The sequence below is a fragment of the Chryseobacterium scophthalmum genome (assembly GCF_900143185.1).
Lineage (GTDB): Bacteria > Bacteroidota > Bacteroidia > Flavobacteriales > Weeksellaceae > Chryseobacterium > Chryseobacterium scophthalmum.
Genome location: NZ_FSRQ01000001.1, coordinates 1,383,318 through 1,498,660, shown reverse-complemented (window position 1 = coordinate 1,498,660; position 115,343 = coordinate 1,383,318). Strand labels below are relative to the sequence as shown.

The 115,343-nt window shown below is 33.5% G+C and carries 97 protein-coding genes, 1 pseudogene and 2 riboswitches (2 of these 100 cut by a window edge); of the genes and pseudogenes, 56 read left to right on the top strand and 42 right to left on the bottom strand.

All coding sequences use genetic code 11. The features are described from left to right. Positions 1-1,863 carry the 5' portion of a GH92 family glycosyl hydrolase gene (locus BUR17_RS06710; protein ID WP_074229554.1) on the bottom strand. It extends 939 nt beyond the left edge of the window, so the window shows 1,863 of its 2,802 coding nt (coding positions 1-1,863); it begins with the start codon at positions 1,861-1,863; its stop codon lies beyond the left edge, outside the window. Between the two features lie 126 nt (positions 1,864-1,989). Between BUR17_RS06710 and BUR17_RS06705 the strand changes: the two genes are divergently transcribed. Together BUR17_RS06705 and BUR17_RS06700 are read left to right on the top strand one after the other, a co-directional pair. Then, a complete protein-coding gene (locus BUR17_RS06705) occupies positions 1,990-3,093 on the top strand; it encodes an Mrp/NBP35 family ATP-binding protein (RefSeq protein ID WP_074229553.1) in 1,104 nt (367 codons plus the stop codon). 41 nt (positions 3,094-3,134) lie between these two features. Further along, the gene (locus tag BUR17_RS06700; RefSeq protein WP_074229552.1) at positions 3,135-3,383 is read left to right on the top strand and encodes a NifU family protein; all 249 of its coding nucleotides are present in this window, start codon (positions 3,135-3,137) and stop codon (positions 3,381-3,383) included. Between the two features lie 193 nt (positions 3,384-3,576). On the opposite strand, the gene BUR17_RS06695 is transcribed toward BUR17_RS06700, so the two are convergent. From BUR17_RS06695 to ppk1, 6 genes are all read right to left on the bottom strand, one after another. Beyond that, on the bottom strand, positions 3,577-4,290 hold the full coding sequence (locus BUR17_RS06695; RefSeq protein ID WP_074229551.1) for a barstar family protein: 714 nt from the start codon (positions 4,288-4,290) through the stop codon (positions 3,577-3,579). Positions 4,291-4,316: 26 nt separating this feature from the next. After that, the gene (locus tag BUR17_RS06690; RefSeq protein WP_074229550.1) at positions 4,317-5,132 is read right to left on the bottom strand and encodes a hypothetical protein; all 816 of its coding nucleotides are present in this window, start codon (positions 5,130-5,132) and stop codon (positions 4,317-4,319) included. 101 nt (positions 5,133-5,233) lie between these two features. Then, positions 5,234-8,290, bottom strand: coding sequence for a choice-of-anchor I family protein (locus tag BUR17_RS06685; protein WP_074229549.1), 3,057 nt, complete (start codon positions 8,288-8,290; stop codon positions 5,234-5,236). A 200-nt stretch (positions 8,291-8,490) separates the two neighbouring features. Continuing rightward, the gene (locus BUR17_RS06680) at positions 8,491-8,937 is read right to left on the bottom strand and encodes a hypothetical protein (protein WP_074229548.1); all 447 of its coding nucleotides are present in this window, start codon (positions 8,935-8,937) and stop codon (positions 8,491-8,493) included. A 3-nt stretch (positions 8,938-8,940) separates the two neighbouring features. After that, positions 8,941-9,828, bottom strand: coding sequence for a Ppx/GppA phosphatase family protein (locus BUR17_RS06675; RefSeq protein WP_074229547.1), 888 nt, complete (start codon positions 9,826-9,828; stop codon positions 8,941-8,943). Between the two features lie 111 nt (positions 9,829-9,939). Then, positions 9,940-12,012 (bottom strand): polyphosphate kinase 1, encoded by a 2,073-nt coding sequence (gene ppk1, locus BUR17_RS06670; protein ID WP_074229546.1) that lies wholly within the window; start codon positions 12,010-12,012, stop codon positions 9,940-9,942. A gap of 349 nt (positions 12,013-12,361) precedes the next feature. On the opposite strand from ppk1, the gene BUR17_RS06665 reads away from it, so the two are divergent. The 3 genes from BUR17_RS06665 (at position 12,362) to BUR17_RS06655 (ending at position 16,449) form a co-directional block, all read left to right on the top strand. Continuing rightward, the gene (locus BUR17_RS06665) at positions 12,362-13,579 is read left to right on the top strand and encodes a zinc-dependent metalloprotease (RefSeq protein ID WP_074229545.1); all 1,218 of its coding nucleotides are present in this window, start codon (positions 12,362-12,364) and stop codon (positions 13,577-13,579) included. A 152-nt stretch (positions 13,580-13,731) separates the two neighbouring features. After that, on the top strand, positions 13,732-15,621 hold the full coding sequence (gene dnaK / locus BUR17_RS06660) for a molecular chaperone DnaK (RefSeq protein WP_074229544.1): 1,890 nt from the start codon (positions 13,732-13,734) through the stop codon (positions 15,619-15,621). Between the two features lie 636 nt (positions 15,622-16,257). Then, positions 16,258-16,449 carry a cold-shock protein gene (locus BUR17_RS06655; RefSeq protein WP_074229543.1) on the top strand — a complete coding sequence of 64 codons (192 nt, stop codon included), beginning with the start codon at positions 16,258-16,260 and terminating at the stop codon, positions 16,447-16,449. A gap of 511 nt (positions 16,450-16,960) precedes the next feature. Here the strand turns inward: BUR17_RS06655 and BUR17_RS06650 are convergent. Beyond that, positions 16,961-20,785 carry a fibronectin type III domain-containing protein gene (locus BUR17_RS06650; protein ID WP_074229542.1) on the bottom strand — a complete coding sequence of 1,275 codons (3,825 nt, stop codon included), beginning with the start codon at positions 20,783-20,785 and terminating at the stop codon, positions 16,961-16,963. Between the two features lie 453 nt (positions 20,786-21,238). Here BUR17_RS06650 and BUR17_RS06645 point away from each other — a divergent pair, with 453 nt between their 5' ends. Then, positions 21,239-22,816 carry an FAD-dependent oxidoreductase gene (locus tag BUR17_RS06645; RefSeq protein ID WP_074229541.1) on the top strand — a complete coding sequence of 526 codons (1,578 nt, stop codon included), beginning with the start codon at positions 21,239-21,241 and terminating at the stop codon, positions 22,814-22,816. A 96-nt stretch (positions 22,817-22,912) separates the two neighbouring features. On the opposite strand, the gene BUR17_RS06640 is transcribed toward BUR17_RS06645, so the two are convergent. The 8 genes from BUR17_RS06640 to BUR17_RS06605 form a co-directional block, all read right to left on the bottom strand. After that, complete coding sequence (locus BUR17_RS06640; protein ID WP_074229540.1) at positions 22,913-24,370, bottom strand: serine hydrolase domain-containing protein; 1,458 nt, start codon at positions 24,368-24,370, stop codon at positions 22,913-22,915. Positions 24,371-24,400: 30 nt separating this feature from the next. Continuing rightward, positions 24,401-25,459: a serine hydrolase domain-containing protein gene (locus BUR17_RS06635; protein ID WP_074229539.1), complete on the bottom strand. Its 1,059-nt coding sequence runs from the start codon at positions 25,457-25,459 to the stop codon at positions 24,401-24,403. 153 nt (positions 25,460-25,612) lie between these two features. After that, positions 25,613-26,731 carry a helix-turn-helix domain-containing protein gene (locus BUR17_RS06630; protein WP_074229538.1) on the bottom strand — a complete coding sequence of 373 codons (1,119 nt, stop codon included), beginning with the start codon at positions 26,729-26,731 and terminating at the stop codon, positions 25,613-25,615. A 328-nt stretch (positions 26,732-27,059) separates the two neighbouring features. After that, entirely contained in the window at positions 27,060-27,710 is a 651-nt protein-coding gene (tenA, locus tag BUR17_RS06625) for a thiaminase II (protein WP_074229537.1), read from the bottom strand. Then, positions 27,697-28,530 (bottom strand): bifunctional hydroxymethylpyrimidine kinase/phosphomethylpyrimidine kinase, encoded by an 834-nt coding sequence (thiD, locus tag BUR17_RS06620; RefSeq protein ID WP_074229536.1) that lies wholly within the window; start codon positions 28,528-28,530, stop codon positions 27,697-27,699. Before thiD ends, tenA begins: the two co-directional genes overlap by 14 nt. Then, positions 28,527-29,165, bottom strand: a complete 639-nt coding sequence (thiE, locus tag BUR17_RS06615) for a thiamine phosphate synthase (RefSeq protein ID WP_074229535.1) — start codon at positions 29,163-29,165, stop codon at positions 28,527-28,529. Before thiE ends, thiD begins: the two co-directional genes overlap by 4 nt. Next, a complete protein-coding gene (thiM, locus tag BUR17_RS06610; protein ID WP_185116686.1) occupies positions 29,162-29,959 on the bottom strand; it encodes a hydroxyethylthiazole kinase in 798 nt (265 codons plus the stop codon). Before thiM ends, thiE begins: the two co-directional genes overlap by 4 nt. Before the next feature lie 61 nt (positions 29,960-30,020). Then, a riboswitch (TPP riboswitch) is annotated at positions 30,021-30,113 on the bottom strand. A gap of 203 nt (positions 30,114-30,316) precedes the next feature. Continuing rightward, entirely contained in the window at positions 30,317-30,673 is a 357-nt protein-coding gene (locus BUR17_RS06605) for a response regulator (RefSeq protein ID WP_074229534.1), read from the bottom strand. A 330-nt stretch (positions 30,674-31,003) separates the two neighbouring features. Between BUR17_RS06605 and BUR17_RS06600 the strand changes: the two genes are divergently transcribed. Both BUR17_RS06600 and BUR17_RS06595 read left to right on the top strand, forming a co-directional pair. Further along, positions 31,004-33,910: a SusC/RagA family TonB-linked outer membrane protein gene (locus tag BUR17_RS06600; protein WP_074229533.1), complete on the top strand. Its 2,907-nt coding sequence runs from the start codon at positions 31,004-31,006 to the stop codon at positions 33,908-33,910. A gap of 50 nt (positions 33,911-33,960) precedes the next feature. Next, the gene (locus tag BUR17_RS06595; protein WP_159437592.1) at positions 33,961-35,454 is read left to right on the top strand and encodes a RagB/SusD family nutrient uptake outer membrane protein; all 1,494 of its coding nucleotides are present in this window, start codon (positions 33,961-33,963) and stop codon (positions 35,452-35,454) included. Positions 35,455-35,571: 117 nt separating this feature from the next. On the opposite strand, the gene BUR17_RS06590 is transcribed toward BUR17_RS06595, so the two are convergent. Then, positions 35,572-35,970: a DUF7674 family protein gene (locus BUR17_RS06590; RefSeq protein WP_074229531.1), complete on the bottom strand. Its 399-nt coding sequence runs from the start codon at positions 35,968-35,970 to the stop codon at positions 35,572-35,574. Between the two features lie 796 nt (positions 35,971-36,766). Here BUR17_RS06590 and BUR17_RS06580 point away from each other — a divergent pair. From BUR17_RS06580 to BUR17_RS06560, 5 genes are all read left to right on the top strand, one after another. Beyond that, on the top strand, positions 36,767-37,801 hold the full coding sequence (locus BUR17_RS06580; RefSeq protein WP_074229529.1) for a nucleoid-associated protein: 1,035 nt from the start codon (positions 36,767-36,769) through the stop codon (positions 37,799-37,801). 31 nt (positions 37,802-37,832) lie between these two features. Next, positions 37,833-39,560 carry an RDD family protein gene (locus BUR17_RS06575; protein WP_074229528.1) on the top strand — a complete coding sequence of 576 codons (1,728 nt, stop codon included), beginning with the start codon at positions 37,833-37,835 and terminating at the stop codon, positions 39,558-39,560. Between the two features lie 242 nt (positions 39,561-39,802). Beyond that, on the top strand, positions 39,803-42,010 hold the full coding sequence (locus tag BUR17_RS06570; RefSeq protein WP_074229527.1) for an ATP-binding protein: 2,208 nt from the start codon (positions 39,803-39,805) through the stop codon (positions 42,008-42,010). A 9-nt stretch (positions 42,011-42,019) separates the two neighbouring features. Beyond that, positions 42,020-42,571 (top strand): biliverdin-producing heme oxygenase, encoded by a 552-nt coding sequence (locus BUR17_RS06565; protein ID WP_074229526.1) that lies wholly within the window; start codon positions 42,020-42,022, stop codon positions 42,569-42,571. A 110-nt stretch (positions 42,572-42,681) separates the two neighbouring features. Beyond that, positions 42,682-43,608 (top strand): malate dehydrogenase, encoded by a 927-nt coding sequence (locus BUR17_RS06560; protein WP_074229525.1) that lies wholly within the window; start codon positions 42,682-42,684, stop codon positions 43,606-43,608. 107 nt (positions 43,609-43,715) lie between these two features. Here the strand turns inward: BUR17_RS06560 and BUR17_RS06555 are convergent, their stop codons facing one another. The 5 genes from BUR17_RS06555 to BUR17_RS06535 form a co-directional block, all read right to left on the bottom strand. Further along, positions 43,716-44,387, bottom strand: coding sequence for an HNH endonuclease (locus BUR17_RS06555; protein ID WP_074229524.1), 672 nt, complete (start codon positions 44,385-44,387; stop codon positions 43,716-43,718). Between the two features lie 20 nt (positions 44,388-44,407). Continuing rightward, a complete protein-coding gene (locus tag BUR17_RS06550; RefSeq protein WP_074229523.1) occupies positions 44,408-44,722 on the bottom strand; it encodes a hypothetical protein in 315 nt (104 codons plus the stop codon). Continuing rightward, a complete protein-coding gene (locus tag BUR17_RS06545) occupies positions 44,688-44,969 on the bottom strand; it encodes a hypothetical protein (RefSeq protein ID WP_143747537.1) in 282 nt (93 codons plus the stop codon). Before BUR17_RS06545 ends, BUR17_RS06550 begins: the two co-directional genes overlap by 35 nt. 50 nt (positions 44,970-45,019) lie before the next feature. Further along, a complete protein-coding gene (locus tag BUR17_RS06540; protein ID WP_074229521.1) occupies positions 45,020-45,523 on the bottom strand; it encodes a hypothetical protein in 504 nt (167 codons plus the stop codon). Positions 45,524-45,778: 255 nt separating this feature from the next. Beyond that, positions 45,779-46,684 (bottom strand): NAD(P)/FAD-dependent oxidoreductase, encoded by a 906-nt coding sequence (locus BUR17_RS06535; RefSeq protein ID WP_074229520.1) that lies wholly within the window; start codon positions 46,682-46,684, stop codon positions 45,779-45,781. A gap of 99 nt (positions 46,685-46,783) precedes the next feature. Here BUR17_RS06535 and BUR17_RS06530 point away from each other — a divergent pair, with 99 nt between their 5' ends. Next, positions 46,784-47,158 (top strand): Fur family transcriptional regulator, encoded by a 375-nt coding sequence (locus BUR17_RS06530; RefSeq protein WP_074229519.1) that lies wholly within the window; start codon positions 46,784-46,786, stop codon positions 47,156-47,158. 4 nt (positions 47,159-47,162) lie between these two features. On the opposite strand, the gene BUR17_RS06525 is transcribed toward BUR17_RS06530, so the two are convergent. From BUR17_RS06525 to BUR17_RS06510, 4 genes are all read right to left on the bottom strand, one after another. Further along, positions 47,163-47,954, bottom strand: a complete 792-nt coding sequence (locus BUR17_RS06525) for an SDR family NAD(P)-dependent oxidoreductase (RefSeq protein ID WP_074229518.1) — start codon at positions 47,952-47,954, stop codon at positions 47,163-47,165. A gap of 51 nt (positions 47,955-48,005) precedes the next feature. After that, a complete protein-coding gene (locus BUR17_RS06520; protein WP_074229517.1) occupies positions 48,006-48,587 on the bottom strand; it encodes a TetR/AcrR family transcriptional regulator in 582 nt (193 codons plus the stop codon). A gap of 104 nt (positions 48,588-48,691) precedes the next feature. Further along, entirely contained in the window at positions 48,692-49,402 is a 711-nt protein-coding gene (locus BUR17_RS06515; protein WP_074229516.1) for a hypothetical protein, read from the bottom strand. 116 nt (positions 49,403-49,518) lie between these two features. Continuing rightward, entirely contained in the window at positions 49,519-51,234 is a 1,716-nt protein-coding gene (locus BUR17_RS06510; protein WP_074229515.1) for a S41 family peptidase, read from the bottom strand. 234 nt (positions 51,235-51,468) lie between these two features. Between BUR17_RS06510 and pafA the strand changes: the two genes are divergently transcribed. From pafA to BUR17_RS06495, 3 genes are all read left to right on the top strand, one after another. After that, a complete protein-coding gene (pafA, locus tag BUR17_RS06505) occupies positions 51,469-53,115 on the top strand; it encodes an alkaline phosphatase PafA (protein ID WP_074229514.1) in 1,647 nt (548 codons plus the stop codon). Between the two features lie 110 nt (positions 53,116-53,225). Further along, the gene (locus tag BUR17_RS06500; protein ID WP_074229513.1) at positions 53,226-54,131 is read left to right on the top strand and encodes an ABC transporter ATP-binding protein; all 906 of its coding nucleotides are present in this window, start codon (positions 53,226-53,228) and stop codon (positions 54,129-54,131) included. A 3-nt stretch (positions 54,132-54,134) separates the two neighbouring features. Continuing rightward, the gene (locus tag BUR17_RS06495; RefSeq protein ID WP_074229512.1) at positions 54,135-56,363 is read left to right on the top strand and encodes a redoxin family protein; all 2,229 of its coding nucleotides are present in this window, start codon (positions 54,135-54,137) and stop codon (positions 56,361-56,363) included. A gap of 78 nt (positions 56,364-56,441) precedes the next feature. Here BUR17_RS06495 and BUR17_RS06490 read toward each other — a convergent pair whose 3' ends face one another. From BUR17_RS06490 to BUR17_RS06475, 4 genes are all read right to left on the bottom strand, one after another. Then, positions 56,442-56,747 carry a barstar family protein gene (locus BUR17_RS06490; RefSeq protein ID WP_074229511.1) on the bottom strand — a complete coding sequence of 102 codons (306 nt, stop codon included), beginning with the start codon at positions 56,745-56,747 and terminating at the stop codon, positions 56,442-56,444. Positions 56,748-56,921: 174 nt separating this feature from the next. After that, positions 56,922-57,404, bottom strand: a complete 483-nt coding sequence (locus BUR17_RS06485) for a ribonuclease domain-containing protein (protein WP_074229510.1) — start codon at positions 57,402-57,404, stop codon at positions 56,922-56,924. An 82-nt stretch (positions 57,405-57,486) separates the two neighbouring features. Then, complete coding sequence (gene nadE / locus BUR17_RS06480; RefSeq protein WP_074229509.1) at positions 57,487-58,278, bottom strand: NAD(+) synthase; 792 nt, start codon at positions 58,276-58,278, stop codon at positions 57,487-57,489. Positions 58,279-58,287: 9 nt separating this feature from the next. After that, complete coding sequence (locus BUR17_RS06475; RefSeq protein WP_074229508.1) at positions 58,288-58,821, bottom strand: GNAT family N-acetyltransferase; 534 nt, start codon at positions 58,819-58,821, stop codon at positions 58,288-58,290. A 123-nt stretch (positions 58,822-58,944) separates the two neighbouring features. On the opposite strand from BUR17_RS06475, the gene gldB reads away from it, so the two are divergent. The 8 genes from gldB (at position 58,945) to BUR17_RS06435 (ending at position 65,248) form a co-directional block, all read left to right on the top strand. Next, complete coding sequence (gldB, locus tag BUR17_RS06470) at positions 58,945-59,931, top strand: gliding motility lipoprotein GldB (protein WP_074229507.1); 987 nt, start codon at positions 58,945-58,947, stop codon at positions 59,929-59,931. A gap of 117 nt (positions 59,932-60,048) precedes the next feature. After that, positions 60,049-60,375 carry a gliding motility protein GldC gene (gene gldC, locus BUR17_RS06465; protein WP_074229506.1) on the top strand — a complete coding sequence of 109 codons (327 nt, stop codon included), beginning with the start codon at positions 60,049-60,051 and terminating at the stop codon, positions 60,373-60,375. 85 nt (positions 60,376-60,460) lie between these two features. Next, the gene (locus tag BUR17_RS06460; protein ID WP_074229505.1) at positions 60,461-61,600 is read left to right on the top strand and encodes a cystathionine gamma-synthase; all 1,140 of its coding nucleotides are present in this window, start codon (positions 60,461-60,463) and stop codon (positions 61,598-61,600) included. Between the two features lie 58 nt (positions 61,601-61,658). Beyond that, the gene (locus BUR17_RS06455) at positions 61,659-62,108 is read left to right on the top strand and encodes a GNAT family N-acetyltransferase (protein ID WP_074229504.1); all 450 of its coding nucleotides are present in this window, start codon (positions 61,659-61,661) and stop codon (positions 62,106-62,108) included. 78 nt (positions 62,109-62,186) lie between these two features. Beyond that, positions 62,187-62,690, top strand: a complete 504-nt coding sequence (locus tag BUR17_RS06450; protein ID WP_074229503.1) for a DinB family protein — start codon at positions 62,187-62,189, stop codon at positions 62,688-62,690. A 69-nt stretch (positions 62,691-62,759) separates the two neighbouring features. Next, positions 62,760-63,068, top strand: a complete 309-nt coding sequence (locus BUR17_RS06445; protein WP_074229502.1) for a GIY-YIG nuclease family protein — start codon at positions 62,760-62,762, stop codon at positions 63,066-63,068. A 39-nt stretch (positions 63,069-63,107) separates the two neighbouring features. Continuing rightward, a complete protein-coding gene (locus BUR17_RS06440; RefSeq protein WP_074229501.1) occupies positions 63,108-63,656 on the top strand; it encodes an L-threonylcarbamoyladenylate synthase in 549 nt (182 codons plus the stop codon). Positions 63,657-63,826: 170 nt separating this feature from the next. Continuing rightward, positions 63,827-65,248, top strand: coding sequence for a CCA tRNA nucleotidyltransferase (locus tag BUR17_RS06435; RefSeq protein ID WP_074229500.1), 1,422 nt, complete (start codon positions 63,827-63,829; stop codon positions 65,246-65,248). A 71-nt stretch (positions 65,249-65,319) separates the two neighbouring features. Here the strand turns inward: BUR17_RS06435 and BUR17_RS06430 are convergent, their stop codons facing one another. The 3 genes from BUR17_RS06430 to cdd all read right to left on the bottom strand — a co-directional run bounded on the left by BUR17_RS06430 (position 65,320) and on the right by cdd (position 69,157). Beyond that, a complete protein-coding gene (locus BUR17_RS06430) occupies positions 65,320-66,369 on the bottom strand; it encodes a DUF5074 domain-containing protein (protein WP_074229499.1) in 1,050 nt (349 codons plus the stop codon). A gap of 12 nt (positions 66,370-66,381) precedes the next feature. Beyond that, the gene (locus BUR17_RS06425; protein ID WP_074229498.1) at positions 66,382-68,220 is read right to left on the bottom strand and encodes a TonB-dependent receptor plug domain-containing protein; all 1,839 of its coding nucleotides are present in this window, start codon (positions 68,218-68,220) and stop codon (positions 66,382-66,384) included. A 35-nt stretch (positions 68,221-68,255) separates the two neighbouring features. After that, positions 68,256-68,432: riboswitch (cobalamin riboswitch) on the bottom strand. A gap of 242 nt (positions 68,433-68,674) precedes the next feature. Further along, positions 68,675-69,157, bottom strand: a complete 483-nt coding sequence (gene cdd, locus BUR17_RS06420) for a cytidine deaminase (RefSeq protein ID WP_074229497.1) — start codon at positions 69,155-69,157, stop codon at positions 68,675-68,677. Positions 69,158-69,265: 108 nt separating this feature from the next. Between cdd and namA the strand changes: the two genes are divergently transcribed. The 4 genes from namA (at position 69,266) to BUR17_RS06400 (ending at position 71,666) form a co-directional block, all read left to right on the top strand. Then, positions 69,266-70,318: an NADPH dehydrogenase NamA gene (gene namA / locus BUR17_RS06415; protein ID WP_074229496.1), complete on the top strand. Its 1,053-nt coding sequence runs from the start codon at positions 69,266-69,268 to the stop codon at positions 70,316-70,318. A 27-nt stretch (positions 70,319-70,345) separates the two neighbouring features. Next, positions 70,346-70,639 (top strand): DUF2752 domain-containing protein, encoded by a 294-nt coding sequence (locus BUR17_RS06410; RefSeq protein WP_074229495.1) that lies wholly within the window; start codon positions 70,346-70,348, stop codon positions 70,637-70,639. 18 nt (positions 70,640-70,657) lie between these two features. Beyond that, complete coding sequence (locus BUR17_RS06405) at positions 70,658-70,990, top strand: CCC motif membrane protein (protein ID WP_074229494.1); 333 nt, start codon at positions 70,658-70,660, stop codon at positions 70,988-70,990. Positions 70,991-71,081: 91 nt separating this feature from the next. Then, on the top strand, positions 71,082-71,666 hold the full coding sequence (locus BUR17_RS06400) for a DUF3267 domain-containing protein (protein WP_074229493.1): 585 nt from the start codon (positions 71,082-71,084) through the stop codon (positions 71,664-71,666). A 28-nt stretch (positions 71,667-71,694) separates the two neighbouring features. Here BUR17_RS06400 and BUR17_RS06395 read toward each other — a convergent pair whose 3' ends face one another. Beyond that, a complete protein-coding gene (locus tag BUR17_RS06395) occupies positions 71,695-72,894 on the bottom strand; it encodes an MFS transporter (protein WP_074229492.1) in 1,200 nt (399 codons plus the stop codon). A 174-nt stretch (positions 72,895-73,068) separates the two neighbouring features. Between BUR17_RS06395 and BUR17_RS06390 the strand changes: the two genes are divergently transcribed. The 9 genes from BUR17_RS06390 to BUR17_RS06350 all read left to right on the top strand — a co-directional run bounded on the left by BUR17_RS06390 (position 73,069) and on the right by BUR17_RS06350 (position 87,464). After that, positions 73,069-73,899: a CPBP family intramembrane glutamic endopeptidase gene (locus tag BUR17_RS06390; RefSeq protein WP_074229491.1), complete on the top strand. Its 831-nt coding sequence runs from the start codon at positions 73,069-73,071 to the stop codon at positions 73,897-73,899. Positions 73,900-74,018: 119 nt separating this feature from the next. Then, positions 74,019-74,588 carry an RdgB/HAM1 family non-canonical purine NTP pyrophosphatase gene (rdgB, locus tag BUR17_RS06385; RefSeq protein ID WP_074229490.1) on the top strand — a complete coding sequence of 190 codons (570 nt, stop codon included), beginning with the start codon at positions 74,019-74,021 and terminating at the stop codon, positions 74,586-74,588. Between the two features lie 171 nt (positions 74,589-74,759). Next, positions 74,760-75,674, top strand: coding sequence for a ribonuclease Z (locus tag BUR17_RS06380; protein ID WP_074229489.1), 915 nt, complete (start codon positions 74,760-74,762; stop codon positions 75,672-75,674). A gap of 7 nt (positions 75,675-75,681) precedes the next feature. Beyond that, positions 75,682-76,449, top strand: a complete 768-nt coding sequence (locus BUR17_RS06375) for a TIGR02757 family protein (RefSeq protein ID WP_074229488.1) — start codon at positions 75,682-75,684, stop codon at positions 76,447-76,449. A 10-nt stretch (positions 76,450-76,459) separates the two neighbouring features. Further along, positions 76,460-77,011 (top strand): DUF1003 domain-containing protein, encoded by a 552-nt coding sequence (locus BUR17_RS06370; RefSeq protein ID WP_074229487.1) that lies wholly within the window; start codon positions 76,460-76,462, stop codon positions 77,009-77,011. Positions 77,012-77,193: 182 nt separating this feature from the next. Continuing rightward, positions 77,194-79,578 carry a choice-of-anchor L domain-containing protein gene (locus BUR17_RS06365; RefSeq protein WP_074229486.1) on the top strand — a complete coding sequence of 795 codons (2,385 nt, stop codon included), beginning with the start codon at positions 77,194-77,196 and terminating at the stop codon, positions 79,576-79,578. 168 nt (positions 79,579-79,746) lie between these two features. Next, positions 79,747-83,343, top strand: coding sequence for a choice-of-anchor L domain-containing protein (locus tag BUR17_RS06360; RefSeq protein WP_074229485.1), 3,597 nt, complete (start codon positions 79,747-79,749; stop codon positions 83,341-83,343). A 423-nt stretch (positions 83,344-83,766) separates the two neighbouring features. Next, positions 83,767-86,262 carry an ATP-dependent Clp protease ATP-binding subunit gene (locus BUR17_RS06355; protein ID WP_074229484.1) on the top strand — a complete coding sequence of 832 codons (2,496 nt, stop codon included), beginning with the start codon at positions 83,767-83,769 and terminating at the stop codon, positions 86,260-86,262. Positions 86,263-86,615: 353 nt separating this feature from the next. Beyond that, positions 86,616-87,464: a lytic transglycosylase domain-containing protein gene (locus tag BUR17_RS06350; RefSeq protein WP_074229483.1), complete on the top strand. Its 849-nt coding sequence runs from the start codon at positions 86,616-86,618 to the stop codon at positions 87,462-87,464. Positions 87,465-87,514: 50 nt separating this feature from the next. On the opposite strand, the gene BUR17_RS06345 is transcribed toward BUR17_RS06350, so the two are convergent. The 3 genes from BUR17_RS06345 to BUR17_RS06335 form a co-directional block, all read right to left on the bottom strand. Then, the gene (locus tag BUR17_RS06345; protein WP_074229482.1) at positions 87,515-88,648 is read right to left on the bottom strand and encodes an aspartyl protease family protein; all 1,134 of its coding nucleotides are present in this window, start codon (positions 88,646-88,648) and stop codon (positions 87,515-87,517) included. Positions 88,649-88,875: 227 nt separating this feature from the next. Then, positions 88,876-91,158: a cation:proton antiporter gene (locus tag BUR17_RS06340; RefSeq protein ID WP_074229481.1), complete on the bottom strand. Its 2,283-nt coding sequence runs from the start codon at positions 91,156-91,158 to the stop codon at positions 88,876-88,878. 225 nt (positions 91,159-91,383) lie between these two features. Next, entirely contained in the window at positions 91,384-92,346 is a 963-nt protein-coding gene (locus tag BUR17_RS06335) for a Gfo/Idh/MocA family protein (RefSeq protein ID WP_074229480.1), read from the bottom strand. Between the two features lie 122 nt (positions 92,347-92,468). On the opposite strand from BUR17_RS06335, the gene BUR17_RS06330 reads away from it, so the two are divergent. From BUR17_RS06330 to BUR17_RS06310, 4 genes are all read left to right on the top strand, one after another. Beyond that, on the top strand, positions 92,469-93,119 hold the full coding sequence (locus tag BUR17_RS06330; protein WP_074229479.1) for a protein-L-isoaspartate(D-aspartate) O-methyltransferase: 651 nt from the start codon (positions 92,469-92,471) through the stop codon (positions 93,117-93,119). 345 nt (positions 93,120-93,464) lie between these two features. After that, positions 93,465-93,860 (top strand): DUF1801 domain-containing protein, encoded by a 396-nt coding sequence (locus BUR17_RS06320; protein ID WP_074229477.1) that lies wholly within the window; start codon positions 93,465-93,467, stop codon positions 93,858-93,860. A 144-nt stretch (positions 93,861-94,004) separates the two neighbouring features. After that, positions 94,005-94,973 (top strand): 2-hydroxyacid dehydrogenase, encoded by a 969-nt coding sequence (locus BUR17_RS06315; RefSeq protein WP_074229476.1) that lies wholly within the window; start codon positions 94,005-94,007, stop codon positions 94,971-94,973. Positions 94,974-95,132: 159 nt separating this feature from the next. Continuing rightward, the gene (locus BUR17_RS06310; RefSeq protein WP_074229475.1) at positions 95,133-95,432 is read left to right on the top strand and encodes a hypothetical protein; all 300 of its coding nucleotides are present in this window, start codon (positions 95,133-95,135) and stop codon (positions 95,430-95,432) included. A gap of 82 nt (positions 95,433-95,514) precedes the next feature. Here BUR17_RS06310 and BUR17_RS06305 read toward each other — a convergent pair. Beyond that, positions 95,515-96,046 (bottom strand): annotated as a pseudogene (locus BUR17_RS06305) (dihydrofolate reductase family protein); the annotation flags it as partial. A gap of 314 nt (positions 96,047-96,360) precedes the next feature. On the opposite strand from BUR17_RS06305, the gene BUR17_RS06300 reads away from it, so the two are divergent. The 4 genes from BUR17_RS06300 to BUR17_RS06285 all read left to right on the top strand — a co-directional run bounded on the left by BUR17_RS06300 (position 96,361) and on the right by BUR17_RS06285 (position 100,447). Beyond that, positions 96,361-98,355: a S9 family peptidase gene (locus tag BUR17_RS06300; RefSeq protein WP_074229474.1), complete on the top strand. Its 1,995-nt coding sequence runs from the start codon at positions 96,361-96,363 to the stop codon at positions 98,353-98,355. Positions 98,356-98,544: 189 nt separating this feature from the next. Next, a complete protein-coding gene (locus BUR17_RS06295; RefSeq protein ID WP_074229473.1) occupies positions 98,545-99,033 on the top strand; it encodes a DNA-deoxyinosine glycosylase in 489 nt (162 codons plus the stop codon). Positions 99,034-99,087: 54 nt separating this feature from the next. Next, positions 99,088-99,714, top strand: coding sequence for a hypothetical protein (locus BUR17_RS06290; protein ID WP_074229472.1), 627 nt, complete (start codon positions 99,088-99,090; stop codon positions 99,712-99,714). Beyond that, the gene (locus BUR17_RS06285) at positions 99,686-100,447 is read left to right on the top strand and encodes a hypothetical protein (RefSeq protein WP_074229471.1); all 762 of its coding nucleotides are present in this window, start codon (positions 99,686-99,688) and stop codon (positions 100,445-100,447) included. The genes BUR17_RS06290 and BUR17_RS06285 overlap by 29 nt, the downstream gene beginning before the upstream one ends. Before the next feature lie 51 nt (positions 100,448-100,498). Here BUR17_RS06285 and BUR17_RS06280 read toward each other — a convergent pair whose 3' ends face one another. After that, positions 100,499-101,191, bottom strand: a complete 693-nt coding sequence (locus BUR17_RS06280; protein WP_074229470.1) for an AIM24 family protein — start codon at positions 101,189-101,191, stop codon at positions 100,499-100,501. Positions 101,192-101,391: 200 nt separating this feature from the next. Between BUR17_RS06280 and queA the strand changes: the two genes are divergently transcribed. From queA to BUR17_RS06260, 4 genes are all read left to right on the top strand, one after another. Further along, positions 101,392-102,441 (top strand): tRNA preQ1(34) S-adenosylmethionine ribosyltransferase-isomerase QueA, encoded by a 1,050-nt coding sequence (gene queA, locus BUR17_RS06275; protein ID WP_074229469.1) that lies wholly within the window; start codon positions 101,392-101,394, stop codon positions 102,439-102,441. A 71-nt stretch (positions 102,442-102,512) separates the two neighbouring features. Continuing rightward, positions 102,513-103,547, top strand: coding sequence for a 23S rRNA (adenine(2503)-C(2))-methyltransferase RlmN (gene rlmN / locus BUR17_RS06270; RefSeq protein ID WP_074229468.1), 1,035 nt, complete (start codon positions 102,513-102,515; stop codon positions 103,545-103,547). Between the two features lie 82 nt (positions 103,548-103,629). Beyond that, positions 103,630-104,508 carry a hypothetical protein gene (locus BUR17_RS06265; protein ID WP_074229467.1) on the top strand — a complete coding sequence of 293 codons (879 nt, stop codon included), beginning with the start codon at positions 103,630-103,632 and terminating at the stop codon, positions 104,506-104,508. Positions 104,509-104,580: 72 nt separating this feature from the next. Next, positions 104,581-105,558 carry a polyprenyl synthetase family protein gene (locus tag BUR17_RS06260; RefSeq protein WP_074229466.1) on the top strand — a complete coding sequence of 326 codons (978 nt, stop codon included), beginning with the start codon at positions 104,581-104,583 and terminating at the stop codon, positions 105,556-105,558. Between the two features lie 130 nt (positions 105,559-105,688). Here the strand turns inward: BUR17_RS06260 and BUR17_RS06255 are convergent, their stop codons facing one another. After that, positions 105,689-105,985, bottom strand: a complete 297-nt coding sequence (locus tag BUR17_RS06255) for a hypothetical protein (RefSeq protein ID WP_066676336.1) — start codon at positions 105,983-105,985, stop codon at positions 105,689-105,691. 138 nt (positions 105,986-106,123) lie between these two features. Here BUR17_RS06255 and BUR17_RS06250 point away from each other — a divergent pair, with 138 nt between their 5' ends. The 3 genes from BUR17_RS06250 to BUR17_RS06240 all read left to right on the top strand — a co-directional run bounded on the left by BUR17_RS06250 (position 106,124) and on the right by BUR17_RS06240 (position 109,782). Next, a complete protein-coding gene (locus BUR17_RS06250) occupies positions 106,124-108,556 on the top strand; it encodes an alpha-ketoacid dehydrogenase subunit alpha/beta (RefSeq protein WP_074229465.1) in 2,433 nt (810 codons plus the stop codon). A 103-nt stretch (positions 108,557-108,659) separates the two neighbouring features. Then, the gene (locus tag BUR17_RS06245) at positions 108,660-109,412 is read left to right on the top strand and encodes a class I SAM-dependent methyltransferase (RefSeq protein ID WP_074229464.1); all 753 of its coding nucleotides are present in this window, start codon (positions 108,660-108,662) and stop codon (positions 109,410-109,412) included. A 28-nt stretch (positions 109,413-109,440) separates the two neighbouring features. After that, entirely contained in the window at positions 109,441-109,782 is a 342-nt protein-coding gene (locus BUR17_RS06240) for a hypothetical protein (protein WP_143747536.1), read from the top strand. Here BUR17_RS06240 and BUR17_RS06235 read toward each other — a convergent pair. Then, complete coding sequence (locus tag BUR17_RS06235; protein WP_074229462.1) at positions 109,772-110,161, bottom strand: winged helix-turn-helix transcriptional regulator; 390 nt, start codon at positions 110,159-110,161, stop codon at positions 109,772-109,774. The two genes, BUR17_RS06240 and BUR17_RS06235, sit on opposite strands and share 11 nt — an antisense overlap. A gap of 269 nt (positions 110,162-110,430) precedes the next feature. Between BUR17_RS06235 and BUR17_RS06230 the strand changes: the two genes are divergently transcribed. Next, positions 110,431-111,492, top strand: a complete 1,062-nt coding sequence (locus BUR17_RS06230) for an NADH:flavin oxidoreductase (protein WP_074229461.1) — start codon at positions 110,431-110,433, stop codon at positions 111,490-111,492. Positions 111,493-111,934: 442 nt separating this feature from the next. Here the strand turns inward: BUR17_RS06230 and BUR17_RS06225 are convergent, their stop codons facing one another. Beyond that, positions 111,935-113,137 carry a C1 family peptidase gene (locus BUR17_RS06225; RefSeq protein WP_074229460.1) on the bottom strand — a complete coding sequence of 401 codons (1,203 nt, stop codon included), beginning with the start codon at positions 113,135-113,137 and terminating at the stop codon, positions 111,935-111,937. Positions 113,138-113,517: 380 nt separating this feature from the next. On the opposite strand from BUR17_RS06225, the gene BUR17_RS06220 reads away from it, so the two are divergent. Continuing rightward, positions 113,518-114,036 carry an RNA polymerase sigma factor gene (locus tag BUR17_RS06220; protein WP_074229459.1) on the top strand — a complete coding sequence of 173 codons (519 nt, stop codon included), beginning with the start codon at positions 113,518-113,520 and terminating at the stop codon, positions 114,034-114,036. Between the two features lie 11 nt (positions 114,037-114,047). Then, positions 114,048-115,343 carry the 5' portion of a vWA domain-containing protein gene (locus BUR17_RS06215; protein WP_074229458.1) on the top strand. It continues 1,236 nt past the right edge of the window, so 1,296 of the gene's 2,532 nt are visible here — the first part of the coding sequence; the start codon lies at positions 114,048-114,050; the stop codon falls past the right edge of the window.

Genomic DNA, 115,343 nt, shown 5'->3' with positions numbered 1-115,343 from the left:
ATCTTCATTTCCAATCAATCCATCTGGAGTGTTTTTGTAGAAATTATCAAGAATAAATTTGATTTTTTCTTCTGTTTTCTGAGGCTTATCAACGAAATTATAAAGATAAGCGATGTGATGACTCGGCTCGTTTCCTTGTGCATATTGTCCAATCAATCCGGTGATATCTACCTGCTCTCTTCCTGTTGTTTTATCTGAAGCTGAGAAAATAGCGTCGATAAATTGTTCAAATTTTTCTTTTCCGCCATGAGCCTGAATTAATCCCGGAATATCCTGCGGAACAAAATATGAATAATGCCAAGAATTTCCTTCAGTGTAATTATTATTGACTTCACTAGGGTCAAAAGGTTCGTACCAGTTCCCGTTTTTTCTTGCCTGCATAAAACCATTCGCTGGATTGTAAAGATTTTTCCAGTTTTGAGAACGTTTCATGAAGTATTCGTAATCTTCTTTCTTGTTTAAAATTTTCGCCATTTGAGCGATACACCAATCGTCATAAGCGTATTCTAAAGTTTTAGAAACACTTTCATGCTCATCATCAATGCTGATGTAATTTTTCTGTTTGTAAGCATTTAAACCAAAAATATCCTGCATCGCCGAATTTTTTGAAGCTTCAAAAGCTTTTTCATAATCAAAACCGGTAATTCCTTTTGCCATTGCATCTGCAATTACAGAAACTCCGTGATAACCGATCATACATTCGGTTTCATTGGAAGCCAGTTCCCAAACCGGAAGTCTTCCGCCTTGTTCACGCTGTTTGATGAAAGTATTTACAAAATCTGCGGTTCTTTTTTTGTCGATCAATGTCATCAAAGGATGCGCTCCTCTGAAAGTATCCCAAAGTGAGAAAACAGAATAATATCCAAAATCATTCGCTGTGTAAAACTTGTTGTCTCTTCCACGGTATTTTCCGTCAACATCCATATTGATATTAGGTTGCGTGAAAACGTGATACATTGCGGTGTAGAAAATTGCCAGTTTGTTTTTATCGTCAGATTTTACTTCAATTTTAGAAAGTTCTTTATTCCAGTTTGCAACGGCTTGATTTTGAATTTCGTTAAAATCATTTGATTTTCCTTCAGCCAACATATTTTTTGCTGCTCCTTCGTAACCAGTCGGAGAAATCGCCACTTTTACACTTATTTTTTCACCTTTTTTTACTGCTGAGGTAAATGCTAAAGCTAATTTAGTTCCCGAAAAAGTATTGTTTTCGTTTTTACCGTTAAAGCTTTTACTTGAAATTTTCATTGGTTTTGAAAACTCAATTCTCGCATAAATATATTGGTTGGTTGCCCAGGCTTCACTTCTTCTGAAAACCTCAATCGTTTTGCTGTCGATAATTCTTACTTCACCTTCCAGCAGTTTGTCTCTGTGATTTAAATCTAAAATAATGTTAGCATTTCCGGCTTTATTGAATTTATATTCGTGATAACCAACTCTAGCGGTGGTAGTCAAACGAACATCGATGTTATTTTTATCTAATTTAACAGAATAAAATCCAGCCGTTGCTTTTTCGTTCTTATGAGAAAATTTTGATGAATATTCTTTTGGCGTTAATCCCGGTTTCCCCATCGTAGGCATCAACATAATGTCTCCGTAATCTGAAACTCCGGTTCCGTTTAAGTGGGTATGAGAAAACCCGTAGATGATAGAATCTGAATAATGATAACCGCTGCAACCGTCCCAGCTTCCGTCTATTCTTGTGTCCGGAGAAAGTTGTACCATTCCGAAAGGCACAATTGCGCCCGGAAAAGTATGTCCGTGACCGCCCGTTCCGATAAAAGGATTTACATATTGCGAATAATTTTGTGAAAACGAATTATGAGCAATTAATCCTAAAAGAACGAATAATATTTTTTTCATGGATATAAATTAAAATCGCCCCTAAAATACATAAAAATTAGGTTTGCAAAAGAATTTATCTATCATACTCTTTGTTGATTCTAAATAGCTAAAATTTCCGTAAATTTGTGCTCAATTTATATTTTTATGTTGACTAAAGAAAAGATTCAGGATTTCCTTAAAGAAATTGAAGTTGATGACTTGGTGTCTAATTTTCAAGTAATGGGGAATGACGTTTATATAGATATGACAGCGCATTCGCCGGCAATGCACGAAAAGAAAAAGCTTGAGGCAGCAATGAAACAGGCGTTTGCAAGTGAATTTGGTGAAGAGATTAATTTAAAACTTAAAATTGTTTCTCCGGAACCAAGTGAAGTTCAGCTAAGCCAGATTAAAGGAAAACAAATCCCTGGAATTCAAAATATTATTGCCATCGCATCAGGAAAAGGTGGTGTTGGTAAGTCTACCGTTTCTGCAAACCTTGCAGTAACTTTAGCGAAAATGGGTTTCAAAGTAGGAATTTTAGATGCTGATATTTACGGACCATCTGTTCCTACGATGTTTGATACAGAAGGTCAAAAACCAATTTCTGTTGACGTAAACGGAAAAAGCTTAATGAAACCTATCGAAAATTACGGTGTGAAAATGCTTTCTATTGGATATTTTTCAGGAGCAAACCAAGCGGTAGTCTGGAGAGGACCAATGGCTTCAAAAGCTCTGAACCAAATGATCAGAGATGCAGCTTGGGGAGAATTAGATTTCTTATTAATCGACCTTCCTCCGGGAACTGGTGATATTCATTTGTCTATTATTCAGGAAGTTCCGGTAACTGGAGCAGTGATCGTAAGTACGCCTCAACACGTTGCTTTGGCAGACGTTAGAAAAGGAATTGCGATGTTCAATATGGAAAGTATCAACATCCCTGTTCTTGGATTGATAGAAAATATGGCGTATTTTACACCGGAAGAGTTACCTGATAATAAATATTATATCTTTGGAAACCAAGGAGCGCAATATTTAGCTGAAGATTTAAATATTCCTGTTTTAGGAGAAATTCCTTTAATTCAGAGCATCAGAGAAGCGGGTGATGTAGGAAGACCGGCAGCTTTGCAGGAAGGTTCTAAAATTGCTGAGATTTATACAGAAACTGCGAAGAAAATGGTAGAAAGTTTATTGGAAAGAAACAAGTTCCTTCCGCCAACTGAAGCCGTGAAAATTTCAACAATGGCAGGTTGCTCACCAAAAAAATAATTAAATAATTTCAAATACATTTTTGAAAACCAAACCCAAATATGGAGACAAATACAACACACGAAGACACTGTAACCCGAGTAATGGAAGCTCTGGAAAGCATTCGTCCGTTTTTGAATAAAGACGGCGGTGATATTGAGCTTTTGGATGTAAAAGACAATACTGTTTTTGTAAAGCTTTTAGGAAACTGTTCAGCCTGTTCTCTTAATTTCTCAACATTGAAATTAGGTGTAGAAAACAGCATCAAACAACATGCTCCTGAAATTGAAAAGGTAGTAAATGTAGAGTAAAAAATAAGACAATATATTTTTTGAAGACAGATCTTGAAGGTCTGTCTTTTTTTTTAGTAAAAAAATGTTGAGTGCAATTTTGCAAGGTTAATTAATAAACGGATAATAACCTTGACAAGGTTGTATCTAAATCAATAGGAGCGGGCTTTAGCCCGTTCAAAAATTTAAAAATTCGTTTGACTTTAGCCAAAAATTACTGCAAGTTTATTTCAACATTAAAATCTTCGAAAGTTTGCAGTATTTCATTGAATTTAGATTTGAAAAGTTTCTTGCTTTTCTGATGGTTTTTCCAAGTGAGTTTTTTAATTGATTCAACTCCAAAATCTCCTCTCAAACAATCGTAAAGAGCCGGAATGTTACTTCCAAAATATCCTGCAACTCCATTGATTTCTTCACCTAACGTACAAAAAAACTCATCAAGATTATTAAAATGATCTCCGTTGATTTCTATTATTAAGTTTTCTTTTGATGATTCCGTATTCATATTGTTTAAAGCAAAGACTAACCAACCCTGTAATTCATTCTTTTCAAAACTTTTCCAAATGTTTTTAGCATTAATTTGGTTATTCATCTTCATTTTCCATGCTTTATAATAACCTTTTGGTTGATGCCAAACATATCCACTCAAGCTGAGATTATTCTTTTCTGATTTTGAAATTTTAATATTACTAATGAATGTTCCTGTAATAATCGAATTATTCTGATCTAAAAGATAAATAGAACCTTGGTTGTCAAAATTGGCAATCGATTTTTCTATTTCTAATTTTAATTGTGCTGGATTTTCAACATTAATTAGCCTGAGTTTGCGAAAACCAAAATTGGTTTTATTGCTTTCGAGATTTTTCACATCTTCAATTAGAGAAATGATTTGTGGCTCTTCGAGTGTATCAAATGCAAATGCAAACATATAACTATTTTTAGAGTTAATTTTTTTTAATTGTACTCCTGTAAGACTTTAATACAGTTTTTCAAATCGGATAACCATTCAGTATTAATGTCTTGATCATGTTTATATTTTTCATAAATATTTATAATGAGTGGAAGATATTGCTCACCGTTTTTGATATTGAGTAAAGTGTCAAAAAATAAAGTGCAGAAATTTTCATTGTGAAGCTCGGAAAGTATTATTTTTTCAACTCTTTCGTCATCACGATTTGCAAGACCTTTTATTGCTTCCTGTCTAATCTGATTATTATTTGATAAAGAATTTTTGTATAAAACATTTCTGATTTCTTCATTATCTGTTTCTATCTGTGTCCCTAAGCCAAAAGTTGCCCAATCTCTAATTTTAGAACTTTTATCCTGAGCCAATTCTATGAGCATATCAATTGCTATCTTTTTTTCTACCCCAAGCAAAGAGAAAGTTAAAGCATATCTCACATCTGTTGATTTTGAGTTTTTAAACTTTTCTAAAATTTTAAGATGTTTTATTTTTAAATATTTATTATTGTGTCCTATAGCGAATAAACTTGTGAAAATTAAATTTTCGTTATTAAATGTTTCGAAAAAATAAAAGATTTTATCAAACATTTTGTGAATAAAACTTTTTCTATTATTCCCAAGCTGAGATAAAATATCAATTCCAATTTGCTTAGATTTTAAATCGTCAGAATCAATGAGAAGAAAACATTCGGAAATCATCTCTTGGGTAGTAAATTTTCTGAGTTGAAAAATTTGATTCCAATAATTATTATCAGTTTTTGCTTTATATGCTTTTTCGAATAATTTGATTGTTTCCAGAGTGTTCATGTATTTACTAGCAACTTTATGTAAAAATAATGAAATTTGAGCCAACAAAAAGCCCCGGAAAAATTCCGAGGCTACAAAAGTAAATTATTAAGTAAAAAAAATTATTTCACGATGAATCTCTTCACTTCACCTTCCGAAGTTTTAATTAAATAAACTCCGGTGTTTAGTTTTGAAGTATCGATAGTTAAAGCGTTTTTCTCTTTTCCAAGAAGTTTTCCGCTCATATCGTACAACTCATAACCTTGAGCTCTGTTGAAGTAAAGAGTATTTCCTTTGTTTACAGGATTTGGGAAGATATTGAAGCTAGCTTTCTCTGTTTTCACTTCACCTGTCGATAATGTTGAAGATGGTATTACTTCATACATTGATAAAGTTCCACTGATTTCGTTGGCAACGACTACGTAACCTTTTCCATTATTCATATTTGCTGGTGGAATGTACGTAATCCCTTCCGGACCGTTGTCTCCACCAAATGCAGAAGTCGATCTCGAATGTTTGTAATCTACAAAAGTGACATTGTTGGGATCTGTTACGTTGTAAACCATCACACCTCCGGTTCTTTCCAAAGTGATGAAGGCAAAAGTTTGTCCGGCAATGGCTCCTAAAGTTACACCTTCAGGTTCAGGGCCTTTTGCACGGCTTCGGTTTTTCGCTCCGTTTGCTTCATTATCAGCATTGAAAATTAAAGGATGATTGGCTGCAATATATCTTTCAAACCTGTCTCCACTGTCGTAAACGATTTGTTTGGTATCTGCATTGAAAATTGAGAATGATCTTGCTCCTAAAGCATGAATTTCTTCAAAATCTGCGTCTCCGTCTGTATTTCCGTTTACATTGGTCACTCTGAATCTTCCTAAATTGTGCGAAGCTTTTAAAACAGAAGCATTCGGGAAAATGGTTGAGTCTAAAGTATATCCATTCGCTCCAACAGTAGTTCTTTCGCTGAATCCACCTAAATCTTTTTCGTCACCTTCGTTTGCGGTAACCAGATAATTGGTGTTTCCAACTTTAAAAGAAGCCATTGCATCTGGATTGTAATACGCTTTTACAGGCCAGTTTGCGATAAGAATTTCGCCGTTGTTGTCTGAAGCGTCAAAGCCGTTTCCTGGAAGATTCATATCTTTTTTACCCAATCCCCAAATATTTCCTAACGTATTGTTGCTAAGATTTACTTCGATAATTCCGTTGTTTTCCTGACAAGAAACCCATGCTTTCTGGCTATCTGGACTAATGGCAATATATTCAGGTTCAAGATCCTGTGCCAAAGTGCTTGTCGATTTTACTTTTCTTCCACCTGAACTGATAAATGCAGCTTCCTGGCTGTTGTAACCCGTAAAACCAAGTGTGGTAACATTTGACTGGGTTAAATTATTAATTCCACCTGATATATCAATAATACTGATTGAACCTTCCGGATCTACCGTATAAGCATCGTTTGGTTCGCCTTCATTTGCGGTCATTACTTTTGTTCCGTCCGGAGTAAATGTAATCATATCCGGTAAAACTCCCACGGTGACTTGTTTTAAGAAATTTCCGTTGATGTCGAAGAAAACTACCGATCCGTTTTGTTGTGCGTTTGTTCCGTTTGGAGAAGCTACAGCAACAAGTCCGTTTTTCACGGCGATGCTTGTAATTCCGCCATAAGGAGCCATGTTTACAGTGTTGATTACAGACGGAGCTAATGGATTTGTAAAATTAATAATATCAAAAACATCCGTTAAAGAACTGATGGTAAATAATTTTTGAGTTGCAGGATCATGAACTACAATTTCTGTAGAACTGTTATTATTTCCAGAAGGATCAAAACTTCCGATGTAGTTTAATGTAATCTGATTAGAAGGAACGGGAGCCGCCTTATCATTATCGATAATATAAACGGTAGAAGTAGTGTCTCCGGTAATTGTTGTTCCTAAAGGATTTTCTAAACCTAAAACAAAATATTCTGCCTGTTGCTCTGCTAAAGTATCATCGATGATTGGGATATTTACAGTAACACTTGTTGTAGATGGTGTGATGTTGATGGCCTGGCTGGTAAAGGTAAAATCACTGCTGTTTGCGGTATTGAAAGAAGCCGGTTTTGCAACCAAATTTACGGTTGCATTGGAAGGATTGGTCACATTTATTTTAAATGCTAAAGTTCCAGCATTTTCGTTGATCTTAATTAAAGTTTTATCTAAAGAAATGCTTGTTCCTGCTGTTGTGAAAATACTTGATGTTGCCGTTGTCACCGCATTATCACTTGTATCTTCTACCATATTTGGTTTTAAAGCTAAATAATAAGCCTGATTCGGAACCAAACCTCCCGTAGGAACTACTGTAATTACATTATTTGCGAACGTTGTTGTAAATGGAACAACATTTCCTGTAGAGTTTCCTAAACGTAATTCAACTAAGCTTTGTGCATTTGTAGAAGTAATTGCAGAGTTATCAATTAATCTTACATTTTCATTAAACGTAATCGTAGGATTTACTGTTGTAGAAGCATTGTTGATGTTATTTGCAGGCAAATAAGCAACGGTTGGTGGAGTAGTATCGGTCCCGCCAACAGAAGTTGCGTCCAATGTAAAATTATCGAATCTGTTATTTCCGACAGCTCCGCCGCCACCTTGAGCAAACTCAACTTTTAATTTGAAATTTGGGTTATTTGAAACTCCTGTAACATTTGAAAAATCAAATGTTATGAGTTGCGGATTGGCATCTTGTGAAGTAACCGTTTGATACGGTAAAAAAGTAGTTCCGTCTAAAGAGTAAGACCAGTTTTGATTTCCTGCACCAGAACCTGATCTTCTTGTAGAAAATTTCACCACAACATTGTTATATCCTGTGGTTGGTAAATTAAATTGTACATTTCCGTTGATCGGATAATTGTATCTCAAATGCGTTCCGGAAGCATCTCCGTTTCTTGCATTTAAATTATCTACATTAAAATTTTGTGATGTTCCGCCAGCAAAATCAATAAAAGTATCTGTACTTCCTGTTCCTGTAGAAACAGCAGTGATAGAACCATTCAAAAGCGTTGAAGTAGCGGTTGTGATTGCCGCAACGGACGCATTATTATTAAAGTTCCAATAGTGAACTAATGTGCTTTGTCCTGAAACTGCGCCATGAAATAAAGCGGCAATAGGTAATAAGCCTCTCAAAAGGTATTTGTTTTTCATTTTTACTAATTTAGATTGTTGCAAAAATGAAGATTGTACGTTGTGAGGGTTTTAAGCGAATTTTAAGATTTGATTAATAATTTGTTTTAAAAAGGGTGATTCTTTAAGTTATTGTTAAATATCTTTACTTTGTTAAAATAAGAGTTTTTAGATAACTAAAGGAGTTGCTTAAGTTGAATATAATTTACACAGTTTGTTTATCATCTATAATGATAATATTTTGATTTCAAAAATTCTACTTTTTTAATATCGCAGCCAAATACAAAAGTTCTGAAAATAGGTTTATCAGAAAATGGAATTTCATCTTGAAAAAAATCCATGTTTAAGTCGTTTAAAATTTTTGCTAGCTCGTTACTTTCACTCTTATTGCCTCCAAAACCAATACAATTTGCTTTAGCCCATTTATCAGACTTTATTTGATTGAAAGCATATTCAACAATTTCGCTCTCAGTTTTGAAGTATTTTAAATTTTCTTTTTTATTATAATCAGTATAATACCAAATATAAATTTCATTTGATTTTTCAATTCCAAAACCTTCAGAAATTGCATTTTGAGCTATAGAATATCCACGAAAATCGTAACAATTTTCTTCCATCCATAATCGAAGGTCTTTTTGTGTTTTTGGAATTTTATTTTCTTCAGTCATAACCTAAGAGTTCTCCCCCGAAACTCTCTCATAAATATTATGAATCAAACCATCCGCAACAGAAATTTTCGGAACAAAAATCTTATTGATATCTGCCCAATGCATTACTAAATTATAAATTTTTAAAGCATGAACCAAAACATCGGCTCTGTCTTCACGGAAGCCATATTTTGTCATTCTTTCGTCAACGGTAAGTGTGTTAAATTCTTTGTAAGCTTTCTTCAGATAAGCAATAGACATGGGTTTTCCGTCTTTGGTTTTGCTCATTGAGAAAACTTTGTTGATGTTTCCGCCGGAACCGATGGCTACAATTTGTTTTTTACTGATGATATTTGCCTTAATTTCTTCTTTCATATCTTTCCAGTTGTCTTCTGTCACGAGATTGTTGAGAAGACGAATTGTTCCGATGTTGAAAGATTTTTCGTAGACCATTTTATCATTTTCATAGAACGTAAGCTCAGTAGAACCTCCACCAACATCTACATAAAGATAGGCAAAATCTTTGTCAAGACCTTCTGCAACGTGATTTTCATAGACCAAAGTTGCTTCTTCGTCTCCGGAAATAATTTCTATGGTAATATCGGAGTGGTTTTTTACTTTTTCAATAATTTCTTTACCATTTTCGGCATCACGCATGGCGCTCGTTGCGCAGGCTCTGTAATGTTCTACTTTGTAAACTTTCATCAAATCACTGAAAATCTTCATAGAATCTAAGACCATTTTTTCTCTTTCGGCACCGATTTTTCCAAGGGTGAAAACATCCATTCCTAATCGCAAAGGTATTCGGAGAAGATTTAATTTAATAAACTCAGGTTTTCCGTTTTGAATTTTTACCTCATTGATTAAAAGTCGGGCTGCATTACTTCCTATGTCTATCGCTGCAATGATCATTTTGATTGTATTTTATTGATTTACAGTTATTTGATTTGCGGTTTGGTGATTTTTAAAAGCCAAATTTACGGAAATATTATTTTGTTATTATTAAATCCTCTTTTATTGATGCTACTTTGCAGAAGTTTTTGCTTTCAGATATTTATAGGTTTCAATCTGTGAGCGACATTCTTTTTCACCATTGCTAATGTACTCGTTGCTGAGTTTTTTGTCTAAAATTCTAGCCTTTACATTATCTTTTAACTGAATATCAAGAATGTCTTTCAATTCCTTTTTAAGATTTTTATCGGAAATTTTCGCAGCTGCCTCTATTCTGTAATCTAAGTTTCTATTCATCCAATCGGCAGAAGAAATGTAGATATCTTCAGAACCTTTATTGTAAAAATACATTACTCGTGCATGTTCCAGATATTCGTCAACAATACTTATTGCTTTAATTTTCTGCTTAAATTCTTTCTGATTGATCGCACAATAAATTCCTCTTACAATCACTCTGATGACCACACCTGCTTCTGCAGCCTCATACATTTTGGTAATTAAAGCACGGTCGCTTACAGAATTTGCCTTAATAATCATTTCAGCTTTTCTTCCGGCTTTGGCTTCTTCAATTTCTTTATCGATGTGGTGTACGATTTTTTCACGCATGAACTGCGGACAAACCATCAGCTTTTTACAAGTCTTTAGAACTGAAAGATAATCCTCCTTCGGTTTTTTCAGTACGGTAAAAACTTTATTGATATCTGCCATAATGCCTCTGTCAGAAGTCATTATTAAATGGTCACCATAAATTTTGGCAGTTTTTTCGTTGAAATTTCCTGTACTTACAAAACCATATTGAAGCGTTTTGTTGTGCACTCTTTTTTTAATAATACACAGTTTAGCATGAACTTTTTTGTCCGGAATTCCTATTAAAACAGTAATTCCTTCAGGTTCAAACATTTCTTTCCACATCAGATTCGATTCTTCATCAAATCTTGCCTGTAATTCTAGCATTACGGTTACTTCTTTACCATTTCTGGCAGCATAAATTAACGCGTTGCTTATCTTTGAATTACTCGCCAAACGATAAGCGGTAATTTGAATAGACTTCACATCCGGATCCATTGCAGCTTCACGCAACAAGTCGATTACCGGTGTGTAAGTATGATAAGGAAAACTCAGTAAAACGTCTTGTTTCAAAATAACGTCGGTCACTCTTTCACCATGTTCAAAAGCTTGATGCGTAAAAGATGTTCTTTCTACCGGTTTTTTGCCATATTCAATAACATCAGGAAAATCCATGAAATGTTTAAAATTATGAATCTTTCCTCCGGGAATAATACTGTCTTTTTTGCTTAAATTTAATTTTCTAATGAGCAATTCGAGCATTGCCTTATCCATATCTTTATCAAAAACAAAACGGGTCGGTTTCCCTTTTCTACGGTTTTTGAGGCCTTTTTCTATCTTTTCTGCAAAGTTGGTTTTGATGTCGTTATCAATATCCATCTCGGCATCTTTTGTTACTTTAAAAGCATGGGCAGAAAATTCATCATATCCGAAATAAGAAAATATGTGAGGTAGGTTGAATGTAATGACATCTTCTAGCAACATGACATTTTTTTCTTCAGGATCTTCTGTAGGTAACAAAACAAATCTTCCCACAAAACGTGACGGAATTTCTATAATTGCATAATTGCTGTGGTAATTCCAGTCTTTTTTTCTCATGGCAACACCGAGGTACAAACTTTTGTCTCTCATGTAAGGCATGGGTGTGTTTTCGTGAAGAAGAATCGGGATGACATTGGCTTCCACTACTTCATCGAAATATTGTCTTACAAATTCTTTCTGTTTGGCAGTGAGATTTTTTGAAGTTTTAATAAAGACTTTCTGCTCTGCCATTTCAACCTGAATTTTTTTCCAGGTTTTGTCGAAGTTTGCTTGCTGGGTAATTACAATTTCATTAATTCTCTGGAGAATTTTCGAAGGTGGCTGATAAAATGATTCGGCAATTACTTTTTCTTTAAAGTCCATCGCACGCTTCAGACCGGCAACACGCACTCTGAAAAACTCATCCAGATTATTTGAGAAAATCCCAAGAAAACGAATTCTGAGATGAAGCGGCACGTTTTCGTCCATTGCTTCCTGTAAAACTCTTTCGTTAAATGCTAACCAGGTAACATCTCTGGGATTAAAATGTAAAGACATATTTGTGTGTAAAATTTATCAAAAATACTAATAAAACTGATTGATTATCGAGATCTAAAGTTAATTCTTAATTAAATTTTTAGTTGAAGCAAAAGAAGTTTTCATCTGAAATATTTCATATTATAATTTTATAGTATGTTAAAGTTTAAATTTTTGTTTTTTTATTTATTTATTTATTTATTGTTATTAAGTGGTGATATTATTGTTAAATTATTTTAAAAATGTTTTTTTTGATGTTTATTATATAACTGTAGTTATTTATTGTTTTAAATTATATTATTTGTTTGTTTTTAAGTTTTTTGGGAGCTATTGTATAAAATATTTACTTTAGTAGATTAAATTAATTAAAATGAAAAAATATCTACTATTTCTTGCAATTTTGATGATTGCACATGTTGATGGACAACGATTCTGTGGGACAGATGAGAAAATGAAGGAGTTTTTTGCAAATAACCCGGATGCGTTAGCAAAAAAACAGGATTTAAGGAATTATTTAACAACTAAAAATACAACTGCTAAAAATACCCAAACAGTTGTAACTATTCCTATTGTGGTACATGTTTTGTATAAAAATGCAAATCAAAACATTTCTGATGCTCAGATTGCTTCGCAAATTGCGGTACTTAATGCTGACTTTAGAAAATTAAATACAGATTATAATTCTGTTGTTCCTGATGCGTTTAAGCCTTTTGGCGCTGATATGGAACTGGTTTTCTGCTTAGCAACAGTGAAAAGTGACGGAACTACTACTACAGGTATAGAAAGAAAATCTGTAGCTTCTAGTTTTAACTTTCCAAATAATTATTATCAAGCTTCAGGACTTGGAGCTTGGGATCCAACAAAATATTTGAATATTTGGGTAGGAGATATGCCAAATCCTTATTTAGGTTGGGCGTATTTGCCAGATGCAGCGGGAATGGCTTTTGATGGATTAGCGATAGGGTATAATTATTTTGGAACAAATGGCGCTGCTCAATATCCTTATAATGGTGGTAGAACTGCTACTCATGAAATTGGACATTATTTTGGGCTTCTACATCCTTGGGGTGAAGATGACAGTCTTTGTGGAACACCTGATAATGATGACGGATGTGCAGATACACCTGCTATTGATAATCCTCACGGTGGAGGAAATGTTTTTCCGGATAATTCAAATATGTGTACTCCAACTACAAATGGAGCAATGTTTATGAATTATGTAACAGATACAGAAATGGCATTGTTTACAACAGATCAGAAAACAATCAAATCAAATACAATGTCTGGTCCTAGAGCCAGTCTTTTAAATTCTAATGCATGTACCTTTTTGTCAGTTAATGAAGTTGAAAAGGCAAATTCAATAAATTTATTTCCAAACCCTACAACACAATATATTTCAATAGCATCACCATTAGTTAAAATTAATGAAGTAGAAATATTTAATGCTGAAGGAAGATTGATTAGAAAAGCGTTCATTAAAAATGAAACTGATAAAATTGATGTGAAAGATTTTGCTGACGGAGTTTACTATGTAAGAACTTACAATGATAAAAACTTCATCAAGTCTATGAAATTTATCAAAAAATAAGTGAAAATATTTCCAGCTTTTACTAAAACAAAACTTCGATATAATCGGAGTTTTTGTTTTTTATGTCAATTTGTCACAAAAATTCTAATGGTACAGAAATTGAGAAATTGAGAATGTAATTAAATTTAAAAATTAGAAAAAATATAAATATTATGAGTAAAATTATCGGAATTGACTTAGGTACAACCAACTCTTGCGTTGCAGTAATGGAAGGTAAAGATGCTGTAGTTATCCCTAATGCAGAAGGTAAAAGAACAACTCCTTCTATTGTAGCGTTTACAGAAGATGGTGAAAGAAAAGTAGGAGATCCTGCAAAAAGACAGGCTGTAACAAATCCAAAGAAAACGGTATATTCTATCAAAAGATTTATCGGTACACACTTCAAAGAAGATGCTAAAGAAATCTCTAGAGTACCTTATGAAGTAGTAGCTGGACCAAACGATACTGTAAAAGTAAAAATCGACGACAGAGAATATACGCCACAGGAAATTTCTGCAATGACTCTTCAAAAAATGAAGAAAACTGCTGAAGATTATCTTGGACAGGAAGTAACAAGAGCAGTAATCACTGTTCCGGCTTACTTTAACGATGCTCAAAGACAGGCTACAAAAGAAGCAGGAGAAATCGCTGGTCTTAAAGTTGAAAGAATTATCAACGAGCCTACAGCTGCTGCTTTGGCTTACGGTATGGATAAGTCTCACAAAGACCAGAAAATCGCAGTTTACGATTTAGGTGGTGGTACTTTTGACGTTTCTATCCTGGATTTAGGAGACGGAGTTTTCGAAGTATTGTCTACAAATGGTGATACACACTTAGGAGGTGATGACTTTGATGATGTAATTATCAACTGGATGGCAGACGAATTCAAAGCTGAAGAAGGTGTTGACTTGAAATCTGATGCAATTGCATTACAAAGATTGAAAGAAGCAGCTGAAAAAGCAAAAATTGAATTGTCTTCTTCTCCTCAAACTGAAATCAACCTTCCTTATATCACAGCTACAGCTACAGGTCCTAAACACTTAGTGAAGACTTTAACTAAAGCTAAATTTGAGCAATTATCTGCAGATTTGGTAAGAAGATCTATGGAGCCTTGTAAAAAAGCGCTTTCTGATGCAGGTCTTTCTATCTCAGATATCGACGAAGTAATCTTGGTAGGTGGTTCTACAAGAATCCCGATCATTCAGGAAGAAGTTGAGAAATTCTTCGGTAAAAAACCTTCAAAAGGTGTTAACCCGGATGAGGTTGTAGCAATTGGTGCAGCAATCCAAGGTGGAGTTTTAACTGGAGATGTAACTGACGTTCTTTTGTTAGATGTTACACCACTTTCTTTAGGTATTGAAACAATGGGTTCTGTTTTCACTAAATTAATTGATGCAAACACTACGATCCCAACTAAAAAATCTGAAGTATTCTCTACAGCATCTGACAACCAGCCGGCTGTAAGCATCAGAGTAGGACAGGGTGAAAGACCAATGTTCAACGATAACAAAGAAATCGGTAGATTCGACCTTACAGATATTCCACCAGCACAAAGAGGAGTTCCTCAAATTGAAGTAACTTTCGACATCGATGCAAACGGAATCTTGAGCGTTTCTGCTAAAGATAAAGGAACTGGTAAAGAGCAGTCTATTAAAATTCAGGCTTCTTCAGGTCTTTCTGACGAAGAAATCGAAAGAATGAAAAAAGAAGCTCAGGAAAATTCTGCAGCAGATAACAAGAGAAAAGAAGAAGTTGAAATCTTCAATAAAGCTGACGGATTGATCTTCCAAACTGAAAAGCAATTGAAAGAGTTTGGTGATAAATTATCTGCAGACAAAAAAGCCGCAATTGAAACTGCTCACACAGAATTGAAAGCAGCTTTCGAAGCTAAAAACGGAGATGATGTAAAAGCTAAAACTGAAGCTTTAGATGCAGCTTGGATGGCCGCTTCAGAAGAAATGTATGCACAAGGTCAAGGTGCAGATGCAGGAGCTCAACAAACTCAAGGTCAGGCAAACGGAGCAGAAGATGTTCAGGATGCAGACTTCGAAGAAGTTAAGTAAGACTAAACGAGTCAAAATAAATAGAAATCCCCGAGTGTAAGCTTGGGGATTTTTTTGTTTTATGTAGGGAATCTTAAACCTTTAATATTGATTAAAACTTATCTTCCAATAGTCATTTTCTGTGTTTTTCTCAAACCTTGTGAGACCTTTAGTAGCAAAACCTTTGTATCTTATATTTTCCGCATCAGCACTTCTGTCCAAACTAATCTTCCAGGTTTTAAACAAACTGTCGTAGCTTTCATGAAAGTTGAGGATATTCCAGCCCTAAAACTGCGTTCAAAATACAACAGCCAGAAAATCTTTTTCATTACTGGAGTTTATAGAGCTGACGTTAATGATGATGGATTATTGATAGTTTAAGCGAAGTAATTGCATATATCATATGATTAGCTTACCTTTGCAACTAATAATACGGATAGTGATTTGATTTCTAGAAATATTTCAAGTATTAAATCAGACGTTTATTTTTGTCATTAATTTTTAGGTGCTCTACCTTTTAAGAAGTTCGATTTTCACTCTTAAATTCTATACATCCATATTTTTTTCAAAAATTTATTATCATTTTGACGTAAATCAAAATATCGGTATTTTCGAGTCTTATTAACAGAATAAAATAATTTTTTAATATATAATACAATGCAACAAGGAACAGTAAAATTCTTTAACGAAACTAAAGGATTTGGTTTTATTACTCCATCAACAGGAGGTCAAGACATCTTCGTACACACTTCAGGTTTAGTAGACCAAATTCGTGAAAATGATGTTGTAACATACGATTTACAAAATGGTAACAAAGGGGTTAATGCAGTTAACGTTAAAAAAGCGTAACTTCAAATAACAACCATTATATGGTATATAGAGCAGGTAATTTCTTTATCTGCTCTTTTTTAATTTAATCCGTGAAGCTAAAATCAATCTGAGGGTCATTTGCTAATTAGTATATCTAAAATTTAAGTATAAAGCCTTAATTTTTAACAACTCACTTATTAAAGGAGCAATATTAATAATAGACTTTCTAGCATAATTATTATTGCGGAAAGTTAGATGATAACTAAACTATAAATGATACTGTAAGAGCTAAAGAACTTAGCAAACCCAATTCTATTTCTAACATTTTTGATTTTTTTTGGACGAATTAAAGCCATTAAAAGTCCGGTTGCTGCGCAACATACAAATATCCATAATATTAAATCGAAATTAGCACAGGCTCTAAAAACTTTCATTTACTCCTTATTTTGCCAGTTTTTGAAATGCTTATTGCATCATGAAATTTTTTGTTGCTTTTGGAGTAAAAAAATAAGCTCCCATTTCTGAGAGCTTATTCTATTTAATTAATTGATTATTCTTTAATGAATTTTCTCTGAGCTGTGCCCTGAACATCATCAATGTCAATCACGTATAAACCGTTGATCAATCTGCTTACGTCAATCTTATTATTTAAGATAATTCCGCTTGAGATGATCTGACCAGCTGCCGTGTAAATCTTGTACTTAGCTTTTTTACTAATGTTCCTAACATTCAGAATTGATTTAACTGGGTTTGGATAAATCAGGATATCTGTTTGATTAAGTGTATTAACAGCCGGTAGTTTAGAAATTCTTACCGTGTAATCTTCTACTTCACCATCCGTAAAGCTGATACAGTTTACAGGAATCGCATCTTTAGCCATCGCAACTCTCATAACAACATATTTATCAGTAGATCCAACGAAAGCATCAGCTGGTACAGAGAATGTAGCACTTGCTGTAAGATTCGTATTCGGACCATCCGCTAAAATTCTTTCATCAAGATCGAAAGTTCCGTTTCTGTTGAAGTCAATCCAAACTGCTACTCCAGCTTTTGCTCCCGAACTAAGTGTTTTATCCACTATAATCTGGTTGCCTGCAGAGCCTTGAATTATATCAATATACTTTAAAGGAACTGCTGTAAAGTCTGAATAAGCTGAACCTGCTGTAATATTAATCATCTCTGGTTTACCTGCTGGTTTTGCAGTTACTTTTGAAATAAATTCTGAAGCAAAGTTCGTTGAATGCATCGGGCAATAAACTACTGTTGGTGTTGTAAAATAGTACAGAGGAGTAAAGTTACCGGGTGTACCTGTACAGACATTTGCTACCTGCATTTCATATTTTGTTAGTTCTAATAATCCTGTTATTGTATAGGTATTAGTACTTACGTTAATATTTGTCCAGCCAGGTAATCCTACCTTTCTGTATCTTAATATGTAATTATTAGTAGCTCCGGTACCAGTATAAGCATCCCAAACTACTTCTGCTGATGTAGGATTCAACTGAGTAATTGTTAATCCCGGAGGCGGAATTTCACAAACTCTAACCGTAGTAAACACTTGAGATGTAGACCATGGGTTTGGTGTTGTGCTGCCAATACATGTACTTCTTACCTGTACTTCATACGTTTTATAAGAACTTAAACCTGTAATAGTATAAGAATTTAATGGTGGCTGTGGTGTCCCTGGAGGAGGAGGTGATTGCCAAGAAGTAGCTGGATCGGTTACCAATTTCCATCTTATTTCGTAGGTGGCACTTGCTACAAGAGGGCTCCATGTTACAACCGCAGATGTTGATGAGATATTAGATATCACTACATTCGGTGGAGTTGGGTCGCATCTGGTGGTAAATTCGTTATGTGAATAAACACCAATATTAGTAACATTACAAACTGCAGCAACTTCTACTTCATATAACGTTACAGGAGTTAATAGACCTGTTAAAGGATAAGTTTGTGTAGGTCCTGCTATTGGTGCAACATCTATTGGTCCTGTTGCAGGTAGCCATTGAGTAGAACCAACCGGTCTGTATCTGATTTTATACGCAGCCCCTCCATTATGTTGTGGCCATGTTATAGTAGCCGAATTATGAGTTATGGATGCTGGAACTACGGTCACTACTGGAGTGATATTGTTACAGATTCTGATAACGACATTGTCTACAGAAGCGGGCTCTTGAGTTCCACCTGTAGCACTGTTTCTCCATTCGAATACTAGCCTCATAGTTGCTCCTGCAAAAGTACTTAGATTCACATTGGTATTGCTGTATGATTGCCATAATGCCTGTTGGTTATAGTTTGCTCCCAGCTGAATTCTTCCTGCTCCTGCTGTAATCTGAGTTCCTGCTGTAGGCATAAAACTACTCGGAACGAGCCAAACACGTAAATAATCAAGTGTTGTCTCCCCTTGAGCTTTCCAATCAAAAGCTATACTTGCAATTGTAGTTCCTGCAGGTATTGCAATATCTCTGTAGGCATGTACTGTACTTAGTGCAGTAATTGTGTATGCATTGGTTACACCATTGTCATTTGAAACATAAATAGAATTAGGTGTATTTCCTGCTGCATTTCCGTAAACCCATTTATTTACCTGGGTTCCGTTTACAAAACCAAAATCATTCGCAGCAAAAGGCTGAACATAAGGAATGGTCGCAGGAATCTGTGTCGTTGTGAAGCTAGGTCCACCAATCCATATACTTGCATCTGTTGTGCTACATCTTGCTCTTACCCACCAATAGTACGTTGTATTAGGAATCAATCCTGTTAAAGGAACTGATGTTGCAGTTGTTGTTCCTGTTGGAGGTGTCGTGGCGATTGGAGGTGTTGGGTTTGTTGATAAATAATATTGGTATCCTAACGCAGGTGGCGGTACAGTGGCTGTCCAGCTTATGGTGGCTGTAGCCGAAGTTACAGCAGCTACGGCCGGTGCTGTAGGCAATTTACAGGTAGGAATAAGAAAATTTATATTATCAATAGCACCTGCAGGCGGAGTACCTATACTTCCGTCGTTTCTCCACTCAAAGACAAGACGTACAGTAGTTCCTGAGAAAGTTGCTAAGTTTACGTTTGTATTCAAATATGTTTGCCATGCGGTTTGTGCATTTAAATTTCCTCCTATTTGAATTCTTCCTGCACCTGCCGTAATTTGAGCACCCGCAGTTGGAGTAAAAGAAGAAGGCACAAGCCAGATTCTTAAGTAATCACAACATGCTTCTCCCATTGCAAGCCAATCAAATGATAAAAGCGCAGGTGATGCCGCAGTGGTTCCTGTCGGTACTGCAATATCTCTGTAAGCCTGAACAACACTTAACGAAGTGATGGTATAGTTATTCGTTACTCCATTGTCATTAGAGATATAAATAGAATTGGGTGTATTTCCTACAGCATTCCCATAAACCCATTTGTTCGTCTGAGATCCGTTTATAAAACCGAAATCATTTAAGGTTGAGAAATTTTGGTTGTAAGGAAGTGTAGCAGGAATTTGCGTAGTTGAAAATCCTCCGCCTGCAGTCCAGATACTAGAATCTGTAGCGCTGCAAACTGCACGAACCCAAAAATAATAAGTGGTACTTGGTGATAGTGTATTTAAAATAACTGAAGTTCCAGTAGTTGTACCAGTAGGTATAGTCGTACTGGTAGGAGGTGTAGAACTTGTCGAAACATAATACTGATATCCATTAGCAGGAGCAGGAGTAATACCTGTCCATGAAATAGTTGCATTAGTTGTCGTGATAGTATTTACAGCTAAAGCAGTGGGTGCACTACAAGTAGGAATCAGCATATTAATGTTATCAATAGCACCTGCAGGTGAAGTACCTATGCTTCCATCATTTCTCCATTCAAAGACAAGACGTACGTTAGCTCCTGCAAACGTTGCCAAGTTGATGTTTGTGTTGGTGTAAGTCTGCCAAGTGGTTTGTGCATTTAGGTTAGCTCCTAATTGAATTCTACCTGCACCTGCTGTAATTTGCGTTCCGGGTGTAGGTGTAAAAGTAGTAGGGACTAACCAAATTCTAAGATAATCACAGCATGCTTCCCCCATCGCTCTCCAGTCAAATGATAATGTTGCTGGTGAAAAAGCTGTGGTACCTGCTGGAACTACAATGTCTCTATACGCCTGAACAACGCTCAAAGACGTAATAGTATAATTATTTGTAGTACCGTTATCATTGGAAATATAAATAGAATTTCCCGCATTACCTGCCGCTGAACCATATGCCCATTTATTGACTTGGGTTCCATTCAGTAAGGTAAAGTCATTGCTCGTGTTAAAATCTTGAGTGTAAGGTAAGGTTGCAGCCTGCGCATGAAGCAGCGGTATGAAACCAAAATTAATAAAACACAAAAGAAGTAATAAAGAAGTAAAGGTTTTAATCATATATTATATTGCTTATTATTAACAAAAATAGTTATTTTTTTTATAAAGTAGTAATTTATTAACATAAATATAATGGATGATTTATTTTTTTTTAATGTAACATTACGAAAACGGTAATATTATAGACGATATTCTGTTTTCCAATGTTAAAAAGTGAATTATATATTTTTTTTGTACAGATTATACTGTTTTTTATTATCGAAAAAGTAAAAGGACTGTTGACTAAAAATATTTGAAAATAATTCAATTTTAGACTGTTATACTTTGTGCGGATTTAATTTAAATATTTTTTGAATTTAATATCTTAAGAACTGTATCAGTATTCCTTATCTAAAATTAAGGTGAGTATAAATAGAAAATTTCTCAGAGTGGTCTTGATTTTGCAAAAAGAAGTAGTTACTAAAGATGCCATAGTTTTTTAAAAAAAATTATAGCAAATCAAAAGACCATTTTATGAACCGTAAAGAATTTCTCAGACATTCACTTTTAGGAATGGGAGCATTGTATTTCACAAGCTTTTCATCAGTTTTGTTTGCAAAAAATAATGAAGTTAAAGTAGAGACGGAAAACTTAGAAATTGATAATATTATTATTGGTTCCGGTTACGGTGGAGCTGTTGCTGCGTTGCGTTTGGCACAATCCGGACATGAAGTAACGATTTTAGAAATGGGTCTTAATTGGGAAAAATCTGGTGAAAAGTTTTCGCCAATGATTAGTCCCGGAAAATCTGCGGCTTGGTTGAGAACTAAAACGATTGCTCCATTTTTTAATATTTTCAACACCAAAAAATATACAGGAACGCTTGACCGATGGGATTTTAGCAATATCAAAATCTGGATGGGGAGAGGAGTTGGCGGAGGTTCTCTTGTCAACGGAGGAATGGCTGTTTTACCAAAAAAAGATTACTTCAGAGAAATATTTCCAGAACTGAGTACTGAAGATTTTTATGAAAAATATTTTCCATTGGCAGAGAAAGAGCTTGAAGTGAATTCTGCTGACGAAAACTTTCTCGAAAACTGCAGTTTCTATAAATTCAATAAAGTGGGTGAGCAAGAAGCTCATAAAGCTGGGTTTAAAACCGTACGTGTTCCCAATGTTTATGATTTTAAATACATGGAAGCTGAGTACGAAAACAAAGTTCCCCGTTCGGCTTTGGCGGGTGAAGTTATTTACGGAAACAATTACGGTAAAAAATCTTTAGACAAAACATACCTTAAAAAAGCCCAAGAAACGGGTAAAGTTCATATTCATGATTTGCATAGAGTGGAAAGTATTACAAAAGCTTCAGATAATACTTATATTTTAGAAGTTATCCAGACAAATACTCTTGGTGAAACTACTGCAAAAAAGAAAATTGTTTGTAAAAAACTGTTTTTATGCGCCGGTACAATGGGAACTTTAGAATTGCTTTTAAAATCATCAAATGATAATAAAATAACACTAAATCCTGAAGTAGGGCAAAACTGGGGCAATAATGGAAATTTCATGACCGGCAGAAATTTTGTCAAAACATTTTCCGGTGGAACTGGTGTAAATCATTCTACTATCCCTGTTGGAGGAATTGATAATTGGAATGATAAAGAACATCCGTTTTTTACAGAAATTGCTCCCCTTCCGATGGGGATGGATGTGGCTACCTCACTTTATTTAATGATTAGTCCGGTGCCAGAAAAAGGTGCTGTGTTTTTTAATCCTGTTTCTAGAAAAATAGATTTAAAATGGTCTGCAGATAACGTAGCTCTTGCCAGAAAAAATGCAGAATATTTTATTAAAACAATGAATAAAGCAAACGGAGGAACAAGAGCGCACTTGCTTTTTAATAACGGATTCGGAGCCGATATTTGTTACCATCCATTGGGCGGTGCTGCATTGGGAAAAGCAACAGATATGAAAGGCAGACTTAGAGGATCTGAAAATCTTTATATCATTGATGGATCTTTAATTCCCGGAACGATTGGTGTTAATCCGTTTTTAACGATCACTGCGTTGGCTGAATATTGTATTGAGCATATTATTTCTGAAGATTATTGATAAGGTTTAATTATCGTTTCGATATTTAGAAAATATTTATAACTAAAAACGGATGTTTATCATTGTAAACATCCGTTTTTTTATTTCTATTAAAGGTTATTTTGCTTTAACAGCCATTGAAACTGTGGCTGTCAAATCATCTCTTTTTAGAGTAACAAAACTTGCTTTTCCATCTTTAAAATCGAATTTTAAAAGGTTAGGATAATCTGTAATTTTGAATAATCCATTTTTTAGATAAACCAGTTCATTATCATTTTTTCCTTTGAAATGGTCTAAAATAGCTGATTCTACGTAAAGGCGGTTGTTTTTTTCTACTATTTTGGTTTCCATTCCTTGTGCGAAAAGAAAATCATCATACGTCCCAATAAGTTGCTTTTTTAGACTTGCAGGGATTTCCTGAGTTTTTTCATTCATTGTTTTTCCTTCCCAATTCATTACAGATAAAATTGTTTTTTGTGTTGCTCCCATCACCGGAAAACGATTTGGTTTTTCACCATTGGCAAGAAATGCAAAACCATTTCCGTCTTTCATTGTTCCCATCACGGTTCCTCCAACTCCGGTGTTTGAACCATTACAGGTAAACCAGTCATAATTATTGTATCCAAAAGATTTTTGCCATCCGTAGCTCCATCCGCCAACTGCGTTTTTTAAAGCCGTTACTGCCGTTACTTTTTTGGCTACATTGTGAGAAATTACTTTGTTGTTTTTATTACGCAAAGCATTTTGCATTTCGATAGCAATTTTAGCTAAATCAGTTGGGGTAGACCATAATCCTGATGCTCCAACTTGTGGTGTAATTGGCAGACCTGTTTTTATTACTTTTCCGTCTTTGTCATGAACTGATGCAACATTCGTCAGAAATCCTTTTTCATTAGGTTGGATCATTGTTGTGTTTTTTAATCCAAGTGGAGAAAAGATGTATTCTTTTGCAAGCTCTGCAATCGGTTTATTGAAAGTATCTTCCAATGCCATCTGAATGATTGTGTAACCACCACCGCTGTATTGCCAATCGGTTCCCGGCTCAAAAGTGAATTCAATTTCTTTATCGTATCTCGGTATTTTTCCCAAAAGACTTTCTTCCAATGTAGGAATTTTTTCCCCTTCGTAATGGTCTTCGAAACCGCTTTGAGAAGTTCCTGCAGTATGATTTAGAAACTGTTTCCAAGTCGGATTGTTGTTTTCCGTGAACTTGCTTTTTGGCAAATGCCATCTTTTTAAAGATTTGTCAATGGGTTCGTTCAGATTAATTAAACCTTTTTCTTCTAAAATAAAGCAAAGTAACGCTGTGATTGGTTTTGCGATAGATGCTGTAGAAAATGCCGTATTTTCATCTATCTTTTCAGGAGAATTTGCCGACTTCTGACCAAATTGTTTAGAGTAAACAATCTTATAATTTTCAAAAACAACTACGCTAAACCCCGGAAGTTTATATTTGTCTAACTGTTCTTCAATTTTCAAACTATCGGTAAGAAAACTGTATTCTTTTTTCTGAGCAAAAACCTGAAAGCTTGCAAAGAATAATAGGAAAAAGCTGATGTTAAATATTGTTTTCATTGTATTGTTATTTAAGGTTTAGATAAAAATTTATTTTAAGATATTTTCATAGATCACGTTCAACAGATTCTGTCTCATTTTTGAGTCTCTTTTATTTAAAAGGATGATAATTCCCCAGTTTTTAGCTCTATTGTAACAGATGATTGATGATTGTCCCATAGAGTCTCCAGATTTTAGATAAATTGTATCTCCGTCTTTTGTATTGATGTTGAATCCCAATCCCATTTCTCGTTTAGCATCTTTATAATAAACTTTTTCTGCAATTAATGCCGCATTTGATATTTGATTTCCGCTGTTTAAAAGAACTCTCATATATTTAACCATATCAGAAGTATTAGACTTTACCAATCCTGCCGGTGCAGTAACATTCCATAAGAAAAACTCTTGAGCTCCGCCATCAGGATTATAGCCTGTTGTGATGTTTTTTACCTTGAAATCTTTTGTTAAAGTTTGGTTCATTTTTGCAGGCTTCAATATTTTTTCGCGGATAAGCTCGTCATAACTTTTGCCATATACTTTCTCTAAAATCTGTCCAAGTAGTGTAAAGTTGATGGTAGAATATCGAAAACTTCCATAGTCAATAAGATCTGTGCAGTTATTGATCATCGTTGCTAATGATTGCTCTGTAACGCTGCTTACGGGTTGTTGCGAATTGACTTCTATTAATTTTTGAAAATCGATGTCAGGTAATCCCGATTGATGTGATGCCAAATCTGAAATTTTAATTTTATTCTGAAGGTTTTTCTGTAGAACATATTGTTTTGGCAGATAGCTATCGATGTAATCATCCAGTTTCAGTTTCTTTTCAACAACGGCTTGCGCAATCATATTTCCAGTTAATAATTTAGTAATAGAAGCAATCTCGAAAATCGAATTTTTATCAATATTCGTTGTACTTTCTTTACTCAGTTTGCCGTACGATGTGTAGAATTCTTTGTTGTTATTAATGAAGCCAACGCTAATACCAACGTCAGGATTTTTTTGATAATTATCTTTAATAATTGAATCGATTTTTTTAGAAAAATCCTGTCCGAAAGTAAAGTTGCAGATTAATAATGCTACAGCTAAGAATGTGAATGATGTTTTCATTGTATCGTTATTTAAGGTTTGATAAATATTTCGATACAAAGATGTGGAAGAGCAGAATCTTATACGACCGAATAAAAGTATTCGGCCTTATTTCGATAAAAAAATTGGTATGAGTAATAAATTAGAAAGTACGAGTAATTACAAACGGTTGTTTTACACTGCTTTACGATAAGCGGTAGGAGTGTTTCCGGTTTGTTTTTTAAAAGCTGTATTGAAAGAAGATTTTGAATTAAAACCAACTTCATACAAAATTTCGAGAATGGTAATCTTCGATTTTGATGAATCTTTCAGGATTTCCATGGCATTTTCAATTCGGTACGTATTAACGAAATCATAAAAATGCTGCCCCAATTGATGATTAATTAAAACTGATAATTCGCGAACAGGAACATTGATTTCTTTTGAAATATCCTGAATCTTTAAATCCGGATTAAGAAACGGCTTTTCATCAGTCATGTATTTTTTAAGCTTCAATAAATCTTCATTCAGTGTTTCCGGTTCTATTGTTTTTTCTTCCAAAGAAAAATCGGAAACGAGCTTCATTTTTGAATCAATATTTCTAAAAAGTCCCGGATAATTAAGTGCTTTGTACAGATACCAACAAGTGATAAAAGGTTGCAGCAAGAGAATTCCTATCTTGATCCAATCAGAAATGTAAAGATAATCAGAAAATTTGAAAATATTTTTGAAAATAACAATTAGGTAAAGAGCCGTTAAAACGCTGGTAAGTTGAAACAGCCATTGATAAGAATTAAGATTTCCACCTGAATTATTTTCCAGATAAAGTTTTTTTGCTCTTCTCAATAATAGAAAAATTGCCGTAAAATATACCAGAACCTGAAGATGAAACAGCCAATGAGTCAACTGCAACTCTATCATATTTTGGCGGTTGATGATGAAGTCGAGCTTTGAAGCAACATCTACACTATAAAAACGGGGCAATAACGCAAGATTGACAATAAGGAACGGAAGCAGGTGAAGAAGATATTTCGGCTTCCATCTAAAATCTGAATGACAAACCGACAAAACATAAAGATAAAAAGCAGGAATTTGCATGTAAGACAGTGTCGTTCTAAATATTCCCAGATTTGAAGGACCATTTGTAAAGTGACTGATCAATGGTTCGCTGGTATCAATAGCAGTTATGATAAGAAAAAATGCGAAAATACGGTTGCTTGTTTTGTGTTTAGTAGTGACCGTTAGCATAAAAAACGCCAAAAAAAATGAAATGAACAGCGAGATGCCCGTTACAATATTTAAGAAATTATCCATTCACCAGATCTCTTTTAGATTATAGTTTTTTGTGCTGTAAATATAAATGAATTGCTAATAGATACCATACTCATATTTCCAAAATTTTATGAATAATAAAACCTGAGTCCAAATGGTATGAATTATTTGTTTTTTTAATACTTAATAATTTAAACCGCAAAAGAAACAAAAGATGATAGATTGTTTTTATACAATCAAAAGTTTACAAAATAGATGTTAATCATGCTTAGTTTTGTAAGCTTTTGAATTTCTATTTTTCAATCATTTCTTTTGATGCTTTTGCGGTAAATAAAAATATTTTAAAATGAATAAGCTTCTTTTTTCAAAGTTAAATCCAGGTTTTACTGTCATAAGCTGCTTCCCAGAAATAATATTCCATTCGGGAGGAGGTTAAAAATGCTTCTGTCATTTTTTCTCTAATCGCAGGAGTTGTAGAAGCGGCTACCTCATCGCAGATATTAATCGCCTGTTGTACGGCTTCTGCAAATTCTTCACCGCCATACGTTTCAATCCATTTTTGGTAAGGATTATTTTCAGATTGTATGGTATTGTAAATGTGGTCTCCTACTTTTTTATAGATCCAAAAACAAGGCAATACTGCCGCCATCGCTATTTCTACGGAATCTAGTGCAGCGGTACTTTTAAGAAAGTGCACATAATGATGACAGACAGGCTGCATTGTACCTTTATCTATTAAGCCAAAATCTTTAAAATAAGATTCATGAAGTGCATTTTCGACGATAATTGCTGTTTCTGCATATTTCAGATATTGCAAGGTATTACTGATATCATACGCTCTTGCTGCAATCAACGCCAATGCTCTTCCAAAATGCTCGAGATATAAAGAATCCTGAGCCATGTAAAACTGAAATTTTTCTTTGGGAAGACTTCCATCTGCCAATTGAGAAACAAAAGGCATGGTAAGAATGGCTTGGTATCGTTCTTCAGTTTGTTTCCAGGTTAATTCAGACCAACTCATTTTTAATTATTTTATGAGGATTAAAAAAGTGATTAAGAGGACCATTTCCTTTTCCGACGACAACATCTTTTCCGTTTTTAATAGCTTCAAAAACATATTGTTGTGCCAATTCAACCGCATTAAATAAATTTTCTCCTCGTGCTATAAAAGCAGCAATTGCCGAAGAAAGCGTACAGCCGGAACCGTGGGTATTATTCGTAGCAAATTTTATAGTTTCAAAACTAGATTGTTTACCGTTTTCTTCAAACAATAATGAAGTAACAGTTGGTAATTCCTGATGTCCACCTTTAAGAAGAATATTTTTACAGCCTGATCTTAAGATCTTTTCACCCGCAATTTTCATATCTTCTAACGTTTTAACCTCCATTTTTGCCAATATAGAAGCTTCATCCATATTCGGGGTGATAATTTCTGCGATGGGAAATAATTGTTCAATAATGGTTTGAATGGTTTCTTCTTCAATCAAACGATGTCCGCTTGTGGCAACCATGACAGGATCAAATACAATGGGAATCTTTGGATATTTACTTAAAGTTTTCACAATAGCTTCAACCAATTGAGGCGTATGAACCATACCAATTTTAATGGCATCAGGAAAAATATCGTCTAGTACAGCTTCTATTTGATCTGCAACAGCCTCCACCGAAACAGGATATATTTTTCTTACGCCCATTGTATTTTGAACAGGAAGTGCAGTAAGTACCGATGTTGAATAACATCCCAAAGCTGAAAATGTTTTGATATCTGCCTGTATTCCTGCGCCACCACTGCCGTCAAAACCTGCAATTGTAAGAACGGTAGGATAAGTATATTTTTTCATTTTACTATTTCATTTTTAATTTTATACGCTGCTTTTTCAGGATTTTTGGCACTGCAAATGGCAGATACAACAGCTAATGTATCTGCTCCTGCTTTTATAATGGAGGCTACGTTTGAAGAATTGATATTTCCGATGGCAACGAGTGGTTTGTCTGTAAGCGATCTTATTTTTGATAAACCTTCCAGTCCCCATTCAGTCACTGTATCTTTTTTGGTGTCGGTGCTAAATATGGGACTGATTCCCAGGTAATCTGACAATTCTGTGTTTACATTTTCAAGTTGGCTTAAATATTCAATAGAATATCCGATCATTTTATCTTTAAAAAACAATTCATTTCTGAGACTTGACGGAGATTTATCATTATTCCCGACATGAATTCCTGCTGAACCAATTTTTTCAGCAACCTCAAAATGATCATTAATAATAAGCGGAATATTGTATTTATCAGTGATTTCTTTTAATGTAAATGCTTTTCGAAGAAAATCTTCTGTTGAGGTATTTTTTTCACGCAGCTGAATAATATCAACACCACCTAGAATCGATTTTTCTGCAACTTCAAGAAAGTCTTTTCCTAAACAATCTTTCTCTGAAATCACCAAATATAACTGATAGGGAAATGATGGTTTTAAAATCATTGTTTTAGCATTTTTAAATGATCATAAAACTCATCTTCTGTAATATTGTACAGTTTATCAATGATATTGAGTTGTAAACTTCCCGGACCTGCACTTTGTTTAGCTGCTATTTCTCCTGCGATACCCAATAAACTCATTGCAGCAATAATAGCTTCTGTTTTGTCATCAATAACTCCGATAAAAGAACCAATCAGTGCAGTTGCTGTACAACCCAATCCGGTAACTTTTGTCATCATCGGATGACCATTTTTTAAATGAATTTCTTGATTTTCACTAATGATGATATCGGTTTCTCCTGAAATACAAACTAATGATTTGTGGTTTTGAACTAATATTTTGGCAGCTTCTACAGCTTCATTACTTTTTGCTGTACTGTCGACTCCTTTTGTAATGGTTTTACTGGCTTTTGAAAGAGCGATAATTTCAGAGGCATTTCCTCTGATAACGGTCGGGTTTAAAGAAAGAATCTTACTTAAAACCGAATCACGATAAGAGGTTGCTCCGGATCCAACAGGATCTAAAATCCAGGGTTTGTTTAATTCATTCGCTTTTTTTACAGCCAGAAGAATTGATTCTTCCCAATATTCATCAACTGTACCGATATTGACAACCAGTGAGTGCGAAATATTTACCATTTCTTCCACTTCAGATTTTGCATGAGCCATTATAGGTGATGCGCCAATTGCTAAAACCGCATTGGCAGTGCTGTTCATTACCACATAATTGGTGATACTGTGAACAAGGGGAGAAGTGTTGCGTACTTGAAGGATATTGTTCCAAAGATTATTTTCCATTCTAATATTTTTATCAATAAAAGCTTTAGGATAAATCCGGAACAACAGTCATCATTTTAGAATATGACATATTGCTTTTCCCTACGTCGGTGTAAGCCGTATCAGGTTCAAAGGGACTCTCTCAATTCTTTTCAGAATACCCCTAAAGCGTACACAAAAGTATTGAAAAATACTTCTTTAACTGCAAAAGCGACAAAAGATTTTATGATGGTATTAAATTATTCAAAAGTTAGCAAAACAAGTATTAAATGAAAATTTTAGATTTTATAAACCTTGAATTTCTTTTTTTCAATAAAAACAAAACACCCTAAAACAAGATGCTTCAGAGTGTTTTTATTTATAATAATTGATAGAGTATTAAGCCGTTAGTTTTTCAATTTTAACAAGAACATCATCAATGTCAAATGGTTTAGAAATAAATTCATCGGCATCACAAGAATTGATTACATTTTCGGCTTTTGCATGAGCACTGATGATCATTACAGGAATTTTTGAGGTAGCTTCATCTTCTTTTATTTGATTGCATAAATCGGTTCCTGAACCATCGGGTAATCTTACATCTAAAATAAAAACATCCGGAATAACCGATTGATCTCTATTGTTGAAGGCTTCAACGGTTGCAAATGAACGTACGTCATAATTTTCGAATGACAGGAGCAATTGTAATGCATCTCTGATGCCTGTCTCATCTTCTACGATAAAAATTGTTTTCATACCTCTTGCTTGGCAAAAACAAAGCCAACATTGAGATTGTATGAAAATATTTCGAAACAGATTTCTATCAAATCTGAGTGTATAAGCTTGAAAATCTTTTCTTTTTTTGAAAAAATATAGCTTAAAAGTTGGCTTTAAATAAATTATTTGCCAGTATTTCTTTTTAAAGAGATTTGAGCAGGTAACAGCAGGATAGCAGAAATTTTCGATAAGTATACTTTTATAAAAATAAAAATATGAGAAATATCATGTCTTTCCAGATTTAACTTTTCTTACGTTTTAATTTACGAGAAAGTATAAAAGTAATAATTATTAATCACCAGTCACGAAATGAAGAAATCTATAATAACTCTTGGTATTTTACTAAGTACCACAAGTTTTATCTTCGCACAGGAAAAACAATCTACCAATAAGACCACGGATAGTACAAAATCTAAAACAAAGGAGATAGAGGAAGTAGTCGTTATTGCTTATGGTACACAAAAAAAAGGAGAAGTTACCGGTTCTGTCGGAAAAGTGAATGTCTCAAGTTTTAAAGATCGTCCTATTTCACGGGTTGATCAGGCATTAACAGGACAGATTGCAGGTGTTAAAACCCGTGCTACTTCAGGAAAACCGGGAGAGCCACTGGAAATCAGAGTTCGTGGTTCGGCTTCGATATCGGCAAGTAATTCTCCTCTTTATGTAGTAGATGGAATGGTAGCGGATGATATGGCCAACATTTCTCCGGATGATGTGCAATCGATTGAAGTACTTAAAGATGCCGCATCTACAGCAATGTACGGATCACGAGGTTCTAACGGAATTGTGATTGTAACAACCAAAAAAGGAGTTTCTGGAAAGCCGTCATTCTCATTTTCCCAGTATTATGGGGTTCAGACTATTGAAAAAAAGCTGGACATCATGAACAGTGCAGAATGGATTGATTATGCAACCGAATCTATTAATAAAAGATGGGTGGCTTTATCTCCTGGTAATTCAGCTTCAGACAGCTATGCGGTAAGAGCAAATTATTTTAATCTGGCAAATACTACCGATTATAATTTAGCAAATATTACTTATATGGTAGATCCGAGATGGGGAACCGATCAGGTTGCAAATATTGATTGGCAGGATGCTTTTTATCGTCCAGCCGCAATTCAGAATTATCAGTTATCGGTAAGAGGAGGAAGTCAGAATGTAAAATATGCGATTTCGGCTGCGTATTTTGATCAGGAAGGTATGGCGCTAAATACTGGTTTTAATAGATTCAATTTAAGTGCAGTTATTGATGTCAACATTTCTGATAAATGGAAAGCGGGAATTACTTTACGACCAAGTTATTCTCAAAGTTACGGAGCTGCAGTAGACGGAAAAGATAATGAAGCGCATAAAATGCTTTCTATGGTTCCTGTTGCAGAATTATCTGCAGGTCTTTATACCAATTTCTGGAAAAATATAAGATACAGATGGGCTGGTTCTACAGTAAGCCCGATTGGAACTTTAGAAAACACAACGAATGATACCAATGAGTTCAGATTGTTGTCTACGATGTACATGTCTTATGATATTTTACCGGGTTTAAATTTTAAAATTTCGGGAGGTGCTACAAATAATTTTAATATCAATACGGGTTACATTCCAACTTTTAATTTAGTTACCAATATTCCGGGGCAGGTAAGTATTGCGAGCAGAAGAACGGTAAATTATAACCGATATTTAGGAGAGGCTTTATTAAATTATAAAAAGACTTTCGGAAGCCATACTATTGCCGCTCTTGCCGGATATAGTGCAGAAAACTACAGAACGACTTCGCAATATAATCGTAACAAAGGTTTTGCGAATGATGATTTAAAAACGTTTAACTTCACTCAGTCTGCATCAGTATTAAACTCAGAATATACTGCTTCAGAATGGATGTTGACTTCATTGTTTGGTCGTGTAAACTATGACTACCAAAAAAAATATATGCTATTTGCAAGTATTCGTAGAGATGGCTCATCCAGATTTGGATGGAACAATCTTTATGGAACTTTCGCAGCATTTGGGGGAGCATGGAAAATGGATGAAGAAGAATTTTTTAAAGATAAAACATGGTTAAGCAATTTAAAACTAAGATACAGTTGGGGAGAAAATGGGAATAATAACATTGGAGATTACCGTGCTTTTGGTACACTTGCCGGAGGTAATTATTCATTTGGCGGAGGCTTATCAAACGGTTTAATACCCAATACAATTCCCAATCCGAATTTAACCTGGGAAAAAACACAGTCTTCAGATTTTGGTTTTGAATTAGGCTTATTCAACAGAATTGATTTTACAGCAGATTATTACATCAAAAAAACCAATGATCTTCTTTTGCAGCAGCCAATTCCTTATACAACAGGCTACAATATTATGTGGAAGAATGTAGGTTCGGTTCAAAACAAAGGTTTAGAATTCGAACTAAGCACAAAAAACTTAACGGGAGCATTTAAATGGAATACTTCGGCGAATATTGCCTTCAATAATAATAAAGTTTTACAATTGGGAAGTGATAATGCGCCTATTTATACAGGTTTTAGCAGCAGTACCAATATTATTAAGGTAGGGGAAGAGCTTAATTCATTTTATTTATATGAAGCGATTGGGGTGCTTTCTACTGCAGATATTAATAATTCAGCAGTTGCCAAAACAACTGGAGCGATTGCAGGAGACGTTAAATACAGAGATTTTAACGGTGATGGGAAAATTGACGAAAATGACCGTCATATTGTAGGAAGTCCTACTCCTGATTATTATTGGGGGTTTACCAATACATTTTCTTATAAAGGTTTTGATCTTTCTGTGTTTTTCCAAGGTCAGAAAGGTGGATATAGTTATGCATTGCTTGGACGTGCAATTGACCGTACCGGAATGGGAACTACAACTAACGTAATGGGGAACTGGGCAAATCGTTGGCGTTCTGATGCAGATCCGGGAGACGGAAAAACACCAAGATTAGACGGTACTACAGGAAGTCTTTTAGATACAAGATGGTTGTATGATGCGACTTACATTCAGCTGAAAAATGTGACTTTAGGATATAATTTTGAGCAGGAATTAGTGAAAAAATTAAAAATTTCTAATCTAAGAGTGTATGTCAGCTTAGAAAATGTCTGGAGAAAAGATCATTATTATGGTGGCTACAACCCAGAATCTGTACAATCAGACGGTACCGATTACGGAGCATATCCTAATGCAAAAGTATATATGATGGGCTTAAACTTTAACTTCTAAATTTTTAAAAAATGAAAATCAATTATAAAAAAAATATGTCTTTCTTAAATATGAAATCTCTCACAAAAGCATTGGTATGTGGAACAATGATGTTGGGAATGCTGAGTTGTGAAGACGATTTAAGACTCGAACCGGAAAATAATATTACCCAAAATTCTTTTTATACGACAGAATTACAGATTCAGCAGGCGTTGTCTGGAGTATATTCTGCGATGATAAATTCCTCATCAAGAGGTGGCTATGATGTTAATTTTTATTTATTGGCGTCAGAAGTTCGTTCTAATAATTTTAATGCCATCTCGCAAAACGGAAATAGAGATTATTACGCCATCAATCGCTTTCAGGATACTTCTTCTACAGAAGAAATGGAAATTCTTTGGGAAGATGCTTATCAGCAGATTTCTTACGCCAATATGCTTTTATCAAGAATTGATGCTGTACCTTTTGCAGTGGCGGCAACAAAGGAACAGTATCGATCTGAAGCCCGTTTTTTAAGAGCCTATGCTTATTTTGAGCTGATGCGAAGTTTCGGAAAAGTTCCTTTAATCGATCATCCTGTAAGTCCGGAAGAAGCTGCCACAATTCAAAGAACAGATTTGGCAACGCTTTATAATTTCATTACTTCAGAGATTGAATCATCTATTGGAGGTTTAAAAAACACCTACGATAATGCAAACAAAGGAAGAATAACAAAATCAGCGGCTCATGCCATGTTAGGAAGAATTTATCTTACCGGGTCTGGTTATCCGCTCAATAATGGAGCGTATGTTGCCAAAGCAAAAGACCATTTATTTACCGTTATTCAGGGAGAAGGTCAGTTTGTCACCTTTGCGCCTAATTACGCAGATTTATTTAAAAGTGCGAATGATAATAAATACCATATTTTCGAAATTCAGCATATCAGTGGCGGTTTGTCTCAAGGTTCTTATTTGCCAAGTTATGTCTCACCAAATTTTGGAGTGACTGATCCTTTCTACAATCCGCAAGGAAGTTTGTTTAGTTCTGCGGAATTAGGTGTTTCACAATCATTGATTGATGCCTATGAACCAGGAGATTTGAGACTTCCGTTAACAATTAAAACCAGCTTCATTGCGCAAAATGGTCAACCGGATCAGGCTAAATTTTTTGTAAAATTCCGTGAAAAAGGAATCGTTCTAACTAATCGTTACGACTGGCCGATTAATTTCCCGATTATACGTTATGCAGACGTTCTTTTGATGTATGCAGAAGTTTTAAATAGTCAAGGAAATACAGCTGCTGCGGTTCCATATTTAAACAAAATTCGTCAGAGAGCAGGTCTTACAGCGGTTTCTACCTCTATTTCTGCGAATGATTTTACCACGGCGCTTCGAAAAGAAAGAAGAGTTGAATTTGCAGGTGAAGGTGTTTATTGGCATGATTTGGTACGTTGGAATACGGCTGTAAATGTCATCAACCAAGCTGCAGCAAGTCTTAATTACAACTTTACGATTACAACCAATGATTATCTGTATCAGATTCCTTTATCTCAAATTCAGGTTGCGGGATATGAACAGAATCCTTAAATTTTTTTTAAGTTGATTGATGTTTCTGAAAATGAATGTCAATCAACTTTACCTTCATAAAAATAGAAAATCCCGAAGCAAATTTGCTCCGGGATTTTTCGTTATATATAATTTGATTTAGTGTCTTTTAAATAAGATTTCGTCCATTTTTGACTGCTTTACATAAATCTTCTGAAAACTTACCGGCATATATTGATATAACATATTCCATTGGTGAGTGTCGGTTTGTTTTTTAAAACTTCTGAAAGATCTTACAAAAAGATTCTCAATAATCTGTTTTACGTTTTGCGTTCCGTTTCTGTACAACCAGTCCATCATTTTGATGTTGTGATTTACAATATTAATCTTTGATTCCTGCAATAGATTTTTTAAGTGATCTACGGTTGTCTGAATGATTCCTGCAAAATTATCTTGTGCTGAAAGTTGCACGATCTCCTTTTGTAACGAAGGATAGAATACTTTTAAATGTTCAATTGCCCCATTTTCATTAATTACTTTCTTCTCAATATTTTTCATTTTAAATATTTTTCAAAACATTCTTGTATTAGCTAAAAGCGTACCAATTTCTTCATCATAATGTTAAAAAATTGCTCTTCATGTTAATTTTGTTTTAATTGCAAAGCTTTTGGTAAGTCTTTTATTAATAGTTGTTTTGATGAAATATTATCTCTTTGTTTAGTGATTAAATATATAATGAATTGATTTTTAATGCAATTAATTGAGATTGGTTTTTATTGTTTTAAAATGAAACATTTAAATTTTGTAATGAAAATTTTAAATTCAGATTTTGATGAAATTTTTAAATTTTCAGAATTAAAGAAAATTGGGCTCTCATTTTTTGTAATAACAAAAATTCGAGCAACAAAAATTGATTTCAAATACCTATTTTTCAAGCTTAATCAGCAACTTGTTGCCATCTTTGCTGCTTAAAGACTTTATTTATTAAATCAATCTTTGCGTTGTTCTGAAAATATTATTAATTAACCCGCTGTGCATTTTGCAAATACCTTTAATGATTGATATTTAAATAATTGTATTTCATTTTCTAAATGAAATGCCTTTGTTTATCTTAAAAAAGAGCATTTATTGTAAAAACTTTGTTTGCCTTGGAAGTAAAAAAACGCAAGGATATACAAAGAATTAATAAAAATACTGCAGTTAGGGTAAACAAAGCCGTTTCACTTATTTTTGAAAGACAAAGATTCAAAATGCTAAAAGGGTTATCAATTAAAGATATTCAGTTAAAGAAAAGATACAATTAGTCGATTTTAATTTTCAGAATAAATATATTTGCAATCCATAAAAATCAGAGATGTTTACAAAAATTGTAGTCCACAGAGTCGGAAATAAAATCAACGGAGAATCACTTATACTTTCACAGGAAGAGCTTCAATTGGATGAAGGCACGGTAGAAATGCTTGAAAATTACTTTTTAGGTTCTTTTAAAACAGAAGAAACCTACCAATTTTACAGCGATTCTTATTTGGTAAATAATCCGGTTTTCAGTTCGGTATCTGAAATTTTTGACGATAAAGCGAAGTTCCTTTGGGAAGCAGAAAATATTGCAAAACATCTTTTCGAAGCTGCAGAAAACCCAAGAGTTCAGGGTGGAGAATTATTCATCGTATTCTTTGAAGACGAAAGAGAAAGTGACGAAAGAGTTGATAAAATAGGGATTTTTAAAACCGAAAAAAGAGATTCTTTCTTAAAGATTTTCCCTAAAAATGGCAGCACCCTGAGCGAAGTCGAAGGGTTTGAAATTGAAAAAGATCAGGGAATCAGCCTTTCAAAAATCGATAAAGCTGCTTTAATCTATAATAACAATAAAGAAAGTGGATATGTACTTTCCGTGGTTGACAACAACAAAAACGGAGATATGTATTACTGGTTTGAAGATTTCTTAAAGGTAAAACAGCGTGACGATGAATATTTTCACACGCAGGAAGCTTTGATGGTTTACAAAGATTATATCACCAAACAGCTTCCTCAGGAATTTGAAGTTTCAAGAGCAGATCAGGCTGATTTTCTGAACCAGTCTATTAATTTCTTTAAAGAAAAAGAAGAGTTTAAACTGGATGAATTTGCTGCTGAAGTTTTGAAAGACGAGCATGTAATTGAAAGTTTTAACAATTATAAAACCGATTACGAACAGGAAATGCAGATCAATATTGCAGAAGAATTCCCGATAAGTGAAGCGGCAGTGAAAAAAACTCAGCGACATTTCAAAAGTATTATTAAATTAGATAAAAATTTCCATATTTACATTCATGGTGATCGAAAAATGCTAGAGCAGGGGCAGGATGAGAAAGGGAAATTTTATATGCTTTATTTTGATAAAGAAGTATAGAGATTAGTTTAAAATAAATTTCGATCATTTTATGGAAAAAAACTACAGATTTATTGCCATCAGTTCGCTGGCAATATCCCTCATTGGTATTTTAAGTTGCTTTTATTCGTTTTTCAGGGTATGGAATGGAGCATCGCAGTTTAATACAATTCCTGAAATTTTTCGAATTTTATTTTCATTCAGCACATTAAATCTAGATTTTACCAATCGATTTGAGCATATTGATATTTGGAATTTTGTCTTTTATCTGTTGCTATTCATTGGTTCGCTGCAGTTCATAAAAACTAAAGGAAAAGAAACCCGCTTCATTGGTTTTGTATTTTCTGTGATTTTTTTTAATGCTATTATTGTGCTTTTACAAAGTACATTTTATAAATTTTTCCTTACAAAATGGCAGGATGTAACGTCTCTGCAAATATTTTCTATAATCATCGGTTATCTTGCTTTAATGGGTGTTTTGTATGTAAGTTATCGAGTTTTAAAACTGATTAAAAGCGAAAAAGAAATAGACGTAATAATAACTGAGAGCAAAACGATCGTTACAGATACCGGAAAGTGGCAGCGTTTCTTTCATTGGTTGGTAGATTTGACGGTGATGTCGTTAGTTGTTATTCCTGTGATTATAAGTTTAGGATATTGGCTTGCAGATTCTGGTATTTTAGACGGAAATGAAACGCTTCAAAAGTTTTTTAGAGGAAGATGGTCTTTGTACACTATTATTTTCGTATTCATTCTTATTTATTATCCGATTTCAGAGATTCTATTTGGGTCATCACCCGGAAAGTTTTTAACGGAATCCAGAGTTGTTAATTCAAAAGCAGAATCCCCTAATTCTCTCACGATATTTTTGAGAACTTTATGCAGGAATATTCCTTTTGATGCGTTGTCTTTTTTCAATAAAAGAGGATGGCACGATTTGTTTTCTGAGACGTATGTGGTGAAAGAGAAAAGAACCGGCTTTAAAACCAATAAACTGCTTTGGATTTTACCGGTTTTAGCAATTTATCTTTTGGTAATGTATTTCGGGAAACGATTTTACACAGAATACAAAGCCAATATTGAATTTAATAATACGATGTCTGAAAAATTAAACTTTTTGGAATCTGAAATTAAAAATCCAAACACCAATCAGTTTTTTGTAGTGAACGATGTTGATTATTACGGAAACATAAAGAATTACGGTTTTAAAATCGAGAAAATTGAAGGCAGCAAAATAACGATCAAAAGAATTATTGGTGAATCTCTGTCTGAATCTAGCTTTGAACAGGCAAAATATCTTTATGAGCAACAGAAAGATACCGCAAAAACATTTGTCATCAGAAAATATGATTTGGTCAATATTTTTCCGAATAATCAGGAAGAGCTTTACCGTCCTGTAAAAACATTAGAATTTTTCGAACCAGGAATTCGCTACGGAATTGAAAATGTTTACCATTTTAATGCACCTTTTTTGAAGGCTCAAATCAGTAAAGATGATAATGATTACACCAATAAAAAAGTGACAATGTATCTTCATAATCTTGGTGCAAGCGGAACAATTACGAATATTAAAAACCAGAATAATGAAATCAGATGGAAAACAAATTTTCCATTAAAAATGAATAATTCTAATTCTTCTCCTGTTGTTATTCAACTGGAAAATTACAATTTCACTGAGCTTAATATTTCGAAAATTGAAGTTCTGGATTCTCTGAATAAAAAGCATTCTTTTATGATAAAAACAGACGGCTTAACGAATGAGATTAGCGAAGTGAAATAATAAATTTTTCGAAAGTTTTCCTATTTTGATTTAAATAGTGTATTTCTAAATTATTTTTAATTTTTAAAGCTTATTTGTATCTTATTTACTTGTGTAATATTTTAATTTTATGAATAACAATATTGTTTTTAATTTAATAAATCATAATTATTGTTAATTATTGTTGTGAATATTATATTGTATACCACACAAGAATTGGCGTAGCATATTATTTAACTATCTTTGTTTTTTATTATCATATTATGAATTTTGTTGAATGTCATGATGAGCCCATTCATATTCCGGGCTACATACAAAGTTTCGGATACTTGATTGGCATTGAGACAACTTCTCTTACCATCTCTTTTTTTAGTGAAAATATTTCAGATGTTTTCAAAATAGAACGTTGCGAAGATCTTTTTGGAAAAAAACTTTCACAGTTTCCTGAGGTTTTCCAGACCGTAATTGATTCTGATATTTTTAAAGATGCAGGATTTCTTTCTAAAAGAGAAAACGAAACTTATTTCGACAAAATTACAGTTGCCGGGAAGCAATATCATTTTTCGGTTTTCAGAGCAAATGATTATATTTTCTTAGAGTTTGAAGCGGTTTATGAAAACCCAAACAAACGGATTACCAATAAATACGATAATTTTTATATTATCGATAACGAGCAGGAAATTTGGGATCAGCTCCTTAATACGATTTCCAATATCATCAATTATGACCGTATTATGGTTTATAAATTTATGAGTGACGGTTCCGGAAAGGTAATTTCAGAAAAAACAAACAATCATCTTGAAAGTTATTTGGGACTTCATTATCCTGAACACGATATTCCGAGACAAGCACGCGAACTTTATAAAAAGAAAAGAAAAAGAATATTTTCTGATGTTTACTCACATCCGGTACGTATTCTGAGTCGAAGCAGAAAGAGTATAGATCTTACTTTCGCAGCTTCCAGAGCGATGTCGCCCATCCACGGTCAATACATAAAAAATTCAGGAGCTTCATCAAGCTTCAGTATTTCAATTATCATTGATGATCAATTGTGGGGATTGGTAACCTGTCAAAATTCTGAACCGAAACATATAGATCTTGAAGATCGTGTACAGGCAGGAATTTTTACTGTTTTGGCATCGAATGCCTATTCATCTTTTAAATCTAAAAAAGAATTAGAATACAGAATTGATCTTAATGAAAAACTGTATGCTCTTAAATCGGAGTTTTTAGAGCACGGTTCTTTGTTTGAGTCTTTGGATTTTAATAAATCTGAATTAAGATTAATGCCAAAAGCCGACGGATTGGCAATTATTTCAGACAACGAGATCGTTACAGACGGAATTACACCAGATCGGGAAATTATCAATAACATTGTAAACTGGGCGTATGAAAATACATCAGACAATGTTTTTATCAGCAACAGTTTTCTGAAAGATTACGGATATGAACTCAACTTAAATTCTGATACTGCAGGAATCATCATCTATTTTGTTGAAAGAAGTAAAAAAGAAATCCTGATATGGTTCAGAAAAGAATTTGACGAACATATTAACTGGGCAGGAAATCCGGAGAAAAAAATTGAAACTTTTTCGAAAAACGGGGAAGAAATAAGAACGGTTTCGCCAAGAGAATCTTTTCAGGTTTTCACCGAAAATATAAAAGGAAAATCTAAAAGATGGAGCTCTAAAAACCAAATTGCGGTGCATCTTATCCGCGATCTTATTTTTGAAACTTCGCATAAACAATATATTACCATCAAAAAACTGAACGATCAGCTGAAAAAAGTAAACGAAGAACTAGACAGTTTTTCGTACACGATTTCGCACGATTTGGGAACACCACTTACCGTGATGAAGCTGAATGCGCAGATGTTGCTCAACAGTTTAGGAGATATAGCAGATAAGGATAAAAATAAAATCAATTCTATTATCGGCGAGATCGATAATATGGCAGAAATGATGCAGAATGTGCTTCAGCTTAGCCGCGCAAAACACAGCGAAATACAGCTTGAAACCATTGAAACCAATCTGACCATTCGGAAAATTACGGAGAACGCAAAAATCACGTACGACAGTCAGAAAAGTATGGTGGTCATTAAAGAATGTCCGGAAGTTTTGGCAGATAAAACGATGCTACATCAGGTATTTTTAAATATAATCAATAACGCTGTAAAATATTCGTCGGATAGAGAACAGCCGATTATTGAAATAGAAGGCACAGAAGCCGGAGATCAAATTATCTACAGAATTAAAGACAACGGCATCGGAATTCCTGAAGAAAATAAACATAGAATGTTTAAAATTTTCAACAGAATGGATAATGCCAAAAAGTTTAAAGGAAATGGAGTAGGCCTTTCAATCGTTCACAGAATTATGAATAGATTGGGCGGAAATGTAGATTATGAAAGTAATAAAGAGGGAACTTGCTTTATTTTGACGTTTCAAAAACCTAAATTTGTGAAAATTTAAAACAAAAATATGGTATCTGAATATCTAAAAAAAAATACGGCGGAGTATCACGATGCTGCTGAAAAGCTTTTTAATTCTGAGAAAATTTTTAATAAAACTTTCACTTTAGAAGATTATAAGAAAATCATTAATACCAATTATCTGATGCTTCTTCACAGTGAAAACAAAATATTCAACAATCTTTCTGAAAGATTTTCTGAAAAACTTCAATTAGATCAAAGAGTAAAGCTTCCTTTAATCGAAAAAGATTTGTCAAGTTTAGCTTTAGAAAACCAAACAGCTTCTCACGATTTTGAATTGACGAATGAGCATGAAGCTTTAGGAGCAATGTATGTCATTGAAGGTTCTACTTTGGGGGGAAATGTTATTGCAAAACAATTATCTAAAACAGAAGGTTTTGATGATGTAACATTCAATTTTTTCGGATGTTATCAGGAAAATACGGGACCAATGTGGAAGAATTTCAAAGAAGTTTTAGACACTGAAGTTACCGAAGAAAACTACGGCGAAGTATTATCAGGAGCTAAAAAATTATATACGTTTTTACTAAGCGTTAATTAATTTCCTTAAATAAGAATTAAAATTCCCGAAAGATTGCTCAATTTTTCGGGAATTTGTACATTTGGGAAGCAAAAAATTAGACTAACAAATAAATAATAAAAAGTAACATTATGAAAGTAACTGTAGTAGGTGCAGGCGCTGTAGGTGCAAGTTGTGCAGAATACATCGCAATGAAAGACTTCTGTTCAGAAGTAGTTTTAGTAGATATCAAAGAAGGTTTTGCTGAAGGAAAAGCAATGGACTTGATGCAGACTGCATCTTTGAACGGATTTGATACAAAAATTACAGGTACAACAGGAGATTACAGCAAAACAGCAGGTTCTCATGTAGCAGTAATTACTTCTGGTATCCCAAGAAAACCGGGAATGACCAGAGAAGAATTAATCGGTATCAACGCGGGAATCGTAAAAGAAGTTACTGAAAACTTAGTAAAAAATTCTCCGGAAGTAATCATCATCGTGGTTTCTAACCCAATGGATACTATGGCTTATTTGGTACACAAAACTTCAGGTCTTCCTAAGCACAAAATCATCGGTATGGGTGGTGCTTTAGATTCTGCAAGATTCAAATACAGATTGGCTGAAGCTTTAGAAGCTCCAATCTCTGATGTAGACGGAATGGTGATCGCTGCTCACAGTGATACAGGAATGCTTCCTTTATTGAGCAAAGCAACAAGAAACGGAGTTCCTGTAACTGAGTTCCTTGACGAAGCGAAACAAAAATATGTAATCGAAGAAACTAAAGTTGGTGGTGCTACATTAACTAAATTATTAGGTACTTCAGCTTGGTATGCTCCAGGTGCTGCAGTTTCTGTAATGGTTCAGGCAATTGCTTGTGACCAAAAGAAAATGATCCCTTGTTCATTAATGCTTGACGGAGAATATGGCGAAAGCGATATCTGTCTTGGTGTTCCTGCAATTATCGGGAAAAACGGTGTTGAAAGCATCGTAACAATTTCTTTAACTGAAGAAGAAAAAGCTAAATTTGCTGAAGCTGCACAAGCAGTAAGAGAAGTAAATGGTGATTTGAAGTTTTAATTGATTAAGCTTTATATAAATGAAATCCGTATCGTAAGATGCGGATTTTTTTTGTTTACCCAAATGTTTTTCGATTATAATAATTATACAACTAAATCTTAATAATCTTAATTATTATTGTGTGATATTATTTTTTTTAATTCTTCTAATGAGAGAACGTAGTTTTTTTTCCTATGAACCATTCTATGACAATTTGAACAAAGTGGCATTAAATCTCTACTAGCATCAACGATTTTGGACTTATTATAGGTGCTAAGAGGTGTTATATGATGAATTTCAATAAATCCATCTCCAATGCTTCCATATGCCTTTTCAAAATTAAAGCCACATCCAAAACATGTTGTACCATGTATTTTAATTGCATCACTTCGTAACGCTAAATCTCTTTCAGCCATTTTTGATATAACAACTTTTTTTCCTCCTTCGGTTCTTAATTGGTAAACTTCATTTAAATCCGGCTGATTTACATTAAAGTTAGAAACTTCAATTGTTCTACAAAATTCTATATATCTTTTAAATGCATTGGTTTTCCTATTTCTTTGAATCTTTTCTTCATTAATGACTTTAGGAATGCTATAAAGTTGATCAAAATAGATGCTAAGAATTTCAATATCAGTAATGTTAAAAAGCGAAGTAAAACTATTTTCTAAATGATATTTTATATCGGAAGATATTAATTCTATTGATTGTCCATATGTATAAACTGTTGATGATGCATATTTTCTTCCATATGTGTTCACTGATGATAAATATTTTACAAATTCTTCTTTTGATGTCATCTTGATATTAATTTGATTAACTACTTTATTTTCTTTAAAACCTCCAATAATTCAGGAATTTTATTAACCTGTGATTCTGTCCAAAAGTAATGCTCATTGTCAATAACACCATAGTCTTTTAAGTAAATAGAAATTCTTCGTGTGTTTTTCTCAATGTAGAAATTGAATGATATTTCTTTAGAATTGAAAATGTAAGTTGTAGATTGTTTCTTTTCTGTTTTATCCTTTAAGTTGGGAATTATATATTGTTCTAAAAATTGAATAAATTCTTCAACTTCATTTAAGTCAAGCCATGAAGTTTTAAAAAAACGATCTTGATTTTCCCATAAAATCATATTTTGCATTCATCTCAACTTGAATGGATTTGATTTTTTGGTTAGTTTTTAGATCAATAGCTTCAACAGGAAAAAAAGAAACTTCTTCTCCTATTCCTGATTTGAAATCTGCAGTTATATTCCAGTTTTTATTGACTTGCGTAAACTCTGCGTTATTAATGAATTTGCGGGTACTGGAATTTTCTTTTTGTTGTGCAAAAGTGTGTAAGCACAATGATAAAAAGAAGACAGTTATAACTCTCCTCATGATAAATAGTTTTATTGTTTTTAGTTTTCGGCTTAAATATAATAATTAACTTAATATATATCAAATGTTTGAGCTAAACTTTCCCATTTGTTTTTTTCATAATAATCAAGTTTGCTATAACCGTTTATATTATTGATTGTATAAACAGCTTTTATATTTTTTGAATCATTCTCATCATTATGCAGTGCAGTTACAGGGTTATCTGGAAATCTTGCACTATTTGGTTTTTTGAAAAATACAAAAATCTGAAAGTATCCATTGCTATAATTAGGTTTAACAGATGAACAATAACTTTTTATTTGCTCTAAACTGATATCTTCTCTAACCTCAAAAAGAGTCATTTGATTGTAATTGCCATCATTTCTTATTTCTTGTTTAGAGTCAATTTTTTTAATGAGATTTTTGTCCATAAGTTTAGTGGTTATTTTTTCTTGTTGAGTTTTGATTATCTTAACTGAATCAGTATTTGAGATTTCTTGTATTGCTTTCTTTTTGTTGCAACTAAAAGAAACTAAAATTAAAGTACAAGTTAATAGATTGATTAAATTTTTCATTTTTTTTGATTGTTTATCAAAAGTAAGAACATCATTTATTAGTTAATTACGGAAAGCCATAATTACTATTCTATTTACAACAAATTATTATCACTAGTAGTCAGCTTTTAGATAAAACGAGAAACAAGCTTTGGTCAAAGATACTTGACTAAAGCTTGTTGTAATTTGAGAAAGATAAATTTACAATATGATAAAATATTGAACTTAAAAATAAATAATTTTAGAAACTCCTAAATTCTCAGATTTAATCTTTATTTAAAAACAATCCGTCACCAATTCCATATTTACCATTGCGCCGGCTACATTTCCTGTCATTACTGCGTTGGAAACCGAGCGCATCATTGAAGAATTATCACCACAGACAAAAAGACCTGGAATATTTGTTTTCTGAAACTGATCGGTTTTAATGTGACCAAATTCTGTAAACTCACACCCTAAATTTTTTGGAATTTCTGAATGCTGATGAAAAGGAAAAGCTCCATAAACTGCTTCAAATTTTATTTCTGTTCCGTCTGAAAAAATGATGCTTTCCGCGATTCTGTTATTGTTTTTCAATTCAGCGATTTCATTTTCAATGATTTGAATATTGTTTCGCTTTAATTTTTCTCTTTGCTCATCGGTGAAATTGGCTTTTTCTCTTGTGATAAGCGTAACATCTTCGGTTAAATTTTTAACAAGCGAAGAAATATGTACGGCTTTATCTCCATTGGCAATAATTGCCGTTTTTTTGCCTTTGTATTCATAACCGTGACAATAAGGACAATGGATCAGAGATATGCCCCAAGATTCTTTAAAACCTTTGATATTTGGAATTTCATCAGTAATTCCGGTTGCAATAATCAGTTTTTTTGAACGAAATTTTTCTCCTTTTTCTGTTGTAACTTCAAAAACTGTTTCAGATTTTTTAGCATCAACCGCTTTTCCTTGATGAAAGTGTATGGTTTCGTATTCGCCTACTTGTTTTCGTGCATTTTCTGCAATTTCTTTGGGAGATTTTCCGTCCTGTGTAAGGAAATTATGGGAATGTGGAGTTTGTTCATTGCAAGGTTTTCCATTGTCTATGACCAAAGTTTTTCTTAATGATCTTCCTAAAGCCATTGCTGCAGAAAGCCCGGAGTAACTTCCGCCAATAATGATTACTTCGTATTCTGTTTCATTCATAGTTTCTGATTTTAGAGATTTCCAAAAAAAATTTTAGGTTGAAAAGTTTGGCAAAGTTAGAATAAATTTTTATTATTGCAACATAATCGCATTAATAAAATGATAAGAAGAAGTACCCCAACGAAAGAGGCTGTTTTGAATGTTTTAGCAGGCTCTCGAAAAGCGATGAGTTCAGATGCAGTGATGCAGAAAGTCGATATCAGTATTGATCGTGCAACAATCTACCGTGTTCTCAATAGATTCTGCGAAGACGGAATTCTCCATAGAATTGTTGCAGAAGACGGAAAACAGTATTTTGCTGTTTGTATAAAATGTGATGAAAAAAAACTGGCAGATCATCATTTTCATTTCAGATGTACAAAATGCGAAACGATAGAATGTCTGCCGAATGAAGTTCAGTTTTCCCTAGAAAAAGGATATTTAGTGGCAAGCGTAAATTGTATTTTAACAGGAATTTGTAAAGATTGCGCTTAAAGTTTTATATAGTTTTTAAAACACCGCCATCTGCTCGCAAACTTGCTCCGTTTGTAGCAATTGACAAAGGACTTGAAAGATAAGTCACTAAGTTTGCAATTTCTTTTGGATCAATAAATCTTTGTAGTAAAGAATCAGGGTTAGTTTGCTGTACAACGGCAGATTTCATTTGCTCTACTGTGATGTTTTGTGTTTTGGCAAAATGTTCAATTGTTGAAGCTACACCATCAGAATAAGTTGGCCCTCCAAGGATGGTGTTAACGGTAACTTCTGTTCCTTTTGTCAGTTTAGATAATCCGTTGCCAATTGCCATCATCGATGCTTTTGTCATTCCGTAATGAATCATATTTCCGGGAATATTCATTCCAGATTCACTACTAATAAAAATTATTCTACCCCAGTTTTTCTCAAGCATTTTTGGTAAAAGATGTCTGGATAATTTTACAGAACTCATTACATTAATTTCAAAAATAGTATACCAATCTTCATCAGAAATAGCTGAAAAATCTTTCAGCTCGAAAATACCTACATTGTTAATCAGAATATCAATATTGTTCAATAAATTCAGGAGATTATTTACTTCTTCTTTGCTTGAAAAATCCGCTGAAATTCCTGAAACTTTTGAGTCTGGAAATTGCTTTTGTAATTTTAGAACAGCTTTTTCTGTTTTCTCTTTGTGTCTTCCGTTGATGATTACTTCTGCGCCTTCCTGCAATAATTGTTGAGCAATGGCAAAACCAATTCCTTGTGTAGAACCGCTGATGAAAGCTGTCTTTGATGTTAATTCTAAATTCATTTATATAAAATTTTATTTTTGTAATGATTAATCCAAAAATGAGTAAAAAAATTAGCTGAGAACAGCCAATTGCATTTCTATTTGTTGGGAAAGTATCTTTTTGTCGGGATACATTCTTCTTAAAGTATTCAGTCCGCACCAGAAAGTGATGAGGTATTTCCCTAAAATAGCAGCATCGGTCTGGTTTTTTATTTTACCTTTTTCCTGAGCTTTTTTAATCGTTTCGCTGTACATTTCTTCCACTTCCTTGAGGATTTGTACAGCTTCATCTTTCAAATCATTATCTATGAAAGTCATTTCCACGATGGTGTTGGCAATGATGCAGCCACGTAAATGTGAATTTTCATTTTCGTTTGCAATACCTCTGAAGAAATTTTTGATCAGCTCAATTGGGTCTTCGTTGTTTTCTAGTTCAAGCTTAAATTCGGCAAAAGCTTTTCGTCTTAAATTGATTGCTTCTTTAAAAACCTGTTTTTTACCACCCTTAAAAGAGTTGTAAAAACTTCCGCTTCCTGCTCCGGTAATTGTCAACAAATCATTTAAAGAGGTTGCAGTATAACCTTTTTTCCAGAAAATTTCTTGCGCTTTCTGAATCAGTTCTGAGTTGTCATGAATGTTGGGCCTTCCTCTCATTTTATTTTGTAATGATTGGTACAAAAATAATAAAAATATCTGAAATTAATTTCATCCATAAAAAAAACACACCGAAATGTGTTTAGTTATTTTAAGATGACGATTTACTTTTTCTTTTTATTTAAGGTGTCTGTCTTTGGTTTTTCATCTACAATTGACATTTTATTTTCAAAAGGTTTAGCTTCTAAAACCGTGATGCTGGTTTGGTCTTTTCCGAGATTGTATTGCACAAAAACTGTTTTTTCGGCAGATCGGATGATGTAGGTATTTACATTTTTCCAGTTGTTGCAGGAGTGCATGTAACCTAAGTTGTAAGCTTCCGGATCTTCTTTTTTTATACGTTCTTCTTCGCCCTCTCTTAAAGCTTCACCAGTGTTGATTTTTACACCTCCGACATTTTTAATTAATTCATCAAAACTTTTCTGAATTTCAAGTGGAGAAAATTTCTTGTCTTTAAACTCTTCAGAAATCCTAATCTCGGCTTTGTAAGTTTTGCCTTCCATTGAAGTATATGAACCATGATCGTAAAAATATTCTTTATCAAAATCTTTGGTTTGTCCGTCTCCGTGATAAGAATTTGGATCGGTGAAAGTATAACCTTCAGGAAGCTGGAAGTAAGGAAATGTTCCATGGAATTTATCAGTAACAGGAATTTTACTAATGTTATAGCCGGTGTCTGAAATTACTTCTGAAGAAGTTTCACTTTTATCGGTGTTTGTATTTTCTGTTTTAGTAAGAGCCTGATTCTCATCTTTCTTATTGCACGACCACAAAGTAAGCGCTACCAAAGCACTTGTTAAAAGCATATTCTTCATAATTCAATAGGTTGAGAGGTGTAATTCTGCGTTTTTGTGGTAGCAAAATTGGTGCTAAAGAAGATGAAAAAAGTTTAAAATTATGTTAAATTGTAAATAATGAAATGATGTCGAAATTATTTTAAAGCATTTAAAACTCTCTCAAATTCCAAATCTTTTTTATCTAAAAAATCCTGATCTTTATATTTGATCATTTCATCAATTCTCACTCCTGTTTGTTGGGTTTGCGAATTGCCGGGATAAAAAATTCCGTTTCCGGTAAATTCTAAAAGATAATTTCCGGGAAGATTTACTTTGACTACATCACCGTCTGCACCGGCAGTTTGTTGCCCGATTGTAATTGACTGAGGGAATATTTTTTGCAAACTCATGGTGTACCATTCACTTGCGCTTCGGGATTCAGGATTAACGATAATAAAAACTTTACCGGAGTACGGCATCGTCTTCATATCTTTTATTTCAGGGAAATAATGATAAGAATCTTTCAGATAAACAAAAGTGCCTATGTTTTTAAGATTTGGAGCATAATATTTATAAAAATAATTTTCGGAAGGTGAAAAGTATTTATAAACATAATGGAAAATAAATCCACCCCAATCCGGATAACCTCTCATATCAAAAACAATTGCTTTTTTCTTTGATGCGTCTATAATAATGTTTTCCATTTTTTTATCAATCTTATCGTCATCCACATCATTGATGAATTGTAGCGTGTTATTAATATTAAAATAGGCAATATCTTTATTAATTAGCTCTCGGGTAGCCCATTTTTGGTTCTTATTGTTTATATAATTTGAAAGTACATTGACCTGTATTTTATCTAAAGTGTTTACAAGTTCGATATTTGTCGTAAATGCTTTGTTACCGGATTTTACCTTTAATAATTTTTGCGGAGAATTATCTGACCAAATAAGATTGTTTTGGTAGGATGAAAGCTCGAATATTAACTTTTCACGATTAGAAACAGAAAGTAGCCTGCTTTTCTCATCGATGATCTGTGATATTTTTTTACCGTTAATTTCTGTGATGTGATCTCCTTTTTTGATGTTTGCTTTTGTACAAATCTCGGGAAATACGATGTCGGTAACCAAGAGATAATTGTCTACAATCTTATAGTCGAAAGGAGAATAATAAGAGGCGTTAAACAAAAAATCGTTTCTGTAATTGAGTTCACGATAAAATTTAAAAGCATGGCTGTCTTTCATTTTAGAAACGAGTTTTGCCAGGATGATCTCAAAATCTTTCCTTGAAGTTACTTTTGAGTTTTCGTTTAAACTGTATTTAAAATATTCCTCAAAACCTTTATCCATAATATATTTGTGAGGAAAAAGATAATCTACAACTCCCTGTATTTTTGCTAAAGCGAGTAAACGATATTCAATAGAAATATTTTCGGTTTTTGGAAATGGATATTTTTTTTCGTCACTTACTAATTTTCCTTTTGGAAGGTCTTCAAAATTATAACGGTGATTGTAAATCGAGTTGAGTACCTTTTTATTTTCAGAGCTTATTTTTCTGTTTTTCTGAAACCAATTGAGGTTTTGATTTTTTGTAAAAACATCCAGTGATGTTTCAGAAGGAGCAGAAGCTGTAAATTTTTTATTGAGTTTTCCTGTTAATTTTTCAACAATAGAATTAAAATCATCTTGTGAACTGATATTTTTCACATTCACCAAAAACAAACTGTCGGCATCAATTTTTCCGCTTGCTAAATCGGGATGATAATATTTAATGAAATTCCAGGTTTTGATGAAGTCATAATACTGATCTTTCTGAGCGAAAATGTATTGATGAAATAAAAAAAAGATAAGAAGAACTGATGTTTTTTTCATGGTGATAAGTAATTTTTAAAGATAACAGATATTTGTGAATTGAAAATATTTAAAATCAATAAGTTGAAACTTTTGTCTTTATTGTCATCAAAACAATAATCATATTAATCTTATGTGTAAAAATCCGAAAAATTTCCTTTCTCGAAATACAATTATGCCTCATTAAATTTAATTGAAATTTCACACACCAAAACTTTCAAAACCCGTAAATTTGTGGCACTAAAAAGTTATTCAATGTTTAGGAAAATTTCAATTGCTGCAGCTGCATTGCTGTCTGTAATTACAATCAATGCTCAGAAAAATAAAAACAATCAGGTTGACAGACCCAAATTGGTAGTAGGTTTGGTCATCGATCAGATGAGGTGGGATTATCTTTACCGATATTACAGCAAATACGGGAATGATGGTTTCAAAAGGCTTTTAAATAAAGGATATTCTTTAAATAATGTACATATTCCTTATGTTCCTACGGTTACGGCTTTGGGACATACTTCCATTTATACAGGCTCGGTTCCAGCGATTCACGGAATTGCCGGAAATGACTGGACAGACAAAGAAACCGGAAAAAATGTGTACTGTACAACCGATGAAAATGTACAGCCTGTAGGTACAACCAATGTAAAAGTAGGAAGTCATTCTCCGAAAAATCTTTGGTCTACAACCGTTACAGACGAATTAAGATTAGCAACTAATTTTCAGGGAAAAGTAGTTGGAGTTTCTTTAAAAGATAGAGCTTCAATTCTTCCGGCTGGTCATACTCCAAATGGAGCATATTGGTTTGACGATTCTACTGGAGATTTTATTACGAGCACTTGGTATATGAATGATTTGCCTCAATGGGTAAAGTCTTTCAATTCTCAAAATCTTCCGGATCAATTGGTAGCAAATGGTTGGAATACTTTATTACCAATCAATCAATATACTGAAAGTTCGCCAGACAATTCTCCTTGGGAAGGGCTTTTAGGAAGTTCAAAAACACCTGTTTTTCCTTACAGTAATTTGGCTGAAGATTATAAAACTAAAAAAGACAACATCCGTTACACGCCTTTTGGAAATACTTTAACTTTAAAACTGGCTGAAGCTTCTGTGGAAGGTGAAAATTTAGGAGCTGATGAAGTGACTGATATTTTAGCCATCAATTTAGCTTCAACAGATTATGCCGGACATAAATTTGGTCCGAATTCTATTGAAGTAGAAGATGTTTACCTGAGATTGGATCAGGATCTAGCTCAATTTTTCAAATATCTAGACGGAAAAGTTGGGAAAAACCAATACACCGTTTTTGTTTCTGCAGATCATGGTGGAGCGCATTCTGTAGGTTTCCTGAAAGAACATAAAATCAACACAGGATTTTTTGGTGAAGGAATGGAAAAGAGCTTAAATGAAAAACTGAAAGCTAAGTTTGGAGTTGATAAATTAATTAACGGAGTTGATAATTACCAAATTTATTTCGACAGAAAATTAATGGCTGATAACAATCTTGAGTTGGAAAATATTAAAGAATTTGCGATCCACGAACTGGAAAAAGATCCGACAGTTTTATACGCAGTTTCTACAACAGAAGTACAGGAAGCGACAATTCCGGAGCCGATCAAACAAAGAATTATTAACGGAATCAACAGACAGAGAAGTGGTGATATTCAGCTGATTTCTCATGATTCTATGCTTCCTCCGTATTCAAAAACAGGAACAACACACAGCGTTTGGAATTCTTACGACGCTCACATTCCTTTGATTTTTATGGGATGGGGAATTAAACATGGTGAAAGCAACAAACAATATCATATGACCGATATTGCTCCGACGGTTTCAGCATTGTTACACATTCAGTTTCCAAGTGGAAATGTGGGTAATCCAATTACTGAGGTTTTAGGAAAGTAAAATAACTTTTATAAAAAAATATTATAGAAATGCACTTACATTGTAGGTGCATTTTTGTTTTAATATGTAACAATCTTGTGATTAAATCTACTCATAACATCAAAAACTATATGGAAAACATTATAGAAATCAATAATCTCAATTTTGGTTTCGACAGTCAGAAGCTTATTCTGAAAAATGTGAATCTTAAAGTTCCAAAAGGTTCAATCTATGGTTTTCTTGGCGCAAACGGAGCAGGGAAATCTACGACGATGAGACTGATTATGGGATTGTTTAACGATAAAACCAATTCGGTAAAAGTTTTCAATCAGAATGTTTCTGAAATTTATCCTGAAGCTTTACAAAATATTGGTGCATTGATCGATTATCCGGCTTTCTACGATCATCTTTCTGGATATGATAATTTAAAAATTGTCTGCATTATCAAAAATCTGAATACTCAGACTATCGATGAGGTTCTGGAAACCGTTGGTCTTTCTCATGCCCGAAATATTAAAATGAAGAAATATTCTTTAGGGATGAAGCAAAGACTTGCGATTGCTTTAGCGTTGATCAGTAATCCTGAACTTTTGGTATTGGATGAGCCTGTTAATGGATTAGATCCGAACGGAATGCTTGAAGTACGAGAATTGCTCATTAAACTCAACCGTGAAAAGGGAGTCACTGTTTTCATATCGAGTCATTTATTGCTGGAAATCGATAAAATGGTAACGCATTTAGGAATTATCTCCAACGGCGAAATTAAATTTGAAGGAAGCAAAGAACAGCTTAATGATTTATATAAATTTCAAAAAACAAAATTTCATTTGAATAATGCTGAAAAATTTAATAATGTTTTAAAAAGCCAATATGAAACAGAACTGAAGTCTGAAACTGAAATCTCAGTTGTTACGAATTCTCAAATGGAAATTGCTGCAATCAACACGCTTTTGGTGAATAATGGTGCTCAGATTTATCAGATTTCTGCAGCAGGAGGTCTTGAAGAATGGTTTATGGAAATTACAAAACAAAACTAAAAGATGAAAAAAGAATTAAAATATATTAAAACTGCTTTTGCAGCAGAATGGCTTAAAACAAAGAACCTTGGATTGCTCATTTTAGCACTTTTCTTCGCATTGGTACTTCCTGTTTTAAGCATTGTTGTGCAGATTTTTAATGAGAGCTCAAGAAAATATGATGGTGTACTTACCTCTGTAACCAAAGATTCTTTAATCGATGGAGTAGGTTCTTTCGGAACATTTTTTATGCTTCTTTTCATAATTATTGCCGCAACAAGAATTGCACAGACCGATCATAAAAACAACGGCTGGACTTTCCTTGAAACGCAGCCTTTAAGTAAATTCAGTATTTACTCGGGGAAATTTTGGGTTTTAGTAGCACTTACCACGATTTCTTTGGTTACGTTTTTTGTTGCTACGATGATTTCAGGTTTCCTGGCTCAGGTTTTATTTCCTCAGGAGAATTTAACGTATGCCGTAGATTTTTATTGGGTTTCGCAGACTTTTGTAAGAATGTTTGTTTTGAGTTTAGGCATTATTTCGCTTCAGATGATGTTGTCTATTATAATTCCCGGGTTTATATGGCCATTTGTTATTGGTTTTGTAGGCTTTGTAATTAATATTGTAGGTAAAATAAGACAGGAAACTTATGATTATTCTCCTTACAACAATATCGATACAGCACTTTTTTATAAAGACTCTTATAAGTTGAATCACTTTTTTAATTATACAGAATACTTAAGCCTTTTTTGGGCAATTGTATTTTTTGTGATAGGTTATATTTGGTACAGTAGAAGAGGATTTAAAAATGCTTTTCTGAGAAACGGAGGAACAATTGTTAAAACTTTAATAGGAATAATAGTTTTTGCTGGAATTTATTTCTTTATTACTAAACCAGATTATCCGCAAAAAGATCATGCAGTCACTTCAATTCAGGGAAGTATTTATTCACCTAATGAAGTGAAAACTGTAAAAATTGTTTCTGAGGAATTAAAAGAACCTTTAGCCGATATTCCTGTGAAAAATGGTAAATTTTCTTGGGAATCTAAAAATAATTTAGATCTGGCTACATATATTTTAATTGTTGATAAAAAACAGTATCCTTTTGTCTTGTCTAAAGGCGATCAAATAAATTTTGATATTAAATCTGATCCTAAACATTTTGAAGTTACATTAAAAGGAACCCGAAAAGCAGAAGACCAATATGTGATTGCAAAATCAGGCAGATTTTCTATGTTTTACTCATTTATTGTTGCCGATAAACAATTAACCAATGATCCTGAAGAGTTTTATAAAGCGGCAAATGAAGAATGGGAAGAAGGAAAAAAATATCTTGGAAATTACCGCACAAAAGAGAATATTTATTTTGCAGACGATTTCAGACAGTTTCAGCAGCAGAAAAATGCGGTTGCTCTTTTGAATGCCATTTATGATTATCAGAAGATGACCTCATTTACAAATAAGAAATTTGCAGCGCCTCAAGATTTAATGAAAGAGCTTCAGGATATTGTGAAAAAGCCGACTTCAATGCTTTTATCAAATGTAGATTACAAGAATTGGAAATTAAAAGAATTTTTACCAAAAGATGGAGCAAAAAATCCTGATAGCATCGTTTTTGTAAAACTTTCACAAATGCCTAAAAGCTTAGAAAAAGATCAGTTGCTTTCTTTTCAGATGTTGAAAGTGATGAATTTGATTAAAGATGAAAATCAGCGTAACGAACTGTTCAAAAAGAAGTTTTCAGAATTTCAAAATTCTAAATATCAAATGTTTGTGGGCTCTCAGTTGCAGGTGATCAACAATCAGCAAAAAGGAAAACCTTTTCCTGCCATTGCATTTGAAGACGAATCTGGTAAGAAAATGAGTTTGGCTAAATTTAAAGGCAAATATGTGGTGATTGATCTTTGGGCTACTTGGTGTGCTCCTTGTAGAGAGACAACTCCTGTTTTTGAATATCAAGCCAATAAATATTCATATAATGATAAACTGGTATTTCTTTCCGCAAGCATTGATGCAGATAAAAATAAATGGAAACTTGATTTGAAAAATAAGAAATCTGCAGTCATTCAATGGTGGATCTCTGACCCTAATGTTCTAAATAATCTGGGTGTAGAAGGAATTCCGAGATTTATAATGATTGATCCTGAAGGAAAAATTTACAATGCCAATCTTCCAAGACCTGACGAGACCAATTTTATTAATATTATTGATGAGATTTCCGAGAATAATAATTTTACCGTTAGTTTTTAAATAAAATTTGATTCTTTAAATACAAAAAGCCGTATCATATTTAATGTGATACGGCTTTTCATTTATTTGTAAGCTAATTTACTGCTCATCAATTTCCTCATCTTCATCTTCGTACTGCTCAAGATAATAGTTGAAAGTGAAATCTTCTACTTCCTCTTCTGCATCTTCAAGGGTAATCAAAAGATCTTCAAAAAGTTCAAGCTGGTCAACGCTTAAATTCACAAACTCTATGTGAAGTGGCATTTTCAATTCACCTGAAATAACATCTGAAAGTGCATCCAGATTATCTCCGAAATGTTCCGGAAGTTTTATCTTTTCTTTAAGTTGAGTATAAAAATCTTCGTAATCTCCGATTTCTGTAAAGTCGATGTATGTTGTGCTCATAATTTATTCAAATTTCTAAAGTACAAAGGTAGTAGTTTTCAGTAATTGTTAAAAGAGTTGCTTTTTGTCATTGCGAGGAGCGAAGTGACGAAGCAATCTCAAATAAAAGTTCAGAAGTTGCATCCACATACAGGCATGTTATAAAACATTCTCAAATAATTTCTCGCAATGACATTATTTCTTCTCAAAACTTTTATAATGATCTTTGGTTAAATACACCTCGCCGTTTTTAGTAAAAATAATTCTGTCACTATTTCTGTTTCCGCAGCTGTAATTAACATCAGCTTCAAAATATTTTTCATCTTTTGGAAGTTTGCCTTCACGGTTTCCAAAATAATCTCCACCAATTGCTTTTCCGGGCAAAACTTCACAAAGATTTCCCTGAGAAGGATTCCAACCCAGCTTTTTAGCTTCATTTTTTGTGATATAATAATCCGGAAGTTTATGATTTTGCTTTACATAATTAATGACAGTATTCTCATTAGTGAGTTCATCAATAGATTGTTTGTCAGATTGATTTACTGATGCTTCTGAAATGTTTTCAGTTTTGGTCGGAACTTTTTTCTCTGCAATAAAATTATTATAAACAAACATCACAGACATTCCGAAAAGAAGTCCGAGACAGGCAAAGAAAAGTGAACGGATTTTAGGATTCATATAATTTCAATTTACCAGTTTATCAGTGTATCAATGTAACAATTAATTGGTAAACTGTTACATTGATAAATTGTTACATTAATTAGCTTCTCCATTCCTCATTAATATCACAAACAGGAATCGGGTTGATCTTATGTTGAGCCGCTTTATTCATTCTGCTGAAAATTTTAAAAACTTCCAAGTCTCTTCCGCTATAATCGGCTTCAGTTTTCGTTCCCCATTCTTTCTGAATTTTTTCAAGCTCAGGGTAGGTTGCTCCAATTTGCATTTCGTCGGTTCTTTCTGCATCCCAAAGTCCGTCTGTAGGAATCGCTTCCTGAATATTTTTTACAAGATTTAAAGCTTTTGCCAATTCGTAAACTTCGGTTTTATAAAGATCTGCAATAGGGGAAACGTCCACGCCGCCGTCACCGTATTTGGTGTAAAAACCGATTCCGAAGTCTTCCACCTTATTTCCTGTTCCGCAAACTAGAAGACCGTTGATTTGTCCGTAATAATACAAGGTCAACATTCTCAAACGCGATCTTGTGTTTGCAAAAGCCAATTTTTCGTTCGGAAATTCATCATCATGTACATCAAAAGTTTTGTACAATTCTTCAAAAGCCGGAGTAAGATTGACAGACATTGCTTCAACATTCGGGAATTTAGATTTTAAATCATTCATGTGTTCCCAAGCTCGGTTTACCTGATCTTCTTTTTGACGGATTGGCATTTCAATCAACAAAGTTTTCAAACCTGTCATTGCTGCCAAAGTAGAAACCACTCCGGAATCTACACCACCCGAAACTCCGAGTACATAACCTTTAACACCTGATTTTTCGGCATAATCTTTTAGCCATTGTACGATATGATCGATTACTTTTTGTGTCTGCATTGTATATTTTTATTGTTTAAAATTCTCTTTTTTAAGTTCGTACCAAAAACAAATTCCGTCCGGTTTGGTAAATTCACCAGTTTTCTCAAATCCCAGTTTTGTTAAAATATAATTTGAAGCCTGGTTTTCAGAATGAGCATAGGCATAAATAATTTCGGTTTTCAAATCATTAAAACCATAATCTAAAGACGCCTTTCCCGATTCTGTAGCGTAGCCTTTTCCCCATGTTTCAGGTAAAAAACGGTAACCCAGTTCATAGAAATTTTGGTATCCGTTTACTTCGGAAGTATTTAGTTTTAGTCCGCTCCAGCCGATAAGAAGTCCGCTTTCTTTTTCGATTACGGCAATTCTTCCCACACCATTTTCTTCATATTGCTGCATAATCATTTTTACCACTTCTTTCGATTCTTCTACTTTAGAAAGCGTAGGCATTCCGATATATTTCATGACTTCCGGATCGGAATCGAGGAGATAAAGACGTTCGTAATCTTCCTCCACAAGATTTCGGAGAATGAGTCTTTCGGTTTCAATATAAATATTCATGGTTTTGTCTGGTATTGTTTTAAAGATTTTAATATGATTCTCATAGCTACAAAAAAATCCTTTTTCAGCATAAGTTTATATTTATATCCTTATTTTTGTAAACTTAAATTTCATGTAAAAATAATGAAGATTTTTAGAATTGCAGCACTTTCATGCCTTTTAGTTTTAAGTTTAAACTCTTGTAAAAAAGAGCAGGAAACTGATTGGAAAGTAGAAATAAAAAATCCTGCCGAAAAGGTAGAAGTTACTGATATTTCAAAAGAATTTTACGATGTAAACATTCCTTTGGATCAGTTTAAAGCTAAATTTCCATGGTTTCAGGGAACGGTTTCTGATGCAGATTTTGCTAAAAACAGAACGAATCCTGATGAAGTGAAGATTTACAAAGAAGCAATTTCAAAAATAGATCAGACAAAGCTTCAGAAAGAACTTCAGGATTTGTTTTCACACATCAAATATTATTTTCCAGAGTTTAAAACACCGAAAGTATATCTGTTTTCATCAACATTACAGATGATTCAGGATCCTATATTTTTTGATGATAAAACCAATTTTTTGTTTATTGATGTAAGTGGTTTTATGGGAAATAATAATCCTAACTATAAAGGTTTGGAAGGTTATTTTCAGAAGTCGATGAACCCGAATAATATTGTTCCTAAAGTTTCAAGAATATTTGCAGAACAGGTGGTTCCTTTTTCTCCCGATCATCAGAAATTTATTGATCTTTTGGTCTATAACGGAAAAATAATGCTGCTTCAGGAGGCTTTTCTTCCCGAAACTCCAGATTATCTGAAAATGGATTACGATAAAAAACAATACGATTGGTCGGTTGCCAATGAAGCGAATATCTATAATTATTTTGTTGAAAATAATTTAATTTTTGGAGATGATCACCGTTTGGTAGACCGTTTTATCAATCCGGGACCGTTTTCAAAATTTTATACTGAAATTGATAACGAATCTTCGCCAATGGTTGGCGTTTACATCGGATGGCAGATTTGTAAAGAATATTTAAAGAAAAACCCTGAAACAAAATTGGTCGATTTCCTTAAAATGGATGCTACGGAAGTTTTTAATAAAGCAGGATATAAACCGAAATTAGAAGAGTAAATTTTGTTGATTGGTATTGGTTGATGGTTGTTAGTTTTTAACATTATATAATTCATTATTCTATCAACGATCAACCAAAACCCAACAACCAATTAAACATATTAGAAAAATAGAAAAATGAGAAAGACCCAAATAACGATAGATGTAGAGCTGGATGAGAACCACATTCCTGAAAAAATGACCTGGAATGCTCAAGATGGAGGCGTAGAAAAAGAAGAAACAAAAGCGGTAATGATTTCCGTTTGGGACGAAAAAGCTTCAGAAGCTTTAAGAATCGACCTTTGGACAAAAGAAATGCCGGTTGATCAAATGAAAATGTTCATGCATCAGATTTTAGTGTCTATGGGAAGTACCTATCAAAGAGCAACAGGAGAAGAGGATGTCGCAGAATGGATTGAGCAAATCGCAGAAGAATTTGCAATAAAATCAGCAATAAAAATGTAAACAATTAATGTAACAATATACCAAAATAACAATGTGACGATCATTGGTAAACTGGTACATTGATACATTGTTAAATTATAATACAATGAATTTCAATACAAAAGTTATACACGGCGGACAACATCACGAATCTGCGACTGGTTCTGTAAATGTTCCGGTTTTTTTAACGTCTACTTTCGCACAAAAAAGTCCGGGAGTACATTCAGGATACGAATATTCAAGAGCGGCAAACCCTACAAGACAGGCTTTGGAAGACTCTTTGGCAAGCATTGAAAATGGAGCGAGAGGTTTAGCTTTCGGTTCTGGTTTGGCGGCCATCGACTGTGTTTTAAAATTATTAAATCCGGGTGATGAGGTTGTTGCCGTAGACGATTTATATGGTGGAACTTACAGAATGTTCACCAGACTTTTTGAAAAATATCAGTTGAAATTTACCTTTGTGAATTTTGATGATGTTTCAAAAATTGCAGATGTCATTACAGATAAAACTAAATTGATCTGGGTTGAAACTCCAACAAACCCGCTAATGAAATTGGTAGATATCAAAGCGGTTGTAGAAATTGCAAAAGGAAAAGATATTCTGGTTGCAGTTGATAATACTTTTGCGACACCTTATCTTCAAAGACCGATTGATTTGGGAGCTGATATTGTGATGCATTCTGCTACAAAATATTTAGGAGGTCACTCTGATGTTATTGCAGGAGCTTTAATCGCTAAAGACGCTGAATTGGGAGAAAAACTTCATTTCATTCAGTTTGCAAGTGGTGGAATTTTAGGACCTCACGATTCTTATTTGGTGTTGAGAGGTATCAAAACTTTGGCTTTAAGAGTTCAGAGACATTCTGAAAATGGAATGGCGGTAGCAAAATATCTAGAATCTCATCCTGCAGTTGCGCAAGTAATTTACCCAGGATTGGAATCTCACCCGCAATATGAATTGGCAAAAGCTCAGATGAAAGATTTTGGAGGAATGGTTTCTTTCACTTTCAAATCAGGGAAAAAAGAAGATGCAATCAAATTCTTAGAAAAAGTAAGAGTTTTCACATTGGCTGAATCTTTGGGTGGAGTAGAGTCTTTGGCAAATCACCCTGCTTTGATGACTCACGCTTCAATTCCTGCTGAAAAACGTGCTGAATTGGGTATTACCGATGATCTAGTTCGTTTAAGCGTTGGAATCGAAGATGCGGAAGATCTTATTGCAGATTTAGAAAAAGCTTTTTCTTAAAATAAATAAACTTGAACATCCGTTATAAAGCGGATGTTTATTTTTAATCAAATTTAACATGGAAAATACAAGAAAAGCTACGATTCAGGATTTACCTCAATTAGCCGAATTGTTTGATCAATACAGAGTTTTTTACCATAAAGAATCTGATATTTCTGCTGCAGAAAACTTTTTAAAACAAAGAATAGAAAACAAAGATTCCGAAATTTTTGTTGCTGAAAGTGAAGGGAAATTGACAGGTTTCGTTCAGTTGTATCCACTATTTTCATCCACAAGAATGAAGCGTTATTGGCTGTTGAATGATTTGTATGTCAATAAAAATTACAGAGGAAAAGGCTTTTCTAAGAAGTTAATTGAAGAAGCTAAACAATTAGCAATATCTACCGATGCTTCCGGAATTCTCCTCGAAACAGGAAAATCAAACAATATCGGAAACCAACTTTACCCAAGTTGCGGATTTGAAATTTACGACGAAGTAAATTTCTATGAATGGACAAATAAAATTTAATGTAATAATGTATCAATTTAGCAGTTTACCAATGATTGTTACATTGTTAGACTGCTAAATTGTTAAATTTTTAAAATTATGACTGATTTTCAAAAATATATTCAACGATATTTAGATTTAATTCCATCTGAAAACTGGCTGGAAGAATTGAAAGCTATAGGTGAAAAAACTGTTTCTTTATTTTCATTTTTAACTGAAGAGCAATCGAAATTTGCTTATGCAGAAGGAAAATGGACGTTGAAAGAAGTGCTTCTTCATTTATCTGATACGGAAAGGGTTTTTCAATACAGAACTCTGGCTATTGCAAGAGGTGAAGAAAAGAATTTGCCCGGTTTTGATGAAGAATTATATGCCCAAAACTCTTTTGCGAACGAAAGAAGCTTAGATTCTTTGTTAGAGGAATATCAATTGGTGAGACAATCTTCTCAGATTTTATTGGAGACAATGAATTCTTCAACCTTAAATAGTATCGGAACTGCCAATGGAAATCAAATTTCTACAGAAACTATCGGAAAATTGATCGTTGGACACAATATTCATCATTTGAATATGATTGAGGAAAGATATTTACCGAACTTGTAATTTTTTTAATTTTATTGTCATTGCGAGGAGCGAAGCGACGAAGCAATCTCATAATTTTAAAATACACATATGAAAGCCGGATTTATCTATATTATGACCAATGAAAACAATACTGTTCTTTATACTGGTGTGACATCTAATCTTCCAAAAAGAATTCAGCAGCATAAAGAAAAGTTTTTTGAATTAAGTTTTACATCAAAATATAATGTATGTAAACTTGTCTATTGGGAATCTTTTCAAGAAATCGGCGACGCGATTTTTAGAGAAAAACAAATTAAGGCAGGCTCAAGACAGAAAAAAATAGATTTAATAAACTCAATTAATCCCGAATGGAGAGATTTGACTGAAGACATTAAGGATATTATGAATCCTTTTTGAGATTACTTCGTCGCCCTGCTCCTCGCAATAACAAATAAAATGGAAAACATCATCAACATACTAAAATCCGGCGGAACAATTTTATATCCAACAGACACCATCTGGGGAATCGGTTGTGACGCAACCAACATAGACGCTATCAACAAAATTTTCGATATCAAGAAGCGTGAAAAAAATAAATCGATGATTATTTTGGTGGAATCTGAAAAAAGATTGCAGGATTTGGTCGACGTTCCGGAAATGGCGTGGGAAATTATCGATTTGAGCGAAAAACCAGTAACGATAGTTTACGAAAACCCAAAAGGTTTACCGAAAGAATTATTGGCAGAAGACGGAAGCATAGGAATTCGTTTGGTGAAAAATGATTTTTGTAAAAAGCTAATTACTAAATTAAACAAACCTTTAGTTTCAACTTCAGCTAATTTCAGTGGAGACAAAAGTCCGTTAAAATTCTCTGATATTTCAAAAGAAATTATTGATCTGGTAGATTTTTCGGTGGAAGAAGACCGTGAAAAAGTTTCGCAATATTCAGGTTCTTCTGTAATAAAAATCTGGGGTGACAACAGAATAAAAGTTCTTCGCGAATAAAAGAAAAGATTTTAATTATCTTTGCAAAAATTATTTAACCATTAAGAAGTCGGAAAATTATTAGCTTAAAATCTGATCTCTTAGTGGTTTTACATTAGATAAAGATCAATAATTCTAAAGTAATTGTAAGTCTAATATCTGAAATCTAAAATCTAACATCTTTAAAAAAAATGTTCATCAACCTCAATCAAAATCAAAATTTAAAACTTTTCAAAATTATTTCTGAAGTTGCAGCGGCAAACAATCAGTCTGTGTACATCGTGGGTGGTTTTGTGCGCGATCTTTTAATGAAAAGAAAAGCATCTACCGATATTGATTTTGTGACCGAACAAAGCGGAATTGAGCTTGCCCAAAATGTAGGAAAAGAAATTGATCCTAAAATGAAAGTTTCGGTTTTTAAAACCTACGGAACTGCGATGATCAGATACAAAGATTTTGAATTGGAATTTGTTGGAGCAAGAAAAGAAAGCTACACTGAAAATAGTCGTAAACCGGAAGTAGAAGGAGGAACCATTGAAGATGATCAGAAAAGAAGAGATTTTACCATCAATGCAATGGCGATTTCTTTAAATAAAGATAATTTTGGTGAATTAATCGATCCTTTTGATGGAATTGGTGATCTTGAAAAGGGAATTTTGAGAACTCCTTTAGAGCCTGCTCAAACGTATTCTGATGATCCGTTGAGAATGATGAGAGCGGTGCGTTTTGCATCAACTTTAAGTTTTACGATCGAAGAAAATTCTTTAAATGCAATAAAGCAGGAGGCAGAAAGGATCAAGATCGTTTCTATGGAAAGGATCATGGTTGAGTTTAATAAGATCATGTTGTCAAAGAAACCATCAATTGGTTTAAGATTGATGGAAGAAACGGGCTTAATGAAGCTCATTATTCCCGAATTGATCGACCTGAAAGGTGTAGAAGAAGTAGAAGGGCAAACCCATAAAGATAATTTTTATCACACTTTAGAAGTAGTTGATAATATTTCTGAGAACACAGATAATCTTTGGCTTCGTTGGGCTGCTTTACTTCACGATATTGGAAAAGCTCCCACAAAAAAATTCGTAGAAGGAACAGGCTGGACTTTTCACGGGCATGAGTTTTTAGGTTCAAAAATGGTAAAAACACTTTTTCAAAAACTGAAATTACCATTGAATGCAGATATGAAATACGTTCAGAAAATGGTAAAACTTTCATCTCGTCCAATTGCATTAATTACCGATGACGCTTCAGATTCTGCACTGAGAAGGCTTTTATTTGATGCAGGAGAAGATATGGAAGATTTGTTCACACTTTGTAAAGCAGATATCACGACCAAAAATTCTAGAAAACAGGAAAAGTTTAAAAAGAATTTTCAATATGTTGCTGTCAAAATAAAAGAAGTTGAGGAAAAAGATCAGGTAAGAAATTTTCAACCACCGATTTCAGGAGAAGAGATTATGGAAATGTTTAACCTGAAACCAGGCCGAGAAATTGGAATTTTAAAAGAAAAAGTAAAAGAAGCGATTCTGGAAGGTGAAATTGGAAACGATCGTGAAGAAGCGAAAAGTTTTGTAATTACAGAAGCAGAGAAACTAGGATTAACATTAGCTTAAAACCTAACAAAATAAAATAAAAAATGCGATTTCAAAAGAAACCGCATTTTTTATTTTTGAAAAATAAGAGATTAATAGTTTTTATAAACTGAAGTAGCTCCTATTCCTGCGGTGAATTTGGTAATTGGTGTTCCTGCTGTAGTGTAAACTGTAATTTCGCTAGCTGCAGTGAATTTTTTCACATCCGATACAAATATTCTTCCGTCAATAACGCTAAATCCGTAAACAGCAAAGTTTGGATCAGTTTCAGCAGTACTGAAAAGCGGACTTGGAACTGTAGTAGAGTTTACATCCATAGAATAAATTTTATTCAAAGAGCTGAAATAATATCTTCCGCCATCAACCTGTAAATTTCTACCGTTTCCAATACCGGTAAGTGTAGTGGTTTTTGTTATAGCTCCTGCAGATGAAATTTGGTAGATATAAGAGTCTGTTGCAGTTCCTGCAATGACGTAAACATTTCCGTTAGATGAAATTGTTTTGGTAATATTTCCGTTTGGAACCGGGATTGCAGCTCCATCAATCGTGTTGGTTGTCGTGTTAATTTTTGTAACTGTATTTCCAAATCCGTAAGAAGCATTTTGTACGAAGATTGTTCCTCCTGCTTCTACAACGTTTTCAACCGTACTTGTTGAAGCAAAATCAATTTTCTTTACAAAAGAATTGTCAGATAATTTATAAACATTTACATATTTTTCTCCTCCATACTTGTCATTTGAAACGTAAAGATTTCCGTTTGCAATCGCCATATAACGAGGACTATTTAGCTGAGCTGTAATTTCTCCTGTTTTTTTAAACGTAACACGATCAACAACTGTAATTTTATTAGAATTATTAAGCAAAAGATAAGCTTTATCTCCATTTAGAACCATTGTTTGAAGTACATCACCAAGGTTTTCTTTGTTATTCTTTGCTTTATAGATCTCATTCTGCATTAAGCTTAAATCTTTTGTGATAAAAGTAACGTCTGCATTCGGAGTTTGGAATTTACCTTCATTAGTAATGAAAAGTCCGTTTTGATAGGTTATTTCCGGGATAACTTCTTCGTAATCTGATGTACACGAAATCGAAAATAAAAGAACGAATCCAAAAATAAACTGTAATAGTCTGTTTAATTTCATAATATTATTGATTTAAAAATTTATTGTTGCGTTAATACTGTAATTTCTTTTAGGTAAAGGATAATATTCCACCGTTTCATAAACAGTATCTGTAATATTGTTAACCTTAAATCCTAAAGTATATTTTTTTAAAATCGTGGCAGAAATTCCCGCATTCATTACAAAATATGGGTAAATCGCATATTTTTTGCTTTCATCAGAAGTTGTGTAGGTTAATCCGTTAAACATTCCCTGCGCAAAAAAATTCAAAAATTTATACTGATAATCTACATTCGAAGTAAACTTATGCAGCGGAACATACATCAGCTGTTTTTGATTTTCCAGATCAACAGATTTTGTGTAAACATAGCCGGCAATTAGCTTTAGAGAATGATTTTCATTAAAGTTTTTTTGATAACTAAGCTGAGATTCTAAACCGTAAGATTCTACTTTCTCAGTATTAAATGCTGCCCAATAGCCAAATGCAGTCGGAAGCCAACGAATCATATTGTCTATTTTAATATAATAAGGAGAGATACTTAGTTTAAACCCATTTAGGCTAAATTCCTGATTTAAATCTGCCTGAATCGAAGTTTCCGATTTCAAATTAAGATTTCCTCCTGGTTCCCAATATAAGTCATTAAATGAAGGGAATCTGAAGTTTTTTGATAAATTTAAATTAACCTGATACCAATTATTGGCTTTCCATTTTCCTGAGAAAGAGTAGAGAAGAGGCGAGCTTATGTCTTCTACAAAATTCTGTTTGATTCCAGCTTCAAAACGAAGATTTGGTGTTGCAAAGTATCTTAATAAACCTGCAACTGAACCCACATTTCTACTGACATCTTTTAGCTCTGAAGTTCCTAGACCTTCTCCTTGATTTTGTTGAAATTCTCCAATGACGTTGATATTCAGTTTAGGAATAATGAAATAATTGAAATCATTTTTAAAAATGTAATTCTTATTAATTCCACCACTTGTAAAAGGAGCATTATAAATTCCGAAATATTTGAAATTATCTTCTGTGTAAGCCGCTTTTAAGCTGTTAGAAAATTTAGATTTGTCAATATCCCAAGAGACTAAACTTCTAAAAGTTTGTGCTTTGTAGCTGGTTTTATCCACATTTTCTGCAAGGATCCTGTAGTTCTGGGTCGCATCATAAAACTGACTTTGCCAGGAAATCGTCTGGTTTTTTGCAATCTTATATGCTGTACCTATATTGAAAGTTGTATTGTAAAACTTTGCGTTTCTGTTGATATAATTATTTTTTTCGGGAACTTCATAATCATTTTGGCTGATCAAATAATTTCCTGAAACTTTAAAGCTGAATTTATCGTTACTATAAGCTGCTTTCAAAAAATTATTATAAGTTCCAAACGAAGCAACTTCAGAGTTAAGTACTCCTTTAAAGCCTTGGTTAAAACTTAATTCATTATTTAAATGGATACTTCCTCCAATCGCACCACTTCCGTAAATAACACTTCCGCCACCAGATTTTATTTCAACCTGATCATATCCGAAAACTGCAATATTATTAATGTCACCCTGTCCCAAAAACTGAGAATTGATATTGATTCCGTTCCAGACAAAAGCAGTCTGTTGTGCTGTTGTTCCCCGAAATGAAGGTGAAGAAACAGCTCCACGACCATTTTCTTTAATATAAACAGGCGACTGAAATCGTAAAACCTCAGAAAGATTCGAAGAATTTTTTTGAATATCTGCAGGAGATAATGTCGTCAAAGAATGAAAAAGTTTTACCTTTTTCATTTGGTTGTCGAATACAAATACGGTGTCAATATTTTTTTCCTGACTGTAATAAATTGTCAGGCAAGAAGACACTGAAAGTAGGGTTAATGCTCTTTTTAAAATCATATCATATCTGCCTTTCCTCCGAAAGCAATTCTATTATTAATATTAAAATTCCGGCAGGTCTCCTGACTTTCGCTTTGCTACACCTTCCCGTTTTGGCAGTGGTTTTTTGTAGAAATTGATTATGCGATTTACAGTTGCGGGGACAGCTTGGGAGTTTCACCCAATTCCCTCTTAGTTCCAATCTCTTGGAAACCAAAATTTTTGCAAATATAGTTTTTTTGAAAAGAAAGATTAAATTTTATTAAAGCTAAAGTAAAACCTTACAATTGATTTAAATTAGAAGATTTTCACCGTAAAAGAAACAAAATGTTTTTAGACTTTACTATTTCCAAAAGTTAAGAAAATAACAGTTTCACATTCTTTATATTTCTTTTTCAGTGGTTTCTTTATGATAAAAAAACACAGATTATATTTTCAATAATCTGTGCTAATTTGTGTAATCCGTGGAAAGTTTCTACAAAAATGTTCCATCAAAATAAAATGGAAGCAAATCTTTTATAGAAGTTACTTTTATAACCTCATCATTTAAGTTAGAAAAATAAAGTTCGATATTTTCGTTTTGCTTTGTTTCGTATTCTATAATACTTTGTCGGCAAGCTCCACATGGCGGAATTGGTGGGTTTTTCTCTGAAAATTCTTTTGGTCCGCCCACAATAAAGATCTTTTTAATTTTTTGATCTGGGAAATTTGCTCCAATCCAAAAAAGAGCAGTTCTTTCTGCACAAAGCCCGGAAGGAAAAGCTGCATTTTCCTGATTGTTTCCTGAGAAAATTTCACCATTCTCCAACAAAACGGCACAACCTACAAAAAAGTTAGAGTAGGGTGCATAAGCGTTTTCTCTCGCCTGAATTGCTTTTTCAAAAAGGCTGTTTTCTACTTCTGAAAGTTCGTTCCTGCCTTTGAAATGTTCGTAATCGATTTTTATATCTTTTTTCATTTTTTGTCTCCGTAAAAAAGGGGCATAAAAGTAAACCTTTTTAGTGACGTGGGCAATACGTTATAATCTTGCCAGATTTTGTATTTTTAATTCTTTAAAAATAATTCAATGTTATATTCTCCTATAAAATTTAGAAATGTAGAGTTTAAAAACCGTTGGGTAATGTCTCCAATGTGTATGTATTCCTCAGAAAATGGGGTTGCCAATGATTTTCATTTTGTGCATTACGGAAGTCGTGCTCAAGGCGGAACCGGACTTCTCATCGTTGAAGCGAGCGGGGTAGAACCGAAAGGAAGAATTACCAATCACTGCATGGGAATTTGGAATGACGAACAAGCTGCAGAACTTCAGAAAATTGTAGAATTCGTCCATAAAAATTCAGAAAGCAAAATAGGAATTCAGATTGCTCATGCTGGAAGAAAAGGTTCTACATGGGAAAATAAACAAATCTCTTTGGAGGAAGGTTGGGAAACGCTTGCACCGAGTGCGATTCCGTATCATCCGACAGAAAGAATTCCACACGTTTTGACTTTAGAAGAAATAAAAGAACAGGTTCAAAATTTTAAAAATGCTGTGAAAAGAGCAGTAAAAGCAGGTTTTGATGTTGTTGAAATACACGGAGCGCATGGTTATCTGATTCATCAGTTTTTATCACCGCTTTCTAATGTGAGAACAGACGAGTACGGTGGAAGTTTTGAAAACAGAATAAGATTTTTACTGGAAATTGTAGATGCAGTCAACGAAGAACTCAATGAAAATGTAGCGCTATTTGTAAGGATTTCAGGAACAGAATATGCTGAAAACGGTTGGGATATTGATGATAGTGTAGAATTGGCAAAAATTTTAAAAGATCATCATGTCGATTTGATAGATGTTTCGAGTGGTGGAAATATTCATGGCGCAAAAATTTCTGTTTTTGATGGGTATCAAGTTCCATTTTCTTCGGCTGTAAAAAATCAGGCAAATGTGAAAACAGGAGCAGTAGGTTTGATTACGAACCCCGAACAGGCAGAGGAAATTTTACAAAACAATGAAGCCGATTTAATATTTGTAGCACGAGAGATTTTACGAAATCCTTATTTGGCAGTTCAGGGTTCTTTTGAAATGAAAGAAGAATCTTTTTTTCCTCATCAGTACCTTAGAGCGAAAATTTCTTCTTAATTTTAGGAGCGAATTTAAAAGACAGCAATGCATATAGAAGATTTTATGCTTCCTTGTCCCAGCAAAAAGTTTTTGGGAATTGAGTGTTTCGGATGTGGAAGTCAGCGGGCAATTTTGATGGTTTTTCAGGGAAAGTTTTCTGAGGCCTTTCAAATGTTTCCGGCAGTTTATACTTTATTGCTGTTTTTCTGCTTTGTTGGCATCAATTTTATCGACAAAAAAAGAAATTATGGACAGATTTTGATTTTTTTAGCAATAATTAATTCACTGATCATGGTTTTTTCTTACTTTTATAAACATTTTATTATTCATTTAAACTAAACATTAAAAAAACAAATTATGAATCAACAAAAATTACCTAATGCTACGGCAGTACTTGTTTTAGGAATTGTTTCTATCGTCGGATGCTGTTGTTACGGTGTTTTGGGGCTAATTGCCGGAATTATCGGACTTGTACTTTACAAAAAAGACAATGCATTGTACCAAAGTAATCCAACTTTATATTCTGATTACAACAACCTTAATACCGGAAGAATTCTTTGTATTATTGGTTTGATCCTTAGCGCACTTTATCTTGTTTTAAATATTGTGATGATTGCTGTTTTCGGATGGGATGCACTTTCAGATCAGGAATTGATGCAGGAACGTATCAGAGAAATGATGGGACAATAATAAGTCTTAATTAAGAATAGAGAAGGCTGCAATTTTTTTTGCAGCCTTTCTTGTTTAATTTAATTATTTTTAAACCTGAAATGTTTGATTGATGGAAAATTACACTGAGAAAAAACTGACAATTGATTTAAAGAAAGCAAATATTTATTCACTGAAAATATTGTTGTATTCGTGTGTTGTGTTTCTAATTCCCTATATTTTTCTTTGGCAATACCAGTTTAGTTTCGAGCATCTGAGTTCAACTTTTAAGAGACTTATAGAAAAATATACTTTTTTAAGTGGATTTATTCCATTATTTTTTATCGTTTTGGGAATTGTTTTGCATGAGCTTATTCACGGGCTTACTTTTTTACCTTTTTGTAAAAACGGTTTTAAATCAATAAAATTTGGTTTTATGAAGCAATATCTTACCCCTTATTGTCATTGCAAAGAACCCTTAAAGCTAAAATATTATAGAATAGGAGTTATAATGCCTGCAATTATTCTGGGTTTTATACCTTCAGTTTGGGCAATCATTACGGGCAATTTTTATCTTTTGTGCTTTGGGATTTTCTTTATCATGGGAGCTGCAGGAGATTTTATGATTTTAATGACTTTAAAAAATGAAAATCCTGAAGATTTGGTTTTAGACCATCCAAGTGAAGCCGGTTGCTTTGTTTATACAGCAAAAAAGTAATCTTATTTAAACCCAATTCAGTTTAAATTTAAGCCTCATTCAATTTTTTTAAGTTTGATTTTTTCTTCAGAAAATAAGCTAGTCCTAAACCAATAAAAACCATTGCCGCACTGAACGGAAAGATAAACTGCATTCCGAAAAAATCGGCAACACTTCCAATTATAGGACCTGCAACACCTAAAGAAATATCAATGAAAAGTCCGTAACCCGCCAAAGCAGAACCTTGGCTTGATGGTGAAACACTCTTGATAGCAACAACGCCAAGCGCAGGAAATATTAGCGAAAATCCTAATCCTGTAACACCGGCTCCAACCAAAGCCATTTGAGCGTTGGTTGCAAAAGCAATAATTAAAAGTCCGATGGTTTCTACAAAAAGACAGGCAATGGCAACTTTTATTCCGCCATAATTATTGATAACATTGCTGAAAATCAATCTTCCGGCTACAAATAATCCTCCGAAAATACTTAAACACAAAGCACCATTATTCCAATGAAAATAATTGTAATATAACGTGATAAATGTAGAAATACTTGCGAAACCGATTCCTCCTAAAGCCAGACAAACTCCAAAAGGAGCAACTTTCCCAAGAACTTTCCAGAAAGATTGATTTTCTTGTGGGTTGAGGTTGGTTTTGTTTTCTTTAGTTTTAGCAAAGAAAAATCCGAGAATTCCTAAGATGATAGAGAGAATTCCAATGCCATACAAACTGTATGCATGCTCGATTACAATCCCTAAAGAAGCTCCGATTGCCAAAGCTCCGTAACAGGCAACACCGTTGTAGGAAATGATTTTTGCGGTATGTTTTTCGCCTAAATCCATAATCGCCCAGTTGATCGGGCTTGCTCCAACCATACCTTCTGCACAACCTGTTAAAAGACGGGTAATGATTAAAAAACTAAGACTTAAAATCGGAGAAAATTTAAAATAATAAGCGAGAATTAGAAAAATTCCGGTTAAAGAAAAACCAATCATACTAAATAAAACTGCTGGTTTCGGGCCTTTTCCATCAATAATTTTTCCGGAATATGCTCTCAAGAAAAATGTAGAAATATATTGCAAACTAATTACCATTCCTGCAATTAAAAGGCTATATCCTAAACTTTTGGTGATGAAAATCGGCAAAACCGAAAGTGATAAACCGATAATAAAATATCCTACAAAAGTAAAAGATACATAAGAAATAAGTTTAAGATTGATGTTTTTGGGTGGATTTATTGAACTGTCCATGTGACGAAAAAAATTAAGTTGCAAAGATACAGCGATATTATTTTTCACATTTGGTCTCAAAGGTTAAAAAAAAGATAAGATTTGTCATACTGGAAGAATGTCAGAAGTCTTATATCGGTTTTCATTTCATATAATTTCAATTATCTTTGTTTCTCTTAAAAAAATCATCAGTACATGGAAAACTCAAAATATCCGAAATATATTTTCGACTGGATTGGAGGTCTCATCCTATTGGCAGGATATATTTTTGGAAGTTTGTTGGTAGGTTTTGTAGGACTTGCAGGGAAATTTATTTTTAAATTAGATTTTATGCAGAAGCCTTGGTTTATGATGTTTGCCAATGCTGTCGTTTTCTGTTTGATTATTTGGGCTTTCGATTTTTTAATAGTACGCCAGAAAACGGGAAAGAAATTGAATTTTAATTTTTCGCCCACGAATTTTTCTACCTACCTCCTGATTTTTCCGATGATGCTCGGAATGATGTTTGTCGGTGAGTTTATCACTTCTCAAATTCCTACAACCGGACCTTTTTTCGGAGATTTTTATGAGTTTTTTGAAAACCTGTTGGCGGGGCTTACCGATGATCCTGTAGTCATGGTCATTACTGCCGTGATTATGGCACCTATTTTTGAAGAAATTATTTTCCGCGGAATCATCCAGAAAGGAATGATCAATAACGGAGTTAAGCCATGGAAGGCAATACTTTTAGCAAGTGTTCTTTTTGGTTTGATACACGGAAATCCGTGGCAGTTTGTTGGAGCAACTTTGTTGGGAACGGTCTTAGGATTGGTTTATTATAAAACAAAATCACTGCTTTTACCAATGCTTTTGCATGGTTTTAATAATCTTTGCTCAGCAATCTTGATATTTTATACTAAAAAAGAAAGCTTTGCAGAAGCTTTTGAAATACAGGAATGGATGATTCTGGCAATCGGAATTGTATTGTTTTCTGTATTTTTCTACCTATTTACATTTAGAAATAAAGTGCGTTACTCTGAAATTTAAATTCAATTTAAAAATACAAATCATACGAATATTCTTTCAAGTTACACAACAATAATCTTGTGGATTTGCGAATAATATTTGTGAATTTTGTATTTAAATAAACATATAAAAAATTAAAAATGGAAATATTAGTTGCTACACACAACCTCCATAAAAAAGAAGAAATTCAACAGATTTTAGGAAATGATTTTACCGTAAAAAGTCTTACCGATTATGATATTCACGACGAAATCATTGAAGACGGAGACTCTTTCAACGCCAATGCTTTGATTAAAGCGAAATATTGCTTCGAAAAAACAGGCATTCCAAGTTTGGGTGACGACAGCGGTTTGGTAGTAGAGTCTTTAGACGGAAGACCCGGAATTTTTTCGGCAAGATATGCAGGAGATCACGATTTTGCTAAAAACATCGAAAAAGTTTTAAGCGAAATGGAAAATGTTGAAAACAGAAAAGCTTATTTCATCACGGTATTATGTTATTATGATGCAAACGGTGCTCAATATTTTGACGGAAGAGTTCACGGAAATTTATTGACAGAAAACAAAGGTCACCAAGGTTTTGGTTACGATCCTATTTTCGTTCCAGAAGGCTATGGAATCACTTTTGCAGAGATGAATCCTGAAGACAAAAACAAAATCAGTCATAGAAAACAGGCATTAGATTTGTTTCTTGATTTTTTGAAAGATTAGGTTAAGGTTAAGGTTAAGGTTAAGGTTAAGGTTAAGGTTAAGGTTAAGGTTGCAAAAACTTTGAATTTTAAAAGAACTTTATTTTAAATTGATTTTAAAACTTAGACTCAACCTCAACCTCATTTTCAACCTCAACCTTTTGTTGTACATTTGCTTTAATAAACTATTGATTTGAGTACTTATTTAACGATATTAGGCTTTAACTCGGCAATACCTACGATTAATACTTCACCTACAGCTCAGCTTCTGGAAATGGAAGAAAGATGTTTTTTGATTGATTGTGGCGAAGGAACACAGGTGCAGCTGAGAAAAGCAAAGGCAAGATTTTCAAAAATCAATCATATTTTTATATCACATCTTCATGGTGATCACTGTTTTGGTTTGCCCGGTTTAATAGCATCTTTCCGACTTTTGGGAAGAGAAACTCCGTTGCATGTTTACGGGCCGAAAGGAATCAAAAAAATGCTGGACACTATTTTTACGATTACTGAAACGCACCGAGGTTTTGAGGTTGTATATCATGAACTGGACAAAGATTATTCAGAAAAAATCTATGAAGATAATAGGGTAGAAGTATTTACTATTCCTCTGGATCACAGGATTTACTGTAACGGATATCTGTTTAAAGAAAAACCAAAAGACCGACACATTAATATGGAAGAGGTCTCAAAATATTCTGAAATCGAAACTTGTGATTATCATAATTTGAAAGCGGGAAAAGATTTTGTTTTGAGTGACGGATACATTCTTAAAAATGAAGTTCTAACAACAACTCCGGCTCCATCGGTTTCTTATGCCTTTTGCAGCGATACAAGATATTTGGAATCTGTGATTCCGATTATTAAAAATGTAACGGTTTTGTACCATGAGTCTACATTTTTGCACGATCTGAAAGAAATGGCAGATTATACAGGTCATACAACAGCTTTGGAAGCAGCAACGATTGCCAAAAAAGCTGAAGTTGAAAAATTGATTTTAGGACATTTTTCTAATCGATATGGCGATTTAACGGTCTTTACAGATGAAGCGAGAACTGTTTTTCCAAATTCTTATCTTCCAAAAGCTTTGGAATGTGTGAAAATTTAAAAGAGTTATGAATTTTTTAGAATTAAAAGATTTTCTTGATGAGAAAGCGGATATTTACAATAATCTTGAATTTATTCAGGATGATCCGGTTCAGATTCCGCACCGTTTTTCGCTGAAACAAGATGTTGAAATTGCTGGTTTTTTGTCGGCAACAATTTCTTGGGGAAACAGAAAATCGATTATTAAATCTGCTGAAAAGATTCTTGATATCATGGGAAATTCTCCTTATGATTTTGTGATGAATTATTCTGAAAAGGATTTAGACTATATTAAAGACAAAAGCATTCACCGAACTTTTAACGGAGAAGATTTTGCTTATTTTATTAAACAGTTTCATGAAATTTATAAAGAAAATGAAAGTCTTGAAAATCTGTTTTTACTTAATGATGAAGAATATAATTTTTATCACTCGATAGAAAGATTCAGACAAAAGTTTTTAGGGATTGAAAAGCACAGAACGCATAAACATGTAAGTTCACCGTATAAAAATTCATCTTCAAAAAGGATCATTATGTTTTTGCGATGGATGACCAGAAAAGATAATCGTGGCGTAGATTTTGGAATCTGGGAAAATATTGATCAGAAGTTTTTATCAATTCCTTTGGATGTGCATACCGGAAATATATCCAGAAAATTAGGTTTGATTTCAAGAACGCAGAATGATTGGAAAACCGTTGAGGAATTAGATTTAGTTATTAGAAAATTTGACGAAAACGATCCCGCAAAATATGATTTTGCTCTGTTTGGATTGGGCGTAACGAAAGAATTATTTTAAACAAAAAATAATGAAAACACCACACGAAAAAATAGAATTTCTTGAGAGAATGGCAGATGGAATCACCTCGTGGATTGGTTCTATACCGTCTCTCATTATTCATACCTTACTTTTTATTACCTCTTTTTTATTACCGGTTTTTGGGATTGTAGATGTCGATAAAATGCTGCTTGTTTTAACAACGGTTTTGTCATTAGAAGCCATTTATCTTTCAATTTTAATTCAGATGTCTGTTAATAAAAGTCATGAAAAAATTGAAGATATTCAGGAAGATATTGAGGAAATTAGTGAAGATATCGAAGATATTCAGGAAGATATCGAGGAAATCAGCGAAGACCTTGAGGAAATTAGCGAAGATATCGAAGAAATTAGTGAAGACATCGAAGATATCCAGGAAGATATTGAAGAAATCAACGAAGATGAAGATGATGAAGATCATAACGAAAGAGCCAAAAAAGCAATTCTTAAAAGCAATGTAAGCTCTAATAAAAATGAAATACGATTTTTAAAAGATAAAATTGCCGAACTTCAACATAAAATTGATGAGCTTAAAAAAGATTAATTGTATCTGAATTTAATCAAAAAAAATAGAATGAAAAGACTGATCTGTATGATTGGTCTTTTTTGCTTTAAGATTAGAATTAAATTAAAATTTATTTAAATTAATGAATTGTTATTAGTAATAAGATGATTTTTTTGTTTTAAATAAATAAAATTTGATATTTTTGGGCAAACAATTACAAAATGTTAAAATATAGATTAAAAAATTATCTTTTTCTTTTTGCGGTATTGCTTGTTTCGGCTTCTATTTCTGCCCAAAAAAGACAACCGCCCAAAAATATAGTCGACGAAACCAATAAAAAAGCAGGAGTATTTATCGATGTAAATGCTGCAGGATATGCGCCCTCTACTTACACTGTAGAGCAGCTTGTTAAGAATGTTTTAATTAGTGGAGGTACTACTTGTTCGGTACCTAATGTATCTAATGTAACAGTTACTCCCACTCAATCGGAGACTTTTAATGATAGGTTTTGGGGGTACTTTCACAGAGGGACTACAAACTTTCCATTCAAAGATGGGATTGTTTTAACAACAGGATATGCAAGACAGACCGGAAATGTAGCATCTGCTCAAAATTCTACAGTTACAGGTGCAGGAATGGATGATGCGGATCTTTTAGTAGCAGTACCTAATCCTAGTACTAATCCTAACGATCATTATAAAGATAATGTAATGTTAGAATTTGATTTTGTACCGAATTCTAATCAAGTAAAATTCAACTATCTTTTCGCATCAGAAGAATATACAAGTGGTTATCCTTGTGAATTCGCAGATGTATTTGCATTATTAATTAAACCTGTTTCAGGTGGACCTTATGTAAATGTTGCAGTATTACCTGGTGGAGCTGGCCCTGTGAATATGATTAATATACATCCTGCTAATCAGGCAAATGGTACACCTTTAACATGCGGGCCTTCTAATGAAATTTATTTTGGAGGTTACAATTCAGCTTCTAATATAGTAACCAATTTTGAAGGAAGAACAGTGCCATTAACTGCTATTGCAACTGTGGTTCCTGGGCAGGCTTATCATTTTAAAATGGTTTTGGCTGATTTTAGAGATACTATTTTTGACTCAGCAGTATTTCTTGAAGGAGGATCTTTTGATATAGGAATAAAGCTTGTTGATGGAACTGGAGCTACATTGCCTGCAAGTTTGAATGTGTGCGATAATGCACCTCAGACTTTGGTCGCTCAGCTTTCAGGGATTACAGGAGCAACTTATCAATGGTATAAAGATGGTGTATTAATACCGGGAGCAACAAGTGCTACTTATGTTGCTACATCACCGGGAGTTTTTACGGTAGTTGTTACAATTCCTGGAAATACTTGCCCGGTTGAAGCAAAAATAACAATTGTAGGGGGTACAACTCCTGTTGCACAAAACGCAATTTTAAAAATTTGTACAACTCCTGCTGTTAGCAATTTTAATTTAAATGATGCTAAACCGCAGATTAGTACAACAGCTGGAGCAGTTTTTCGTTTTTATACAAATCAGGCAGATGCTCAGGCTCAAAATACCAATTTTATTCCTGATGCGAATTTGGCTTCATATAACGGAACAGATGGTCAGATTTTACATGTGGTTGTATCAAATGGAGGGTTCTGTAGTAAGCTGGTTACTTTAACGTTGCGTAAAGAAGCGACTCCGGTTGCTGAGCTTGTTGCTACAAAATTAAAGATTTGTTTAGGTGAGTCTGTTACTTTAACAGCTTCTGGAGGAGTTACTTATCAATGGAGTAATTCTACGGTAACTTCTGCTGTACAAACACTTTCACCAACACAAACTACCACTTACACAGTTTATGCAATTGGTGCTCAAGGTTGTAAATCACTGCAGCCGGCAACTGTTAAAGTGGAAGTTGTACCTGCAATTACTTCGAATCTTTCGGGTGGATTTATTTGCCAGGGAGATAGAATTACTTTAGATGCAGGAGCAGGACCAAATTATAATTACACTTGGAGCACAGGTGCAACTACACAGACTATTGTAGCAGAAACTCCTGGAATTTATTTTGTGGATATCAGCAACGGAGTTTGTTCTAAAAGATATACAACAGAAGTAAAACAAGCGCTTGTTCCGGAAATCTTGAATGTAGATTACAGCCAGAGCGGTACATTAATCGTTACTGCATCTAATTTGAGCGGTGGTGTACTTGAATATTCTGTAGATAATGGAGTAACTTGGCAAGGTTCTAATGTATTTAATAATATTCCGAACAATAAAATAATTTCTATCAGAGTTCGAGTAAAAACGACAAGTTGTATGGGAGGCTTAGAATACTTTACTTTTATCATGCAGAATGTAATTACTCCAAATGGAGATAATGTAAATGATATGATTGATTTCAGAGGAATAAGTGATTATAATAAATTCCAGGCGTCAATTTCAGATCGATATGGCAAAGTAGTATTTAAAGCAGAAAAAACAAGACCTTTCTGGGATGGTTATTTCCAGGGTAAAAAACTGCCGACTGCTTCTTATTGGTACCAGGTGACATTTGAAGATCCTGCAAGTAAGCAACTTACTGTAAAAACAGGCTGGATTTTACTTAAGAATTTCGAATAATATTAAACCAAGATATTTAAAAAGACCGATTTTGTCGGTCTTTTTTTATTTTATTAACGAATGAAACTGAAAATCTGAACTTTATGCAATTGTGTTAAAACTAATGTAAATGATTTTTGATTAAATTTTAATCAAAAAAAATAGTATTTTTGTTAAAAATAGTTTAAAATGTTAAATGGTAGGTTACATTATTTGCTTCTTGTTTTGATGCTTCTTGGTAATTTTACTTTTTCCCAACAGAGAAAAATAAGTAAAAGTACCAGTAAGCCATCAAGTCTCACGATGAAAGCAGGAGCATTTATTGATGTCAATACAGCAAATTACGCAGAATCATCTTACAGTATAACACAATTGGTGAAAGATGTACTTATTGCAGGTGGATCAGCGTGTTCTACTGCGAATGTTTCCAATGTAGTGGTTTCTCCAAATCTTGCAGTGGGTGATCAAACGAGAAGCTGGGGGTTTTTTAATAAAGGAACTACCAATTTTCCTTTTTCAAGAGGTATTGTACTTACTACAGGACAAGCCCGAAAAGCAGGAAACTCTTATATCGCACCATTTCTTCAGGATGTTTTGCCAACACAGGGTGATGTTGATTTAGCTACTGCTTTATCTGTACCTAATACTGTTCTAAAAGATGCCAGTTATATTGAGTTTGACTTTGTACCTACCGCAACTGAAGTAACTTTCAGATATTTATTTGCAACTGAAGAATATGATAGCGATTTTCCTTGTAACATTGGAGATGGTTTTGCTTTGTTACTCAAAAAAAATGGTGACCCTACCTATACTAATTTGGCAGTTTTGCCTGGTGGAGCAGGTCCTGTAAGTGTTAGAAACATTAGACCAGCAACAGAATTTGACGGTTCCAATTTAATATGTGGAGCTTTAAATGCTTCTTATTTTGCAGGATATAATTATTCTAATATTGAAACTAACTTTAATGGAAGAACTGTTCCTTTAACCGCAAAAGCAACTGTGGTACCGGGACAAACTTACCATTTTAAAATGGTTTTGGCAGATTATCAGGATTCTCTTTATGATTCTGGGGTATTTTTAGAAGCAGGTTCTTTTGATATTGGTGTGCAGATTTTAGGTGCGGGAGGAGTACAATTACCTGCATCAATTAATGTTTGTGATAATGCTCCACAGACTTTTACAGCATCTACTCAGGTTCCGAATGCAACTTACGTTTGGTATTTAAACAATGTTGTGATTCCTGGTGCAACCAGTGCTTCTTATACCGCAACACAACCTGGAGTTTATAAAGTTGAGGTTATGTTTCCGGGTAGCTCATGTCCAGGTTCAGCTACAGTAACGATTGTTGGAGGAACTTCTCCAACAATTCAGAACGCAACATTGACGAGTTGTTACGGACCAGGAAATGTCAATTTTAATTTGACATCGGCTCAAGCAACGATTAGTACAACTCCGGGAGCTACTTTTTCATATTATGTAAATCAGGCCGATGCAAATGCCGGAAATACAAGTACGATAGCAACTCCAACTACTTTTTCAAGTGCAGGAAACCAGACTATTTACGTATTGGTGAAAAATGGTTTCTGTTCTAAAGTAGCGGAACTTCAATTAATAAAAGCTCCACAGATTACAGCTACTATTGCAACACCAACAGCTTTAACCTGTACCAATACTCAGGTAACGCTTGATGCTTCTGCATCAGTTTATCCTGCAGGTTCTACCTTTGCATGGACAACCACCGGAGGTAATATTGTATCCGGCGCAAATACTTTAAATCCGGTAGTTAATACAGCTGGAACTTATACTTTAACGATTACAAATACATATCAACCAGGAAGTGTTATTTGTACAGGTACAGCTAATGTGACGGTTTTAGGAAATAGTACTCCGCCAACTACAACGCTTGCTGCAAGTAAAATTTTGATTTGTGCAGGTGAAACAGTAACACTTACTGCGGGAGGTGGAACTACCTATACTTGGACTGGGCTTACCGGGACGGGTAATACACAAACAGTAACTCCAGCTACAACCACAACTTACACTGTTACTGCACAAGGAGCAAACGGATGTACTTCTACAACGCCTGCAACAATAACAATTGAGGTTTCACAACCTATAACAGTACAAAATGCAACACTTTTGAGATGTTATCAGCAAGGAAATATCACTTATGATTTAACATCTGCACAACCACAGATGACCACTGTAGCAACTGCAACTTTTGCTTATTATGTGCTTCAGGCAGATGCCAACGCAGGAAATGGGAATACGATTGCTGCTCCTACAACATTTCAAAGTGCAGGTAACCAAACGATTTATGTATTAGTTAAAAATGGAGGATGTAGCTATGTAGTAACTTTACAGTTATTGACAACAGCTGTTACCAATTTAACAATAGCTGCTCCACAAACAATTACTTGTGCTGTTCCTCAGATTACGCTTAATGCAACTGCATCTACAGTTCCTGCAGGATCAACAATTTTGTGGACAACCGCAGGTGGAAATATTGTTTCAGGAGCTAATACTTTAAACCCGGTAGTTAATGCAGGAGGAGCATATACGTTAACAGTGACTAATGTTACTCAACCAGGAAATCTAACATGTATTTTTACAGCAACAGTAAATGTTGTTGAAGATAAAGTTTTACCTGTAGTTACCTTAACATCTTCTGTAGCTCAGATTTGCCCGGGTGAATCTGTAATGCTTACAGCTGCAGGTGGAGTAACATATACTTGGGCAAATTTAACAGGTAATGGAAATACACAAGTTGTTTCGCCAGCAACTACTACAACGTATTCTGTTACTGCCACAGGAGCAAATGGATGTGTTTCTGCAGCTCCGGCAACAATTACTATTATTGTAGGACCTCCAACAGCGTTTATAGCAGCTTCTAAAGGGAAAATTTGTGCAGGTGAATCTGTAACTTTAACCGCAAGTGGCGGGTTTACTTATAACTGGACAGGTCTTCCCGGAAATGGAAATACGCAAGTTGTAACTCCTACTGTTACTACAACATACGAAGTTTTTGCATTGGGTGGAAATGGTTGTGTATCAACTACACCGGCAAAAATTACCATTGAAGTTGTTCCTGCAATAGTTTCTGCGTTAGCAGACGTTTACGTTTGCGCCGGAGATCCAGCAATATTGGATGCCGGTGCGGGTCCAAATTATACTTATTTATGGAATACAGGTGCTACTACACAAACAATCACGACGAATGTTCCGGGATCTTATTCTGTGGAAATCAGCAACGGTACCTGTTCTAGATTGTTTACCGCACAGATCATTAATCCTGATCTTCCGCAATTTACCAATGTAGTTTACGATAAGGAAATGCTTACCATTACGGCTTCAAACCCTAGTGGTGGAGTTTTAGAATATTCTATTGATGGTGGTGTAAATTGGCAGACTTCAAACATATTTTACAATGTATTAAAAAATACGAGTTATAATTTAATGGTAAGAAAACAAGGTGCTAAATGTGGTAATTCTTTAGAGTTCTTTACTTTTGTTTTAAATAATGCTATTACTCCAAATAATGATGGAGCCAATGATTATATTGATTTTAATGGAATTATCGGATATAAAAACTTTGCTGCTTCAATATTTGATAGATATGGCGCCGAATTATTTAAAGCTGATAAATCAAACACTCGATGGAATGGTTCTCTAAAAGGAATTAATTTACCAACAGGAACGTATTGGTATCGCGTACAATGGGAAAACCCGGCGAGTAAAAAATTAGAATTAAAATCCGGATGGATTCTTCTGAAAAATAGAGATTAATCTTTAGAAAATATAAACAAAGCCTTTCTTATTCGGAAAGGCTTTGTTTTTTATAAAATGGCAATATTTTGAAACAGTTATAATTCATTTAATAAAGTATGCGAAAATGAATCAATGAAAAAAAATATATAATTTTTTCCAAACTTTGCGAAGCAAATTTATTTGCCTTTGCCTTCTAAAAATGTAAAGTTTAAATATAAATCTTTGCGTCAAAAAAGTTTTTTTATGTTTAATGATTTTAAAACTCTTTCAATCATTTTCCAATTTCCAAATTGAGATTAATCAATAAGTTAAATATTCTTTTCAAAATAAAAATAAATCCCTGCAATTGTAAATAAACATCATTTAATTTTAGTGATTGACAAAAAAAACTTATTTTAGTTATACCAAAAAAATGTCAAAAATATTAATATTAAAATATAAATGGGAGTACTTGTTACCAACGAGACAGTAAAGCAGCTGTTTCATATTGCACAGTCAATTGCCAGAGAAAATTACAACGCTACTTATAGCGGTCCGCATATTCTGCAGGCTTTAATGCATAAAGATATCGGCTTAAATGAGTTTCTGAAAACCATAGATAAAGATCCCGGATATTTTTACGAATGGGCAGATGTCCGAATTGAAGATTATCCGAAAACCACCCATCTTCCAGCAGAAGTTGGTGAAGGAGAGTTTGTAGATCAGATTTTGGAAGAAGCAGATGATATTCGTTTGAAGCTGGGCTTAGATGAGATTACTCCGATTTGTATTCTTACGGCGATTGTAAAACCGCAGGTTGCTTTTACATTACAACAGTTAAAATCACTTCCTTTAAGAGAGCACGAAATTTTCAATTTATACCGAAAAGATACTCCTTTTGTAACTTCAGAAAACGGTGATATTTCATCTCTATTTGGAGGTTCTTCAGACTTTTCAGATTCTTCTTTTCCATCCATTAAAAGTTATTGTGTAGACCGAACTGCACAGGCGAGGAACGGAGAAATAGAAAATATCATAGGTAGGGATAAAGAGCTTAGAATGTTGGTGGAAATTCTTTGCCGAAGAAGCAAACCCAATGTAATTATCGTAGGTGAGCCGGGAGTTGGAAAAACTGCTTTAGTAGAAGGTTTTGCAACAGAAATCATTAAAGGAAATGTTCCTGAAATGCTTAAAAATGCTACTTTGTTAGAACTCGATACGGGAGCTTTATTGGCAGGAACTTCTTATAAAGGTGAAATTGAAGACCGTCTGAAAAAAGTAATTAACGAATGCAAGAAAATTGAAAAAGCAGTTTTATTTATTGATGAAATTCACACGCTTTTAGATCCAAAAGGAAGCATCGGAAATATCGGAAATATCCTTAAACCTGAATTGGCGAGAGGTGAAATTACTGTTATCGGAGCGACTACTCAGGAAGAATACAGAAAAATTATTGAACCAGAACAAGCTTTTAACAGGCGTTTTGAAGTTTTAACGGTGCTTGAACCGGACGAAAAGACATGTGTAAAAATGATCGATGTTTTATTGGACGGTTATAAAAAACACCACGGAATTGAAGTTGAAAAAACAGCAATTCCTGAATGTGTACGTTTGGCAAAACGTTATGCAAAAGGTAAAAAACTTCCAGATGCAGCAATTGACCTTTTAGACCGAACAATGGCGGCAATAAAAATGCTTGACGAACTTTCTGAAAAAGAATTGGAAAGCTGGAAAGAAATCTATGAAAATATTTTGAATGAAGAATATTTTGATGATAAAGATAAAGCCGATGAATTGATATGGAATTACAATTTATTGCGAGATAAAATCAGTCCGATTTTGTGGGGATCTTTAAGTGAACAACCGCAAATCGATAATTCGATGCCGGTAGAATCAATTCAAAAGATAATAGAAGAAACCTATGCTGAACTTTTACAGCATGCGGCAAAAAAAAGAGAAAAAGTAGACCGTCTGGAATTAGCGGCGGTAATGGCAGCAAAAACCAATATCCCAATCGGTAAAATTCAGGCTCAGGAAAAAGAGAAATTGCTTAATATGGAAGGTCTTCTGATGAACAGAGTTGTTGGTCAGGATCACGCTTTGAAAATACTTTCAGATGCTATTGTTGAAAACCGAAGCGGTTTAAATAAACCGGGACAACCCATTGGATCATTCTTCCTTTTGGGACCAACCGGAACCGGAAAAACAGAATTGGCAAAATCGATGGCAGAATTGCTTTTCAACGATGAAAAAGCGATGGTGCGTTTTGATATGTCAGAATTTAAAGAAGAACATTCTGCAGCACTTTTATACGGCGCGCCTCCTGGTTACGTTGGTTACGAAGAAGGTGGAATGTTGGTGAATAAAATCAGACAGCAACCTTATACTGTAGTTTTGTTTGATGAAATTGAAAAAGCGCATCATTCAGTTTTTGATGTGTTTTTACAGATCATGGACGAAGGAAAAGTGCATGATAAGCTTGGAAAAGAAGGAGATTTCAGTAATGCTTTGATTTTGTTTACTTCAAATATCGGAAGCGAAGAAATTGTAAAACAGTTTGAAGAAGGAAAAGTTCCTGAATCAAATTCATTAATGCAGATTATGTCGAATTCCGGGAGATTCAGACCTGAATTTTTGGCGAGAATTACAGAAATTATTCCGTTTGCACCGATTACAGAATCGATTGCTGAAAGAATTTTTAATATTCAGTTAAAATCGCTTCATAATTCATTAACGAGATTAGGAATGAGTTTAAAAATTAGTGATGAGGCTGTGAAAAATTTAGCATTAAACGGATTCAGCAGTAAATACGGAGCCAGACAAATTTCAGGAGTGATCAGATCGCAATTGGCGAGACCAATCTCGAAAATGATTGTAAGAGAAGAAGTGAAATCCGGACAAAACCTTTCAGTAGACTGGAACGCTGAAGAAGAAAAGATCAGCTGGAAAGTAGATTGATTTCAGAAGTCTGTATAAATTTTAATTTAAAATAAATTCTCTCGCAGATTTAGCTAATCAAGCTGATTTATTAAAATCTGCAAAATCTGTTTAGTCTGCGAGAATATTAAAAGCTGTTGAATTGTCATCAAATATTTAACATTAAGAAGTTAAGACTTCAGTTCAGATACTTAAAATTTAATCAAAATCAATTTATTGATTATTAAAGAACTTCTTAATTATTTAATGTTTTAAAATAAAGAATAAGCAATGTTTATTTAAGTGAAGAAAATTAAGAATATGAATTTTAAACAGGTTTTAGAAATAATCAAAAGATAGTTATGATTTTCAGGCTATATTAGAAACACATAAAAATGAAACCAAATTTCAAAAATATCATTTTAAGCGCTGCATTCCTTAGTTGTTCACATTTTGTGAATGCGCAGTTTCTTGCAGCATCAGATACTTCTGAAAGCAGCGTGAGAAAATACAAGAATATCATAGAAGCCAACAAGGAAGTTGTTACTTTTATTGAATTTTCTATGGTTGAAAAAGGCTTACCAAAACATTTGAGAAATTTAGCTTTAATTGAATCCCACTTCAATCGAAACATCACTTCACACGCAGGAGCTGTAGGAGTTTGGCAGTTTATGACAGCTCATGCCAATCAATACGGATTAACAGAAGATCGGAGAAATGATTTGTACAGAAGCACAAAAACAGCCGCCGTTTCATTGAAAAACTTATACAAAAAATACAACAATTGGGTAACTGTTGTTGCTGCTTATAATTGTGGAGAAGGGAATATTGCCAAAGCAATGCAGGCTGCCAATTCTACGCAGTATCATGTTTTTTCTAAATATTTGCCTGCAGAAACGATTAATCATGTCAAAAAATATCTCAATGCATGTTATGCAACCGGTGAGCTTCCTGCCGTTTTAGCCAATTATAATGATGCAAGAACGATATCTCTTCTGAATTCAAGAAAGACAGATTCTCAGGAAATTGCTTTGTCGGAAACGGAAATTAATGCAGGATTTAATCTTACTGTTATTGCAAATGAATTAAAAATTAAAATGGATGACCTGCTTTCATGGAACCCCGGAATTAAAGATGAACTGGATTCAAAAGGAGAAAGTACTTTTTATCTTCCGACTGATTTGATGCCCGATTTTTTAATGAAAAAGAATGCAATTCTTTCTAAGTCGATACGTACAAAATGATTTAAATAAAAAATCCGAAGAATAATACTTCGGATTTTGTTTTATAGGATTTAAACAGATTCTATTTCAATTTCTTTTGTTTCGTTATTCCGCTCTATAACGATTTTCAGTTTCGAACCGAAAAATTTTCTTAGAAAAGAGTACATTTCACAATTGTTTTTTGGAGGTGTTTCACCATTGATACTTATCAAAGTATCACCTAGAACCAAATTCTCGACTCTTGTAGAAAGTATTGTTATCATATTTTTTTCTTTCTCAACATTATAATTGACAGAAAATCCTAGATTATGCAGAGCTGTATCATTAATACTTTCAGTATTCTGATTCACCTGTTTTATAAAAAGCTTGTGATTTTTTAAATCTAAATAGGAAATAAACTGTTTGCTAAAATCAAATCCCATATTATTAAAATCATTTTTTGATGTTTTAAAAACCTGATTAGTTACATTAAGACTTTCAATTTGTATTTCCGCATTGTATATTTTATAGTGTAAATCTTTATCATTATTCACACCGTGTATTCCATAGCTATTACTCTTTGTATGATATGAAATATGCTGTTTTTTTTCTATATATTTATTTAGTTTAAAATCTGTGGTACTTAATCCTCCATTCCTTCCGGTATCAAACTGGACATAACGTTTCTGTTTTCCTATTGTTATAGGCAGATATGGGGCGGGAGTTTTTTGGAGTTTAATTTTGGTAAAACCAATAAGATGATTTTCATTAAATATTGAAGGACTATGAAAGACAATTTTTTTATTGTCAGGATTAATTTCAACAATATAGTTTTCCATTATATCTCGTCCAATAATTCCACTTATTTTTAAGTTCGTACAACTCATTTTTGAGAATGAACTTAAATCGGTATAAAGAACTTCTTCGTTAGTGTAGTTTTGATTTGAAAAATTAAAAGAAAAATTCACAGCATTGATTGATTTTCTTTCACTGCCAATTCCTCCTATGTTCTCAATAGTTTTTGAAACAGGAAGATTGAGGAAAACTTCTGAGTTTATGCATGTCATAAATGCTCCAGTATCAAAAACAAATTGATGATTTTTTCCGTCTACGGAGACATGAACAATAGGAAATCCTTCTATAATTTCAAATGGAATTGATAATTCCTGAGCTTCGTTTTTTGTAAAAGATAGAAATAGAATAAAGAATAAGAAAAGTTTGTACATAGTGGATTAAAAATATTTGATCTTAAAGTAAATTTGTGTTTTTCTTTGTGAAATTCATCTCTTTTTAAAGATATAAAAAAATGTGGAAAATGCTTTAAATGCACAAAGAGTTTTAAAGTCCAAATGTAATATAAATACCAATTCATCAAGCAAACTTAAAAGACCGAAACTCATCAAGTTCCGGTCTTTTTTAAAATATCAATATCTAAATTTATGAAAATTATTAATTAAGGATTTGAAATAATCAGTGTTGAAGGAATATCCGACAACCAAAGACTTTTAGAATCTATCAAACCTCTCCAGCTTTTTTTGCTGATTAACATTAAATCCTGAGACTGTAAAAACTCCTTTTCAATCTGTTTTTCGTTATATAAAGTGATGTGATTGGGTGCAACCTGTTCGATGCTTCTGATGAGTTCTTTCACTTCAATATTGTTTCTGATCTGTCCTGCAACATCGAGAATAATGATCTGTGAATTGTTATTGTTAATCAATCTTTTTGCGTATTCAAGCAAATAAAAATCACTTAAATTAAAGATAGGAATGAATACTCTGTCTGCCGAATTAAAGTCTCTGTCTACCAAAACTCCGACAGGAATATTGGTGTTATCTAAAATCTGCAAAGTAGAATCGTCGAATGGTGAATTGTTGAAAATATTGCTTTTTCCTTTTACGGTGTTCAATAATTTTTCAGGATTAATAATTTTTGTGGTGAAACCTAAAAGTCTTCCAAGCAAACTTCCTTCATACATCGATTTTCCGAGCATAATCAAAAGAAGATCATAATTTCCTTTGTTTGAAATATTTGTCAGATCATTTTCAATATCTGTGGAAGCTTTGAAAAGGGTAGTGACCTCAAGCTGAAGTTCCTGCGAAGTTTCGATCACGTTTTTAAACTGTTCTTTCTCAAAATTATCGATATCAAAAGCATGCAATTCATCAACAGGAGCGATATTCATTGCAGTTACACTTTTATTACCATTCATTTTATGCGTAAGATTATCGGCAAGTTTCAGTAATATACTTCCTGATTCTGGGGTTTCAAAAGATAAAAGAACTCTGTATTTTGAATCGTTTTCATCATGTTCCTCTTCTTCCAGTGACGATTTTTTACCTTTAAAGAAATAATTAATAATGTCAAGACAAGGTCCGGTCATAAAGGTGGTAAATAACGCCATGATGACCAACATCGTAAATAATTCGGGACCTAAAACTCCAAGGTCGTAACCGATATTCAAAACGATAAGTTCGGTTAAACCTCTTGTATTCATCAATGCACCGATTGTAAGGCTATCTTTCCAGCTTAGTTTTAAAAATTTAGCGGTCAATGCACTTCCTACAAATTTTCCGATAACGGCTGTAAGAATAATAAATCCGCCTATTTTCCAAAGGTGTGGATCATTTAATAATCCGACTTGTGTTCTTAAACCTGTAAATACAAAGAAAAGCGGAAGCAATAATACCAAGGCAACATCTTCTATTTTTTCGATGAATAAGTTTCTGAATTTTACATTTTCAGGCATAATTGCACCTGCCATAAATGCGCCGAATAATGCATGGATCCCGATAACTTCTGTTGCGTACGAAGAAATAATAAGAATTAAGAAAAATACGGCAACCAATGCTTTGCTGATAAAACCTTTTCCTTTCTGAGATTCTGCAATTCTGTGTAAGAATGGTCTCACTGCTTTGATCATGATGAAAACATAAACAATCGCCATGATGATCACGAAAATTGATCCCGAAAAAGATCCTGCTTTTACAACTGCAATTACGGCCGCTAAAATACACCAGGCTGTAATATCATCGGCTGCAGCACAGGTAATAACTACGGTTCCTATTTTTGTTTTATGTAAATTTCTTTCCTGTACAATTCTGGCGAGAACCGGAAATGCGGTAATACTCATCGCAATCGCTATAAATAAAGCAAAGGAACTGAACTGAATTCCTTCCGGAGCAAATTCTTTATAAATAAAATAAGACAGACCAACTCCCAATGCAAAAGGAATGATGATACTTGCATGACTGATTACGACTGCATCGTGCGCTTTTTTTCTTAAAACGCTTAAATCAAGCTCCATTCCTACAATATACATGAAGAGAATCAAACCGATCTGACTTAAAAACTGCAAGTTCCCTAATGATTCTTTCGGAAAAATAAACGCTGAAAGTTCAGGAAAATATAATCCGAAAAGTGAAGGTCCTAAAACAATTCCTGCAATCATTTCTCCAATTACGGAAGGCTGTTTCAGTTTCACACAAATCCAGCCAAATAATTTTGCAACCAAAATAATGGTAACAATCTGTGCCAGTAAAAGTGCTAAAGGATGATGCAGATTAGATAAAAAAGAATCGGTGAAGTTTTCCCACATTGTATTTCCGGTAACTTTGCTTGGTGGAATATTTTCTCCTATTTCAAGGGTTTTTCCTTCCACAAAAAACCAATACATCAATGCTGAGAAAAAGATAATCGTTGCTACATAAAAAATAATATTTCTATATTTCCCCATAATCAATTGTCATTTATTTGAGTGTAAATTTCTAAAGAATAAACGGATGTAAAAACTTGTTTTTTTTGAAATGTAATGAATCTACAGAATAATGTAATGAAAAGAATAGGTCTGTAATTTAATCTTGGTGATAAAAAAATCCCTTTCAGAAACTAAAAGGGATTTGCAATGTTTTTATAATTATATTATCAAAATGATAAATGTAAATTGTAATCTGATTAAAAATTAAGAGATCAATTTCATAATTTCTAAAGCTACTTTCAACGCTTCGGTTCCGTCTTCCAAAGAAACTTCTACATTTTTATCTTCTAAAATGGCATCTGCAAAAGAATTTAATTCATCCAAAATAGCATTATTCGCCTGAATATTTGGATATTCAAATAAGATCTGATTTTTCTCACCTTCTGCATTTTCAATGATCATATCAAATGGAGTAGGATTTTCAGGAGCATCTTTCATTCTGATTACCTCAGCTTTTTTCTCTAAGAAATCAACAGAAATATAAGCGTCTTTCTGGAAAAAACGACTTTTTCTCATCGCTTTCATAGAAATTCTTGATGTCGTCAAGTTGGCAACACAACCGTTTTCAAATTCAATTCTTGCATTGGTAATATCCGGAGTTTTGCTTACGACACAAACGCCACTTGCATGAATGTTTTTTACTTTTGATCTTACAACGCTCAACAAAATATCAAGATCGTGGATCATTAGGTCTAATACTACAGAAACATCAGTTCCACGCGGATTAAATTCTGCCAAACGGTGAATTTCTATAAACATCGGATTCTGAATATAATCTTTTGCTCCAATAAATGCAGGATTGTATCTTTCAACGTGACCAACCTGTGCTTTGATGCCGTTTTCACGACATTTTGAAAGGATTTCTTCAGCCTGTTCCAAAGTTTGAGTCACAGGTTTTTCAATGAAAAAATGAAGACCTTTTTCGATAGCTTTCAGAGCGTAATCGTAATGATAAAGTGTTGGAGTAACAATATCCAACATTTCAATCTGATCTAATAATTCATCAAAATTTTCAAAATATTTATATCCGAATTCAGCTTCTAGCTTTCTTCCGTTTTCTACATCTTTATCGTGGAAGCCTACGAAATCGTATTTATCAGACTGATTAAGAAGTCTTAAATGTATTTTTCCCAAATGTCCGGCGCCTACCAAACCTGCTTTTAACATAGCGTTGTAATTTTTGTAAAGATAATAATTTTAGGTATTAGGAAATAGATGATAGGTTTTAGGTTGATAAGTATTGATTGTTTTTTTACTTTTGTAGCTACACTATCTAATAACTGTTGATGATGCATGATTCGTTTGTACATAAAGGGAAAAGAAAAAATTTGGTTGAATATCTCAGACACAAGATTGGGATTTCGGATGAGAATGTACTTTCTGCAATAACTGAAGTACCAAGACATCTTTTTATTGAAAGTATTTTTGAAGATTTTGCGTACGAAGACCGTGCTTTCCCGATATTGGCGCATCAGACGATTTCTCATCCTTCAACAGTAGCAGAACAGTCTGAACTTTTGCAGGTGAAACCAGGAGAAAAAGTGCTTGAAATAGGAACGGGTTGTGGTTACCAAACTGCTGTTTTATTAGCAATGAAAGCTTTAGTTTATACGGTTGAAAGACAGAAAGATCTTTTCGATTTTTCTAAAAAGAAACTACGTGAAATGCATTTGTATCCCAAGTTTCAAAGTTTTGGTGATGGCTTTGCCGGACTTCCTACTTTTGCCCCTTTCGATAAAATTATCGTGACTTGTGGAGCTGCTGTTTTACCGACAGAATTATTGAAGCAATTAAAAGTAGGTGGAAAAATGGTCATTCCTTTGGGACCGACCGATCAACAGGTTTTATACCGATTTACAAAAATTTCTCCGACAGAAATTGAAAAAGAAGAATTTGGAGCTTATAAATTTGTACCGATGTTGAATAATACGAATCAGTAAGCTGAAGATTAATTCTCGTAACCTGTAAATATATTATGAGTCAAGAAAAAAAGAATGCACTAAAATCAATCGTATTTTATATAATAGCAATATTGATAATCGTTTTAATAAATATTTCAGGGAAATTCAAATCCGGACCATGTACACCAAATTTAGATGTTTTATCAGTTTTTATTTTTATAATACTGAATGTCATTTTGTTGATTATTAATGGAGTAAAAGCATTTGTGATGAAGAAAGAAACAAAACTTTCAACTATTGTACATCTTGCTGTTCTAATAATTTGGATTATTTACATTAATTTTAAAGTAGTTTAAACGCAACCAAATTTTTAACCCAAATGACATGATCAATCCTGATATTTTTGATTATAACGAAAGGCAATCAGATTCAGACAAAGAAATTTGCATAAAACTTTCTCAATTGATTGATTCTGGACTGAATGATGCTGAGAATAAAATCTGGCACGCTCATCCGGTTTGGTTTTTAGAAGGAAATCCAATTGTAGGTTACAGCAAACAGAAAAAAGGAATTCGCCTAATGTTTTGGAGTGGAAAATCTTTTAATGAAGAACAATTGAATGTAGAAGGTGAAAAATTTCAGGATGCCTCTGTATTTTATAATAATGTGAACGAAATTAATGAAACTGATATTTTACGTTGGCTTAAAAAATCTGCGGAAATTCAATGGGATTATAAAAATATTGTAAAAAGGAAAGGAGAATTAATCAGATTGAAATAATTTGTTTAAAATATTAATCTGAGATTTTTCGGAATGAAAATTGGACTTTAATTTGAATGAAATCAAAAAAAATAAGTCAATAATAATTAATGAGAACCTCACTTGTAAAAGTAGTGAGGTTTTTATTTGTCTAAAAAATAAATAATGAAAGTTTTTATAAACAAAAGAATTCCCGAAACAGGAATTACAATGCTGCAGGAAGCAGGTTTGGAAGTTACAATCCCGGAAAATGATGATTTGTCACGTGAAGAATGGCTGCAATACTGTAAAAATACAGACGCCATTTTAAATGTTGGAGCCAATGCATTTGATCAGGAATTTTTCGAGCAATGTCCTAATGTAAAAGCCATTGCTTTGTTCAGTGTAGGTTTTGATCATGTTGATATTAAAGAAGCCAGTAAAAGAAATATTCCGATAGGAAATACGCCAGATGTTTTGAGTCGGGCGACTTCAGATGTTGCATTTTTATTGATGCAATCGGTTTCCAGAAGAGCGAGTTTTTATTTTCAAAAAGTAAAAGATGGAAATTGGGGAAATTTTGATCCACTTTATGAGCTTGGTCAGGAATTGTACGGTAAAACGTTGGGCGTTTTCGGTTTAGGCAGAATCGGTTTTGAAATGGCTGAAAAATGCAAAAAAGCTTTCGGGATGAATATTATTTATCATAACAGAAATCATAATGAAGAAGTCGAAAAGCAACTTGATGCAAAATATGTTTCTTTCGATGAATTGATCGAGCAATCGGATGTTTTGAGTATTCATGCAAATTTTAAACCTGAACAAAGCAATCTTTTCAATGCCTCAATTTTTGGACGGATGAAAAAAAATGCCATTTTTGTGAATACAGCAAGAGGAGGTTTTCATAATCAGAAAGATCTGTATCAAGCTTTGGTTTCCGGACAAATTTGGGGAGCTGGTTTAGATGTTACGAATCCTGAACCTATTGAAGATAATGACCCAATTTTACAGTTGTCGAATGTGTGCGTTCTTCCACATATCGGTTCGGCAACGATCGAAGCCAGAAACGGAATGGCAAGATTAGCGGCAGAAAATATTATTGCTTTTTCTAAAGGAGAGAAAATGCCGCACATTGCAAATCCGGAAGTGTATTAAATTTGAGATTTAAGGTTTGAAATTTGGAATTTGATTTCGATTTGGGAAATTTTGAAAAAAAGGGTACAATTTTCAACTTGATTCTTTCAACTTTTTCCTTGGCTCTTTAAAAAATGGACTCATTTTTGTCTATTCTTTAGTAACACTAAAATAAATATTATGATAGCTGAAGATAACAAAAACGAACAAGACAGAAAACTGGAGGAGATGGATTACAAACCAAGTGAAGATATCTTCAACAAAGAAAAACACATTCCTTTGGATGGAGACGGAAATCCTATCATCAATCCCGGTCACGTCAACGACGGAATGCCTTATGGTTTAGATATTCCGGGAGCTGAAGATGATGATAATTTCGAACAAATCACCGACCAGCTTCCTGATGAAGAAAATAATCTCTACAGCAGAAGCGACAATGAAGATGATCATGAGGAAGAGAATGACGATATTATAAGTTAAAATACAAATCCCCGCAAAATTGATAGCGGGGATTTGTGTGTTTAGAAGAGTATTTTTTCCAATTTATAGTCCATCGTTCAGATTTTCTTTTATAATAAAGCTGAGTCAGTCCCGTTTCGTATGTTTTTACACTAACAAACTGAAGCTCTTGTTCTGGTCTTCCGTCTTTAAAAAGCCTGGTTCCATCGCCTAATAAAACAGGAACAACAGAAATTATAAACTCGTCAACTAAGTCGTTCTTCAATAGTTCGTTTATTATTTCTGATCCTCCGTCACAATAAATATTTTTTCCTTTTTCAGATTGTAGTTGTTTCACCAAATCAGTCAGGTTTCCTGTGTAAAAAGTAGTTCTTCCCACATTGGGTCTTTCAGTCCTTGTAATCACGTAGACATCTCTTTTTCCGTTATCATAATGAGATGGCCCTATTTCTTTAAGCACATAATCATAAGTTTTTCTTCCGATAATTAAGGTATCAATGGTTTCTGTAAATTAATTCTGTATAACCATAATCTTCGCCTTCTTTTTCTACGGTTTTCAGGAAACTGAGATCATCATTTGGTTTAGCAATATAACCGTCTAAGCTTGTAGCAATAAAAAGAGACACTTTTCGCATGGTTTTGTATTTATTTTAAGGTTAATAATATTTTGTCATAGCACGATATTGATAATCGTAAAAATACATGTTTGTAAAAGTATTTGTAGCTTTTACAAATTTTGTATCTGTTTTTTAATTGAAAACGAGCTTGGAAATTAATGTAATTCTTAATTAATGATAATGAAGAGAAATACAATTCGAAAAGATTCAAAACTTATTCTTCTAATTTTTTCGCTTCTTTTTATTTTAAATATTAACTTTGGCAATCTTAGAATAATAAAAGAACCGAGGAGATTTCAAAATCCAGAAAGTTCATAAAAATAGTACAGAATATGAAACTTAAGTACAGTCTGCTCGCTTTGGCAGCGCCTTTCTTAATGAATGCACAACAACTCATGACACCTGAAATTCTTTGGACTTTGAAAAAAGTAGGAGTGCAGGCTGTTTCACCCGATCAATCATCGCTGATCTATAAAGTCGGACAGGTTGATCTGAAAACTGAAAAAACAAAAAACGAAAACTATTTCCTGAATGTCATCAATAATCAGTCTTCTAAAATTGATTTAGGTAAAAAAGCTTTAGTTCAGTGGGATAAAAACGGACTTTACGCTCAGGAAGGTGATAAGATTTATCTTTCAAAAGACAGCGGAAAAACCTGGACAGAATTTTACACCATCGGTGAAGCAGATAACATCGTTATTTCTCCGGATGGAAAGAAAATTGCTTTCAGCAAACAGGTTTTGGTTGAAAAACTAATGGGGAAAGATAAATATGCAGATACTCCAAAAACGACCGCACAGGTTTATACAGATCTGAATCACAGACACTGGGATTATTTTAATGAAGGAAAATACAATCACGTTTTTGTGGTTAATACTTCTTCAAGTGTAGATTCTGCTAAGGATTTATTGGAAGGAAAAACATGGGATTCTCCACAAAGACCTTTCGGTGGAGCAGAAGATTTCGTCTTTAGCCCAGATTCTTCAAAGCTTTTATATGTTACCAAACCTAAAAGTGGCAAAGAATATTCTACAAGTACAAACACCGATATTTTTGCTTACGATTTAGCTTCAGCAACAACAAAAAATTTAACAGAAGGAATGATGGGTTATGATGTTAATCCAAAATTTTCACCAGATGGAAAATGGTTGTTGTGGCAAAGTATGGAACACGAAGGATACGAAGCCGATAAAAATGATATTGTGCTAATGGACTGGAAAACCGGTGCAAAAAGCAATATGACAGGAAACTGGGATGAAAGCGTAACCGGAACAACTTTCTGGAGCAGCGATTCTAAAAGTATCTTTTTTAATGCAGCGTTTCGTGGAACTGTTCAGTTATTTTCTGTAGATCTTAAAAATGCAAAAGTAAGTCAGATTACAAAAGGGAATTTTGATGTAAATGATATTTTTGCAGAAGGAAAAAAATCTCTTTTAGTTTCAAAAACGGATATCAATCATGGAGCAGAACTGTTTTCTGTAAATCTTAAAAATGGAGAATTAAGTCAGGTTACAGATGTCAATAAAGATACTTATGCAAAATTGGCACAAGGGAAATCTGAATTGAAAATGGTGAAAACTTCAGACGGAAAAGAAATGGGAGTGTGGTTTCATTACCCACCAAATTTTGATCCGAATAAAAAATATCCAACTTTATTGTATTGTCAGGGAGGTCCACAATCTGGATTAACTCAATTTTTCAGTACAAGATGGAATTTTGCATTAATGGCAGCAAACGGTTACATTGTTGTTGCACCAAACCGTCGCGGAATGCCGGGTTGGGGAACCAAATGGAACGAAGAAATCTCAAGAGATTGGGGTGGACAACCGATGAGAGACTATTTGGCAGCAACAGATTATGCTAAAACTTTACCTTATGTAGATGGTGAAAGAGTTGCAGCTGTAGGAGCAAGTTACGGAGGATACAGCGTATTTATGTTGGCTGGAATTCACGAAAACAGATTCAAAACATTCATCGCTCACGACGGATTATTTGATATGAAATCTTGGTATTTAACAACAGAAGAGCTTTGGTTCGCAAACTGGGATCTTGGTTCGCCTTGGGAAAAGCCTCTCCCAAAAGCATATACAGAATTTAATCCAAGCAATTTTGTAGAAAAATGGAATAAACCAATTATGATTATTCAGGGCGGAATTGATTTTAGAGTACCTTACGAGCAAGGTCAGGAAGCCTTTCAATCTGCAAAGTTAAGAGGCTTAAAATCTAAATTAGTATATTTTCCGAACGAAAACCACTGGGTTCTTCATCCACAAAACGGTTTAGTTTGGCAGAGAGAATTTTTTGATTGGCTGAAAGAAACTTTGTAGAAAATATTTTCACTCTAATTCCCCTCCTTTGGAGGGGTGGATAAATTTTCAAAGAAAATTTAGACGGGGTGGTTTTTAATATTCTCAATATTTATAATACTTTATAAAATATCAATAGAAGCGGGCTTTAGCCCGCTTTTTGTTTTTAGATACCCTCAAGGCTTTAGTCAAAATTTATATATTTGAATCATGCAAAACCGAATCTCATCATTTCGACCATTTATCGATGAAAAATCTAAAATTTTAATTTTAGGCTCAATTCCAGGTGTGAAATCTCTTGAGAAACAACAGTATTACGCTCATCCACAAAACAAATTCTGGAAAATTATTTTTGAATTGTTTAGCGAAGAATTTACAGAAGATTATTCCGTGCGAATTAATATTTTAAAGAAAAATCACATTGCAATTTGGGATGTTATCGATTCCTGCGAAAGAAAAGGAAGCCTTGATTCTGAAATTAAAAATGAAGAAGCTAATCAGATTGAAAAACTGTTAGAAAATTATCCAAATATAAAAGCTGTTTTCTGTAACGGTGGAAAGTCGTATAAAAATCTACAGAAGTTATTAGGCAAAAACTTTAGAATCCCAATACATTTATTGCCTTCTACAAGCCCTCTTCACACGATTTCTTTTGAAAGAAAATTTGAGGATTGGAAAAAGGTATTAGATTATTTATAAACTATAAACATTTCCAATTAAAAAGATATATTTGTGTTTCACAAATACTTTTATATGAAGAAAAATTTTTTGCTACTGTTTTGTTTTATTTCAAGCTTTGTTTTTTCGCAGTATAGCTTTGACTATAGATTTTTAGTTAAAAATTCTGATGAAAAATCTGATAATAATAATTATTTCGATACAGAAATTCTTATAAATACGCAAAATCCTAATTATTTTATTTACCGTTATAAAACTAATGAAGTTAGATTGTTTGATTACGATAAAGGAATGACAATCTATTTCTTAGACAAATCAAAAAATAACGAAGTGCTTTATAAATATACAGGAAGAGAAAGTTTTATTGAAAGTGAAAATAAAGAGACTGAAATTATCGAAATTAAAGAAGTAGAAAAAGACATATTTGCAATAAGAACATTTAAATCAGAAAAGGAAGAAGCTAATCTTGAATTAAAAATTATATTACAAAAATCAGAAAAAGATCTATTATATTTCTATAAATTAGATTTAGGAAACATAACCCCGCAAAAGATTTTAAATGCCTTTAGACAAAAACTGATACAGTTAAGAGGAAATAGTAATTATATAATAACTTCTTTAGAAAGGAATTATACAAATGGATATAATGTCAAAGGTGTGAAACTTGTTAAATATGAAAAAATTAATAGGGTTATTAGATAAAAAATATAATAATATATTAGTTGCAAAATTATGTGTAGATTTTCCAACTTTTTGCATGAAAAAAAGTATTTTATTGTTATTTTGTTTGATCTCGATATTTAAATATTCTCAGGAATATCAGTTTGATTACTTCATCAGAGAAAAATCGGAGCATCAATTGCCTAAAAAAAAGGTTTGGAGCAAAGAATGGTTTTACAATGTAAAAACCGATACCAAGCTTAACTTAGAGAGTTATAATGACAAGGTTATTGCAGTACTATATTCAGAGGATTATAGCTTAAAACATGTTTTTAAAGTTAAAAAAGTAGGAGAACAATTAAATTTTATCTATAAGCATTCTCGAAAAATTAATCAAGATTACTATCCTAAAATTATTTATAATGGAAAAGAAGTCTTTGATATTAAAAAACTTGATTCTTTGAAATATAGTTTTGTTGTTTTCAAGGATTCAAAACGGAAAAAGAAAGTAATTGAAGCAGTTGTTAATCTAGAAACTGCAGATTTTGAATACCTTGATTTTAGAATAGATCATATAATTACACGTGAAGCTGAAAAACAATTAAAGAATTTGCTTCATCAGAATCAAAAATATATAGTTAGAAGTGTTGATTATAAATACAATTCTAAATATAATAGATCCAATTTTTTTGAATTAATTCAAAAAATCGACTTGACTGTAGAGGTACCTAAAGTTTTAAAAGAATCTACTAATTGGTCAGATTTCGAAGACTAAAAAATGTCAACCAAACTTGGTTGACATTTTTTAATGATATATAATAGTAAATTACTTCGCTACCACATAAACCTCCTCATAAGGCTGTATCAAAACCCATCCATTACCAGAAAACTTCATCTGAAATTCTTCACCGCTTCCTCTTCCAATTAAACTTTTAAAAGAAACATTGGTTTTTAGTTCAGGACTTAAATTTCCAGACCAGGCTACTGTTGCATTTGGATCTGTGAAAACCGGTGCATCCGGAGTGACCAATAAAGTTAAAGGTTCACCATGAGTGGTTATTGCGACATGTCCAGTTCCTGAAAGTTTTACCTGAAACAATCCGCCTGACATTACTCCGGCAATGCTTTTCAGCATGGTGATATCACTTTTTATACTTTGTTCGTGTGCCAAAACATCATTTCCGTTCACACAAACTGTTTCATTATTTAGATATAAAATCCTTACTTTTTTTCCATCATCTGCAACGTACAGTTTTCCGGTTCCTTCGGCTTTCATCAGCTTAGAACCTTCACCGCTGATTGCTTTTTTCAATAAATTCCCAAGTCCGCCCGAAAGCATTCCCTGTCTTTCAAAATTGATATTGCCGATATAACCAACCATGCTTCCTGTTTTTGTCCAGACCGCCTGATTATTTAAATTGATTTCTAAAAGTGCTGGTTTTTCCAGTTCGAAATAATCTCTTTCAAGAGGGTTTTCTTTTGTTTCATTTACAAAAGATTCAATAGAATATTTGCTCATCGTATATATTTTTGATTAAGCCAAAATAATCATTTTTTAGACGATAATACATTAAAAATAATAAAATTTCTAGCCTCTAACCATCATGAATAAAGAGGAGTGAAATAAACACTTGACAAAGGGGTATAGAATGTTGTATATTTGCACCTCGAAAATTACACCATGTAATTTCAAATAATTTTTAAACCGTAATTTAAAAAATGAAGACATCCGATTTTAATTTTGATCTCCCTGAAGAATTATTAGCTGAGCATCCGTCTGAACATAGAGATGAATCAAGGCTTATGGTTCTTGATAGAAAAGCTCAAACTATAGAACATAAATTATTCAAAGACGTAGTAGATTATTTCGACGAGAAAGATTTGTTCATTTTCAATAATACTAAAGTTTTCCCGGCTCGTCTTTACGGAAATAAAGAAAAAACAGGAGCTAAAATTGAAGTTTTCTTGTTGAGAGAACTAGATAAAGAAACTCGTGTTTGGGATGTTTTGGTAGATCCTGCAAGAAAAATAAGAATTGGTAATAAATTATTCTTTACTGAAGATGAATCTTTGGTTGCTGAGGTGATCGATAACACAACTTCAAGAGGTAGAACTTTAAGATTCTTATTTGATGGTTCTTATGAAGAATTCAGATCTAAATTGAAAGAATTAGGAGAAACACCGCTTCCTAAATATATCAAAAGAGACGTAGAGCCAGAAGATGCTGAAAGATATCAGACGATTTATGCAAAAGTAGAAGGAGCTGTAGCAGCACCAACTGCAGGTTTGCACTTCTCTAAGCATTTGATGAAAAGATTAGAAATCAAAGGAATTGACTTTGCTGAGGTAACGCTTCACGTTGGATTAGGAACTTTCAACCCAATCGAGGTGGAAGATCTTTCAAAGCATAAAATGGAATCTGAAGAGATTATCATCGATGAAAAAAATGCTGAAATCATCAACAAAGCTGTTCAGGAAAACAGAAGAGTTTGTGCAGTAGGAACTACAACGATGAGAGCAATTGAAACTTCTGTTTCTTCAAACAGAAAAATTTCAGCTTTCAATGGTTGGACTAATAAATTTATTTATCCGCCACACGATTTTGGAATTGCTAACACAATGATTACCAATTTCCATACACCAAAGTCTACTTTGATGATGATGATCGCTGCATTTGCTGGAAAAGATTTCCTAATGCATGCCTATGAAGAAGCCGTAAAAGAAAAGTATAAATTCTATTCTTACGGTGATGCAATGTTGATTATTTAATTAAGATATAAGGTAAAAGGTTGCAGGTATTAGTTATCTGCAACCTAAAACCTAAAATCTACAATCTTACAATGAAAGATATAAGAACTCTATCCCTCGACCAACTCAAAGATTATTTTGGGTCTTTAGGAGAAAAACCGTTTCGTGCGAAACAGGTTTACGATTGGCTGTGGAGCAAAAACCTACATTCAATAGAGGAGATGACGAATCTTTCAAAGCAGCTTCGTGACAGAATTTCTGAGGAATATACCATCAATCCTGTTTCTGTAGATCAGCTTCAGAAGAGTACAGACGGAACCATAAAAAACGGAGTGAAGCTTCACGATGGTTTATTGGTAGAATCTGTTTTAATTCCCACAGAAACCAGAACGACAGCTTGTGTTTCTTCACAGGTGGGATGTTCTTTAAACTGCGAATTTTGCGCAACAGCAAGACTCAAAAGAATGAGAAATCTTGAAGTGGCTGAAATCGTAGATCAGGTTGCCTTAATCGACAGCCAAAGCAAAATGTATTTTAACAGACCGCTTTCCAATATCGTATTTATGGGAATGGGAGAGCCGATGATGAATTACAAAAATGTGGTTGAAGCCATCAGAAAAATTACTCAACCGGAAGGTTTGGGAATGTCACCAAGAAGAATTACCGTTTCTACATCCGGACTTCCGAAGATGATAAAAATGCTCGCAGATGATGATTTGCGTGTGAAATTAGCCTTATCACTTCACTCAGCGATTGAAGTGAAACGTAACGAAATCATGCCGTTCTCGGATAAATTCCCGTTGACGGATATTATGGAGTCTCTTCAATATTGGTACAAAAAAACAGGCTCAGTCATTACTTTTGAATATTGTGTCTGGAAAGGAATTAATGATGGCGATGAAGACATTAAAGCTTTAATTAGATATTGCAAACAAGTTCCTTCTAAAGTAAATTTAATTCAATACAACCCAATCGGGGACGGAAAATACGACCAGTGTAACAAAAAAGCCGAAGACAACTATGTTCGTCAGCTTGAAAATGCCGGAATTACCGTTATGATCCGTAAAAGTAGAGGAGGTGATATTGATGCAGCTTGTGGGCAGTTAGCCAATAAAGTTACCGACTAAATTCTATTTAATCAATATCTTTTCTAAAGGTTTTTGATTATTCTTAACAGTTCGTTTATACTTAAAATCTTATTTTTGTAGAATGAAGAAGATCATTCTATTATTTATCCTATTCTTTTTTCAGACTGCTTTTTCTCAACAGGCAGAAATTTTTAAGCTTAAAAAATATAGAATTGCAGTTCTCAACGATTCGATTCAGGAAACTTCCGGATTGAATTTTTTTGATGGAAAATTATACACCTTCAACGACAGCGGGAATCCTGCGGAATTGTATGAAATCGATAAAAACTCAGGAAAAATTTTAAAGGTTTTAAAAACAAATGCCGATAATAAAGACTGGGAAGCGTTAACCAACGATGGTGAAAACTTCTACATCGGTGATTTTGGAAACAACGCAGGAACGCGACAACATTTAAAAATTTATAAAATTCCTTTTCAAAATAATCAGTTACAAAATGATTCGATAAAAACCATTTCGTTTTATTATCCTGAACAAAAAGATTTTATATCAAAAAATATCAATACAGATTTTGATTTGGAATCGATGATTTATTTAAACGGTAAAATACATATTTTCACAAAAGAATGGGCTTCAAAATCGACTACGCATTACACGCTCGATCCAGAAAATTTTGAAAATCAAGCTGCCGAAAAAGTTGAATCTTACAAAACAAATTTTGTCGTTACAGACGCATCTTATTTTGATAAAAAGCTTTATGTAGTAGGATATACCAAGAAAACGGAAGTCTTTCTAAATATCTTTAATGAATCTGAATCTGGAATATTTTTCAAAGAAAAACCAAGACATCTTTATTTGGGAAGTGCTTTAACAATTGGTCAGATTGAAGGAATTGCTGTTGATGAAACTGGCATTTATATTTCTGGTGAAAAATTTTATTCGCCCATCAAGAAAACCAAACCATTTTTTTATTTTATTCCCAAAGAAAAACTCCAACTTTAATTTCTGTTAAAATTGGCGGAAAAAAATTATCTTTGTGAGAATTAATAAATACTCACCCATCATTCTTACTTCGTGGCAAACATTGTAGAAGAAATCAAGCAGCCGATCAATGAGGAAATGAAACTTTTCGAGCAGAAGTTTTATGAATCTATGCAGAGCAGAGTCGCTTTACTCGATAAAGTTACCCGTTTTATTGTTACCACAAAAGGAAAACAGATGCGTCCAATGTTTGTGTTTTTGTGTGCAAAACTGATTGGAGACGTCAACGAAAAAACATATCGTGGCGCTTCAATGATCGAGTTGATTCACACGGCAACTTTGGTGCACGATGATGTGGTGGATGAAAGTTTTAAACGTCGTAATTTCTTTTCAATCAATGCTTTGTGGAAGAATAAGATTGCGGTTTTAGTTGGTGATTTTTTACTTTCAAAAGCAGTTTTACTTTCTACCGACCACAAAGATTATGATTTACTTTCCGTGATTTCCAGAACCATCAGAGAAATGTCTGAAGGTGAACTTCTTCAGTTGGAAAAAGCCAGAAAACTCGATATTACCGAAGATGTTTATTATGAAATTATCCGTCAGAAAACGGCTACTTTAATTGCTGCATGTTGCGAAATCGGAGCTTTGTCAAATGGAGCTGATGAAAATTTAGCTAAAAAAATGATGCAGTTCGGTACATACACAGGAATGGCTTTTCAGATCAAAGATGATTTATTTGACTATTTAAGTTCAAACGTCATCGGAAAACCAGTTGGAATCGATATCAAAGAACAGAAAATGACTCTACCTTTGATTCATACCTTAAAAATAGCCAGCGAAACCGACAGAAAGTATTATTTCAATACAATTAAGCGTTACAACAACGACCAAAAACGAGTAAAAGAACTAATCGCTTTTGTAAAAAGTTCGGGCGGTTTAGACTATGCAATTACCGTAATGAAAGATTTTCAGCAAAAAGCAAAAGATATTCTTAATGAATTTCCGGATTCTCAGGTTAGAGAATCTTTACATAAAATGCTTGATTACGTTATCGAAAGAAAGTTCTAAAAGATTTTTTTGTTTATTTTAATTCTCGAAGATTAGGGAAATTTAGCAGATTTAAAATAAATCAGCGCAATCTGCAAAGTCAGCGAGAGATATTGATTGGTTAAATTTTAAAATGATCTTAAATAAGTTCTTAATCTAAGATCATTGTTGTGATCATGATCACCGACAAAACAATACAAAATAAAGCGGTTAAAAATAAATAATCCGCAATCTGCTCGTACCTATTCTCCATCTTTTCCTTCTTTGATCTTATTGACATAAATGATAAAAAACAGCTGCATGCAAAAAGTACACATGCAACTCCCGCAAATTCATCTAAATAAGTGTTATGGCTCGTTTTTGTGATTTTAAGTGAGGTGATAATCAGCATAGAAAAACCCAGTAAATTGCTGGATGCATTCAGAATATGAGACGATTTTTTTTCCATTTTTTTATATTATGTAAAATTAAGATAGAATAATCTTGATTATCAAATTTTTAAAAAACATTATTGAAAATTAAAATTAATATAAAAAGTGTATATTAGCAAAATACTTCATTAATAAAATTAATTTAATATTTGGCAATGCAAACAACCTATATTGAAACTCAACAGATCTCCTTTCAAGATTTTAAAAATCAAATACTTGAAGACTATAAGTTAGGAAGAATCTCTCGTGAAATGTCTTATCTTGGCAGAAGAGAAGTACTTACCGGAAAAGCTAAATTTGGAATTTTTGGAGACGGAAAAGAGCTTCCGCAGCTTGCAATGGCAAAAGTTTTCAAAAATGGAGATTTCCGTTCAGGATATTACAGAGATCAAACCTTTGCTTTGGCAGCAGATGCTTTGACGGTTGAAAGTTTCTTTGCACAGTTGTATGCTGATACAAGTGTAGAAAGAGAACCTGCTTCAGCTGGAAGACAGATGAATGGTCACTTTGCAACAAGAAGTTTGAATGAAGACGGAAGCTGGAAAGATTTAACAGCACAGAAAAATATTTCTTCTGATATTTCTCCAACGGCTGGTCAAATGCCTAGATTATTAGGATTGGCGCAGGCTTCAAAAATATACAAGACCGTAAAATTTGACGGTTCTGAAAAATTCTCAAGGGAAGGTAATGAAATTGCTTTCGGAACAATTGGAGATGCTTCTACAGCAGAAGGTCATTTCTGGGAAACTTTGAATGCTGCTTGTGCGCTTCAGGTTCCTATGATTGTTTCTATTTGGGATGATGGTTATGGAATTTCGGTTCCTACAAAAAACCAGAGAGCAAAAGCTGATATTTCTGAAATGTTGAGTGGTTTCCAGAGAAAAGAAGGTGAAAATCAAGGTTGTGAAATTATTCAGGTGAAAGCTTGGGATTATCCTGCATTATTGGATGCTTATGCAAGAGCTGAACAGTTTGCAAGAATGGAAAGCGTTCCTGTTGTAGTTCACGTAATTGAAGTTACGCAGCCTCAAGGTCACTCAACTTCAGGTTCTCACGAAAGATATAAGAATGAAGAGCGTTTGTCTTGGGAATCTCAGTTTGACGGATTATTGAAATTCAGAGAATGGATTTTAAATTATTCAATCGAGATTGAAGGAAATGAAGAGGTTTTGGCAACTGTTGAAGAACTAGATTCAATAGATGATGAAGCTAAAAAAACGGTAAAAGCCGGGCAGAAAAATGCTTGGGAAAATTACCAGAAAACAATTACAGATTTAATCAATTCAGTTTTACCTTTGGTTGAAAACCTTAAAGGACAGAATACTGAAATTGAAAATTATATCAGTCAGTTCAATAAATTGGTTTCAAAAGCGAAGAAAGATGTTTTTCATTTGGTGAGAAAATCTTTATTGGCTACAAGAGGAACCAACTCTGCAGAAAGAAGCCAATTGATGCAGAAATACAATGAGATTTTTGAGGTTGAAAAAGACAATTATTCTTCTCATTTGTATTCTCAGTCTCAGTGGAAAGCTGAAAATATTCAGGAGATCAAGCCAGTTTATTCGGATGCTTCTGAAGATGTAGACGGAAGAGTAGTGGTAAGAAATAATTTCGATAAAATATTTGAAAAATATCCTCAAACTTTGGTCTTTGGTGAAGATGCCGGAAATATCGGTGACGTAAACCAAGGTCTTGAAGGAATGCAGGAAAAATATGGTGACGTTCGTGTTGCCGATACAGGAATCCGTGAAGCTACAATCTTAGGTCAGGGAATCGGAATGGCAATGAGAGGTTTAAGACCAATCGCAGAGATCCAGTATTTAGACTATATTTTGTATTGTTTACAGGGAATGAGTGATGATTTGGCGACGGTTCAGTACAGAACAAAAGGAGGTCAAAAATCACCTGTGATCATCAGAACAAGAGGTCACAGATTAGAAGGAGTTTGGCATTCAGGTTCTCCAATGGCGGGAATTTTGAACCTTTCAAAAGGTATTTTGGTATTAGTTCCTAGAAACTTAACGAAAGCTGCAGGATTCTACAACACAATGCTTCAAAGTGACGATCCGGCTGTAATTGTTGAATGTCTAAACGGATACAGATTAAAAGAAAAACAACCTGATAACTTAGGTGAATTTACTGTTCCTGTTGGAAAAATTGAAGTTACAAAAGAAGGAAAAGATGTTACTTTGGTAACATATGGTTCGACTTGGAGAATTGTAATGGAAGCAGCGGAAGAACTTGAAAAATTGGGAATCTCTGCAGAAGTTATTGATGTTCAGTCTTTAATTCCTTTCGATTTAACAAACGAAATTGCTGAATCTGTGAAAAGAACTAACAGATTGGTTGTCATCGACGAAGATGTAGAAGGAGGAACTTCAGCGTTTATTTTGCAACAGATTTTAGAGAAGCAAAAAGCTTTCAGATTCTTAGATTCTGATCCGTTGACTATTGCTGCAAATGATCACAGACCAGCTTATGCAAGTGACGGAGATTATTTCTCTAAGCCATCTTCTGATGATATGGTTGAAAGAATTTATGCCATGTTTAATGAAACAAATCCTCAAAAATATCCTGCGATATTTTAATTGAGATTTTAGATAAATTTTGAAACCGCTTTCTTTTTGGAAGCGGTTTTTTTGTTGAAGAATATGTAAATTTGAACGCTATCAAAATTTAGTGAAAATACAGATGAAAATCACAAAACTCGTTGTTCTCTTCAATTACCAGAAAATAGTTTTAGGAATCATTGTTTCCATTGTTCTTTTTGGGTTGTCGTTTTTTATTAATTCGAATGATTTTATTTTGTTTTTCAGAGTTTTAAGTATTCTTATTATTTTGAACATTATTGCTTCACTCGTGGCTTCTTATATTTTGTATGACAATTCAGACTTATACGAATTAAACAATTTAAAAGGAGTTGTAGACTGGAATAAAACTGAAAATGTTGTTTTGGTTCATGCCAGTTTTGATCCTTTGTCTAAAAGTCTGGAAGAAAAATATCCTAATTTAAATTTAACAGTTTGTGATATTTTTGGAAATCGTCACGAACAGGAAAAAGGAATTGAAACTTCAAAAAAGATATTTCCTCCGAATCCTAAAGAAATAAAAATAAAACCTCATCAATTGCCTTTTGATGATCGTTCTCAAGATGTAATTCTTGCCATAACTGCACTTCACGAAATTTTGGATCACGACCAAAGGGTTTTATTCTTTAAAGAAGCTAAAAGAGTTTTAAAAGATGATGGTTTGATCGTTATTTCAGAACAGTTCAGGGATTTTACCAACTTCGTTTTCTTCAACATCGGAGCCTTTCATTTTTTAAGCAAAAAGCAATGGCAAAAAGCAATTTCGGAAGCAGATTTGGAAATTGCTGAGAATAAAAAGATTACACTGTTTGCGAATATGCTAATAGTAAGAAATAGGATGTTGGGAGGTGTTTAATTTGTTAAATTATTTAAATTCAAAATCAATGAAAATCAGATTTTTATATTTTTGTCTTATACTAATTATTATAAGTTGTAAAGATGAAAGAAAAGAAGTTTTGCTAGCAGACAGAGAAGCTCCTTTAGGTTGGATATATTTGAAAATGTATGATGATAAAAGTTTTGAATTTATTTCTAAAGGAATGATGAGAGATAACAATGTTTACACGGGAAATTATGAATTAAAGAATGATACTCTTTATTTTAAATATATCGATTCCATTCCAAAAGCAGGCTCAAAAGCTATTATTCAGAATGGTTATGTGAGTTATATTGACGGAAGTTATCCAGAAAGTGTTCAAATTAAACTTAATAAGCTTAAACAATAGCATTTTTCTTTTCCCTTTTTTCCAAAAGCATTTTACAATCCTTCTCTTTTTCAGGGTCATAAACATGATATTTTGTTTCCCATTCTTCCAGTTGGTATAGGATAGGTAAAAGCGCTAAACCCTTTTCTGTCAACGAATATTCTACTCTTGGCGGAAGTTCTTTAAATTCTTCACGGATGATTAATCCGTCAGTTTGCATTTCTTTTAATTGATCGGTCAGAACTTTTCTTGAAATAACATTAATACGCACGGCAAGCTCTCCAAAACGTAGTTTTCGGTCTTTAATAACCAATACGATAATCGGTTTCCATTTGCTTCCCAATGCAGACATTGCTTTGCCTAAAGGACAGCTGTATTGCATCAATTCGTTTTGTTTCATAGCAGAATACAATTAATTTAAATCAGTAAAACTTAAGATGTATAAAAATAAAAATCTCTGATTTTTAAAATAACTTAAGTGCTTTTATTTACATTCCTATTAGATTTAAAATAACTTAAGTGTTTAATCTTTTGTGGTTAAACTTATACGTTACTTTCAGGTTACTAATGTAAGTTACTGCGAAGTTACCACTATTTTTTCATTGAAAGATACAAAAACAAACTATTATTAGTTACTTTGTGTAACAATTATAAACAAATACTTTAAAAATGAGTACAGAATCATTGTTTAAACCTTTTCAATACAAAAATTTAGAACTAAAAAATAGAATAGTAATGGCTCCGATGACGAGAGCGCAATCTGATAACGGAGTTCCCACTCAGCAAATAGTAGATTACTATGCAAGAAGAGCTGCTTCGGAAGTTGGGTTGATCCTTTCTGAAGGAACAGTGATCAACAGACCCGGATCTAAAAATCTACAAAATATCCCTGATTTTTATGGAACTGAAGCATTAAACGGCTGGAAAAATGTGATTGATGCAGTTCATCAAAATGGAGGAAAAATGGGACCACAGATTTGGCATGTTGGTGATACAAGAAGTTTAGAAGATTATCCTTTAGTGGATATGGAGAAAGCTTCTACAATGACCTTGGAAGATATTCAGGATACAATTGCTCAGTTTGCGGCTTCGGCAAAATCGGCAAAAGATTTAGGATTTGATGTTTTGGAAATTCATGGCGCTCATGGTTATTTAATTGATCAGTTTTTCTGGGAAGTAACTAATACCAGAACTGATGAATACGGAGGAAAAACATTAAAAGAAAGAAGCAAATTTGCGGTGGATGTTGTAAAAGCAATGCGAGCTGCAGTAGGAGAGGATTTTACCATTATTATCCGTCTTTCTCAGTGGAAACAGCAGGATTATAAAAGCAGATTAGCTTTAAATCCTAACGAAATGGAAGATTGGTTATTGCCATTAAAAGAAGCCGGAGTAGATATTTTCCATTGTTCACAAAGACGTTTTTGGGAACCTGAATTTGAAGGTTCAGATTTGAACTTCGCAGGTTGGGCTAAAAAAATTACGGGTCAACCAACAATTACAGTTGGTTCTGTAGGATTAAACGGTGATTTTATGGCAGCTTTTGCAGGAGAAGGCTCAGAAAAAGCAGACCTTAAAGATTTGGTAAGAAGACTTGACCGTGAAGATTTTGATCTGGTTGCGGTAGGACGTGCTTTGTTGAGCGATTATCAATGGGCAAAGAAAATTAAAGACGGCAGAGTAGAAGAGCTTACAGATTTTGCTGGTTCTAGTTTAGGAGTGCTTTATTAAAAAACTTACAGTGAATTGCAGGTTTGCTTCGTGGTCAATTTATTATTTAAACTTTTTTCTACGATTACCTGAGAAGTAAAATGGGCAGTTCACTTTTATTTTATACATAATTTTACCTATAATTTTTTTAATTTTTAGAGAAACCGTTTTCAATTTTTTTGAAAGCGGTTTTTTAAAATTTATTTTAACGCAAAGTCTGCAAAGATTTTTTTAATTATTGAAAATATTCTTCGTTCGCAAAAGCGTTTCACTCAGCAAAGAAATGGAAGCCTTCGCTGAACGAAGTGCCTTTGAGAACGAAAAATATGCAGTATGCGAGAAAAATACCTTTGCGGACTTTGCGTTTAAAAACAGCACTAAAAAAACCGCCTGAAAAAATTCAGACGGTCTATTAACAAGTTTAAATATCTAAAATTGTCACCTAGTAGACAATAATGATTTTTTACAAACCAATGCTTTTGCTTGGTTTCAATTGCTTTCTGATGTTCTTAGGAATTGCATTTTTGTGAACCAAAATTGCAGTTGATTTATACTCAACATATGGTCTAGTCACATATAAATATCCATCAAAATCATTGGTTACACCCCAAGAATTTTTCACCATATAATATTCTTTACCCGACTGATCTTTTGCCAAACCTACGATGTGCATTCCGTGATCATCAGTAGTAGAAAGATTGTTTAAAGCTTTCTGACGCATATCTTCAGTAATGGTTTTATCTTTTTTAGGCTGAGTAAATAAATCTTTTTTTACTTCCGGAGTAATCTGATCAAGATCTACATCTGGAACGTAAGCAACTCCATTTTTGTATGAAAAATAAGGCTCAGAAACGTCTGTTGCCCAACCTACAGAGTATCCTTTGTTAACAGCATTATCGATAATTGCAGTCAATTCATTCATTGGAATATTCCAGTCAGAATCATGGCTCCAGTTATCAGGAATCGGAACTACAAATTTCTGGTAATAAGGATAATCTTTGTATGAAGACAACTCCACATAATCTTCAGGATTAATTCCTACCACTTCTTTAGCAAAAGTTTTTGGAGTATAATTTTTCCCTTCGTAGGTAAAATTCGTAGGTACTTTTCCTAAATATTCATCTAAAATAGCATCTACAGAAGCCATCCAGTTGTCCGAAAGTTTTCCTTTTGAAGACGCTTCAACTAAGCTGTCTAAAACCGGCTTTAGTTTGCCCTGCATTTCTTTAAAATTATTTAAAGACTGTCCGGCTTTCAAACCTGTATAAACATCTTGTGGAACCGCTCCGTATTTTTTGTACATGTTAACAACATCGTGAAGCTCACCTCCATCTCCCCAACTGATTGCTCCGCCATTTAACACGTATAATTTTGCTTTATCGTGATAAGAATTTCTTGCAGTAAAGATTTCAGCCAAATCAACTGGTTTTTTGCCCATCCTCTGCATTTCAGACTCCAGAAAAGAGTTTCCTGAATAGCTCCAACAAGTTCCTGATGAACCCTGGTTTTTCACCGAAGTTGCTCCCACATCTTTCAACGTAGTAAATTGGAAATTGGCATTTTGAGACTGATTGTTTTTCAACTTGTTGATCAGGTCATCCTGAGCAAACATCATACTTCCTGCGCATAAAACAAAAAGTAGTGACGCAAATCTTTTGTTTTTCATAAGTAACGAATCTATTTGTTTTTAAAGGTGATTTTGAAATTGTTTTCGACTAAAATTTCTCGTCTTAATCATGCACAATTTTATCAGCTTTAAATTGATATTCTAATAGTCTGCAATGTTAAGGATATGTTACAAGATTTTATGTTAAAAAAGGGTTAAAATTGAGTGGGAGAGTTTTAGGGAATTAGAGCAGGTGGATTTTTAGAGTATCAGATACATTTTGCCCGTCCTACTTAAATTAAGGTTGTAAATATTTAATGATTCAGCCTTTTAACTGTCAACTAAAAACTATCAACAACTTTCCTTATTTTTAAAAAAAGTTTACAATGTTTCCAACCTGCCCGAAGTTTCCTGCATCTATAAGAGTATAAAGCCTGACTATGGAAAAAGAATTACTGATAGAATGCCAACGAAACGACCGCAATGCTCAGCGGAAAGTTTACGAAAAAATGGCGGGCAAGCTGTACACAGTCTGCAAACGCTATCTGAAAAACGACGAAGACATACAAGAAGTATTGGCGGATACTTTTTATAAAATTTTCACAAAGCTGAACCAATTACAAAACCCAGATATTTTTGAAGCATGGGCTAAAAAAATTGCAGTGAATGAATGTTTACAGAAACTGAGAAGTATGAAAGCTTTGAATGTTTCGTTAGAAGAAGATTTTGTAGAATCAACAGGTTCTCCAACCGACAGTATTTCGTTCGAGAAAGATATTTTGAAGCTTTTGAATTTTCTTCCTGAAGGCTGTAGGGCGATTTTCAATCTTTTTGCCATTGAAGGTTATCCACACAAAGAGATTGCAACCATGCTTTCAATCAGCGAAGGAACATCAAAATCTCAGCTGAATTTTGCAAGAAAAAAATTGCAGGAACTTTTGGTCAATCACAACATTTAAACTTTTACACAATGGAAAATAATCACGATATAGATAAAAAATTCAATGAGGCTTCTCAATCTTTGGAAGAACCTGCAACTTTTCCGAGTTTTGATAAAGTTTGGGCTCAAGTTGAAGAAAAATTAGATAAAAAAGAAGATAAGAAGAAAATCATCCCAATCTGGTTTCCTTACGGTATTGCTGCAAGTTTAATTATTGGTTTGGGAGCATTTTATTTCATCAATAAAAATGATGTTTCTGAAATAAATAAGCCTGCAATTGCTCAAAATACGATTTCTCCTAAAGTGAATTCTAATGTTCAAGCGATTGATAGTACGGTAAAATCTAATATTGAAAAGGAAATCACATTAAATAATCCAAAGCAGAAAAAAAACGAAGATATAGTTTCAAAATCTTCAAAAGATCATATTTTGGAAACTTCTCAAAGTCATGAATCAGGAATTAAATATGTTTACAGAGAAGAAGTAAGTGAAGGTATTTTTGTTGCAGATAAAGTAAAAAAATATAATAAGGAAGTTTTGAATTATGATGATAAAGAAACTAATATTGAAGAAGTTGTAGTGACCGGTTATAGAGCTGTAAAAAAACAATCTTATACTTCAAGTGCTACTTCAATAACATCTACAGAAATTGTAAACAATCAAAAATCCGGTTCGCAGGGTTATGTAAATTCATCACCAATAATTGCGATGGGAAATAATAGTATTCAATATCAAAATTCTGCACCAAATTATAATATCAGAAATGAGTTTAAACAGAATAATAATATTTCACAAGCTTTAATCGGAACAGTTTCTGGTCTTCAAATAATGCCAAATTTAGGAGTTCCAGGTTCTTCAAAACCACTTATAATTAGAGGGATAAGCAGTTTAAATACAAATAATCAACCTTTATATGTTATCAACGGGAAAATTTCAGACAGTAAAGCTTTTAGCAATTTAAATCCGAACACTATTGAAAGTGTTTCTGTTTTAAAAGACGCAGCTGCTACATCAATGTATGGAAGTAAGGCATCAAATGGAGTTGTTGTTATTAAAACTAAAAAACTCTCTCGTAAAGAAAGAATAGCTTTTGAAAAACTGCAGAAAGTTCAGGATAGCATCAATGCATCAAAACAAATTCAGAAGCAAAACAATGAAGAATATGATGCTTTTGTAGAAAATCCGTTTGAGTTAACGAAAAATCAATCAGTTTCTACGTTTTCGATTGATATAGATAAAGCGGCGTATTCCAACATTAGAAGAATGATTAACAACGGAGAATATGTAAATAAAAATGCAGTAAGAATCGAGGAAATGATTAATTAT

What these genes read in the sequence shown, in the direction of transcription:
- BUR17_RS06705 (WP_074229553.1), top strand. Translation starts at nt 1,990, where the DNA reads ATGTTGACTAAAGAAAAGATTCAGGATTTCCTTAAAGAAATTGAAGTT.
- BUR17_RS06700 (WP_074229552.1), top strand. Translation starts at nt 3,135, where the DNA reads ATGGAGACAAATACAACACACGAAGACACTGTAACCCGAGTAATGGAA.
- BUR17_RS06695 (WP_074229551.1), bottom strand. Translation starts at nt 4,290, where the DNA reads ATGTTTGCATTTGCATTTGATACACTCGAAGAGCCACAAATCATTTCT.
- BUR17_RS06690 (WP_074229550.1), bottom strand. Translation starts at nt 5,132, where the DNA reads ATGAACACTCTGGAAACAATCAAATTATTCGAAAAAGCATATAAAGCA.
- BUR17_RS06685 (WP_074229549.1), bottom strand. Translation starts at nt 8,290, where the DNA reads ATGAAAAACAAATACCTTTTGAGAGGCTTATTACCTATTGCCGCTTTA.
- BUR17_RS06680 (WP_074229548.1), bottom strand. Translation starts at nt 8,937, where the DNA reads ATGACTGAAGAAAATAAAATTCCAAAAACACAAAAAGACCTTCGATTA.
- BUR17_RS06675 (WP_074229547.1), bottom strand. Translation starts at nt 9,828, where the DNA reads ATGATCATTGCAGCGATAGACATAGGAAGTAATGCAGCCCGACTTTTA.
- ppk1 (WP_074229546.1), bottom strand. Translation starts at nt 12,012, where the DNA reads ATGTCTTTACATTTTAATCCCAGAGATGTTACCTGGTTAGCATTTAAC.
- BUR17_RS06665 (WP_074229545.1), top strand. Translation starts at nt 12,362, where the DNA reads ATGAAAAAATATCTACTATTTCTTGCAATTTTGATGATTGCACATGTT.
- dnaK (WP_074229544.1), top strand. Translation starts at nt 13,732, where the DNA reads ATGAGTAAAATTATCGGAATTGACTTAGGTACAACCAACTCTTGCGTT.
- BUR17_RS06655 (WP_074229543.1), top strand. Translation starts at nt 16,258, where the DNA reads ATGCAACAAGGAACAGTAAAATTCTTTAACGAAACTAAAGGATTTGGT.
- BUR17_RS06650 (WP_074229542.1), bottom strand. Translation starts at nt 20,785, where the DNA reads ATGATTAAAACCTTTACTTCTTTATTACTTCTTTTGTGTTTTATTAAT.
- BUR17_RS06645 (WP_074229541.1), top strand. Translation starts at nt 21,239, where the DNA reads ATGAACCGTAAAGAATTTCTCAGACATTCACTTTTAGGAATGGGAGCA.
- BUR17_RS06640 (WP_074229540.1), bottom strand. Translation starts at nt 24,370, where the DNA reads ATGAAAACAATATTTAACATCAGCTTTTTCCTATTATTCTTTGCAAGC.
- BUR17_RS06635 (WP_074229539.1), bottom strand. Translation starts at nt 25,459, where the DNA reads ATGAAAACATCATTCACATTCTTAGCTGTAGCATTATTAATCTGCAAC.
- BUR17_RS06630 (WP_074229538.1), bottom strand. Translation starts at nt 26,731, where the DNA reads ATGGATAATTTCTTAAATATTGTAACGGGCATCTCGCTGTTCATTTCA.
- tenA (WP_074229537.1), bottom strand. Translation starts at nt 27,710, where the DNA reads ATGAGTTGGTCTGAATTAACCTGGAAACAAACTGAAGAACGATACCAA.
- thiD (WP_074229536.1), bottom strand. Translation starts at nt 28,530, where the DNA reads ATGAAAAAATATACTTATCCTACCGTTCTTACAATTGCAGGTTTTGAC.
- thiE (WP_074229535.1), bottom strand. Translation starts at nt 29,165, where the DNA reads ATGATTTTAAAACCATCATTTCCCTATCAGTTATATTTGGTGATTTCA.
- thiM (WP_185116686.1), bottom strand. Translation starts at nt 29,959, where the DNA reads ATGGAAAATAATCTTTGGAACAATATCCTTCAAGTACGCAACACTTCT.
- BUR17_RS06605 (WP_074229534.1), bottom strand. Translation starts at nt 30,673, where the DNA reads ATGAAAACAATTTTTATCGTAGAAGATGAGACAGGCATCAGAGATGCA.
- BUR17_RS06600 (WP_074229533.1), top strand. Translation starts at nt 31,004, where the DNA reads ATGAAGAAATCTATAATAACTCTTGGTATTTTACTAAGTACCACAAGT.
- BUR17_RS06595 (WP_159437592.1), top strand. Translation starts at nt 33,961, where the DNA reads ATGAAATCTCTCACAAAAGCATTGGTATGTGGAACAATGATGTTGGGA.
- BUR17_RS06590 (WP_074229531.1), bottom strand. Translation starts at nt 35,970, where the DNA reads ATGAAAAATATTGAGAAGAAAGTAATTAATGAAAATGGGGCAATTGAA.
- BUR17_RS06580 (WP_074229529.1), top strand. Translation starts at nt 36,767, where the DNA reads ATGTTTACAAAAATTGTAGTCCACAGAGTCGGAAATAAAATCAACGGA.
- BUR17_RS06575 (WP_074229528.1), top strand. Translation starts at nt 37,833, where the DNA reads ATGGAAAAAAACTACAGATTTATTGCCATCAGTTCGCTGGCAATATCC.
- BUR17_RS06570 (WP_074229527.1), top strand. Translation starts at nt 39,803, where the DNA reads ATGAATTTTGTTGAATGTCATGATGAGCCCATTCATATTCCGGGCTAC.
- BUR17_RS06565 (WP_074229526.1), top strand. Translation starts at nt 42,020, where the DNA reads ATGGTATCTGAATATCTAAAAAAAAATACGGCGGAGTATCACGATGCT.
- BUR17_RS06560 (WP_074229525.1), top strand. Translation starts at nt 42,682, where the DNA reads ATGAAAGTAACTGTAGTAGGTGCAGGCGCTGTAGGTGCAAGTTGTGCA.
- BUR17_RS06555 (WP_074229524.1), bottom strand. Translation starts at nt 44,387, where the DNA reads ATGACATCAAAAGAAGAATTTGTAAAATATTTATCATCAGTGAACACA.
- BUR17_RS06550 (WP_074229523.1), bottom strand. Translation starts at nt 44,722, where the DNA reads ATGATTTTATGGGAAAATCAAGATCGTTTTTTTAAAACTTCATGGCTT.
- BUR17_RS06545 (WP_143747537.1), bottom strand. Translation starts at nt 44,969, where the DNA reads ATGAGGAGAGTTATAACTGTCTTCTTTTTATCATTGTGCTTACACACT.
- BUR17_RS06540 (WP_074229521.1), bottom strand. Translation starts at nt 45,523, where the DNA reads ATGAAAAATTTAATCAATCTATTAACTTGTACTTTAATTTTAGTTTCT.
- BUR17_RS06535 (WP_074229520.1), bottom strand. Translation starts at nt 46,684, where the DNA reads ATGAATGAAACAGAATACGAAGTAATCATTATTGGCGGAAGTTACTCC.
- BUR17_RS06530 (WP_074229519.1), top strand. Translation starts at nt 46,784, where the DNA reads ATGATAAGAAGAAGTACCCCAACGAAAGAGGCTGTTTTGAATGTTTTA.
- BUR17_RS06525 (WP_074229518.1), bottom strand. Translation starts at nt 47,954, where the DNA reads ATGAATTTAGAATTAACATCAAAGACAGCTTTCATCAGCGGTTCTACA.
- BUR17_RS06520 (WP_074229517.1), bottom strand. Translation starts at nt 48,587, where the DNA reads ATGAGAGGAAGGCCCAACATTCATGACAACTCAGAACTGATTCAGAAA.
- BUR17_RS06515 (WP_074229516.1), bottom strand. Translation starts at nt 49,402, where the DNA reads ATGAAGAATATGCTTTTAACAAGTGCTTTGGTAGCGCTTACTTTGTGG.
- BUR17_RS06510 (WP_074229515.1), bottom strand. Translation starts at nt 51,234, where the DNA reads ATGAAAAAAACATCAGTTCTTCTTATCTTTTTTTTATTTCATCAATAC.
- pafA (WP_074229514.1), top strand. Translation starts at nt 51,469, where the DNA reads ATGTTTAGGAAAATTTCAATTGCTGCAGCTGCATTGCTGTCTGTAATT.
- BUR17_RS06500 (WP_074229513.1), top strand. Translation starts at nt 53,226, where the DNA reads ATGGAAAACATTATAGAAATCAATAATCTCAATTTTGGTTTCGACAGT.
- BUR17_RS06495 (WP_074229512.1), top strand. Translation starts at nt 54,135, where the DNA reads ATGAAAAAAGAATTAAAATATATTAAAACTGCTTTTGCAGCAGAATGG.
- BUR17_RS06490 (WP_074229511.1), bottom strand. Translation starts at nt 56,747, where the DNA reads ATGAGCACAACATACATCGACTTTACAGAAATCGGAGATTACGAAGAT.
- BUR17_RS06485 (WP_074229510.1), bottom strand. Translation starts at nt 57,404, where the DNA reads ATGAATCCTAAAATCCGTTCACTTTTCTTTGCCTGTCTCGGACTTCTT.
- nadE (WP_074229509.1), bottom strand. Translation starts at nt 58,278, where the DNA reads ATGCAGACACAAAAAGTAATCGATCATATCGTACAATGGCTAAAAGAT.
- BUR17_RS06475 (WP_074229508.1), bottom strand. Translation starts at nt 58,821, where the DNA reads ATGAATATTTATATTGAAACCGAAAGACTCATTCTCCGAAATCTTGTG.
- gldB (WP_074229507.1), top strand. Translation starts at nt 58,945, where the DNA reads ATGAAGATTTTTAGAATTGCAGCACTTTCATGCCTTTTAGTTTTAAGT.
- gldC (WP_074229506.1), top strand. Translation starts at nt 60,049, where the DNA reads ATGAGAAAGACCCAAATAACGATAGATGTAGAGCTGGATGAGAACCAC.
- BUR17_RS06460 (WP_074229505.1), top strand. Translation starts at nt 60,461, where the DNA reads ATGAATTTCAATACAAAAGTTATACACGGCGGACAACATCACGAATCT.
- BUR17_RS06455 (WP_074229504.1), top strand. Translation starts at nt 61,659, where the DNA reads ATGGAAAATACAAGAAAAGCTACGATTCAGGATTTACCTCAATTAGCC.
- BUR17_RS06450 (WP_074229503.1), top strand. Translation starts at nt 62,187, where the DNA reads ATGACTGATTTTCAAAAATATATTCAACGATATTTAGATTTAATTCCA.
- BUR17_RS06445 (WP_074229502.1), top strand. Translation starts at nt 62,760, where the DNA reads ATGAAAGCCGGATTTATCTATATTATGACCAATGAAAACAATACTGTT.
- BUR17_RS06440 (WP_074229501.1), top strand. Translation starts at nt 63,108, where the DNA reads ATGGAAAACATCATCAACATACTAAAATCCGGCGGAACAATTTTATAT.
- BUR17_RS06435 (WP_074229500.1), top strand. Translation starts at nt 63,827, where the DNA reads ATGTTCATCAACCTCAATCAAAATCAAAATTTAAAACTTTTCAAAATT.
- BUR17_RS06430 (WP_074229499.1), bottom strand. Translation starts at nt 66,369, where the DNA reads ATGAAATTAAACAGACTATTACAGTTTATTTTTGGATTCGTTCTTTTA.
- BUR17_RS06425 (WP_074229498.1), bottom strand. Translation starts at nt 68,220, where the DNA reads ATGATTTTAAAAAGAGCATTAACCCTACTTTCAGTGTCTTCTTGCCTG.
- cdd (WP_074229497.1), bottom strand. Translation starts at nt 69,157, where the DNA reads ATGAAAAAAGATATAAAAATCGATTACGAACATTTCAAAGGCAGGAAC.
- namA (WP_074229496.1), top strand. Translation starts at nt 69,266, where the DNA reads ATGTTATATTCTCCTATAAAATTTAGAAATGTAGAGTTTAAAAACCGT.
- BUR17_RS06410 (WP_074229495.1), top strand. Translation starts at nt 70,346, where the DNA reads ATGCATATAGAAGATTTTATGCTTCCTTGTCCCAGCAAAAAGTTTTTG.
- BUR17_RS06405 (WP_074229494.1), top strand. Translation starts at nt 70,658, where the DNA reads ATGAATCAACAAAAATTACCTAATGCTACGGCAGTACTTGTTTTAGGA.
- BUR17_RS06400 (WP_074229493.1), top strand. Translation starts at nt 71,082, where the DNA reads ATGGAAAATTACACTGAGAAAAAACTGACAATTGATTTAAAGAAAGCA.
- BUR17_RS06395 (WP_074229492.1), bottom strand. Translation starts at nt 72,894, where the DNA reads ATGGACAGTTCAATAAATCCACCCAAAAACATCAATCTTAAACTTATT.
- BUR17_RS06390 (WP_074229491.1), top strand. Translation starts at nt 73,069, where the DNA reads ATGGAAAACTCAAAATATCCGAAATATATTTTCGACTGGATTGGAGGT.
- rdgB (WP_074229490.1), top strand. Translation starts at nt 74,019, where the DNA reads ATGGAAATATTAGTTGCTACACACAACCTCCATAAAAAAGAAGAAATT.
- BUR17_RS06375 (WP_074229488.1), top strand. Translation starts at nt 75,682, where the DNA reads ATGAATTTTTTAGAATTAAAAGATTTTCTTGATGAGAAAGCGGATATT.
- BUR17_RS06370 (WP_074229487.1), top strand. Translation starts at nt 76,460, where the DNA reads ATGAAAACACCACACGAAAAAATAGAATTTCTTGAGAGAATGGCAGAT.
- BUR17_RS06365 (WP_074229486.1), top strand. Translation starts at nt 77,194, where the DNA reads ATGTTAAAATATAGATTAAAAAATTATCTTTTTCTTTTTGCGGTATTG.
- BUR17_RS06360 (WP_074229485.1), top strand. Translation starts at nt 79,747, where the DNA reads ATGTTAAATGGTAGGTTACATTATTTGCTTCTTGTTTTGATGCTTCTT.
- BUR17_RS06355 (WP_074229484.1), top strand. Translation starts at nt 83,767, where the DNA reads ATGGGAGTACTTGTTACCAACGAGACAGTAAAGCAGCTGTTTCATATT.
- BUR17_RS06350 (WP_074229483.1), top strand. Translation starts at nt 86,616, where the DNA reads ATGAAACCAAATTTCAAAAATATCATTTTAAGCGCTGCATTCCTTAGT.
- BUR17_RS06345 (WP_074229482.1), bottom strand. Translation starts at nt 88,648, where the DNA reads ATGTACAAACTTTTCTTATTCTTTATTCTATTTCTATCTTTTACAAAA.
- BUR17_RS06340 (WP_074229481.1), bottom strand. Translation starts at nt 91,158, where the DNA reads ATGGGGAAATATAGAAATATTATTTTTTATGTAGCAACGATTATCTTT.
- BUR17_RS06335 (WP_074229480.1), bottom strand. Translation starts at nt 92,346, where the DNA reads ATGTTAAAAGCAGGTTTGGTAGGCGCCGGACATTTGGGAAAAATACAT.
- BUR17_RS06330 (WP_074229479.1), top strand. Translation starts at nt 92,469, where the DNA reads ATGCATGATTCGTTTGTACATAAAGGGAAAAGAAAAAATTTGGTTGAA.
- BUR17_RS06320 (WP_074229477.1), top strand. Translation starts at nt 93,465, where the DNA reads ATGATCAATCCTGATATTTTTGATTATAACGAAAGGCAATCAGATTCA.
- BUR17_RS06315 (WP_074229476.1), top strand. Translation starts at nt 94,005, where the DNA reads ATGAAAGTTTTTATAAACAAAAGAATTCCCGAAACAGGAATTACAATG.
- BUR17_RS06310 (WP_074229475.1), top strand. Translation starts at nt 95,133, where the DNA reads ATGATAGCTGAAGATAACAAAAACGAACAAGACAGAAAACTGGAGGAG.
- BUR17_RS06300 (WP_074229474.1), top strand. Translation starts at nt 96,361, where the DNA reads ATGAAACTTAAGTACAGTCTGCTCGCTTTGGCAGCGCCTTTCTTAATG.
- BUR17_RS06295 (WP_074229473.1), top strand. Translation starts at nt 98,545, where the DNA reads ATGCAAAACCGAATCTCATCATTTCGACCATTTATCGATGAAAAATCT.
- BUR17_RS06290 (WP_074229472.1), top strand. Translation starts at nt 99,088, where the DNA reads ATGAAGAAAAATTTTTTGCTACTGTTTTGTTTTATTTCAAGCTTTGTT.
- BUR17_RS06285 (WP_074229471.1), top strand. Translation starts at nt 99,686, where the DNA reads ATGAAAAAATTAATAGGGTTATTAGATAAAAAATATAATAATATATTA.
- BUR17_RS06280 (WP_074229470.1), bottom strand. Translation starts at nt 101,191, where the DNA reads ATGAGCAAATATTCTATTGAATCTTTTGTAAATGAAACAAAAGAAAAC.
- queA (WP_074229469.1), top strand. Translation starts at nt 101,392, where the DNA reads ATGAAGACATCCGATTTTAATTTTGATCTCCCTGAAGAATTATTAGCT.
- rlmN (WP_074229468.1), top strand. Translation starts at nt 102,513, where the DNA reads ATGAAAGATATAAGAACTCTATCCCTCGACCAACTCAAAGATTATTTT.
- BUR17_RS06265 (WP_074229467.1), top strand. Translation starts at nt 103,630, where the DNA reads ATGAAGAAGATCATTCTATTATTTATCCTATTCTTTTTTCAGACTGCT.
- BUR17_RS06255 (WP_066676336.1), bottom strand. Translation starts at nt 105,985, where the DNA reads ATGGAAAAAAAATCGTCTCATATTCTGAATGCATCCAGCAATTTACTG.
- BUR17_RS06250 (WP_074229465.1), top strand. Translation starts at nt 106,124, where the DNA reads ATGCAAACAACCTATATTGAAACTCAACAGATCTCCTTTCAAGATTTT.
- BUR17_RS06245 (WP_074229464.1), top strand. Translation starts at nt 108,660, where the DNA reads ATGAAAATCACAAAACTCGTTGTTCTCTTCAATTACCAGAAAATAGTT.
- BUR17_RS06240 (WP_143747536.1), top strand. Translation starts at nt 109,441, where the DNA reads ATGAAAATCAGATTTTTATATTTTTGTCTTATACTAATTATTATAAGT.
- BUR17_RS06235 (WP_074229462.1), bottom strand. Translation starts at nt 110,161, where the DNA reads ATGAAACAAAACGAATTGATGCAATACAGCTGTCCTTTAGGCAAAGCA.
- BUR17_RS06230 (WP_074229461.1), top strand. Translation starts at nt 110,431, where the DNA reads ATGAGTACAGAATCATTGTTTAAACCTTTTCAATACAAAAATTTAGAA.
- BUR17_RS06225 (WP_074229460.1), bottom strand. Translation starts at nt 113,137, where the DNA reads ATGAAAAACAAAAGATTTGCGTCACTACTTTTTGTTTTATGCGCAGGA.
- BUR17_RS06220 (WP_074229459.1), top strand. Translation starts at nt 113,518, where the DNA reads ATGGAAAAAGAATTACTGATAGAATGCCAACGAAACGACCGCAATGCT.